Origin of the sequence: Phytobacter sp. MRY16-398, from assembly GCF_003925915.1 — a bacterium.
Lineage (GTDB): Bacteria > Pseudomonadota > Gammaproteobacteria > Enterobacterales > Enterobacteriaceae > Phytobacter > Phytobacter diazotrophicus.
In genome coordinates this window covers 1,434,259-1,549,601 of the sequence record NZ_AP018756.1, presented here as the reverse complement: position 1 = coordinate 1,549,601, position 115,343 = coordinate 1,434,259, and the positions used below count along the sequence as shown (strand labels likewise).

Annotated in this window: 105 protein-coding genes, 5 tRNA genes and 1 other RNA gene (1 of these 111 running past the window's edge); 53 read left to right on the top strand and 58 right to left on the bottom strand. The window is 54.1% G+C overall.

All coding sequences use genetic code 11. The annotated features are described in order from the left end of the window. Position 1: 1 nt before the first annotated feature. Positions 2-77: transfer RNA gene (locus tag MRY16398_RS07560), tRNA-Ala, on the bottom strand. 220 nt (positions 78-297) lie between these two features. Between MRY16398_RS07560 and MRY16398_RS07555 the strand changes: the two genes are divergently transcribed. Both MRY16398_RS07555 and MRY16398_RS07550 read left to right on the top strand, forming a co-directional pair. Then, entirely contained in the window at positions 298-660 is a 363-nt protein-coding gene (locus MRY16398_RS07555; RefSeq protein ID WP_039079749.1) for a YfeC-like transcriptional regulator, read from the top strand. Position 661: 1 nt separating this feature from the next. Continuing rightward, entirely contained in the window at positions 662-1,057 is a 396-nt protein-coding gene (locus tag MRY16398_RS07550; RefSeq protein ID WP_079496194.1) for a YfeC-like transcriptional regulator, read from the top strand. A gap of 45 nt (positions 1,058-1,102) precedes the next feature. On the opposite strand, the gene gltX is transcribed toward MRY16398_RS07550, so the two are convergent. Next, on the bottom strand, positions 1,103-2,518 hold the full coding sequence (gene gltX, locus MRY16398_RS07545) for a glutamate--tRNA ligase (protein WP_107224722.1): 1,416 nt from the start codon (positions 2,516-2,518) through the stop codon (positions 1,103-1,105). 257 nt (positions 2,519-2,775) lie between these two features. On the opposite strand from gltX, the gene MRY16398_RS07540 reads away from it, so the two are divergent. The 6 genes from MRY16398_RS07540 to MRY16398_RS07515 all read left to right on the top strand — a co-directional run bounded on the left by MRY16398_RS07540 (position 2,776) and on the right by MRY16398_RS07515 (position 4,074). Beyond that, positions 2,776-2,851, top strand: a tRNA-Val gene (locus MRY16398_RS07540). A 44-nt stretch (positions 2,852-2,895) separates the two neighbouring features. Continuing rightward, positions 2,896-2,971, top strand: a tRNA-Val gene (locus MRY16398_RS07535). A 46-nt stretch (positions 2,972-3,017) separates the two neighbouring features. Next, positions 3,018-3,093, top strand: a tRNA-Val gene (locus MRY16398_RS07530). 4 nt (positions 3,094-3,097) lie between these two features. Next, positions 3,098-3,173 (top strand) — tRNA-Lys (locus MRY16398_RS07525). 29 nt (positions 3,174-3,202) lie between these two features. Further along, a non-coding RNA gene (locus MRY16398_RS07520) (RtT sRNA) lies at positions 3,203-3,330 on the top strand. A 360-nt stretch (positions 3,331-3,690) separates the two neighbouring features. Next, positions 3,691-4,074, top strand: coding sequence for a FlxA-like family protein (locus MRY16398_RS07515; RefSeq protein WP_125124104.1), 384 nt, complete (start codon positions 3,691-3,693; stop codon positions 4,072-4,074). On the opposite strand, the gene MRY16398_RS07510 is transcribed toward MRY16398_RS07515, so the two are convergent. Then, on the bottom strand, positions 4,065-4,994 hold the full coding sequence (locus MRY16398_RS07510; RefSeq protein ID WP_107223184.1) for a LysR family transcriptional regulator: 930 nt from the start codon (positions 4,992-4,994) through the stop codon (positions 4,065-4,067). The genes MRY16398_RS07515 and MRY16398_RS07510 overlap by 10 nt on opposite strands. A gap of 89 nt (positions 4,995-5,083) precedes the next feature. Here MRY16398_RS07510 and MRY16398_RS07505 point away from each other — a divergent pair, with 89 nt between their 5' ends. Next, positions 5,084-6,073, top strand: coding sequence for a bile acid:sodium symporter family protein (locus tag MRY16398_RS07505; protein ID WP_039079744.1), 990 nt, complete (start codon positions 5,084-5,086; stop codon positions 6,071-6,073). Here the strand turns inward: MRY16398_RS07505 and MRY16398_RS07500 are convergent. The 3 genes from MRY16398_RS07500 to zipA all read right to left on the bottom strand — a co-directional run bounded on the left by MRY16398_RS07500 (position 6,070) and on the right by zipA (position 9,362). Next, positions 6,070-6,285: a DUF3820 family protein gene (locus tag MRY16398_RS07500; RefSeq protein ID WP_039079743.1), complete on the bottom strand. Its 216-nt coding sequence runs from the start codon at positions 6,283-6,285 to the stop codon at positions 6,070-6,072. The two genes, MRY16398_RS07505 and MRY16398_RS07500, sit on opposite strands and share 4 nt — an antisense overlap. Then, on the bottom strand, positions 6,286-8,301 hold the full coding sequence (gene ligA / locus MRY16398_RS07495) for an NAD-dependent DNA ligase LigA (RefSeq protein WP_125124103.1): 2,016 nt from the start codon (positions 8,299-8,301) through the stop codon (positions 6,286-6,288). 71 nt (positions 8,302-8,372) lie between these two features. Continuing rightward, a complete protein-coding gene (zipA, locus tag MRY16398_RS07490; protein WP_197718603.1) occupies positions 8,373-9,362 on the bottom strand; it encodes a cell division protein ZipA in 990 nt (329 codons plus the stop codon). Positions 9,363-9,592: 230 nt separating this feature from the next. Here zipA and cysZ point away from each other — a divergent pair, with 230 nt between their 5' ends. The 5 genes from cysZ (at position 9,593) to crr (ending at position 14,429) form a co-directional block, all read left to right on the top strand. After that, positions 9,593-10,354, top strand: coding sequence for a sulfate transporter CysZ (cysZ, locus tag MRY16398_RS07485; RefSeq protein ID WP_125124101.1), 762 nt, complete (start codon positions 9,593-9,595; stop codon positions 10,352-10,354). A 141-nt stretch (positions 10,355-10,495) separates the two neighbouring features. Further along, positions 10,496-11,467 carry a cysteine synthase A gene (gene cysK, locus MRY16398_RS07480; RefSeq protein WP_039079739.1) on the top strand — a complete coding sequence of 324 codons (972 nt, stop codon included), beginning with the start codon at positions 10,496-10,498 and terminating at the stop codon, positions 11,465-11,467. Positions 11,468-11,849: 382 nt separating this feature from the next. After that, positions 11,850-12,107: a phosphocarrier protein Hpr gene (gene ptsH / locus MRY16398_RS07470; RefSeq protein ID WP_039079738.1), complete on the top strand. Its 258-nt coding sequence runs from the start codon at positions 11,850-11,852 to the stop codon at positions 12,105-12,107. A 44-nt stretch (positions 12,108-12,151) separates the two neighbouring features. Beyond that, positions 12,152-13,879: a phosphoenolpyruvate-protein phosphotransferase PtsI gene (gene ptsI / locus MRY16398_RS07465; protein WP_039079737.1), complete on the top strand. Its 1,728-nt coding sequence runs from the start codon at positions 12,152-12,154 to the stop codon at positions 13,877-13,879. A 40-nt stretch (positions 13,880-13,919) separates the two neighbouring features. After that, positions 13,920-14,429 (top strand): PTS glucose transporter subunit IIA, encoded by a 510-nt coding sequence (gene crr, locus MRY16398_RS07460; protein WP_039079736.1) that lies wholly within the window; start codon positions 13,920-13,922, stop codon positions 14,427-14,429. Positions 14,430-14,477: 48 nt separating this feature from the next. On the opposite strand, the gene pdxK is transcribed toward crr, so the two are convergent. From pdxK to MRY16398_RS07410, 10 genes are all read right to left on the bottom strand, one after another. Next, on the bottom strand, positions 14,478-15,314 hold the full coding sequence (gene pdxK / locus MRY16398_RS07455) for a pyridoxine/pyridoxal/pyridoxamine kinase (protein WP_039079735.1): 837 nt from the start codon (positions 15,312-15,314) through the stop codon (positions 14,478-14,480). A gap of 2 nt (positions 15,315-15,316) precedes the next feature. After that, a complete protein-coding gene (gene cysM / locus MRY16398_RS07450; protein ID WP_125124100.1) occupies positions 15,317-16,231 on the bottom strand; it encodes a cysteine synthase CysM in 915 nt (304 codons plus the stop codon). Positions 16,232-16,432: 201 nt separating this feature from the next. Continuing rightward, positions 16,433-17,527 (bottom strand): sulfate/thiosulfate ABC transporter ATP-binding protein CysA, encoded by a 1,095-nt coding sequence (gene cysA, locus MRY16398_RS07445; RefSeq protein ID WP_071193716.1) that lies wholly within the window; start codon positions 17,525-17,527, stop codon positions 16,433-16,435. After that, entirely contained in the window at positions 17,517-18,392 is an 876-nt protein-coding gene (gene cysW, locus MRY16398_RS07440) for a sulfate/thiosulfate ABC transporter permease CysW (RefSeq protein ID WP_039079732.1), read from the bottom strand. The genes cysA and cysW overlap by 11 nt, the downstream gene beginning before the upstream one ends. After that, positions 18,392-19,225 carry a sulfate/thiosulfate ABC transporter permease CysT gene (gene cysT, locus MRY16398_RS07435; RefSeq protein WP_039079731.1) on the bottom strand — a complete coding sequence of 278 codons (834 nt, stop codon included), beginning with the start codon at positions 19,223-19,225 and terminating at the stop codon, positions 18,392-18,394. Before cysT ends, cysW begins: the two co-directional genes overlap by 1 nt. Continuing rightward, on the bottom strand, positions 19,225-20,241 hold the full coding sequence (locus MRY16398_RS07430; protein ID WP_039079730.1) for a sulfate ABC transporter substrate-binding protein: 1,017 nt from the start codon (positions 20,239-20,241) through the stop codon (positions 19,225-19,227). The genes cysT and MRY16398_RS07430 overlap by 1 nt, the downstream gene beginning before the upstream one ends. A gap of 185 nt (positions 20,242-20,426) precedes the next feature. Next, positions 20,427-21,326: a Dyp-type peroxidase gene (locus MRY16398_RS07425; protein ID WP_108700858.1), complete on the bottom strand. Its 900-nt coding sequence runs from the start codon at positions 21,324-21,326 to the stop codon at positions 20,427-20,429. A gap of 92 nt (positions 21,327-21,418) precedes the next feature. Next, a complete protein-coding gene (locus MRY16398_RS07420) occupies positions 21,419-21,994 on the bottom strand; it encodes an RpoE-regulated lipoprotein (RefSeq protein WP_039079728.1) in 576 nt (191 codons plus the stop codon). Positions 21,995-22,056: 62 nt separating this feature from the next. Then, entirely contained in the window at positions 22,057-22,506 is a 450-nt protein-coding gene (locus MRY16398_RS07415; RefSeq protein WP_125124099.1) for a DUF2919 domain-containing protein, read from the bottom strand. Beyond that, positions 22,493-22,918 (bottom strand): GNAT family acetyltransferase, encoded by a 426-nt coding sequence (locus tag MRY16398_RS07410; RefSeq protein ID WP_039079726.1) that lies wholly within the window; start codon positions 22,916-22,918, stop codon positions 22,493-22,495. Before MRY16398_RS07410 ends, MRY16398_RS07415 begins: the two co-directional genes overlap by 14 nt. A 212-nt stretch (positions 22,919-23,130) precedes the next feature. Between MRY16398_RS07410 and amiA the strand changes: the two genes are divergently transcribed. Together amiA and hemF are read left to right on the top strand one after the other, a co-directional pair. Then, complete coding sequence (amiA, locus tag MRY16398_RS07400) at positions 23,131-24,003, top strand: N-acetylmuramoyl-L-alanine amidase AmiA (RefSeq protein ID WP_071193720.1); 873 nt, start codon at positions 23,131-23,133, stop codon at positions 24,001-24,003. After that, complete coding sequence (hemF, locus tag MRY16398_RS07395; RefSeq protein WP_125124098.1) at positions 24,003-24,911, top strand: oxygen-dependent coproporphyrinogen oxidase; 909 nt, start codon at positions 24,003-24,005, stop codon at positions 24,909-24,911. The genes amiA and hemF overlap by 1 nt, the downstream gene beginning before the upstream one ends. Positions 24,912-25,420: 509 nt before the next feature. Here the strand turns inward: hemF and MRY16398_RS07390 are convergent. Next, positions 25,421-26,596 (bottom strand): IS4 family transposase, encoded by a 1,176-nt coding sequence (locus MRY16398_RS07390; protein ID WP_125124097.1) that lies wholly within the window; start codon positions 26,594-26,596, stop codon positions 25,421-25,423. A 157-nt stretch (positions 26,597-26,753) separates the two neighbouring features. Then, complete coding sequence (gene maeB, locus MRY16398_RS07385) at positions 26,754-29,033, bottom strand: NADP-dependent oxaloacetate-decarboxylating malate dehydrogenase (protein WP_071193722.1); 2,280 nt, start codon at positions 29,031-29,033, stop codon at positions 26,754-26,756. 282 nt (positions 29,034-29,315) lie between these two features. Between maeB and tal the strand changes: the two genes are divergently transcribed. Both tal and tkt read left to right on the top strand, forming a co-directional pair. Next, positions 29,316-30,266, top strand: coding sequence for a transaldolase (tal, locus tag MRY16398_RS07380; RefSeq protein WP_039079722.1), 951 nt, complete (start codon positions 29,316-29,318; stop codon positions 30,264-30,266). 20 nt (positions 30,267-30,286) lie between these two features. Next, positions 30,287-32,275, top strand: a complete 1,989-nt coding sequence (gene tkt / locus MRY16398_RS07375; protein WP_079496185.1) for a transketolase — start codon at positions 30,287-30,289, stop codon at positions 32,273-32,275. Positions 32,276-32,464: 189 nt separating this feature from the next. On the opposite strand, the gene MRY16398_RS07370 is transcribed toward tkt, so the two are convergent. The 3 genes from MRY16398_RS07370 to aegA form a co-directional block, all read right to left on the bottom strand. Beyond that, positions 32,465-33,508, bottom strand: coding sequence for a DUF1176 domain-containing protein (locus MRY16398_RS07370; protein WP_125124096.1), 1,044 nt, complete (start codon positions 33,506-33,508; stop codon positions 32,465-32,467). A gap of 125 nt (positions 33,509-33,633) precedes the next feature. After that, positions 33,634-34,209 (bottom strand): GDP-mannose pyrophosphatase NudK, encoded by a 576-nt coding sequence (nudK, locus tag MRY16398_RS07365; RefSeq protein ID WP_039079719.1) that lies wholly within the window; start codon positions 34,207-34,209, stop codon positions 33,634-33,636. Between the two features lie 69 nt (positions 34,210-34,278). After that, the gene (gene aegA, locus MRY16398_RS07360) at positions 34,279-36,258 is read right to left on the bottom strand and encodes a formate-dependent uric acid utilization protein AegA (RefSeq protein ID WP_125124095.1); all 1,980 of its coding nucleotides are present in this window, start codon (positions 36,256-36,258) and stop codon (positions 34,279-34,281) included. A 225-nt stretch (positions 36,259-36,483) separates the two neighbouring features. Between aegA and narQ the strand changes: the two genes are divergently transcribed. Both narQ and acrD read left to right on the top strand, forming a co-directional pair. Continuing rightward, positions 36,484-38,184 (top strand): nitrate/nitrite two-component system sensor histidine kinase NarQ, encoded by a 1,701-nt coding sequence (narQ, locus tag MRY16398_RS07355; RefSeq protein ID WP_079496181.1) that lies wholly within the window; start codon positions 36,484-36,486, stop codon positions 38,182-38,184. A gap of 211 nt (positions 38,185-38,395) precedes the next feature. After that, entirely contained in the window at positions 38,396-41,509 is a 3,114-nt protein-coding gene (gene acrD, locus MRY16398_RS07350) for a multidrug efflux RND transporter permease AcrD (RefSeq protein ID WP_107223195.1), read from the top strand. 103 nt (positions 41,510-41,612) lie between these two features. On the opposite strand, the gene ypfM is transcribed toward acrD, so the two are convergent. Beyond that, a complete protein-coding gene (gene ypfM, locus MRY16398_RS07345; RefSeq protein ID WP_100181659.1) occupies positions 41,613-41,672 on the bottom strand; it encodes a protein YpfM in 60 nt (19 codons plus the stop codon). Between the two features lie 505 nt (positions 41,673-42,177). Here ypfM and MRY16398_RS07340 point away from each other — a divergent pair. The 3 genes from MRY16398_RS07340 to MRY16398_RS07330 are packed head-to-tail and all read left to right on the top strand — an operon-like array spanning position 42,178 to position 43,876. Beyond that, positions 42,178-42,534 (top strand): ArsC family reductase, encoded by a 357-nt coding sequence (locus MRY16398_RS07340; RefSeq protein WP_110294609.1) that lies wholly within the window; start codon positions 42,178-42,180, stop codon positions 42,532-42,534. Between the two features lie 3 nt (positions 42,535-42,537). Beyond that, on the top strand, positions 42,538-43,665 hold the full coding sequence (gene dapE, locus MRY16398_RS07335; RefSeq protein ID WP_039079714.1) for a succinyl-diaminopimelate desuccinylase: 1,128 nt from the start codon (positions 42,538-42,540) through the stop codon (positions 43,663-43,665). Between the two features lie 13 nt (positions 43,666-43,678). Then, complete coding sequence (locus MRY16398_RS07330; protein ID WP_039079713.1) at positions 43,679-43,876, top strand: YpfN family protein; 198 nt, start codon at positions 43,679-43,681, stop codon at positions 43,874-43,876. Between the two features lie 46 nt (positions 43,877-43,922). Here MRY16398_RS07330 and ypfH read toward each other — a convergent pair whose 3' ends face one another. The 6 genes from ypfH to dapA all read right to left on the bottom strand — a co-directional run bounded on the left by ypfH (position 43,923) and on the right by dapA (position 50,465). Beyond that, positions 43,923-44,618 (bottom strand): esterase, encoded by a 696-nt coding sequence (ypfH, locus tag MRY16398_RS07325; RefSeq protein WP_039079712.1) that lies wholly within the window; start codon positions 44,616-44,618, stop codon positions 43,923-43,925. 77 nt (positions 44,619-44,695) lie between these two features. Beyond that, positions 44,696-46,705, bottom strand: coding sequence for a tRNA(Met) cytidine acetyltransferase TmcA (locus MRY16398_RS07320; RefSeq protein ID WP_125124094.1), 2,010 nt, complete (start codon positions 46,703-46,705; stop codon positions 44,696-44,698). Positions 46,706-46,727: 22 nt separating this feature from the next. Further along, positions 46,728-47,591, bottom strand: a complete 864-nt coding sequence (gene ypfJ / locus MRY16398_RS07315; RefSeq protein WP_103245368.1) for a KPN_02809 family neutral zinc metallopeptidase — start codon at positions 47,589-47,591, stop codon at positions 46,728-46,730. A gap of 123 nt (positions 47,592-47,714) precedes the next feature. Further along, positions 47,715-48,428, bottom strand: coding sequence for a phosphoribosylaminoimidazolesuccinocarboxamide synthase (gene purC / locus MRY16398_RS07310; protein WP_039079709.1), 714 nt, complete (start codon positions 48,426-48,428; stop codon positions 47,715-47,717). Positions 48,429-48,535: 107 nt separating this feature from the next. Further along, positions 48,536-49,570, bottom strand: a complete 1,035-nt coding sequence (gene bamC / locus MRY16398_RS07305) for an outer membrane protein assembly factor BamC (RefSeq protein ID WP_039079708.1) — start codon at positions 49,568-49,570, stop codon at positions 48,536-48,538. A gap of 16 nt (positions 49,571-49,586) precedes the next feature. Next, positions 49,587-50,465 carry a 4-hydroxy-tetrahydrodipicolinate synthase gene (dapA, locus tag MRY16398_RS07300; RefSeq protein WP_039079707.1) on the bottom strand — a complete coding sequence of 293 codons (879 nt, stop codon included), beginning with the start codon at positions 50,463-50,465 and terminating at the stop codon, positions 49,587-49,589. Positions 50,466-50,610: 145 nt separating this feature from the next. On the opposite strand from dapA, the gene MRY16398_RS07295 reads away from it, so the two are divergent. The 14 genes from MRY16398_RS07295 to focA all read left to right on the top strand — a co-directional run bounded on the left by MRY16398_RS07295 (position 50,611) and on the right by focA (position 65,881). Continuing rightward, positions 50,611-51,183: a glycine cleavage system transcriptional repressor gene (locus MRY16398_RS07295; RefSeq protein ID WP_197687997.1), complete on the top strand. Its 573-nt coding sequence runs from the start codon at positions 50,611-50,613 to the stop codon at positions 51,181-51,183. Next, a complete protein-coding gene (gene bcp / locus MRY16398_RS07290) occupies positions 51,183-51,653 on the top strand; it encodes a thioredoxin-dependent thiol peroxidase (protein WP_039079706.1) in 471 nt (156 codons plus the stop codon). Before MRY16398_RS07295 ends, bcp begins: the two co-directional genes overlap by 1 nt. A gap of 285 nt (positions 51,654-51,938) precedes the next feature. Further along, entirely contained in the window at positions 51,939-52,559 is a 621-nt protein-coding gene (locus MRY16398_RS07285) for a 4Fe-4S dicluster domain-containing protein (protein WP_110294611.1), read from the top strand. After that, positions 52,559-54,580 carry a hydrogenase 4 subunit B gene (hyfB, locus tag MRY16398_RS07280; RefSeq protein ID WP_125124093.1) on the top strand — a complete coding sequence of 674 codons (2,022 nt, stop codon included), beginning with the start codon at positions 52,559-52,561 and terminating at the stop codon, positions 54,578-54,580. Before MRY16398_RS07285 ends, hyfB begins: the two co-directional genes overlap by 1 nt. 13 nt (positions 54,581-54,593) lie before the next feature. Beyond that, the gene (locus tag MRY16398_RS07275; protein ID WP_125124092.1) at positions 54,594-55,541 is read left to right on the top strand and encodes a respiratory chain complex I subunit 1 family protein; all 948 of its coding nucleotides are present in this window, start codon (positions 54,594-54,596) and stop codon (positions 55,539-55,541) included. 16 nt (positions 55,542-55,557) lie between these two features. Next, positions 55,558-56,997 (top strand): hydrogenase 4 subunit D, encoded by a 1,440-nt coding sequence (locus MRY16398_RS07270; RefSeq protein WP_125124091.1) that lies wholly within the window; start codon positions 55,558-55,560, stop codon positions 56,995-56,997. Between the two features lie 12 nt (positions 56,998-57,009). Then, positions 57,010-57,660 carry a hydrogenase 4 membrane subunit gene (gene hyfE, locus MRY16398_RS07265; protein WP_039079701.1) on the top strand — a complete coding sequence of 217 codons (651 nt, stop codon included), beginning with the start codon at positions 57,010-57,012 and terminating at the stop codon, positions 57,658-57,660. Between the two features lie 4 nt (positions 57,661-57,664). Beyond that, complete coding sequence (locus tag MRY16398_RS07260) at positions 57,665-59,254, top strand: hydrogenase 4 subunit F (RefSeq protein WP_039079700.1); 1,590 nt, start codon at positions 57,665-57,667, stop codon at positions 59,252-59,254. Then, positions 59,251-60,978, top strand: coding sequence for a hydrogenase large subunit (locus tag MRY16398_RS07255; RefSeq protein WP_125124090.1), 1,728 nt, complete (start codon positions 59,251-59,253; stop codon positions 60,976-60,978). The genes MRY16398_RS07260 and MRY16398_RS07255 overlap by 4 nt, the downstream gene beginning before the upstream one ends. Before the next feature lie 10 nt (positions 60,979-60,988). Next, the gene (gene hyfH, locus MRY16398_RS07250; RefSeq protein WP_039079698.1) at positions 60,989-61,537 is read left to right on the top strand and encodes a hydrogenase 4 subunit H; all 549 of its coding nucleotides are present in this window, start codon (positions 60,989-60,991) and stop codon (positions 61,535-61,537) included. Then, on the top strand, positions 61,534-62,310 hold the full coding sequence (locus MRY16398_RS07245; protein WP_071193407.1) for an NADH-quinone oxidoreductase subunit B family protein: 777 nt from the start codon (positions 61,534-61,536) through the stop codon (positions 62,308-62,310). Before hyfH ends, MRY16398_RS07245 begins: the two co-directional genes overlap by 4 nt. After that, on the top strand, positions 62,303-62,713 hold the full coding sequence (locus MRY16398_RS07240) for a formate hydrogenlyase maturation HycH family protein (RefSeq protein ID WP_039079696.1): 411 nt from the start codon (positions 62,303-62,305) through the stop codon (positions 62,711-62,713). Before MRY16398_RS07245 ends, MRY16398_RS07240 begins: the two co-directional genes overlap by 8 nt. A gap of 225 nt (positions 62,714-62,938) precedes the next feature. Next, positions 62,939-64,888, top strand: coding sequence for a sigma 54-interacting transcriptional regulator (locus MRY16398_RS07235; RefSeq protein WP_108700847.1), 1,950 nt, complete (start codon positions 62,939-62,941; stop codon positions 64,886-64,888). Between the two features lie 135 nt (positions 64,889-65,023). After that, a complete protein-coding gene (focA, locus tag MRY16398_RS07230) occupies positions 65,024-65,881 on the top strand; it encodes a formate transporter FocA (RefSeq protein WP_039079694.1) in 858 nt (285 codons plus the stop codon). A gap of 82 nt (positions 65,882-65,963) precedes the next feature. Here the strand turns inward: focA and MRY16398_RS07225 are convergent, their stop codons facing one another. After that, entirely contained in the window at positions 65,964-67,034 is a 1,071-nt protein-coding gene (locus tag MRY16398_RS07225) for an AI-2E family transporter (RefSeq protein WP_108700846.1), read from the bottom strand. A 222-nt stretch (positions 67,035-67,256) separates the two neighbouring features. Between MRY16398_RS07225 and bepA the strand changes: the two genes are divergently transcribed. After that, complete coding sequence (gene bepA / locus MRY16398_RS07220; protein WP_039079692.1) at positions 67,257-68,720, top strand: beta-barrel assembly-enhancing protease; 1,464 nt, start codon at positions 67,257-67,259, stop codon at positions 68,718-68,720. 12 nt (positions 68,721-68,732) lie between these two features. Further along, positions 68,733-69,092 carry an arsenate reductase (glutaredoxin) gene (gene arsC / locus MRY16398_RS07215; RefSeq protein WP_039079691.1) on the top strand — a complete coding sequence of 120 codons (360 nt, stop codon included), beginning with the start codon at positions 68,733-68,735 and terminating at the stop codon, positions 69,090-69,092. A 34-nt stretch (positions 69,093-69,126) separates the two neighbouring features. Here arsC and MRY16398_RS07210 read toward each other — a convergent pair whose 3' ends face one another. From MRY16398_RS07210 to upp, 3 genes are all read right to left on the bottom strand, one after another. After that, entirely contained in the window at positions 69,127-69,828 is a 702-nt protein-coding gene (locus tag MRY16398_RS07210) for a DnaA inactivator Hda (RefSeq protein WP_064572411.1), read from the bottom strand. A gap of 95 nt (positions 69,829-69,923) precedes the next feature. Then, positions 69,924-71,213 (bottom strand): uracil permease, encoded by a 1,290-nt coding sequence (gene uraA, locus MRY16398_RS07205; protein WP_039079689.1) that lies wholly within the window; start codon positions 71,211-71,213, stop codon positions 69,924-69,926. A gap of 273 nt (positions 71,214-71,486) precedes the next feature. Next, positions 71,487-72,113, bottom strand: a complete 627-nt coding sequence (gene upp / locus MRY16398_RS07200; RefSeq protein ID WP_039079688.1) for a uracil phosphoribosyltransferase — start codon at positions 72,111-72,113, stop codon at positions 71,487-71,489. A gap of 277 nt (positions 72,114-72,390) precedes the next feature. Here upp and purM point away from each other — a divergent pair, with 277 nt between their 5' ends. The 4 genes from purM to ppx all read left to right on the top strand — a co-directional run bounded on the left by purM (position 72,391) and on the right by ppx (position 77,906). Then, a complete protein-coding gene (purM, locus tag MRY16398_RS07195; protein ID WP_125124089.1) occupies positions 72,391-73,428 on the top strand; it encodes a phosphoribosylformylglycinamidine cyclo-ligase in 1,038 nt (345 codons plus the stop codon). After that, the gene (purN, locus tag MRY16398_RS07190; RefSeq protein ID WP_071193410.1) at positions 73,425-74,063 is read left to right on the top strand and encodes a phosphoribosylglycinamide formyltransferase; all 639 of its coding nucleotides are present in this window, start codon (positions 73,425-73,427) and stop codon (positions 74,061-74,063) included. The genes purM and purN overlap by 4 nt, the downstream gene beginning before the upstream one ends. A 231-nt stretch (positions 74,064-74,294) precedes the next feature. Then, the gene (gene ppk1 / locus MRY16398_RS07185) at positions 74,295-76,361 is read left to right on the top strand and encodes a polyphosphate kinase 1 (protein WP_039079685.1); all 2,067 of its coding nucleotides are present in this window, start codon (positions 74,295-74,297) and stop codon (positions 76,359-76,361) included. Positions 76,362-76,364: 3 nt separating this feature from the next. Further along, entirely contained in the window at positions 76,365-77,906 is a 1,542-nt protein-coding gene (ppx, locus tag MRY16398_RS07180; protein WP_039079684.1) for an exopolyphosphatase, read from the top strand. A 2-nt stretch (positions 77,907-77,908) separates the two neighbouring features. Here ppx and MRY16398_RS07175 read toward each other — a convergent pair whose 3' ends face one another. After that, the gene (locus MRY16398_RS07175; RefSeq protein ID WP_110294615.1) at positions 77,909-80,137 is read right to left on the bottom strand and encodes a sensor domain-containing phosphodiesterase; all 2,229 of its coding nucleotides are present in this window, start codon (positions 80,135-80,137) and stop codon (positions 77,909-77,911) included. Positions 80,138-80,478: 341 nt separating this feature from the next. On the opposite strand from MRY16398_RS07175, the gene MRY16398_RS07170 reads away from it, so the two are divergent. Continuing rightward, positions 80,479-80,670, top strand: coding sequence for a YfgG family protein (locus tag MRY16398_RS07170; protein ID WP_064572410.1), 192 nt, complete (start codon positions 80,479-80,481; stop codon positions 80,668-80,670). Positions 80,671-80,710: 40 nt separating this feature from the next. On the opposite strand, the gene MRY16398_RS07165 is transcribed toward MRY16398_RS07170, so the two are convergent. The 10 genes from MRY16398_RS07165 to MRY16398_RS07120 form a co-directional block, all read right to left on the bottom strand. Next, a complete protein-coding gene (locus MRY16398_RS07165; protein WP_125124088.1) occupies positions 80,711-81,361 on the bottom strand; it encodes a LysE family translocator in 651 nt (216 codons plus the stop codon). Between the two features lie 48 nt (positions 81,362-81,409). After that, positions 81,410-82,216: an AraC family transcriptional regulator gene (locus MRY16398_RS07160; protein ID WP_039079681.1), complete on the bottom strand. Its 807-nt coding sequence runs from the start codon at positions 82,214-82,216 to the stop codon at positions 81,410-81,412. A 38-nt stretch (positions 82,217-82,254) separates the two neighbouring features. Beyond that, the gene (locus tag MRY16398_RS07155; RefSeq protein WP_125124087.1) at positions 82,255-84,237 is read right to left on the bottom strand and encodes a tetratricopeptide repeat protein; all 1,983 of its coding nucleotides are present in this window, start codon (positions 84,235-84,237) and stop codon (positions 82,255-82,257) included. Positions 84,238-84,450: 213 nt separating this feature from the next. Continuing rightward, positions 84,451-84,837: a hypothetical protein gene (locus tag MRY16398_RS07150; RefSeq protein WP_125124086.1), complete on the bottom strand. Its 387-nt coding sequence runs from the start codon at positions 84,835-84,837 to the stop codon at positions 84,451-84,453. A gap of 182 nt (positions 84,838-85,019) precedes the next feature. Next, positions 85,020-85,352 carry a type II toxin-antitoxin system RelE/ParE family toxin gene (locus MRY16398_RS07145; RefSeq protein ID WP_125124085.1) on the bottom strand — a complete coding sequence of 111 codons (333 nt, stop codon included), beginning with the start codon at positions 85,350-85,352 and terminating at the stop codon, positions 85,020-85,022. 30 nt (positions 85,353-85,382) lie between these two features. Then, positions 85,383-85,616, bottom strand: coding sequence for a type II toxin-antitoxin system Phd/YefM family antitoxin (locus MRY16398_RS07140; protein ID WP_047369300.1), 234 nt, complete (start codon positions 85,614-85,616; stop codon positions 85,383-85,385). A 352-nt stretch (positions 85,617-85,968) separates the two neighbouring features. After that, the gene (locus MRY16398_RS07135; protein ID WP_125124084.1) at positions 85,969-88,254 is read right to left on the bottom strand and encodes an nSTAND3 domain-containing NTPase; all 2,286 of its coding nucleotides are present in this window, start codon (positions 88,252-88,254) and stop codon (positions 85,969-85,971) included. Further along, the gene (locus MRY16398_RS07130; RefSeq protein ID WP_125124083.1) at positions 88,251-90,503 is read right to left on the bottom strand and encodes an AAA family ATPase; all 2,253 of its coding nucleotides are present in this window, start codon (positions 90,501-90,503) and stop codon (positions 88,251-88,253) included. Before MRY16398_RS07130 ends, MRY16398_RS07135 begins: the two co-directional genes overlap by 4 nt. A gap of 171 nt (positions 90,504-90,674) precedes the next feature. After that, positions 90,675-90,860, bottom strand: coding sequence for a hypothetical protein (locus tag MRY16398_RS07125; RefSeq protein WP_072258719.1), 186 nt, complete (start codon positions 90,858-90,860; stop codon positions 90,675-90,677). A gap of 191 nt (positions 90,861-91,051) precedes the next feature. Continuing rightward, a complete protein-coding gene (locus MRY16398_RS07120; RefSeq protein ID WP_060426170.1) occupies positions 91,052-91,435 on the bottom strand; it encodes a plasmid mobilization protein in 384 nt (127 codons plus the stop codon). Positions 91,436-91,976: 541 nt separating this feature from the next. Here MRY16398_RS07120 and MRY16398_RS07110 point away from each other — a divergent pair. The 6 genes from MRY16398_RS07110 (at position 91,977) to MRY16398_RS07085 (ending at position 95,635) form a co-directional block, all read left to right on the top strand. Then, positions 91,977-92,186, top strand: a complete 210-nt coding sequence (locus MRY16398_RS07110) for a TraC family protein (RefSeq protein ID WP_000101768.1) — start codon at positions 91,977-91,979, stop codon at positions 92,184-92,186. Between the two features lie 2 nt (positions 92,187-92,188). Next, positions 92,189-92,413 (top strand): hypothetical protein, encoded by a 225-nt coding sequence (locus MRY16398_RS07105; RefSeq protein WP_000844753.1) that lies wholly within the window; start codon positions 92,189-92,191, stop codon positions 92,411-92,413. 270 nt (positions 92,414-92,683) lie between these two features. Then, positions 92,684-93,475: a P-type conjugative transfer protein TrbJ gene (gene trbJ, locus MRY16398_RS07100; RefSeq protein WP_125124082.1), complete on the top strand. Its 792-nt coding sequence runs from the start codon at positions 92,684-92,686 to the stop codon at positions 93,473-93,475. A gap of 2 nt (positions 93,476-93,477) precedes the next feature. Beyond that, the gene (locus MRY16398_RS07095) at positions 93,478-93,660 is read left to right on the top strand and encodes a hypothetical protein (protein ID WP_125124081.1); all 183 of its coding nucleotides are present in this window, start codon (positions 93,478-93,480) and stop codon (positions 93,658-93,660) included. Positions 93,661-93,662: 2 nt separating this feature from the next. After that, a complete protein-coding gene (gene trbL / locus MRY16398_RS07090) occupies positions 93,663-95,306 on the top strand; it encodes a P-type conjugative transfer protein TrbL (protein WP_125124080.1) in 1,644 nt (547 codons plus the stop codon). Positions 95,307-95,308: 2 nt separating this feature from the next. Beyond that, positions 95,309-95,635, top strand: a complete 327-nt coding sequence (locus MRY16398_RS07085) for a hypothetical protein (protein ID WP_125124079.1) — start codon at positions 95,309-95,311, stop codon at positions 95,633-95,635. Between the two features lie 529 nt (positions 95,636-96,164). On the opposite strand, the gene repC is transcribed toward MRY16398_RS07085, so the two are convergent. The 6 genes from repC to guaB form a co-directional block, all read right to left on the bottom strand. Continuing rightward, entirely contained in the window at positions 96,165-97,064 is a 900-nt protein-coding gene (repC, locus tag MRY16398_RS07080) for a replication protein C, IncQ-type (protein WP_000033721.1), read from the bottom strand. Then, positions 97,051-97,917, bottom strand: a complete 867-nt coding sequence (locus MRY16398_RS07075) for a helicase RepA family protein (protein ID WP_016241392.1) — start codon at positions 97,915-97,917, stop codon at positions 97,051-97,053. The genes repC and MRY16398_RS07075 overlap by 14 nt, the downstream gene beginning before the upstream one ends. A 3-nt stretch (positions 97,918-97,920) precedes the next feature. After that, a complete protein-coding gene (locus tag MRY16398_RS07070) occupies positions 97,921-98,151 on the bottom strand; it encodes a helix-turn-helix transcriptional regulator (RefSeq protein WP_000410046.1) in 231 nt (76 codons plus the stop codon). Positions 98,152-98,441: 290 nt separating this feature from the next. After that, complete coding sequence (locus MRY16398_RS07065; RefSeq protein WP_125124078.1) at positions 98,442-99,644, bottom strand: tyrosine-type recombinase/integrase; 1,203 nt, start codon at positions 99,642-99,644, stop codon at positions 98,442-98,444. Between the two features lie 308 nt (positions 99,645-99,952). Further along, the gene (guaA, locus tag MRY16398_RS07060; RefSeq protein WP_039079792.1) at positions 99,953-101,530 is read right to left on the bottom strand and encodes a glutamine-hydrolyzing GMP synthase; all 1,578 of its coding nucleotides are present in this window, start codon (positions 101,528-101,530) and stop codon (positions 99,953-99,955) included. A 62-nt stretch (positions 101,531-101,592) separates the two neighbouring features. Further along, positions 101,593-103,059: an IMP dehydrogenase gene (guaB, locus tag MRY16398_RS07055; RefSeq protein WP_039079791.1), complete on the bottom strand. Its 1,467-nt coding sequence runs from the start codon at positions 103,057-103,059 to the stop codon at positions 101,593-101,595. 159 nt (positions 103,060-103,218) lie between these two features. On the opposite strand from guaB, the gene xseA reads away from it, so the two are divergent. Then, positions 103,219-104,601 carry an exodeoxyribonuclease VII large subunit gene (gene xseA / locus MRY16398_RS07050; protein WP_125124077.1) on the top strand — a complete coding sequence of 461 codons (1,383 nt, stop codon included), beginning with the start codon at positions 103,219-103,221 and terminating at the stop codon, positions 104,599-104,601. Between the two features lies 1 nt (position 104,602). On the opposite strand, the gene MRY16398_RS07045 is transcribed toward xseA, so the two are convergent. Next, positions 104,603-105,736 (bottom strand): MFS transporter, encoded by a 1,134-nt coding sequence (locus tag MRY16398_RS07045; protein ID WP_232034386.1) that lies wholly within the window; start codon positions 105,734-105,736, stop codon positions 104,603-104,605. Between the two features lie 127 nt (positions 105,737-105,863). Between MRY16398_RS07045 and MRY16398_RS07040 the strand changes: the two genes are divergently transcribed. Together MRY16398_RS07040 and MRY16398_RS07035 are read left to right on the top strand one after the other, a co-directional pair. After that, positions 105,864-106,889: a M4 family metallopeptidase gene (locus MRY16398_RS07040; protein ID WP_039079674.1), complete on the top strand. Its 1,026-nt coding sequence runs from the start codon at positions 105,864-105,866 to the stop codon at positions 106,887-106,889. After that, positions 106,889-107,239 carry a protealysin inhibitor emfourin gene (locus tag MRY16398_RS07035; RefSeq protein WP_039079673.1) on the top strand — a complete coding sequence of 117 codons (351 nt, stop codon included), beginning with the start codon at positions 106,889-106,891 and terminating at the stop codon, positions 107,237-107,239. The genes MRY16398_RS07040 and MRY16398_RS07035 overlap by 1 nt, the downstream gene beginning before the upstream one ends. Here MRY16398_RS07035 and MRY16398_RS07030 read toward each other — a convergent pair. The 8 genes from MRY16398_RS07030 to MRY16398_RS06995 all read right to left on the bottom strand — a co-directional run. Further along, positions 107,236-107,457 carry a zinc ribbon domain-containing protein gene (locus tag MRY16398_RS07030; protein ID WP_039079672.1) on the bottom strand — a complete coding sequence of 74 codons (222 nt, stop codon included), beginning with the start codon at positions 107,455-107,457 and terminating at the stop codon, positions 107,236-107,238. The genes MRY16398_RS07035 and MRY16398_RS07030 overlap by 4 nt on opposite strands. Before the next feature lie 55 nt (positions 107,458-107,512). Then, on the bottom strand, positions 107,513-108,991 hold the full coding sequence (der, locus tag MRY16398_RS07025; protein WP_125124076.1) for a ribosome biogenesis GTPase Der: 1,479 nt from the start codon (positions 108,989-108,991) through the stop codon (positions 107,513-107,515). Between the two features lie 122 nt (positions 108,992-109,113). Next, positions 109,114-110,292 carry an outer membrane protein assembly factor BamB gene (gene bamB, locus MRY16398_RS07020; RefSeq protein ID WP_039079670.1) on the bottom strand — a complete coding sequence of 393 codons (1,179 nt, stop codon included), beginning with the start codon at positions 110,290-110,292 and terminating at the stop codon, positions 109,114-109,116. 10 nt (positions 110,293-110,302) lie between these two features. Beyond that, positions 110,303-110,923, bottom strand: a complete 621-nt coding sequence (locus MRY16398_RS07015) for a YfgM family protein (protein ID WP_039079669.1) — start codon at positions 110,921-110,923, stop codon at positions 110,303-110,305. 36 nt (positions 110,924-110,959) lie between these two features. Continuing rightward, positions 110,960-112,234 (bottom strand): histidine--tRNA ligase, encoded by a 1,275-nt coding sequence (hisS, locus tag MRY16398_RS07010; RefSeq protein WP_039079790.1) that lies wholly within the window; start codon positions 112,232-112,234, stop codon positions 110,960-110,962. Positions 112,235-112,326: 92 nt separating this feature from the next. Continuing rightward, positions 112,327-113,445 carry a flavodoxin-dependent (E)-4-hydroxy-3-methylbut-2-enyl-diphosphate synthase gene (ispG, locus tag MRY16398_RS07005; RefSeq protein WP_125124075.1) on the bottom strand — a complete coding sequence of 373 codons (1,119 nt, stop codon included), beginning with the start codon at positions 113,443-113,445 and terminating at the stop codon, positions 112,327-112,329. Positions 113,446-113,471: 26 nt separating this feature from the next. Next, a complete protein-coding gene (rodZ, locus tag MRY16398_RS07000; RefSeq protein ID WP_125124074.1) occupies positions 113,472-114,485 on the bottom strand; it encodes a cytoskeleton protein RodZ in 1,014 nt (337 codons plus the stop codon). 292 nt (positions 114,486-114,777) lie between these two features. Next, on the bottom strand, positions 114,778-115,343 hold the final stretch of the coding sequence (locus MRY16398_RS06995) for a bifunctional tRNA (adenosine(37)-C2)-methyltransferase TrmG/ribosomal RNA large subunit methyltransferase RlmN (protein WP_039079666.1). It continues 601 nt past the right edge of the window; only the last 566 of its 1,167 coding nucleotides appear in the window; its start codon lies off the right edge, out of view; its stop codon occupies positions 114,778-114,780.

The window sequence follows — 115,343 nt, the reverse complement described above, 5'->3', positions numbered from 1 at the left end:
TTGGTGGAGCTAAGCGGGATCGAACCGCTGACCTCTTGCATGCCATGCAAGCGCTCTCCCAGCTGAGCTATAGCCCCATCGCGTAAAGCGTGTCGTGTTGACGGGCGGCATAATATGAATTCCCTCGCCAGGTGTCAACGGCAAAATTATCTGGTCGCAATCAATCGCTGAAAAAGCATGCAAATGAAAGACATTGCGAAACATCTCGCAGCCAGTAGTTAAACATGTCACATTTTCGCATAAAATGATGCTATAACATTATTCACTAATTATCCCTACAACCACTCTGGAAATAACATGCTCAAGGAACGAATGACCCCGGAAGAGCTCGCGAAGCTTACCGGTTACAGCCGCCAGACCATCAATAAATGGGTGCGTAAAGAAGGCTGGGTCACTTCCCCTAAACCAGGCGTACAGGGTGGAAAAGCCCGGCTGGTGCATGTTAATGAGCAGGTCCGTGAATTTATCCGCAATGCCCAACGCTCGGCCCATGAAATAACGTTCTCTTCTCTTACTGCTAAAGATCCTACTCTGGAAACACTGCTTCTGACGCTGGCCAAAGAGATGACAATGCCCGAACAGAAACAGCTTTCCTCATTGTTACTTCGCGACGGCATTACCGGTTTGCTGTCTCGTCTGGGTATTCGTGAACAGAAATAAGATGAAACTACCTGATAAAATGACGACTGAGGAATTGGCGGATTTTCTCGGCGTGGCAAAACAGACGGTGAATCGTTGGATCCGCGAGCAAAAATGGTCAACGGAAAATTTGCCCGGCGTAAAAGGCGGTCGTGCGCGTCTTATCCATATCGATAAAAATGTTCGTCATTTCATTATGAAAACACCCACCATGCGCCAACGCCACTCCCCGGCCTCGCTGGCTGAGCCCTTTCCACACTATGAAGCGGATAAACAGACCTCGGCGCTTTTGAAAATTAATGGCGTGCTGCAAAACATGACGCCGCTTGAGCAAGAACGGCTGGTGGTGTTACTCGCGCGCGAAGGAATTCAGGGTTTTCTACAAAGACTTGGCATTACAGCGATAGATGCGGAGTAAAAAAAACGGCAGGTAAAACCTGCCGTTTTCGTTTTATGTGCCGTCTTACTGCTGACTTTCGCGCTCAGCAATAAAATCCAGCGCTTTATTGATACGCTCAATGCTACGGGATTTACCAATCGCATGTACGGTAACGTCCAGCGCAGGAGACTGCCCTGCCCCCGTTACGGCGACGCGCAGAGGCATACCGACTTTCCCCATCCCTACTTCCAGCTCATCAGCCGTTGCCTGGATCGCGTGGTGCACGTTTTCCGCAGTCCAGTCAGCCAGCGCGGCGAGTTTATCGCGCACCACTTCCAGCGGTTGACGTGCGACCGGACGCAGGTGTTTTTTCGCGGCATCAGCATCAAACTCAGCGAAATCTTCATAGAAGTAACGGCAGCTTGCCGCAATTTCTTTTAGCGTTTTGCAACGCTCGCCCAGCAGTTTCACCAGATCCGCCAGTTGCGGGCCGTTGCGGGTGTCGATATTTTCCTGCTCAATGTGCCACTGCAAATGGGTCGCCACATACTCAGGCGCCAGGGTGTTGATATAGTGGTGGTTCAGCCACAGCAGTTTATCGGTATTAAACGCACTCGCAGATTTGCTCACCGCGCCAAGTGAGAACAGCTTGATCATCTCTTCACGGGAGAAAATCTCCTGATCGCCGCTCGACCAGCCCAGACGGACAAGGTAGTTCAGCAACGCTTCCGGCAGGTAGCCATCGTCACGATACTGCATCACGCTGACCGCGCCATGACGTTTGGAGAGCTTTTTACCGTCATCACCGTTAATCATGGATACATGCGCATAAACCGGCACCGGGGCATTCAGTGCTTTCAGGATGTTGATCTGACGCGGTGTGTTGTTGATATGGTCTTCACCACGGATCACATGTGTGATCTGCATATCCCAGTCGTCGACAACTACGCAGAAGTTATAGGTCGGAGATCCATCTGTACGACGAATAATCAGATCGTCCAGTTCCTGGTTGCTGAATTCGATCGGCCCGCGGATCTGGTCGTCAAAAATAACGGAACCGTCCTGCGGGTTAGCAAAACGAACAACGCATGGCTCATCCGCGGCATGATGTTCGTGACTATGGCGACAGCGACCGTCATAACGCGGTTTTTCACCTTTCGCCATCTGCTCTTCACGCAACGCTTCAAGACGCTCTTTGGAGCAATAGCATTTATAAGCAGTGCCCGCTTCCAGCATCTCATCAATAACCGCGTTGTAGCGATCAAAACGTTTGGTCTGGAAATACGGACCTTCGTCCCATTCCAGATTCAGCCAGTTCATACCATCCATGATGGCTTCAATAGCTTCTGGCGTTGAGCGCTCAAGATCGGTGTCTTCAATACGCAGCACGAACTCACCATCGTGGTTACGTGCAAAAAGCCAGGAGTAAAGAGCAGTACGCGCACCGCCGACGTGCAGATAGCCAGTCGGGCTTGGCGCGAAGCGAGTTTTGATTTTCATGAAAAGGCCTTACGTTTGATAAATATGCCGACAACCGGCAAATCCTGGAAATTGAGGTCGCAATATTCTATCACTGTGGGGTGATTCCTCAATGTTGTTGCCACAATCACAAGCGTCTATATGTATTTTGTATATAAATCATGCGCCCACGCTCGATTCAACAGCGGTTTGTTTAATTTTACGACGAACGAACAATTTCTTTTGAAAATGCGTTGACTCATTTTCAACTCTCCCTATAATGCGACTCCACACAGCGGGGGTGATTAGCTCAGCTGGGAGAGCACCTCCCTTACAAGGAGGGGGTCGGCGGTTCGATCCCGTCATCACCCACCACTACTTAGGTAGTCTCCGCCGTGTAATGTAAGAAATTGAGAAGTGGGTGATTAGCTCAGCTGGGAGAGCACCTCCCTTACAAGGAGGGGGTCGGCGGTTCGATCCCGTCATCACCCACCACTTTCTCGCCAGCTGGATTTCTTACAACAATATGAAGTACCGAAGTGGGTGATTAGCTCAGCTGGGAGAGCACCTCCCTTACAAGGAGGGGGTCGGCGGTTCGATCCCGTCATCACCCACCACTTCGGGTCGTTAGCTCAGTTGGTAGAGCAGTTGACTTTTAATCAATTGGTCGCAGGTTCGAATCCTGCACGACCCACCAATGTAAAAAAGCGCCCTAAAGGCGCTTTTTTGCTATCTGCAATATAAAAGATTCGAACCTGCAGCAGGTTCGAGTCGAACGAAGTGAGACAACGGAGCCGCCTGCGGCGACGGCCCGAAGGGCGAGGCAAAGCCGAGTCATCCTGCACGACCCACCAATGTAAAAATGGCGCTGGCGGCGCTTTTTTGCTATCTGCGATATACCATTCTTCTTCCGACACGTATTTTGTTCCTTACTCTCTGCCCAGGAACAGGAAAGAATAAAAACCATTAAACTCGCCCTACCTGGCAAGATAATAAACCCTTTAAAAACACCAAAAAGCCAGTCGAAAAAACCAACTTATCCCATATAGTAAAAACAATAAAACCATTAAGTTATCTGCAGGCAGGTCTGATAACGCTTTGCCATAATTTATGCTTAATATAGAGATATAATACCCTGAGCGCGGCACGGATCCGCATGTGCCAGCGGTATTTTTCCACCGTTAATGGTGTTTTGGGCTAGAGAGGAGAGAAAAATGACAACAATTCAGGCAACCACATCAACTGTGATTTCCAGCAGCATCAGCGGTGGCAAAAGCAGCACCAGTAGCACCGGCGGCTCGTCTTCCTCAAACAGCGATATTGCTTCGCAGATCAGCAACATTATGCAGCAAATCTCTAAATTGAGTCAGCAATTGAAAGATCTCGCGACATCAGGCAGTGCCGATGCTGACAGCCAGAAACAACGGGAGCTGCTACAGGCTGAGATCAAGCAGTTACAAGCGCAACTGGCCCAACTGGAATACAAACAGGCAGAGGAAGCGCAGAAAAAAAATGACGAAAAACAGAGCCAGTTCGCTGTTAAACCAGAAGGTGTTAACACCCCTTCTGACAACAACCAGATCGATATTTACATCTGATGGAATAGCGGGTCGTCTTCCCGGGCCTGGTTCAAACACCGGGCCTGTTCACGCACCACATCCCATATCGCCTGCGCGGCTCCCGAAAGCGAACGATTTTTTCGCTGCACCAGCATGATCTTACGCTTAATCTCTGGCTTTAAGCGTTTCACACACAGTTGGCTCCCCTGCGGCAACGGTAACGCCAGCGCGGGCATGATGCTAATCCCAATCCCCGCTTCTACCATAGGAAATAACGTGGCCGGATGCCCTATCTCCTGAACGATAGCGGCTGTGATGCCAAATTGTGCCAGGGCGGCATCAATTAATGGACGGCTGCCCGAAGCGTAGTCCTGAACCACAAGACGTGAATCTTGCAGTGCTGACCAGGGTATGGTTTGCGATGTCGCCCAGGCGTGATCGTGACGACAGAGCAAAAAGAACGGCTCTTCCAGGATCTCTTCACACTGCAAATCACTCACCGGACCGGGATCGATAACGATGCCAAAGTCCACTTCACCATGGCGAATACTCTCCAGTACCCACTGTTGTGGCCGATCATGCAGCATAAAGTCGATCTCCGGATAGAGACGGTTACTCTGCGCAATACATTGCGGAATCAAATGAGCCGAAATCGTCTGACTTGCCGCCACGCGCACTGTACCGGATAGTTGCTGGCCCACACGTCCGGCGTCACGTAACGTGTCATTCAGTTCTTCAAGCAGTCTTTCCAGTCTGGCTGCGAGCTGCTGCCCGGCTTCTGTCAGCACCACTTCACGCGTAGTACGATCGAGTAATCGGACTCCGGTCTGCAGCTCCAGCTCTTTTACGCTGTGGCTCACTGCCGATTGGCTTAACCCAATAATATCCCCTGCCCGGCTGAAACTTCTGGCATGTGCTACCGTGACAAAGACACGAAGCTGTCGCAACGAATAATTCATCTAATAAATTCATATATTGATTCAATAAATTAATTTTATTTCTCAAAACAAAAAACGCAAACTGTTGGCACCGAATTTCAGGAGTGTTTATGAAACTTTTTCGTGTCCTTGACCCTTTTACATTGACGCTGGTGTGTACCGTTCTGCTGGCCACTTTCTTCCCGGCCCGCGGCGGTTTTGTTCCCTTCTTTGAAGGGCTGACCACCGCAGCCATTGCGTTACTGTTCTTTATGCATGGCGCGAAACTGTCTCGAGAAGCGATTATTGCCGGGGGTAGCCACTGGCGACTGCATCTGTGGGTGATGTGCAGCACATTCATTTTATTTCCCGTTTTAGGGGTACTGTTTGTCTGGTGGTCACCCGTCAATGTGAGCCAGGAGCTCTACACCGGTTTCCTCTATCTGTGTATTCTGCCGGCGACCGTACAATCGGCTATTGCCTTTACCTCACTTGCCGGAGGAAATGTCGCGGCTGCCGTCTGTTCCGCTTCCGCCTCCAGCCTGTTAGGCATCTTCCTCTCCCCGCTGCTGGTTGGCCTGCTAATGAATCTGCATGGCGCTGACGGGAGCCTGGAACAGGTTGGCAAAATTATGCTGCAACTGTTGTTGCCCTTTGTCCTGGGTCATCTGTCACGCCGGTGGACGGGTGCATGGGTGGCACGTAATAAGAAGTGGATTTCGAAAACCGATCAGACATCCATTCTGCTGGTCGTCTATTCCGCGTTTAGCGAAGCCGTTGTTAATGGGATCTGGCACAAGGTAGGCGTAGGTTCACTGCTGTTTATCGTGGTATTCAGCATGGTTCTGTTGGCGATTGTTATCGCGATTAATATCTTCGCGGCCCGTAAACTCGGGTTTAATAAAGCGGATGAAATCACCATCGTATTCTGCGGCTCCAAGAAAAGTCTGGCCAACGGTATTCCGATGGCCAACATTCTGTTCCCGACATCAGTGATAGGTATGATGGTGCTGCCTCTGATGATTTTCCATCAAATCCAGCTAATGGTCTGTGCGGTACTGGCACGTCGCTACAAACGCCAGACAGAAAAACTGCAGGCACAGGAAACGGCGAAAGCCTAACGGCGTTTCAGGGGCTGCACCAGATGGGCCAGCCCCTCCGTTTTAATCAGCAAAGCCAGTTGCATAAGTTCGCCCAGATGCCCTGCAGGAAACGAATCCTTACGGGCAAACCACAGCAGGTACTCCTCAGGTAAATCAATCAGCTTCCGCCCCTGATACTTCCCGAATGGCATCTCAGTGTTCGCAATCTCAATAAGCTGTTCTTTTTCCATTTACGCACCCAGCAGCCGTAGCATTTCCGCTTCATCAATCACCGCAATGCCCAACTCCTGTGCTTTCGCAAGCTTGGAACCCGCGGCCTCGCCGGCGATAACCAGATCCGTCTTTTTCGACACACTGCCTGCCACTTTCGCGCCAAGCTCAACCAGGCGGGCTTTGGCATCATCGCGCGACATCTGGCTCAGGCTACCGGTCAGCACTACGGTTTTACCGGCAAACGGGCTGTCTATCTCTTCGGCGTTAATAACGACCGGCGCAGGCCAGCGCACGCCCTCTGCCAGCAATTGGCCAATCACATCGCGGTTACTCTCTTCGGCAAAAAAGTTAAAGACATGCGCCGCGACCACTTTGCCTACATCAGGTACTTTTTGCAGTTCCTCAATGGAAGCCGCTTCCAGCGCCTCCAGAGTACCGAAGTACGCCGCAAGCCCCGCCGCTGTGGCTTCGCCTACTTCGCGGATACCCAGCGCGTACAGGAAACGGGCAAATGTGGTCTCTTTTGCACTTTCTAATGCATTGACTACGTTTTGTGCCGATTTCGGTCCCATACGATCCAGACCCGTCAGCTTACCTGCCGTCAGACGGAACAGATCGGCAGGCGTATGGACATACTCTTTTTCCACCAGTTGGTCGATAATTTTATCGCCCATCCCGTCAACATCCATTGCCCGGCGGGAGACAAAATGTTTCAGCGCTTCTTTGCGCTGTGCGCCGCAAATCAACCCCCCGGTACAGCGAGTAACCGCTTCGCCTTCCACGCGCTCTACATCCGAACCACATACCGGGCAGTGGGCTGGAAATACGACTTCCCGGGTCCCATCAGGACGCTCAGACTCCACCACATTGACCACCTGGGGAATTACATCGCCCGCACGACGAATCACGACTTTATCGCCAATGCGCAGACCAAGGCGGGCGATTTCATCCGCATTATGCAACGTGGCATTACTCACCAGCACACCTGCGACATGTACCGGCTCCAGCCGCGCAACGGGGGTAATAGCCCCCGTACGCCCCACCTGAAATTCGACGTCACGAACAAACGTCATCTGCTCCTGGGCAGGGAATTTGAAAGCCACCGCCCAACGCGGCGCGCGAGCAACGAAACCAAGCTGTTCCTGGAGCGCCAGGGAATTGACCTTAATGACCACGCCATCGATATCAAAGCCCAGCGTCGGGCGGTCCTCTTCTACCTTGTGATAAAAAGCCAGCACCGCCTCCGGCGAGTCGCACAGCGTCACCCTGTCGCTGACCGGTAAACCCCACTCTTTAAAGCGCAACAAGCGTCCGAGGTGGGTATCGGGCAGTTCACCGCCTTCAAGCACGCCCACGCCATAACAGAAGAAAGTAAGTGGTCGCTTCGCCGTAATACGTGGGTCAAGCTGACGCAGAGAGCCAGCTGCCGCATTACGTGGGTTAGCAAACACTTTGCCTCCGGTGCGACGCGCTTCTTCGTTAATTTTTTCAAACCCGGCCTGGGGCAGGAAAACTTCACCACGCACTTCCAGACGCGCCGGAATATTGTCGCCATGCAGTTTCAACGGAATAGCGCGGATCGTGCGTACGTTGGTGGTAATGTCCTCACCGGTCGTCCCATCGCCACGGGTTGCGGCACGCACCAGCACGCCGTTTTCATAGAGGATGCTGACAGCCAGGCCATCAAGTTTCAGCTCGCAGCAGTAAATGAGCGCATCGGTACTTTTCAATCGATCCTGAACGCGTTTATTGAAGGCAAGAAAGCTCTGCTCATCGAAGACGTTATCAAGCGACAGCATCGGGATTTCATGGCGTACCTGGCTAAATGAGGCCAGCGGCGCGGCACCCACACGCTGTGTGGGTGAATCCGGCGTGATGAGATCAGGATGCTGCGCCTCAAGCTCGCGGAGTTCACGCAGCAGCCTGTCATATTCCGCATCCGGGATCTCAGGCGTATCCATGACATGATAAAGATATTCGTGATGGCGAAGAGTGGTTCGTAGTTCAGTGAGCTTTTGTTCGATTGATTCCATGTCGCACCATCAATGATAAAAAACCCCCGACGGGCGGGGGTTCTGGGGAAATAACGAAGCAACCGTGGCCGTTACGCGTTTGCGTCCCTGACTTCACGGATTCTGTCCTGATACTCACGCAGCTTCTGCGGAGTCATCATACGACGCTGATCATCAAGCACCACGCCGCCAACTTCATCAGCAATGTACTGCGCGGCTTGCAGCATCAGTTTAAAGTTTTGCAGCTCGTCACCGTAAGATGGCACCTGCATAAACATAGTGATACCAGGCGTGGTGAGTTCGCTCATCCGCTCCGGATCAAATGTTCCTGGGTTAACCATATTGGCCAGGCTGAACAGCGTAGGACCGCTACCGTCCGGGCTGAGATGGCGATGGAAAATGCTCATATCGCCAAACTTGAAACCAACCTGCTGAATACTGTTGAGCAATAGCTCACCCTGTAGCGCGCTGCCCTGATGCGCCGCGACGTTCATAATAATGACCGTCTCTTTACGCTGCGGTTTTTCCGCAACCGGGGCTTCTTCAATATGCTCAGGTTCAGGCTCAGGCTGCGCGACAGGTTCATGATGCGACGGCTGTGCCGCCGTAAACGCAGGTTGCTGTGGCTGTGCAGGTGCCACAGGCTGAGCAAATTCGCGCTCACGCGGCTCCTGAACGGGCTGCTGCGGCTCCACCTGCGGCGCACGCTGTGCCGGCTGAGCAGACGGCTGCGCCTGACGCTCTTCATGGCGGGCAGGGGCAGCAGTTGCGCGAGGCTGCGCCGACGCGTACGGAGGTTGATACTGATGCTGTGGCTGTTGACGCGGAGCCTCAGGTTCACTTCCCGCTTTTGGCGGCGCGTTTACCCGATGAACGCGGACTTCGCCCACGCTGTCGTCATCTTCTTCGACATCCTCGTCGTAGGCGTCATCGTCGTCACGTCGCGACTTCATACGTTTTAACGGTCGATCGCGGAACATTGAGGAACGTTCTTTACGACTGGTCCAGAAACCGTGAACCAGTAAAGCGATTATGGCGATCGCGCCAACAATGATTAATATCAGACGCAAATCCTGCATCATTATATTCTCTGTTGTTCTAACACCTTGCCAACACGGCAAACATTTACTCACTAAGAGTATTTGCCGATTACGTCAAGTGCAAGTGTACACATGCCTTTCACAGCATAAAGATGAACGAAATTGTGCTTTTTGCTGTTTTTTCGAACATTTCCGAACGGGTTTTTTCACCTGCGAACAGATAATATAGGTTTTTGCTTTTCTGGCTGTAATAAAAGGAGTATTGCCCGGCTATGGTTTCATCTTCCCCAACCTCATCACGCAGCGGCGTTTTCTATTTTTCTCAAGGCTGGAAGCTCATCACGCTGCCGGGCATTCGCCGTTTCGTCATTTTGCCGCTTCTCGTCAATATCATATTGATGGGGGGCGCTTTTGCATGGCTATTTACCCGCCTCGACAACTGGATCCCCGCGCTTATGAGCCATGTTCCTGGCTGGTTACAGTGGCTCAGCTATTTGCTCTGGCCAATTGCGGTTGTTTCAATCCTGCTGGTGTTCAGCTATTTCTTCTCCACTATCGCCAACTGGATTGCCGCACCGTTCAATGGCCTGCTCGCCGAACAGCTTGAGGCCCGCTTAACCGGTGCGACGCCGCCCGATGCCGGCGTATCCGCCATCATTAAAGATATCCCGCGTATTATGAAGCGCGAATGGCAGAAGCTTGCCTGGTATCTGCCACGCGCGCTCGTTTTATTACTGCTCTATTTCATTCCGGGTATCGGTCAAACCGTCGCGCCTGTGCTGTGGTTTTTGTTCAGCGCCTGGATGCTGGCCATCCAGTACTGTGATTACCCGTTTGATAATCACAAAGTGCCGTTCAAAGAGATGCGCGTCGCCTTGCGGACACGTAAGGTAACGAACATGCAATTTGGCGCGCTTACCAGCCTGTTCACCCTGATTCCGGTATTGAATCTGGTCGTGATGCCAGTTGCAGTCTGCGGTGCAACCGCAATGTGGGTCGACTGTTTTCGTGAAAAGAACGCCGCCTGGCGCTAAAGGAATTATTCCGGTTCTTATTCCATACTGGTTACCATTATTTCGGCTCAGCATATAGATATGCGAATTCCTTACTTCCCCAGGGACAGTAAGTGGGTATGCTGGGGTGGTTCCCAAATTTCATACAGTTAAGGACAGGCCATGAGTAAGATTTTTGAAGATAACTCGCTGACTATCGGTCACACGCCGCTGGTTCGACTGAACCGCATCGGTAATGGACGCATCCTGGCAAAGGTAGAATCCCGTAACCCGAGCTTCAGCGTTAAATGCCGTATCGGTGCCAATATGATTTGGGATGCCGAAAAACGCGGCGTGCTGAAACCGGGCATTGAACTGGTTGAACCGACCAGTGGCAACACCGGTATCGCACTGGCATATGTTGCCGCAGCTCGCGGTTACAAACTGACCCTGACAATGCCTGAAACCATGAGCATCGAACGCCGTAAGCTGCTCAAAGCGCTGGGCGCGAATCTGGTGCTGACCGAAGGCGCGAAAGGCATGAAAGGCGCGATTCAGAAAGCGGAAGAAATTGTCGCCAGCGATCCCTCTAAATATCTCCTGCTGCAGCAGTTCAGCAATCCGGCTAACCCGGAAATTCATGAAAAAACCACGGGCCCGGAAATCTGGGAAGATACCGACGGTCAGGTGGACGTATTTATCTCTGGCGTGGGCACCGGCGGTACGCTGACCGGCGTGTCTCGCTATATTAAAGGCACAAAAGGCAAATCAGACCTGATCACCGTAGCAGTTGAGCCGACCGATTCCCCGGTTATCTCCCAGGCGCTGGCAGGCGAAGAGCTGAAACCAGGCCCGCACAAAATCCAGGGGATTGGCGCTGGTTTCATTCCGGGCAACCTTGATTTAAAACTGATCGACAAAGTGGTAAAAATTACCAATGAAGAAGCGATCAGTACTGCACGCCGTCTGATGGAAGAAGAAGGTATTCTTGCGGGCATCTCTTCCGGTGCTGCCGTCGCCGCTGCACTGAAACTGCAGGAAGATGAAACCTTTACTAACAAGAATATTGTGGTTATCCTGCCGTCCTCTGGTGAGCGTTATTTGAGCACCGCGTTGTTTGCCGATCTGTTTACTGAAAAAGAACTGCAACAGTGATGCCAGATTGTTAAAAGAGCGCAAAAAAGCACCTGAGAAGGTGCTTTTTTGTGGAGCACATCAAAGTTTCACCCCTCCTGGCATTGATTAGACTCCTCGGGTCTGGTATTTAACCATCACATTTATTTTGATGCGCGAAATTAATCGGTTTCTGATTTCACGAAGCTGAATCGATTTTATGATTTGGTTCAATTCTCGCTTTCGCTGCATAATGTTTAATGACGTGCGAAACGTCAAAGGCCAGAAGCGCCAGCACCGGATCGTGTTTTCCACGCTTCTGAGTCGTATACCGTAACGCCGGCGCTAACGATACAGGCTAAAGTCCAGCCGCCAGGCTAGACTTTAGTTCCACAACACTAAACCTATAAGTTGGGGAAATACAATGTTCCAGCAAGAAGTTACCATTACCGCTCCGAACGGTCTGCACACCCGCCCTGCTGCTCAGTTTGTTAAAGAAGCGAAAGGCTTCACTTCTGAGATCACTGTGACTTCCAACGGCAAAAGCGCCAGCGCAAAAAGCCTGTTCAAACTGCAAACTCTGGGCCTGACTCAGGGTACTGTCGTGACGTTGACCGCAGAAGGCGAAGACGAACAAAAAGCAGTTGAACATCTGGTTAAACTGATGGCAGAACTCGAGTAATTTCCCGGGTTCTTTTAAAGATCAGTCACAAGTAAGGTAGGGTTATGATTTCAGGCATTTTAGCATCCCCGGGTATCGCTTTTGGCAAAGCACTTCTGCTGAAAGAAGACGAAATCGTCATTGACCGGAAAAAAATTTCTGCCGATAAGGTTGACCAGGAAGTTGAGCGTTTCCTGAGCGGTCGTGCCAAGGCATCAGCGCAGCTTGAAGCGATCAAAACGAAAGCTGGCGAAACTTTCGGTGAAGAAAAAGAAGCTATCTTCGAAGGCCACATTATGTTGCTCGAAGATGAGGAGCTGGAGCAGGAAATCATAGCCCTGATTAAAGATAAGCACATGACTGCCGACGCGGCGGCTCATGAAGTTATCGAAGGTCAGGCGACTGCCCTTGAAGAGCTGGACGATGAATACCTGAAAGAACGTGCGGCTGACGTACGTGATATCGGTAAGCGTCTGCTGCGCAATATTCTTTGCATGCCTATCATCGACCTGAGCGCTATTCAGGACGAAGTGATTCTGGTTGCCGCTGACCTGACCCCGTCAGAAACCGCACAGTTGAACCTGAACAAGGTCCTCGGTTTCATTACTGACATGGGTGGCCGTACTTCCCACACCTCCATCATGGCGCGTTCTCTGGAACTGCCTGCGATTGTGGGTACCGGCAGCGTCACCTCTCAGGTAAAAAATGACGACTATCTGATTCTCGATGCGGTTAACAACAAAGTATACGTTAACCCGACCGAACAAGAAGTTGAGACGCTGCGTAACACGCAGGCTCAGGTAGCCGAAGAGAAAGCCGAACTGGCTAAACTGAAAGACCTGCCAGCCATCACGCTGGACGGCCACCAGGTCGAAGTCTGTGCCAACATCGGTACCGTGCGCGACGTCGCAGGCGCTGAGCGTAACGGCGCGGAAGGTGTAGGTCTCTACCGTACCGAATTCCTGTTCATGGACCGCGAGTCCCTGCCGACTGAAGAAGAACAGTTTGCAGCATACAAAGCGGTTGCCGAAGCCTGTGGTTCTCAGGCCGTTATCGTACGTACCATGGACATTGGCGGCGACAAAGAGCTGCCATATATGAATTTCCCGAAAGAAGAAAACCCGTTCCTGGGCTGGCGTGCAGTGCGTATCGCCATGGATCGCAAAGAGATCCTGCGCGACCAGGTACGTGCGATTCTACGTGCTTCCGCTTTCGGTAAACTGCGCATCATGTTCCCAATGATCATCTCTGTTGAAGAAGTGCGTGCACTGAAAAAAGAGATCGAAATCTACAAACAGGAACTGCGTGACGAAGGTAAAGCTTTTGACGAGACAATTGAAGTTGGCGTGATGGTCGAAACCCCTGCTGCCGCCACTATTGCTCGTCATTTAGCCAAAGAGGTTGATTTCTTTAGTATCGGTACCAATGATTTAACGCAGTACACTCTGGCAGTTGACCGTGGTAATGATATGATTTCACATCTTTACCAGCCGATGTCGCCGTCTGTACTGACTCTCATCAAGCAAGTTATTGATGCATCTCATGCAGAAGGTAAGTGGACCGGTATGTGTGGTGAGCTTGCAGGCGACGAACGTGCTACACTTCTGTTGCTGGGGATGGGTCTGGATGAATTCAGTATGAGTGCCATTTCTATCCCGCGCATTAAGAAGATTATTCGCAATACTAACTTCGAAGATGCGAAGGTTTTAGCAGAGCAGGCTCTTGCCCAACCGACAACGGACGAGTTAATGACGCTGGTTAACAAGTTCATTGAAGAAAAAACAATCTGCTAATCCACGAGATGCGGCCCAAATTACTGCTTAGGAGAAGATCATGGGTTTGTTCGATAAACTGAAATCTCTGGTTTCTGATGATAAAAAAGACACTGGAACCATTGAGATTGTTGCTCCGCTTTCCGGCGAAATCGTCAACATTGAAGATGTTCCGGATGTTGTATTCGCTGAGAAAATCGTTGGTGATGGCATTGCTATCAAACCAACTGGCAACAAAATGGTAGCGCCTGTTGACGGTACTATCGGCAAAATCTTTGAAACCAACCATGCCTTCTCTATCGAATCCGATAGCGGCATTGAGCTGTTCGTTCACTTCGGTATCGACACCGTTGAACTGAAAGGCGAAGGTTTCAAACGTATCGCAGAAGAAGGTCAGCGCGTGAAAGTCGGCGACCCGGTTATTGAATTCGATCTGCCGCTGCTGGAAGAGAAAGCCAAGTCTACCCTGACTCCGGTTGTTATCTCCAACATGGACGAAATCAAAGAACTGATTAAACTGACCGGTAGCGTTACCGTTGGTGAAACCCCGGTTATTCGTATTAAGAAGTAATTCTTGATGCATATAAAAATGGCACCCTTGCGGTGCCATTTTTGTTTGTTACGCCGGAAGAATCAGCTCGTCGTAGCCTTTCTCCAGCGTATAGCGCATAACGTCAGTCACGCGCGCCCCCGCCCCATTTACCGCCTCGGCCAACGGTTTCCCCTGGACAATATTACTGACCAGCTCAGAGCAGAACAGATCCCCGGTTCCTTTTAAATCCGCCGCAATACGCGGGTGAGAACTTATTTCAACGCTCTCCTTCGTCACCAGAACCACATGAATGCAGTTATCATCAGAAGGGACTGGCGCGCTGGTAATGGCAACCCACTGCAAGGTGTCAGAGAGCAGCCCTTTCGCTGCCTCCACCGCACTTTGCATATCGCGGCAGTGTTTACCGCTCAGAATTTCGAGCTCGAAAACATTGGGTGTAATCCCCTGCGCCAGCGGCAACAAATGTTGGCAATAGGCTTCGGGAATCTCAGGCTTCACGTACATACCACTGTCGATATCGCCGATGACAGGGTCGACGAGCACCGGCAAATGTGGGTGTTTCTCTTTTAGCGTTTTTAACCACTGCGCCAGAAGCGCAATCTGGCTGGCGCTGCCCATATAACCTGTTGTTACCGCTTTCAGTTCGCGCAAGATATCGCGCTCTTCCAACGCCTGCAAATAGCCGCTGAACCACTCGTCAGGAATGATGCCGCCATAAAAGGTATCGTAATGGGGAGTATTACTGAAAAGCACCGTAGGCACTGCCGTCACGCTCAGACGATGCTGACGGATGTTCGGTACCGCGATACTGTTGCCTACGCTGCCATAGACAACTTGCGACTGTACAGCAACGATATCGGTCTGCTGCGCACGGGTTTTGTCCCTGAATAAGATCATTTCCATACTTAGATCCCTGCTCCCTGTGAATAGCTTTCTTCGCCAAATACGCCCGTTGAGAGATAACGATCGCCACGATCACAAATGATAGCAACAACGACCGCTCCCGGATTTGCTTTCGCAATGCGCAGTGCGCCAGCAACCGCGCCGCCCGAACTCACGCCACAAAAAATACCTTCCTGTACCGCCAGCGCGCGCATGGTATTCTCCGCATCACGCTGATGAATATCCAGCACCTCATCCACCAGCGAAGCATTGAAAATGCCCGGCATATACTCCGCAGGCCAGCGACGAATACCCGGAATGCTGCTCCCCTCTTCCGGCTGTAAGCCAACAATGGAGACCGCTTTTTCTTGCTCGCGAAGGAAACGTGATACGCCGGTGATTGTCCCGGTCGTCCCCATGCTGGAGACAAAATGGGTGATTCGCCCCGCCGTTTGTTGCCAGATTTCTGGCCCGGTGGTCGTGTAATGTGCGTAGGGGTTATCGGGATTATTAAATTGATCCAGCAGCTTGCCTTCGCCGCACTGAGCCATGGATAGCGCAAGGTCACGCGCGCCTTCCATACCCTGCTCTTTGGTGACCAGAATCAGTTCTGCGCCATAGGCGCGCATCGCGGCGCGACGCTCCTGACTCATGTTATCCGGCATCAGCAGCTTCATGCGGTAGCCTTTGAGCGCAGCAATCATTGCCAGAGCAATACCGGTGTTGCCACTGGTCGCTTCGATCAGGACATCGCCCGGTTTGATTTCGCCGCGCTTTTCCGCCTGAACAATCATCGATAACGCGGCTCTGTCTTTGACCGAACCCGCCGGATTGTTCCCTTCCAGTTTGACCCAGATCTCACTACCGTTATCGGGTCCAAGACGTTGCAATCTGACCAGCGGCGTGTTGCCGATGGTTTGCTCTAATGTATTGTTCACTCACCCTGTCCAATAAAAAAGCCCGGTCGCGCATTCGCTTACCGGGCCTACGGGCAAGTGCGTTCTGATGCACTCACCTCAACCCTCTTCCTGTGGGAGAGGGTGCAAATACTATAAACAGCCCGAGGGTTGCTTTGCATTTACCGTGTAGGCCGGGTAAGCGCAGCGCCACCCGGCAACAATTTCTGATGCAATAACCTATCAGGCAGATTCTGCGAGAGCAAGCTCCTCGCGGTTTTCAATCCGCTCATTACCTGCGTAGAGGCGTGCCTTCTGTAAACCGACAAACAGGCGATCGCCGCGCTCTGGCGCGTCATTCCCGGTCAGTACCACGCTCAAGGGCTCGTTATGCCAGCCCAGCGGCTGTACCACCAGTTGGGTGTAATGACCTTTAGGGGTAGCTTCGAGAACCTGTACCGGCAGTGGTGAATCAAGGCTGGTGCGACGGCTGATGTCGACTTCCCACGGACGCAGGAACAGATCGACCTCACCCTGCTGCGCTGGTGTATAACCCAGCGGCCAGCGGTGCGCCCCCACATGGAACTGCCCGCCGCTGATGGTGCCTTTCAGACGGTTAACTTCACCCATAAATTCCAGCACGAAGCGGGTAGCAGGCTCGCGCCACACCTGATTAGGCGCATCGGCCTGTTCGATATTCCCCTGGCTCATCACCACCACGCGATCCGCGACTTCCATCGCTTCTTCCTGATCGTGAGTCACAAAGACGCTGGTAAATTTAAGCTCTTCGTGGAGCTGACGCAGCCAGCGACGCAGTTCTTTACGCACCTGCGCATCCAGCGCGCCGAAAGGCTCATCAAGCAGCAGAATCTGTGGCTCTACCGCCAGTGCACGCGCTAACGCGACGCGCTGTTTCTGCCCGCCGGAAAGCTGGGCCGGAAAACGATCCGCCAGATGGGCCAACTGGACCATTTCCAGCAGGCGGGTAACTTTCGCTTTAATGGTTGCGGAATCCGGGCGCTCGCGCTTCGGCAGTACGGTCAGACCGAACGCGATATTGTCGAACACGGTCATATGGCGGAAGAGTGCGTAATGCTGGAACACAAACCCCACTTTGCGCTCGCGCGCGTGAATGCGGCTGACATCGGTACCGTGAAAACGAATACGCCCGCTGGTCTGGTGCTCCAGACCCGCAATAATGCGCAGCAGCGTGGTTTTCCCGGAACCCGATGGCCCCAGCAGCGCGACCATTTGACCCGAAGGGATATCCAGCGAGATATCATTCAGCACCTGGGTGCGACCAAACGACTTCTTAATATTGGCAATCTCAATGCTCATGATTTCCCTCCTGCTGCGCGCGTTTTTCTTGATTGTTTAAACGCCATTGCAGCGCACTCTTTAAAAACAACGTCAAAATAGCCATCAATGTCAGCAGGGCGGCTGCGGTAAATGACCCCACCGCATTGTAATCCTGCTCGAGTAATTCAATTTGCAGCGGCAGCGTGAGCGTCTCGCCACGGATCGAACCTGACACCACCGATACCGCGCCAAACTCACCGATAGCGCGCGCATTGGTCAGCACCACGCCATAGAGCAGCGCCCAGCGGATGTTTGGCAACGTTACACGCTTAAACATCTGCCAGCCTGACGCGCCTAGCAGAACCGCGGCCTCATCTTCCTGGCTGCCCTGACTCAGCATGACAGGCACCAGTTCGCGCACCACAAACGGACAGGTGACGAAGATAGTCACCAGGACCATGCCCGGCCAGGCAAACATGATTTGCAGGTTATGAGCTTCAAGCCACGGCCCCAGCGGACCATTGGAGCCATAAAAGAGCAGATACACAAGACCTGCCACCACCGGTGAAACCGCGAACGGAATATCGAGCAGCGTAAGCAGCAACTGGCGCCCGGGAAAATCAAAGCGCGTCACCAGCCAGGCCAGTAATGTACCGAACACCAGGTTCACCGGAACCGAAATTAACGCAACCAGTACCGTGAGCCAGATGGCGTGCAGCATGTCTGGATCGGCGAGATTCTGTAATACCGGGAGCAGCCCTTTGCTAAAGGCATGCACAAAAATGTAGACCATCGGCACCACGAGAATGAAGGCAGAGACTACCATCCCGGTGCCAATCAGAAACCATTTCCCCCAGTTGATGCGGGGGCTGTCATAGCGTTTCAATTCAGTAACTTCCGCCATTAGTGACCTACCACACGTCGACCAAAACGACTTTGCAGCGTATTGATGGAAAACAGCAACAGCAGCGAGGCCGCCAGAATCACAGACGCAATCGCACTGGCCGCCGGGTAATCAAACTCCTGCAGGCGCACAAAAATCATCAGCGAGGTCACTTCGGTTTTCCACGCAATGTTCCCGGCGATAAAAATCACCGCGCCAAATTCACCAAGGCTACGGGTAAAAGAGAGCGCCACGCCCGCTAACAGCGCAGGGGAAAGCTCCGGCAACACAACCTTGCTAAAACTCTGCCAACGGGTTGCCCCGAGCGTTTCAGCCGCCTCTTCGTACTCCGGACCCAGCTCTTCCAGAACGGGCTGGACGGTACGCACCACAAAAGGGATGCTGGTGAAAGACATCGCCACCGCGATACCGAGCCAGGTATAGGTCACTTTGATATCGAACTTCGCTAGCCACTCGCCGTAAAAGCCATTGACTGAAAACAGCGAAGCCAGCGTCAGGCCCGCAACGGCCGTGGGCAACGCGAACGGTAAGTCCATCAGCGCATCCAGCAGCGTGCGTCCCGGAAAGCGGTAACGGGTCAAGATCCATGCCATCAGCAGGCCAAACACGCCGTTAAAAAGCGATGCCACGAATGCCGACAGGAGCGTCACTTTGTAGGCGGCCACCACCTGCGGATTAGAGACGACCTCCCAGTACTGCGACCAGCTCATTTGCGCCAGTTGCATCACCAGCGCGCTTAAGGGCAACAGCAAAATCAGACAGACGAACAGCAGGCTGGTCCCGAGACTTAAGGTAAAACCGGGCAGCACACGTCTGGAGGAGACTGCAAACATTACTTACGCCCCGCCGCCAACAGTTTGTCTAACTCACCGCCGCTGGCGAAATGTGTTTTCATCACATCAGGCCAACTGCCAAATTTGTCTTCCACGCGGAATAGCTCAGTCTGCGGGAATTTATCTTTCAGTTTGTCCATCACCTGCGGGTTATTCACGCGGTAGTAGAAGTCCGTGATAATAGTCTGTGCCTGCGGGCTGTAAAGATAGTTAAGGTAGGCTTTCGCGGCCTTCTCAGTACCATTCGCTTCGACGTTTTTGTCGACCCACGCCACCGGGAATTCCGCCAGAATGTTGGTCTTCGGAATCACAACCTCAAAGCCCTGATCTTCATATTGCTTACGAATGTTGTTTACTTCCGATTCAAAGCTTATCAGCACATCACCCAGGCCACGTTCGGCAAAGGTGGTGGTCGCGCCACGGCCGCCGGTGTCAAACACTTCGACGTTTTTCAGAAACTGGGTCATGAACTGTTCAGTTTTGGCTTTATCGCCGCCGTCCGCCTTGTCCGCCGCGCCCCAGGCGCCTAAATAGGTATAGCGGGCGTTACCGGACGTTTTCGGGTTCGGGAAAATCAGCTTCACATCCGGACGCACCAGATCGCTCCAGTCGTGGATGTTTTTCGGGTTGCCCTTGCGCACCAGGAAACCCATGGTGGAGTAAAACGGTGAGCTATTGTTCGGCAAACGGCTCTGCCAGTCCGCCGGGATCAGGTTGCCTTTGTCATGCAGGATCTGCACGTCAGTTACCTGATTGTAGGTGACGACGTCGGCTTTCAGGCCCTGTAAAATGGCCAGCGCCTGCTTAGAGGAACCCGCGTGAGACTGTTTAATCGTCAGCGTGTCGCCCGCGTTATCCTTCGCCCATTGCTGCTCAAACGGGGTATTCAGGGCGGCAAACAGCTCGCGAGAGACATCATAGGAACTGTTTAACAACTCCGTTGCCTGTGCCTGGGAGACCAGTAAGGTCATCGCTGCCAGCGTCAGATATCCTTTTTTCAGTAAGTTAACGGCCATTGCGCACCCTTATAAGATGATGACGATACAAGCATCAGTTTATTTATAACGCGTATGAAACCAGTAACGGTTTTATATACCGTTTGGTGCTTTGGAAGTTGAAAAGGGAATAAGCAATGCGGGGTAAATTGCCCTCCCCCCACGCTACCCGCATTCCGGTGAGCAACAGAGGGAGGGTGAAGAAATTACAGCGACAGCAAACGTTCTACAGAAGGGGCGAAGTAGTAGCCGCCGGTTACCGGTTTGGTGAAGCGCAACATCGCATCACGTTTACCGTCAGCGTCGCCAAACATACTCAGTAATTGCTGCTCAATGTTATATAAGCGCGCGCAGTAGGCACAGAAATAGAGGCCATGCGTTCCGCTGGCAGTGCCGTATGGCAGGCTCTGACGTACAATTTTCAAACCCTTGCCGTCTTCTTTTAAATCGACGCGGGTCAGATGCGAAGTAACCGGACGATCATCACCATCAATCTCTTCGTTCGCCTCTTTGGTGCGGCCAATCATCATCTCCTGATCGCCCACGCTCATGCGATTAAGCTGTTTGAGGTTGTGTTCCCAGCGCTGTACCAGCACATAGCTGCCGCCTGCATCCACACCGTCTTTGATGACGGCGACATCGCGACGAATTGCATCGCCGGCCGGGTTTTCAGTCCCATCAACGAAGCCACTCAGATCGCGGTCTTCAACCCAGCGGAAACCGTGAGTCTCTTCTTTCACGTCAAGGGTGTCGCCAAACGCGGCCAGCGCCGCCTGCGCGACGGAGAAATTGACGTCGTGACGCACAGAGAGGATATGGATAAGCACGTCGAACTGTGTGGCAGGCGCCAGACCTTTACCCAGCGGTGTAAAATTCTTCAGCTCTTGCGCGCCTTCGCCGCCGCTCAGCTCACGCCAGATATCATGCCCAAAGGCAACAACTGCGCCGAGAGCCGCATCGGGGAATTTCGCCTGCAGGGTCGCCAGTTTGTCGATAAACACCCGGCAGCCTTCACGCAGGGCGTTTTTGTCACCCACTACATTCGCTTCAATCCAAATCGCCGCACGGCAATGTTCTGGCAATATGCCGCTCTGAACCTGAGACATCATTCCTCCTGAAAAAAAGATGCCACGCAACCGTGGCATTGATGGGCGTATTGTACCCGTTTTTTGTTCAGGACGCGGCGCGTAGGATCAAATTAGCGGCGCCAGATAATTTTGTGCAATGTCCAGGCCTTGAGCGCATCGTCAGACGGCATTAACCCTTCTGGCCCATTCCAGTTGCCGGTGAACACATAGCTAATATGCGCACTGCCCGGTGCCTTACACTCAACGCCTTTGGCATCGTCACCCGTTGCAGCAACACAGTTACCAAAAGCTTTATCGTAAAGCCCACTAAACGCGGTGCCGGTTTTAACCCCATTAGCCGTTTCAATGCTGCTGTCGAGGACATCCACCTGGCTTACGGTCCCGTTCTCGCCGTTCACCACCAGCGCCACTTTGTCATCTTTCAATGCTTCAAAGTAACGGACGATTTTGCCTTTCTCGGTTTTCATCCCGCTGCGCAAGTGATAATTGCCGTTCAGCGCATCGTTGATCGCTTTTTCATCAAGCGCAGTAGTCGCTGCGATCCCCCCGACGCCCTGTTCACTCACCTCGATGGATGAGCCAAACCAGTTCCAGGGCAAGGCTGCAGACCAGTTGACCGAAGAGAGCGTTGAACAACCGGACAGTGCCAGTGCCAGCGCGCAGACGCTTATACGCAGGGATTTCATCTTTACATCCTTTCTTGTTAACTTGACGGCTATTGGAGTGCCGGAACAGTAAAAAGTGCCCGTTAATGATGATCCGGGTGAAAACAGGCCTGACAGCGCGGATTACTCAGCAGCCACACCAGCGCTATGATATCAGCCACGACAAGCCCCAGCCCCACGCCAGTGATAGCCTCTCCGTACAACCATAGCAGCGGCTGCCAGAGTAATAACGTGGCCTGCGCGAGAATCAGCAACAGACGCATCAGACGCCAGAGACGCGGCAAGAGGTGCCTGCGGCCACTCAGTAAAAACGAGAAAACGGCCGGGACACCGGGCAACAGGCCCAGCCAGAAAGTATCATGATCGGGATAAAACAAGGTCAACAGCGCATCGCCCTGCCCCCGCGACGCTGCCGCAATCACAAATAAAACCCAGGTTCGCGCCTGTAATAACAATACACACCAGAATAAAAACGGCAGCCGCAAACGGCCATGGCTGTCAAAATCAGCAGGCGTTAACTCAATATTCTTCATCTTCTATCAGGCGCTTACCTAAACTTAGCGAGTCTGAATGCTCATAGCCCAGGCGTTCATACATTCCCAAAACCACGTCATTGTCTTCACGTACCATGATGTTGATTTTGGGACAGCCGCGAGCAATCAGCTTTTTCTCCAGGCGGCTTAATAACGCGTTGGCAATACCACGACCACGAAATTCCGGATGAACCCCCAGGTAGTAGGCTGAACCACGGTGTCCGTCATAGCCCCCCATCACGGTGCCGACGACTTCACCGTTGACCTCGGCGACCAGGAACAGGCTGACGTCGTGATTAATCTTACGTTCGATGTCCATTTCCGGATCGTTCCACGGGCGCAGCAGTTCGCAGCGCTCCCACAGGGTGATCACTTCTTCGAAGTCTTCCTGGCGAAAAACACGTATTTCCATGGTGTTACCTGCCCTTTTTTACGGTCAAAGAGAGATTATCGCGCGACCAGCCGCCGTAGCCAATATGCGGCGAAATCGCAGCAGGAAAATGGCATAATGTCACTCTGTCACGTATTGAAATGAAAAGTAAAACATTTCTTAGTAAGGACTGTCGTAACGGCAAACCCAATACGATATAACTCCAGGGACTACGGATAAAAAGAACAGGCTGTATGAGCACTTTCAAACCCTTAAAAATATTCACCTCGCGTCGTCAGGTTCTGAAAGCCGGCCTTGCCGCTTTAACGCTCTCAGGCATGTCGCGGGCCATCGCAAAAGACGATTCAACCCTTAAAACCAGCAATGGGCATAGCCAGCCGAAAGCAAAGAAAGCCGGTTCACGGCGTATCGTGATGCTGGATCCAGGCCACGGCGGCATTGATACCGGCGCAATAGGCGGCAACGGTTCGAAAGAGAAACATGTTGTGCTGGCGATTGCCAAAATTGTCCGCACCATTCTGCGTAACCGGGGCATTGACGCGCGCTTAACGCGCACCGGCGATACCTTTATCCCGCTTTATGACCGCGTGGAGATTGCCCATCAGCACGGAGCCGATCTGTTTATGTCCATTCATGCTGACGGTTTTACCAATCCCAGCGCGGCAGGGGCATCGGTCTTTGCGTTGTCCAACCGTGGGGCCAGTAGCGCCATGGCGAAGTACCTCTCCGATCGCGAGAACGCCGCCGATGATCTCGCGGGTAAGAAAGCGAAAGATAAAGATCATTTGCTACAGCAGGTGCTGTTTGATCTCGTTCAGACCGATACCATCAAAAATAGCCTGACGCTCGGCTCACATATTCTGCGCCAGATTAAACCGGTGCACCGCCTGCACAGCCGGAATACGGAACAAGCGGCGTTCGTGGTGCTGAAATCGCCGTCAATCCCTTCGGTACTGGTGGAAACGTCGTTTATCACCAACCCGCAGGAAGAGAAGCTGCTTGGCACCACCGCATTTCGCCAAAAGATAGCCAACGCGATTGCTGACGGTATTATCAGTTACTTTAACTGGTTCGATAATCACAAGGCCCATTCGAAGAAACGCTGATGACCATACCGGATACCCATGATGTAAAATCCTTTCTGCTGTCACTGCAGGACGACATTTGCCAACAGCTTTCCGCGCTGGATGGCACCGCTTTCGTTGAAGATAACTGGCAGCGCGATGCCGGCGGCGGCGGTCGCAGCCGGGTCTTGCGTGATGGCGCGATTTTCGAGCAGGCGGGGGTTAACTTTTCTCATGTCACCGGCAGCGCTATGCCCGCTTCGGCAACAGCGCATCGCCCTGAGCTGGCCGGGCGCAGTTTCGAAGCCATGGGGGTTTCACTGGTGGTGCATCCGCGCAACCCGTATGTGCCAACCAGCCATGCCAATGTGCGCTTTTTTATTGCTGAAAAACCCGGCGCCGACCCGGTCTGGTGGTTTGGCGGCGGCTTTGATATGACGCCATTCTACGGTTTCGAGGAAGATGCCATTCACTGGCACCAGACGGCGCATGACCTGTGCCAGCCGTTCGGGGAAGAGATCTATCCGCGCTATAAAAAGTGGTGCGATGACTATTTCTATCTTAAGCACCGTAACGAGCAGCGCGGGATTGGCGGACTGTTTTTCGACGATTTGAACACACCTGATTTTGACACCTGCTTCGCTTTTATGCAGGCCGTGGGCAAAGGTTATACCGATGCCTTTCTGCCAATTGTCGAGCGGCGTAAGGGGATGCCATGGGGCGAGCGTGAGCGTGAGTTTCAGCTCTATCGTCGCGGACGTTACGTGGAGTTTAATCTGGTGTGGGATCGCGGCACGCTGTTTGGCCTGCAAACTGGCGGGCGTACAGAGTCGATTTTAATGTCGATGCCGCCACTGGTGCGTTGGGAATACAACTACCAGCCAGAAGAAGGCAGCCCGGAAGCTGCCTTAAGTGCGTTTATAAAACCTCGGGACTGGATTACCGCGTAGATACTGTGAACGTCTTCAACCTTTTTAGCCACGGCTGATTCGTTTTCCCGCATGACAACCACAGCGACATCTATGTGCCCCCCCTGGCGCAGAGCGTGCAGCGAGGGGGTTGAGTCCCCGCTGAAATCGGTGAGACGAAGACCCGATGACAAGGGCAGGCCGCCAGGGATGGCGGACTGAGGTTTGTCGAGACAGGACAAAATCGTCCGGAACGATTTTGAACAACGCAACGCGTTGGCCCGAAGGGCGAGCCCCAGGGATGGGGCGAGTAACTCGAGTCAAACCGACCGCAGGCAGCGGGGCGGGAGGCGAACGCAGTGCGAAGCACCGATTTCTTTGCGGGGCCGCGGGGATTGTAAAGGGGAACGCGGTGTTCCCCTTTACCCGTTCACGTGTCCGGAGGTGACATTTCGCCATGAACATAAGGTGAACGGAACCCTCCTCCAGAGCCGCATATTCCCCTCACCCCAACCCTCTCCCCGGGGGCTGAGAGATCCCCAGTAATATGGTCAGTTCACCATGACCATATTACTGTACTCTTTACCTAACATTTTCAGTGCATTAGCGATATTCAGCCGCCTTAGTATTCCGGGCTCATGCCGCAGAACCTCAACCGCCAGCCTCACATAAGACAGGATCCTTTTGTCTTTTATACTGTTTGCCTGATAGCGCAGGTGGCGCTGCTTTTTCTCCGCCAGATACCCTGCCAGCCACATCACCAGACTCGCCATGGCCGCCACGACGCTCAGTACCGCCAGACGTCCATTGCCCTGGCTGCGGCTCAGCCTCAGTCCGAACCCGAAGCGCGGGCTTTTTTCATCCCGGAAGTTCTGCTCTATCTGCATCCGGCGACTGTACAGCGTCATTATCTGTGCTGGCTCCATACCTGCCACATTGCTGAACAGCAGCCACGGCTCCTGTGCGCTGCGACGATGCTCTCTCTGCGTTTTTGGCATTCCCCCTTTGCCGTGACGGCCTGCTCCCGGGCGTTTCTGCAGATAAAAGTGACCGTAACAGGGCGTGCGGGGTTTCCGGGCCAGGACGCCATAACCCACTCTTACCGGGTATTCGCCGGCATGAAGGTCGCTGATTTTCATCCAGCGTGTATCGCCGTCCATCCGGAAGCACACGAGCCCTCTGACCCGACCGACGAAGGACCAGCCCAGCAGACTGATGTGACGGAACCAGTCGGTGCGAAAGCCGGCATCGGTAATAATCGTGACCGCTTTTTCCGGCGGAACAGCCGCATGGAGGCGGTCGAGGAAGGCGCACTGTATCCTGCTGTTCTGGGCGAGTTCAGCCGGAACGACTTCGCTCATCAGCGGAAGTGAGCGGCCGTTACAGACCAGACTTGCGCGCAGCAGATGCCAGTTTTTATCAGGCCATCCGGTCCAGTCGACAGCAATAACGCAGAACGGCATGAGGGAGGTAATGGCACGGGTGAGCTGCATCTGGATACGGGGAAGGTCGCGGTGAAGGGCGGAGTTACCGAGGGCACGGTCGACCCGTTTGATTTTATTTTTGACGTGAGCGGAACCGGGAAGGGAGCGTCCGAGACTGGTCAGGGTGAGTTCAGCACCGTTGCAGAGCGCAACAGCCATGGAAGTGAGGACATTAATGCGGAAAGAATGAATCCCGCGTAAAGACGAGGAAAAGAATTTCTGGCACACTGTCTTTAAAGGCACGATGAGGTCTCTTCTGATTTGTTAGCGCAACCAGTAGATCACACTTCATCGTGCCTTTCACTTTTTCTGGGGATTCCTCAGCCCCGGGGGAGGGGGAGAAAACCGGTCGTAGCCCGGACAAAGACGCCGCAGCATCCGGGAAATCCCGACAACCAGCTTACAGCGGCTGTGTCTGCGCCTCTACCACCGCCAGCGCCACCATGTTAACGATACGCCTTACGGAGGCGATAGGCGTCAGGACATGCACCGGTTTCGATACGCCCATGAGCACCGGCCCCACCGTCACCCCCTCGGAGCTCGATACCCGTAGTAAGTTGTAACTAATACGGGCAGCCTCAACGTTTGGCATAATCAGGATATTCGCCGAGCCTTTCAGCGGACTGTCCGGCATACGTTCATGGCGGATACTCTCCACCAGCGCGGCGTCCCCGTGCATCTCCCCGTCAATCATCAGCTCGGGTGCACGCTCGCGCACCAGCTCCAGCGTTTCACGCATTTTCAGCGCAGCCAGCGATTTCGAGGAACCAAACTGCGAATGGGATAACAGCGCCACTCTCGGCTCGATACCAAAACGGCGCACAGTTTCTGCCGCCAGCAAGGTAATCTCCGCCAGTTGTTCAGCGCTGGGGTTCTCATTCACATAGGTATCGGCGATAAAGGTGTTCCCGCTGGGCAGCAACAACGCGTTCATCGCCCCGGCCGCATGCACGCCTTCGCGATAGCCGAAGATCTCCTGCACAACGCTAAAGTGTTCATGATAATCACCGATGGTGCCGCAGATCATTGCATCCGCTTCACCGCGGTGAACCATGATCGCGCCAATCACCGTGGTATCGCTGATCACCGCACGCTGCGCCTGTTCCTGAGAGATACCGCGCCGTTTCATGATGCTGTAATACTCGGTCCAGTACTCTTTGAAGCGAGGATCCGATTCATTGTTGACGATCTCAAAGTCAACGTTGGGTCGAATTTGCAGCCCCAGTTTTTGGATACGCATTTCGATCACGCCCGGACGGCCCACCAGAATCGGCTTCGCCAGCCCCAGAGTGATCAGCTCCTGCGTCGCATGCAGCACGCGCGGCTCTTCCCCTTCGGTCAACACAACGCGTTTTGGCTCTTTACGTGCCTGCGAGAAGATAGGCTTCATAAACAGGTTTGTTTTGTAGACAAACTCGGTGAGCTTATCGACATAGGCGTCAAAATCAGCGATCGGACGGGTTGCGACGCCGGAATCCATCGCCGCTTTTGCCACCGCGGGGGCGATCTTCACAATCAAACGCGGATCGAACGGTTTCGGGATCAGATAATCCGGGCCAAAGCTCAGATCCTGATCGCCATAGGCGGAGGCCACCACCTCACTCTGCTCGGCATGCGCCAGCTCGGCAATCGCATGTACCGCCGCCAGCTTCATCTCTTCGTTAATCGCCGTCGCACCCACATCCAGCGCACCACGGAAGATAAACGGGAAGCAGAGTACGTTGTTGACCTGGTTAGGGTAATCGGAACGGCCAGTACAGATGATCGCATCCGGGCGAACCTCTTTCGCCAGCGGCGGCAGAATTTCCGGTTCCGGGTTTGCCAGCGCCAGAATCAGCGGCTGACGCGCCATTTTTTTGACCATCTCCGGCGTCAGCACTTTCGGACCGGAACAGCCGAGGAAAATATCCGCGCCGTCAACCACATCTGCCAGCGTGCGTTTGCCGTCATCCTCCACGGCATAAGCCGCTTTGGTTTCCGCCATGTTCGCTTCACGGCCTTTGTAGATAACCCCTTTGGAGTCGCATACCACAATGTTGTGTTTCTGCATGCCCAGCGCCACCAGCAGGTTCATACAGGCGATTGCCGCCGCCCCTGCTCCGGAGACCACCATACGCACGTCAGACAGATTTTTCTCTACCACGCGCAGGCCGTTCAGAATGGCTGCGGTACTGATGATGGCCGTCCCGTGCTGGTCATCGTGAAAAACGGGAATGTTCATGCGTTCGCGCAGTTTTGCCTCAATATAGAAGCACTCTGGCGCTTTGATATCTTCCAGGTTGATGCCACCGAAGGTCGGCTCCAGCGCCGCCACCACATCGATCAGCTTGTCCGGATCATGCTCGTCGACTTCGATATCAAATACATCAATGCCGGCGAATTTCTTAAACAGAACGCCCTTGCCTTCCATCACCGGCTTCCCGGCGAGGGCGCCAATGTTACCCAGTCCAAGCACGGCGGTACCGTTTGAGACGACGGCAACCAGGTTGCCACGCGCCGTATACTTGTAAGCTGCCAGCGGATCTTTCTCGATTTCAAGACACGGAGCCGCAACACCCGGCGAGTAAGCCAGCGCCAGATCGCGCTGTGTGGCCAGGGGCTTCGTTGGAGACACCTGAATTTTCCCAGGATGCGGGAACTCGTGGAAATCGAGGGCACTTTGTTTGAGTTGGTCGTCCATTTGCTGTTCCTTAACGCGTATCTTTCAGATAATTGAAGCGTGATAACCGTCCTGATGCGCCGCATAGTATGCCCCCAGCCACGCCCGCAAACTTTGAACACAACCAAACTCTGACCAACCCATAACAAAAATTGCTATCAATTCATAACACCAATGTTACAACCCGTTGAAAGCAAGACACTCCCCGTCTGCTATGCTTTTTTGTTATGCACAACACGATTCCGATAACAACACTCTCGAAATCATTCTTATAACACCTTGCTTTTTAAGGAGTATTTTTCTATGAATTATTTAGACGGCATCAAACAGTTCACTACCGTGGTAGCCGATAGCGGCGATATTGAGTCCATTCGACATTATCAACCCGAAGACGCAACCACCAACCCCTCGCTACTACTGAAAGCAGCCGCGCTGGACCACTTTAAACACTTGATTGAAGACGCAATTGTCTATGGCAAAAGCCACGGCAAAACCCAGGAGCAGCAGGTAGCAGAAGCCTGCGACAAGCTGGCGGTAAATTTCGGTCAAGAAATTCTGAAAAGTATCCCCGGACGTGTTTCAACCGAAGTGGATGCCCGCCTCTCCTACGATAAAGAAAAAAGCGTCGCCAAAGCCCGCAAGCTGGTGCAGCTCTATGAGGAGTTAGGCATCGATAAATCACGCATCCTGATCAAACTGGCTTCAACCTGGGAAGGGATCCGCGCGGCGGAAATCCTCGAAAAAGAGGGGATCAAGTGCAACCTGACGCTGTTGTTCTCCTTCGCCCAGGCGCGTGCCTGTGCCGAAGCCGGGGTATTTTTAATCTCTCCATTTGTTGGACGTATCTACGACTGGTATCAGCAACGTAAACCCATGGACCCGTACGTGGTGGATGAAGACCCCGGCGTGAAATCCGTGCGGAATATCTACGATTATTTTAAACAGCATCGCTATGAGACCATCGTCATGGGCGCAAGCTTCCGTCGTACGGAACAGGTCCTGGCGCTGGCAGGCTGCGACAGACTGACTATTTCGCCCGACCTGCTCAAAGCCCTGCACGGCGAGGAAGGCGTTGTTGAACGCAAATTGGTTCCGCCGTCGCAAACCTTCCCGCGCCCTGAACCTCTGACCGAAGCGCAGTTCCGCTGGGAGCACAATCAGGACGCAATGGCGGTGGAGAAACTGTCGGACGGTATCCGCCAGTTCGCCGTTGACCAGCGCAAACTCGAAGATCTGATCGCCGCCAAATTTTAACCCTTAGCAAGGAGAGAGTTATGTCTCGTAAAGAGCTCGCCAATGCGATTCGCGCCCTGAGTATGGATGCGGTACAAAAAGCGAATTCCGGCCACCCTGGCGCCCCGATGGGGATGGCGGATATTGCCGAAGTCCTGTGGAACGACTTCTTAAAACATAATCCGACAGACCCGACCTGGTACGACCGTGACCGCTTTATTCTGTCTAACGGACACGCCTCCATGCTGCTCTATAGCTTGCTGCACTTAAGCGGTTATGACCTGTCGCTGGATGAGTTAAAAAACTTCCGCCAGCTACATTCGAAAACCCCGGGTCACCCGGAGATTGGCTATACACCAGGCGTCGAAACCACTACCGGTCCGCTTGGACAGGGGCTGGCGAACGCTGTCGGGCTGGCGATTGCTGAACGGACGCTCGCCGCACAGTTCAACCGCCCTGATCATGAGATTGTCGACCACTACACCTATGTGTTTATGGGCGATGGCTGTCTGATGGAGGGGATCTCGCATGAAGTCAGTTCGCTGGCGGGCACCCTGGGGCTCGGCAAACTGATCGGCTTTTACGATCACAACGGCATCTCAATTGATGGCGAAACTGAAGGCTGGTTTACCGACGATACGGCCAAACGTTTCGAGGCCTACCACTGGCATGTGGTACATGAAATCGACGGCCACGATCCCGAGGCGGTGAAAAAGGCCATTCTGGAAGCGCAAAGCGTTAAAGATAAACCGTCACTGATTATCTGTCGCACGGTCATTGGTTTCGGCTCCCCCAATAAGGCCGGGAAAGAAGAGTCCCATGGCGCTGCACTTGGGGAAGAAGAAGTCGCCTTAACCCGTCAGAAACTGGGCTGGAAATACCCGGCTTTTGAGATCCCAAAAGAGATCTATAAAGCATGGGACGCGCGCGAAAGCGGCGAGAAAGCGCAGCAGGCATGGAAGGAGAAATTTGCGGCCTATGAAAAGGCATACCCGGACCTGGCTGCGGAATTTAAACGTCGCCTGAGCGGTGGTCTGCCCGAAAACTGGGAACAAACCACCCAGGCGTATATTGAGAAACTGCAGGCGGAACCGGCAAAAATTGCCACCCGCAAAGCGTCACAAAATGCCCTGAATACGATTGGTCCGGTCCTGCCGGAACTGCTCGGTGGTTCCGCCGACCTTGCCCCCAGTAACCTGACGATCTGGTCGGGCTCCCACTCATTAAAAGAAGATCCAGCCGGGAATTACATCCACTACGGCGTGCGTGAATTCGGGATGACCGCCATCGCCAATGGCATCGCCCATCACGGCGGCTTTGTGCCGTACACCGCCACCTTCCTGATGTTTGTGGAGTATGCGCGCAACGCGGCACGTATGGCGGCGCTGATGAAAGCCCGACAAATCATGGTCTATACCCATGACTCTATCGGTCTGGGGGAGGATGGTCCAACTCACCAGGCGGTGGAGCAACTGGCCAGCCTGCGCCTGACACCGAATTTCAGTACCTGGCGCCCCTGCGATCAGGTCGAAGCTGCGGTTGGCTGGAAACTGGCGGTGGAACGCCACACCGGCCCGACGGCCTTAATTCTGTCCCGACAAAACCTGGCGCAAATGGACAGGACACCGGAGCAGGTTAAAGCAATCGCCAAAGGCGGTTATATCCTGAAAGATGCCGATGGTAAGCCGGATATCATCCTGATCGCCACCGGCTCTGAGGTTGAAATCACGGTAAAAGCGGCGGAAAAACTGACTCAGGAGGGGCATAAAGTCCGCGTGGTATCGCTGCCTTCAACCGATATTTTTGATGCTCAGGATGAGCAATACCGAGAGTCGGTCCTGCCTTCGGATGTCAGCGCCCGCGTTGCCGTTGAAGCCGGTATTGCCGACTACTGGTACAAATATGTCGGGCTGAAAGGCGCGATTGTCGGGATGACTGGCTACGGCGAATCCGCGCCTGCGGATAAGCTCTTCCCGTACTTCGGCTTCACCGTCGAGAATATTGTCGAAAAGGCAAAGCGCCTGCTGTAAACGCCTGATGCCTCACCCGCGGAGGTGAGGGATCCCCACCAAAAATGCGAGCACGAACGGTCCCCTCTCCCTTGAGGGAGAGGGCCTGGGTGAGGGGGAAAATGCGGCTCTGAGCGTCATTCATTACTCAGCCCACGGGGAGAGGGTGCAAACACTAAAAACGCCAACGTTTGTTGGCGTTTTGCTTTTTTAACGCGTGATCCACAGGGTGGGCCAGGCATCTGGTCCATGCCAGTTATCACATTCAGGCTCTTCGGCGTAACGCGTCAGGCGAAAGCGCTGACCATCAAAACGCCAACGTGTCATTACGCCGCAATCCGCTAACCCACGACCTTTGGCAAGCGTCGTCAACTCGCGGGTTTTCTCATCAAACCTGGCGTTCATCAATTCCAGTTCGTTGGTGCCGCGCGAAGGGGTAAATGGCAGGTGTAAGCGTAGCGGGCGTGAAGAGAACGGTTTTTCCCGCGAGACCATCCAGGCTAAATCCACCGTGTTGTACGCGCCTGCTTCGCAGTCAATAATCAACAGGGCTTTATCATCCGTTAACGCCGTGACCCGGACCTCCCGGCGCATGGGGTCAAGCGAGCACTGGCTGTTATTCATCCGCCAGTTGCCATAATCCAGTAAGTCATTGAGTTCTTGCTGCGTTAACGGTGAGGGGCTGGCGTCAGTCAGCGCGACTTCTTTAAGGGCCGGGGCCGGCGGTACACTCAGCGGTGGATCGTCCCCTTTTTTGATCCACGCCGTTTCGCTACCGACGCGTTTTTGCTGGGCATCAATAAACAGCAATGCCGCTTTTAGGCCAACCAGGGAAATCGTCCCCTTCCCGTCTTGCAAAGTGATCGCCTGGGCTTCCTGAATAGTTTGCAAAAAATCCGTAATGGTCTGTGCGTTATCGGTCATTAAATGCCAGGGAGTGATTTGCCAGCGTTGACCGACCAGCCCGAGCGGTTTGTCGTCCAGGCGCAGGCGTGGCGCAATGGGCGCCTCTTTTAAGGGGGGAAGTTCTTTGCCGCCCAGATCGATGCGCAAAGCAGCACTGGTCTGCGCCCCGGCACTGCGTCCCAGAGTCATGACGAGGCCATGGTGCTCACCCGTATTTCGTGCCACGCAGAAATTTTGATTATTACAGGTTACTTGCCAGTCGGAAAAAGCCTGCTGCGCGGGTGCAGCCCACAGGAAGGTCATCGGGCACACACCCAGAATGAAAGCAAGCAAAACGCGGTAACGCATGAATAAAACAGCCCCGGAAGAGAATCGCAACACACAACCCGCGTATCTTCGTGTTCCCGCGCCTGCCGCTCAATCGGATTTGTCGGATAGCTTTATCTAAAATTTATTTTTTAACCCTAGTAAAATCAATCCATTAGACCTGATGATTGCAAATATTGCAGTAAAATCACCGCCTTGCCGTCTCGTATCTCGCCGCTTTTCATCATCTCAAGGGCCTGCGCAAAGGGAAGTTCCAGCACTTCAATGTCTTCATCTTCGACACCGCCGCCATTATTTGCCCGGATGCTGTCGTCATAGCGGGCGATAAAGAAATGGACGATTTCGGTGACGCCGCCGGGGGACATATAAAGCTCGAATACCTTACGAACCTCACTCACTGCATATCCCGTCTCTTCAACGGCCTCTTTGCGAATGCACACTTCCGGTTCATCGTCGTCCAGCAGACCGGCGCAGGTTTCAATCAGGCGACCGTCTTCGTTACCGTTAACCCAGGTCGCGACGCGGAACTGGCGAATCAGGACCACGCTCTTTTTATCCGGGTTATACAGCAGAATAGTGGCGCCATTTCCCCTGTCATAAACCTCGCGTTTATGGCGAATCACGTCACCATTTTTGCGGGTCAAATCGTAGGTAATATTGCGAAGAATGAAATAGTTATCTGAAAGGACTTTATCTTTAATGACTTCTATGTTGAACGACATACCGACTCCACAACGTAATACGGTCACTCTCATATTACGCTGCGAAGTCTGTTTTGTCGCGACGGGTAATCAGTGGCCTTTCGGCGCTGTAACGCCCAGCCAGTCCATCATCCCCTGTGCAGCATGACGACCTTCCGCCATGGCTGTCACCACCAAATCTGCACCGCGAACCGCATCGCCACCGGCGAAGATTTTCGGGTTGCTGGTCTGATAACGGTATGCGCTGTTGACGTTCGCCGCGATACGGCCCCAGTCATCAACCTCCACGCCGTGCGTTTCCAGCCACGGCATGGAGTGCGGATTGAAACCAAAAGCCATGATGACGGCATCTGCTGGCATCACAAACTCGCTGCCCTCTATTGGTACCGGACGGCGACGCCCTTTCGCATCCGCTTCACCCAACTGCGTGCGTAGCAGGCGAACCCCCGTGACACTCCCCGATTCATCCAGCTCCAGGTTGATTGGCTGGACGTTAAACTCGAATTCAGCCCCCTCTTCCTTCGCGTTTTTTACCTCTTTTTTCGAGCCCGGCATATTGGCCTCATCGCGACGATAGGCGCAGGTCACTTTGCTGGCCCCGTGACGCAGCGATGTCCGTACACAGTCCATCGCCGTATCACCGCCACCCAGCACCACTACATTCAACCCGGCGGTGTTGATAAAGGGTTCTTCCGGCGAATCCGGTAGCCCCATCAGTTGTTTGGTGTTGGCGATGAGGAACGGCAGCGCGTCATAGACGCCAGGCGCATCTTCATTCGGTAAATTCGCTTTCATCGACCGGTACGTACCGACGCCGACAAACACGGCATCGTACTCTTCAAGCAAGGTGTCCAGGGTAATATCCCGGCCAATTTCGCAATTCAGTTCGAAGCGAATACCCATCGCGCTGAAAATTTCCCGGCGGCGCGCAAGCAGTGATTTATCCAGTTTGAAGGCCGGAATACCGAAAGTCAGCAGGCCGCCTATTTCCGGGTGACGATCAAACACAGTGGTACTCACGCCGTTGCGCGCCAGCACGTCGGCGCATGCCAGACCGGCAGGCCCCGCGCCAATGATCGCAATGCGTTTATCTACCGCAGCCACATGCTTAAGGTCAGGCCGCCACCCTTTTGCCAGCGCCTGGTCGGAAATGTAACGCTCAATATTGCCGATAGTGACCGAGCCGTAGTCGTCGCGAACGGTACACGCCCCCTCGCACAGACGATCCTGCGGACAGACGCGCCCGGTGATTTCCGGTAAGCAGTTCGTCTGATGCGATAACTCAACGGCTGCGGTGATATCCCCGGCTTTTACACGTTCAATCCACTGGGGAATATGGTTGTGCAGCGGGCAGGTCCATTCACAGACGCTGTGCTCACCGCATTTCAGGCAACGCTCCGCTTCCCGCTGAGCCTGATCGGCGCGGAACGGCAGATAGATTTCAGCAAATCCGGTTTTGCGCGCCGCCAGCGCCAGCTTATCGGGCTCTCCACGCGGCGACGTTTTGAGCATCTGTTTGACCTTGCGATCGTTAAATGCCGGGACCAGCGCCGCCATACTGTGCCACGGTTGAGCTTCCTGGCTGGCCGCACGTAAACGGCGCGCCTTCGCCAGGTCTGCCAGATCATCTCGGCTCACGACCTGAATAGCGTCTGCCGGGCAGTTTTGCGCACAGGCGGGGCCTTCAGCGCGATCGACACAGAGATCACATTTGTGTGCCGTGGCTTTTACCATGCCATTGCCGACCGGCGTGACAAGGATCTGCATGGTGCCGAAGGGGCACGCCACCGCACAGGATTTACAACCGATGCATTTATCCTGGTTAACTTGCACCGAATCATTTACACGACTAATTGCGCCGTTCGGACAACTGCGGGCACAAGGAGCGGCTTCACAATGGTGACATGTTACCGCGCTGCGCTGGCGTTTATTCTTTACGACCGTAATTCGGGGATGAAAATGTTCGTGGCTTAAAACGTGTTGTTCCTGGTTATGTGCCATTACACAGGCCACTTCACAGGCGCGACACCCTATACATTGTTGGCTGTTAGCCATAATAAAACGATTCATGGCAGTCTTCTTTTCTGGTTTAATAAACCTTATTTTTTATATGAACAATGTATTTACCTGGGCTGTTCAGCGCAGGCAATGTACATTTGCCCAGAAGCGTTACTTAATTGTCACGCGCATGTTGCAGATCAATTTATCGTGGCATAAATAAAAATTAGTCTCATTTGATGAGCCGTCCGGCGATGCCATTTCGTCCGCCACCCTTGGATAGCGGGAATTGCTGTTGTGACTGTAAAACAACCTGTTTCATCCAGCCTTGCCAGAGCCTTTTTTTATATCGTCTTGCTTTCGCTGCTCTCCACGGGCGCGGCGCTAATGACGCTTGCCAGCAGCTTGCGCGATGCGGAAGCCGTTAATATCGCCGGTTCTCTGCGTATGCAAAGCTATCGTCTGGGGTATGACCTGGAACGCGGCTCCGCGGAATTAAATGCACATCGCCAAATCTATCAGCAATCGCTTAACTCACCGGTTTTACGCACGTTAAACCGCTGGTATGTACCTGAAATTGTTGGGCAGCGCTATGCGCAATTACAGGAAAGCTGGCAGGAGATGAATGCCCGATTAGGCACAGCCGACACGGTCTGGTATCAGCATAATATTCAGCAATATGTCGATAACATCGACCAGTTTGTTCTGGCGCTACAACACTATTCGGAACGGAAAATGTGGCTGGTGTTGGGTATCTCGCTCATCGGCGCGATGGGGATTTTCCTGCTGGTCTTTTTTACGCTACGGCGCATTCGCCAGCAGGTCGTTAACCCCCTTGCGCAACTGATGGTGGCCAGCCAGGAGATTCAGCAAGGACATTTTACCTATCCGTCACTCAATACCCATCTGGATAACGAATTGGGGCTGCTGGCGTCCACGTTTGACCGAATGTCTGGTGAATTGCACAAACTCTACCGCACACTCGAAGCCCAGGTCGCAGAGAAGACGTATGACCTGCAGGAAGCCCACCGTCGCCTCGAAGTGTTGTATCAATGTTCGCAGGCGCTCAACACCAGCCAGATCGACGTTATGTGTTTTCGCCACATTCTGCAGATAGTCTATGAGCACGAAGCGGCAAGCTATCTGGAGTTAACAATGGGCGATCACTGGTCCATTCATCACGGTGAGGCGCAGGAAGACCTTCCGGTTAACGTGTTACCCGTCAGCATGCAAGAGAGCGTTTTTGGCGAATTACGCTGGCAAAGCGTCAATGCCCAGGCTTCCACGCCATTACTGCAAAGCGTGGCCACGATTATGGGGCGCGGGTTCTATTTTAATCAGGCGCAAAAACAGCACCAGCAACTGATTCTGATGGAAGAGCGCGCCACCATCGCCATGGAACTTCATGATTCGCTGGCCCAGGTGCTTTCTTATCTGCGTATTCAACTGGCATTGCTCAAACGAGCAGTGCCCGAGGACAACGCACCCGCCCAGACCATCATCACCGATTTTTCCCGTGCCCTGAACGATGCCTGGCGTCAGTTGCGGGAATTACTGGCGACCTTCCGCCTGACGGTTTCCCAAAGCGATCTGCCCGCCGTTCTGAATGAAGCAATGGCGCTTCTCCAGAGCCAGACGACCGCGAAGCTCGAGCTGGATTGCCGCCTGCCAACGCTTATGCTGGATGCACAGCAGCAGGTAAACATCTTGCAGATAGTGCGCGAAGCGGTGATCAACGCGATTAAACATGCCGACGCCAGTACCATCACCGTCAGTTGCGTTACGGACCCGGACGATCAGTATTCAGTTTATATTCGCGATAATGGAAAAGGCATCGGCACGACCGATGAACCTCAGGGACATTACGGATTGAATATTATGCGCGAACGAGCAAGCCGTCTTGGCGGCACGCTCAACTTTGCGCGCCCGCCTGGCGGTGGGACATTAGTCGAACTGCGTTTCCCGGCGCCGCGTACGCTTAAAAGCCAGCAAACGTAAGGAAAAGAAAAGAATTTCTGAAACGGATGCAGCAAAACGGGGATAAAGGAGACACAGCATAATTGTGCCTTGAAAAAGCATGATAATTTACATTATCTCCTTTTTTTCTCCACGTTTGCTTTATCTGTTCCCGCTACATTGAGCACACATTCATTGATTTCAGCAATGTCAAAATAACAATGCGCAGCAAAACAACGAGGTCTTGTTTCTGATGGCGAATTTTTTTATTGATCGCCCCATTTTTGCGTGGGTACTGGCGATCCTGATCTGTTTAACCGGAACCCTTGCCATTATTTCTCTGCCAGTGGAGCAATACCCTAATCTGGCTCCACCCAATGTCCGTATTACCGCCAACTACCCAGGCGCATCTGCCCAGACGCTGGAAAATACCGTGACGCAGGTTATTGAGCAGAACATGACCGGCCTCGATAATCTGATGTACATGTCATCACAAAGCAGCAGTGCCGGGCAGGCCACGATTACACTCAGTTTCACCGCCGGTACGGACCCCGACGAGGCCGTGCAGCAGGTACAAAACCAGTTACAGTCTGCTCTGCGTAAACTCCCCCAGGCCGTTCAGAACCAGGGGGTAACGGTAAGAAAAACCGGTGACACCAACATCCTGACGCTGGCGTTTGTCTCTACCGACGGCTCGATGGATAAACAAGATATCGCCGACTATGTCGCCAGTAATATTCAGGATCCCATAAGCCGCGTGAATGGTGTTGGCGATATCGATGCCTACGGTTCACAGTATGCTATGCGTATCTGGCTCGACCCGGCGAAGCTTAACAGCTACCAGATGACCACTGACGATGTGACCAGCGCGATTAAATCCCAGAACGCCCAGGTCGCCGTTGGTCAGCTCGGCGGCTCACCTTCGGTAGACCGTCAGGCGCTGAACGCCTCGATTAACTCACAATCGCTACTCCAGACACCGCAGCAGTTTCGAAATATCACGTTGCGCGTTAATCAGGATGGTTCCGAAGTGCGCCTTGGCGATGTCGCCGAGGTTGAACTGGGTGCTGAGAAATATGACTTCCTGAGCCGCTTTAACGGGCTTGCCGCCTCCGGGCTTGGGATTAAGCTGGCCTCCGGTGCGAATGAGATGGCGACCTCGGAATTAGTGCTAAAACGTCTGGATGAGCTGTCGCAATATTTTCCGCATGGCCTGGAATATCGGGTCGCCTACGAGACAACCTCTTTCGTTAAAGAATCCATTATCGATGTGGTGAAAACGCTGCTGGAAGCTATCGCGCTGGTCTTCCTCGTGATGTATCTCTTTTTGCAGAATTTCCGCGCAACGCTCATCCCGACGATTGCCGTGCCGGTGGTGTTAATGGGGACCTTCGCCGTTCTCTACGCCTTTGGCTATAGCATCAACACCCTCACCATGTTTGCGATGGTCCTCGCCATCGGCCTTCTGGTGGACGACGCGATTGTCGTGGTGGAAAACGTCGAACGTATCATGAGCGAGGAAGGCCTGTCGCCCAGAGAAGCGACGCGGAAATCGATGGCGCAAATCCAGGGTGCGCTGGTGGGTATCGCGATGGTGCTTTCGGCGGTATTTGTCCCGATGGCGTTTTTTGGCGGTACCACCGGGGCGATTTATCGTCAGTTCTCCATCACTATCGTTTCCGCTATGGTGTTATCCGTGCTGGTGGCGATGATCCTCACACCTGCCCTGTGCGCCACGCTGCTTAAACCTCTGCATAAAGGCGAGCACCACGGGGAAAGAGGTTTCTTCGGCGCGTTTAACCGCATGTTTAACCGCAACGCCGACCGTTACGAAAATGGCGTGGCGAAAATTCTGCACCGCAGCCTGCGCTGGATCCTGCTCTACGTTTTGTTGCTGGGCGGCATGGTGTTTTTATTCCTGCGCCTGCCAACGTCTTTTTTACCGCTTGAAGATCGCGGGATGTTTCTGGCATCGGTACAACTGCCGAGCGGCGCGACGCAGCAGCAGACGCTGAAAGTGGTGCAAAAGGTTGAAGATTACTTCTTCAAAAACGAGAAAAACAATGTCGCGTCCGTCTTCGCCACCGTTGGTTCCGGCCCCGGCGGGAACGGCCAGAACGTCGCACGTATGTTTGTGCGTCTGAAAGACTGGGGCGAACGCGATCCGAAAACCGGCAGTTCCTTTGCCATCATTGAGCGTGCCACCAAAGCGTTTCGCCAAATCAATGAAGCCCGCGTTATTGCCAGCAGTCCGCCGGCAATCAGTGGCCTGGGCAGCTCCGCCGGTTTCGATATGGAATTACAGGATCACGCGGGGGCCGGGCACGATGCGCTGATGGCGGCGCGCGACAAACTGATTCAAATGACCGACAACAATAAAATGCTGACGCGCGTGCGTCACAACGGCCTCGATGACAGCCCGCAATTACAGGTCGATATCGATCAGCGTAAAGCTCAGGCGCTGGGGGTCTCAATTGATGATATCAACGACACGCTGCAAACTGCGTGGGGTTCGAGTTATGTGAATGACTTTATGGATCGCGGCCGCGTGAAGAAAGTCTACGTTCAGTCAGCGGCAAAATACCGCATGCTGCCGAGCGACATTAATCTTTGGTATGTGCGTAACAGCAGCGGCGGTATGGTGCCCTTCTCCGCCTTTGCCACCTCGCACTGGGAAACCGGCTCCCCGCGTCTGGAACGTTATAACGGCTATGCGGCAGTAGAGATTGTCGGTGAAGCGGCACCGGGTATCAGTACCGGCACCGCCATGGATACCATGGAAAAACTGGTTAGCCAGATTCCCGGCGGTTTCGGTCTGGAGTGGACGGCCATGTCCTATCAGGAGCGCTTATCAGGCTCACAGGCACCGGCGCTCTATGCGATTTCTCTGCTGGTGGTGTTCCTCTGCCTGGCCGCGCTATATGAAAGCTGGTCAGTGCCGTTCTCGGTGATGCTGGTCGTACCGCTCGGGGTGATTGGCGCGCTGCTCGCCACCTGGATGCGCGGGCTGGAAAATGACGTCTACTTCCAGGTAGGTCTGCTGACGGTTATCGGGCTATCGGCGAAGAACGCCATCCTGATTGTCGAGTTCGCCAACGAAATGAACCAGAAAGGCCAGGATCTGCTGTCGGCCACACTGCACGCCTGCCGTCAGCGTCTGCGCCCGATTCTGATGACCTCTCTTGCCTTTGTCTTTGGCGTTTTGCCGATGGCAACCAGTACCGGCGCAGGCTCCGGTAGCCAACATGCGGTGGGTACCGGGGTAATGGGCGGGATGATTTCAGCAACCGTGCTGGCAATCTTTTTTGTTCCTCTGTTCTTTGTGCTGGTCAGACGGCGCTTCCCGCTGAAAGAACGTCAGGAATAATGAGCAAACAAAAAGGCGGCCTGTTAAGGTCGCCTTTTATTGCGTGATTAATTTCACACTTTTATCGTTTTAAGCAATCACTGCTTTTATGATTCTTCTGGAATTATTTACGAAGCATGCCTTCGATAAAGTCTTTCCAGTTCCCCAGTTCATGTTCAATCATAACTACCTCTCTTATTATTGTGCTTATTCTACGAGAATCCGACATCGCTGTGAAGATATTTCAACCAATTGCTTTGATTGGTCTCTCATAGTATTTGCATTGACGAAATAACTATGCTCCAGAATTTGGCTATTTAATGTGAGCGATAGCAATATTCGGAAACATTTAGTTCAAACCCTGATGTACCCCGGCCTGTAGCGTCATCAAGGTGTAGTCAGAACGTATCTTTGAAGTAGCTAATAAGATGATTTTTTGCCATCAGGTGAAATTTTTGTTTATTTAACAAGCTGGGCAGGCTCGTAAATGACATCATTTTCACATTATTAATTATCACCCTTAGTATTTCTTTAAACTCGTACATATTGCTGATGGCAAACCCTGGCAGGTAAATTTAATAACAGGAAGTATGATTACCCTGCGAATGAAATGATATTATATGTTTATTCGCCCATTATTATTCTAATTTTTTGGGCAATTAACCAAAGATAAGACAAAAGGATTCACCATGCTTACTCTGTTTGGCATCAAAAACTGCGACACCATCAAAAAAGCCCGCCGCTGGCTGGAAGCCCATCAGGTTGATTATCGTTTTCACGATTACCGCGTAGACGGTCTTGATGCCGATCTGTTGCAGCAATTTATTGCGGAACTGGGGTGGGAAGCGCTGCTCAATACCCGGGGTACCACCTGGCGCAAACTGGATGAATCGCTGCGTGCAACCATTACAAACGCGGATTCCGCAGCCACGCTGATGTTAGAAATGCCGGCAATTATCAAACGCCCATTGCTCTGTGCGCCCGGTAAGCCTATGCTGCTGGGTTTCAATGAATCCAGTTATGAGACGTTTATCAACGAGGTGTAGTTTATGTCGTGCCCGGTTATTGAGCTGACGCAACAGCTTATTCGTCGCCCTTCTCTGAGCCCCGATGACGCAGGGTGTCAGGCGTTAATGATCGAACGTCTTCGCGCCATCGGTTTTACCATTGAGCCGATGAATTTTGGCGACACACAGAATTTCTGGGCATGGCGTGGACAGGGTGAAACATTGGCCTTCGCCGGACACACTGACGTTGTGCCTTCCGGGGATGCTGACCGCTGGATCAACCCGCCGTTTGAACCCACTATCCGCGATGGCATGCTGTTTGGTCGCGGCGCGGCCGACATGAAAGGCTCGCTGGCGGCCATGGTTGTCGCCGCTGAACGTTTTGTTGCGACTCACCCCAGGCACAAAGGCCGTCTGGCGTTTCTGATCACCTCTGACGAAGAGGCCAGCGCCGCCAACGGTACAGTGAAAGTCGTTGAAGCCTTAATGGCGCGCAACGAACGCCTGGACTACTGCCTGGTGGGTGAACCCTCCAGTACCGAAGTGGTGGGCGATGTGGTCAAAAATGGTCGTCGCGGTTCGCTGACCTGCAATTTAACCATTCACGGCGTGCAGGGGCATGTTGCTTATCCGCATCTCGCCGATAACCCGGTACACCGCGCGGCGCCCATGCTCAATGAGCTGGTGGCGATCGAATGGGATCAGGGTAATGAATATTTCCCGCCGACCAGCATGCAGGTGGCGAACATTCAGGCAGGCACCGGCAGTAACAACGTGATCCCAGGCGATCTCTATCTACAGTTCAATTTCCGCTTTAGCACCGAACTTACCGATGGGATGATCAAAGAACGCGTTGCCGCACTGCTGGAGAAACATCAGTTGCGCTACACCATTGACTGGTGGCTCTCTGGTCAGCCGTTCCTGACCGGTCGGGGTAAGCTGGTTGATGCGGTGGTTAATGCCGTTGAGCACTATAATGAGATTAAACCGCAGTTGTTAACCACTGGCGGCACATCAGATGGTCGCTTTATTGCGCGTATGGGCGCGCAGGTCGTGGAACTGGGGCCGGTTAACGCCACCATTCATAAAATCAATGAATGTGTGAATGCGGCGGATTTGCAGCTACTCGCCCGCATGTATCAACGCATTATGGAACAACTCATCGCCTGACGGGGAGGAACGCATGGAATGGTTCGCGAAATACTGGTGGATTCTGGTGCTGGTTTTTTTACTCGGCGTACTGCTGAATGTGATCAAAGACCTTAAACGCGTCGATCACAAAAAATTTCTGGCTAACAAACCGGACCTGCCACCGCATCGTGATTTTAACGATAAGTGGGATGATGAGGACGACTGGCCGAAGAAAGACCAGAAGAAGTAATCCCGCCCGATCTGCCCGGCTGCGTCATGAGCCGGGCACGTTTTTATTAGATCAATTCAATAATGTCATCGTCGTCCGGTTTACCGCCACTCAGCGCTTCATCGAAATAGTGCTTCGGTACGGTATAACGCAGGTGATCGAGGGCGAATTGTAAACTGCGATCATCGATCGCATGCCCTAAATCCTCCACAATATCGAGCGTCACATCGCCACCTGCACGCAGCAACGCGTCCTGCGCCGCAACCGCATGGGCCAAATCAATGACGCGATCTTCACCACCGTGAATCAGGTGAATGGTTGATGCCGTCGAGGCCGTCTGCGGCAGACTGGCGTAACGTCCATTAAAGGCGATCACGCGGGATGCCAAATCGGGCTGCGCTTTCACCCCCTCCAGTGCCATGATGGAGCCTTGAGAAAAACCAATCAGGGCGGTGGCCTGTGCGTTTACGCCGCTTTGCTGCTGCCAGTAGCGAACCGTTTCAATAAATACCGGCATAATGGCATCAATGCGTGCCTGGCGGTTTTCTTCGGTAACACCCTGCACGGAGAACCACTGACGCCCCGTTGGACCGCAGGGTTCCACGCCCCCAATGCTGACAATCATCGCCTCAGGAAACAGCGGTGCGAAGTAGCTGCCGATCTGCCCCATATTCGCCGGGTTATCGCCAACGCCATGAAAGAAAAGCAGTAACTGTTTCGCGGCGCCTGCCGGTTGTTGAACAACAAAATGGTCATGTTTCATGGCGGTCTCCTTAATTCGTTGCCTGCAGTTTACGCCGGGGAGGAATAATCACCATGCCATTTAACTGAATGAGTTAGTTAAAAAAATTGCAGTTGCCGCACCTGCGCTTTCAGCAAAATCGTGCGTTCAGAATCGAGTAAGGACAGTGCCGATGCGGCCTCCTGGCGCTGTGCGACCAGCAGTGCTTTACGGCCCGAAAGCGCCCGTGCGTGGCAAATATCCGCCTCATTGCGCTTCTCTGTGAGCTGCATCCGTAATGCATTCAGGGGTAAATCGACCTGCATCAACAACCTTTGCAACGCACCCGTTGCCGAAGAGAGCGGGCGATGGGCAAAGGCAAACCCGGCCAGTTCCTGCCAGTCATCATTATTAAGGGTAGTCTCTGGACTGACGGTAAGGGGTAACTTTTCCCCTTTCCAGGCATCAAGCCAGGGTAAATCTCGCGCCAGCCTGCGCTGCTCATTGGCGGCAAGCGCCTGTCCTGCCGCCGTCAGCGGCAATACTGCCATGGCGGTATAGCAACCACTGCTCGCCTCCCGGTGGCTGCCAAGCCTGACCAACTGGAACCCGCATCGCTGCCAGAAATGCCACAGCGAAGCCGTATAGCCGAAACTCACCGAGAGGTAATCGCAGCCCGTGACATGCTGGCGGGCATGCGTAATTAACGCCTGTCCAAGCCCTTCCCGCTGACGTGACGGATGGACGGCAATGCGGCTCACGCGTAAACCGCGCAACGTCGCAGCAAGCGGGCTGCCACCGTGAGCCGCCAGCGACTGCGCCACCAGATTCCCACGAGGACGACGAAATCCCGCCCAGACAGCCTGGCTGAGTCCGGCTGACAATCCCCCCTCCTCCACCAGCCAGAGCGCTGCCAGTAATGCATCCGGCGTTTTCGTGAGCCAGAAATGTTGCCCCGGCGCATCCATCATACGCCGCAAATCCAGAGGAGAGGTGCGGTAATGGGCGCTGGCAAGCAGCCGATAGAGTGCAGACGGAAGTGAGGGGTCCGTGGACCATGCGGATTGGTCAAGCGAAAGGATTGTCGCCTCGCCCGTCGGTTTCGTCAGTGCCGACGCATCGTCAAACAACAATACCCTGTTGATAAACGCTTCCAGCGGGCAGCCTTCCGCCCAGCGCAGGGGAGTGTGCAACTGGCGGTGTATGAGATGGGGAAAACCGGCACAGAATTTTAATAAGAAGCCCTGCCCGGTCCCTTCGTAACCTTGTACCGTGGTGGTCAATAATACATAACGGAACGCCGAGACGAGCGTCGTCAACAGCGGCCCCGGAATGGCTGCCGCTTCATCGACGACTAACCACTCTGACAGCGGCTCCCTCCGGGCAATGCGTGCGAGTAACGCATCCGGGGCAATAAAAGTCATCTCTCCGGCATAGTGTGCCAGTACATCCGTTGCAGAACGTCCCGGTGCGGTAACAATGGCCGACGTCGCCAGACGCGCAATGTGCATACCCGCCAGGGCTGACTTCCCTCGCCCGCGCGGTGCCGTTACCACCATGACACCCGGCGGCATCGCGGCAAGTTCAGCCAGAATCGCTCGCTGTTCCTCTTCGGGCGCGCCTGTCGCGGCATGCCAGGCGGGGCGCGCAGAAAAATCAGGGGGACGGAATGGATGTGCGTGCGACCAGAGCATCACGTTTTCGTCTTGCCGCAGCGCCCGGCAAAAGTGTTCAACAAAGCGCGGCGTGGCAATCGGCTCGGCGGTGTCACTCCAGCGACAACTGTCGTTATCAGGCCGTTGCGCCCATGCATCAAGCGGCGGCGTAAGGAGGACCAAAAAACTGCCCGGTTTCAGCGTGCCGCTGAGCGCCGCGAGCGCGGCGACATCAAAACCGTAACGGGCATCCAGCACGGCATGGGTGAATTCGCGGCCAAGCAAGGTGGTGAGCGCACGCGGCGCGCAGTGTAGCGGCCAGTCTGTTGATTCACCTACCCACAGCCAGTCGCCGGGTAATGAGACGCGAAGGTGATTGGCCTGTTGCAGGCACACCTCACCTTCACCCGCGATAACCAACAAACGGCGGATCCCCTGATCCGCCATTTGGGCACTTAATGCAGTTAATGACATTCAGATGTCCCGGCACCGAACACTAAAGCGTACCGCTAAATGTATTGCACTGGGCTGGGTCGCCGCTGTCCATTCCGCGTTTGAACCAGTTATAACGCTGTTCGGAGGTGCCATGGGTAAACGTGTCGGGGATAACCAGCCCCTGGCTACGTTTCTGCAATCGATCGTCGCCCATTGCGGTCGCGGCGTTCAGCGCCTCTTCCAGATCGCCTGCATCCAACACGCCTTGTTGTTGCATGCTGTGTCCCCAGACCCCGGCATAGCAGTCGGCCTGCAATTCCAGACGTACCGACAGCGCATTGGCTTCGGTTTGTGACGCGTTTTGCTGGAGCTGGCGTACTTTAGCCTCGGTACCGAGTAATTTTTGCACGTGATGGCCGACTTCATGAGCAATGACATACCCCTGAGCGAAATCACCGTTCGCCCCAAGCTTGTGCTTCATGTCGTCATAAAAGGAGAGATCGATATAGACTTTACTGTCCGCCGGGCAATAAAACGGCCCCATAACGGATTGACCGGTACCGCAGCCCGTTGTCACCCGGTTACGGTACATCACCAGTTTGGGTTGCTGGTAATGGCGCCCCATTTTCTCGAAAAGTTGCCCCCAGGTGTCTTCTGTCGTGGCGAAGATAACACTGGTGAATTTCGCCGCTTCATCTTCCTGCGGGCTGATGGAGCGCTGCTGAGAACTGTTGTCGACCGGTTCCCCGGTGATAAGGCCCGTTAAATCCACACCGTAGTAACTGGCGAAAATCACCACCACCAGCAGTATGATGCCGCCCTTACCGCCCGGCAAACGAAATCCTGGCCCCCGAATAACGGGTCCGCCCGATTCATCGCGCCGGTCTTCAATATTGTTGCTTTCACGACGCCCTTGCCAGCGCATAACCACCTCATTATCTAACGTATTAATAATGATCGTAGGCGGTTGCGGGGAGGATTACCATAAGAAAAAAGAGGCAAGGAACCAGAGGATGCGCGCATCCCCCGGTTTGCTGCGGATTATCGCTTAGTCCAGCTTAACACCCAGGCGATGGGCAACGGCTTCGTACGCTTCAATCACGCCACCCAGGCTCTGGCGGAAACGGTCTTTGTCCATTTTTGCCAGCGTTTCTTTATCCCACAGACGGCTACCGTCCGGTGAGAATTCATCGCCCAGAACCACTTCACCTTTGAACAGACCGAACTCCAGTTTGAAGTCGACCAGGATCAGGCCTGCGTCATCAAACAGTTTTTTCAGTACATCGTTCGCTTTGTAAGTCAGCTCTTTCATGCGCGCCAGGTTCTCTTTGCTCACCCAGCCAAACGTTTCACAGTAGGAGTCGTTCACCATCGGGTCATGCATGGCATCGTTTTTCAGGAACAGATCGAACAGCGGCGGATTCAGCTCGATACCTTCTTCAATTCCTAAACGTTTTACCAGTGAACCCGCAGCACGGTTACGCACCACACACTCTACCGGTACCATGTCCAGCTTTTTCACCAGGCATTCGGTATCGGACAACAACGCTTCCATCTGAGTTGGGATACCCGCTTCTGCCAGTTTGCTCATAATGAAATGGTTGAATTTGTTGTTAACCATGCCTTTACGCTCGAACTGCTCAATACGCGCGCCGTCCCCTGCTGACGTATCATTGCGGAATTCGAGCACCAACAGGTCCGGGTTTTCCGTGCTGTATACGGTCTTCGCTTTGCCACGATACAACTCAGCTTGCTTTTGCATCTTTGTCACTCCAGGTGTGATGATTTAACTAAAAAAGCTATTTTACACCGACGCACACGTTTGCGTCAGCCAAATAAAAAAAGGCCGGAGGTATCCGGCCCTTATTCTTACTTGTTAAACGCGGCCTCAAACGCTGCCACCAGGGCGTCGTTTTGCGACTGCGTTAACGTATGACCTTTCGGGTCAATAAACTGGAGGCTACTGCGGTTATCTAAATCACCGACCTGCAGTTTATAGTCGCCAGACGCCAGGCCCGGGTCACGCGCGCCCAGATCGCGCCATGCGCTATCGGACAACGGTTTGTAGGTGACGGCCATGCTACCGGTAGAACGGGTGCTGTCGGTCACTTTCATGCCCACTTTTTCCAGTACTGTCGGCAGACGCTGCCACACTACGTTGAACGGACCACGCACCACCAGCATCGGCAGACCGGTATCATCCGCGCCGGACTGAACATCAAGCGACTTCACGCTGCGGTTTTCGGCGGCAGCCTGAGCGTCAGTGGATGTTTTATCCAGGCTCTGGGAGATAACGTTCAGCATTTCCGTGCTGTAGCGCTGTAACGATGCGCTATCTGCAACCGGCTTACCCGCCTGCTCCAGATTTACGAGTTTAACGGTCACCGCCTGCTGATAACCCTGCGGTTTCACCGAGATTTGATAACGGCCACGATACTGCTGATCTTCATCGAGGCGGTTCCAGTCAACCCAGTCGGTCGTCAACGTCTGACTGGCGTCGTCACGCTTCGCGATGGCGTAGTTTTTCGCCTGGATAATGCTGACAACCTGCGGCCACAGGTTTGTGTTGCGGCCATTTTCAACCAATAGGGTTGCCGTATCGCCAGTAAACTGAGTGCGCGCACCCGTTACCAGTGCCAGCGGCTGCGCCGGCGGACGGATATCCAGCTCTTTACCCACAGCACCACTGCCGTTAGTGGCAGGAATGTTATATTCGCCATTCTGCACCGGCAGGATCATGCCGGCTGGCGCATGAAGTTCCGCAAGCGGCGCGGCATCCAGATAGGACTCGTCACCACTGACCTGACGTTTGTAGCGTGAATCCGAACTGCAGGCAGCGAGTAACATTACAAATGAAACTCCCGCCACCTTCGCCAGGCGCGACTTCTGTACTGAGTAAGCCATCAAATCTCCCTAAACTTTACAGCAATCCGGCATGCTTAAGCGCGGAGCGAACCACTTCACGACCGTGATCGGTGATCGGTGTCATCGGCAGGCGCAGCGTATCGGTTGCCACAAGCCCCAACTCCTTACATGCCCATTTCACCGGGATAGGATTGGGTTCGACAAATAGTTTGTTGTGTAACGGCATCAGGCGCTTGTTGATCACACGCGCTTCGGCGAACTGCCCTTCCGCTGCCAGTTTGCACATGTCGGCCATATCACGTGCCGCCACGTTCGAGGTAACGGAAATAACGCCGTGACCACCGAGTTGCATAAAGTCCATCGCGGTTGCATCGTCGCCGCTGAGCAGCAGAAAGTCATCTGAAACCAGCTCTTTGATCTGATGAACGCGACTTAAGTTCCCGGTCGCTTCTTTAATACCGATAATATTTTTAATTTCCGCCAGACGACCCACGGTTTCCGGCAGCAAATCGCAGCCGGTGCGCGATGGCACATTATACAGAATCTGGGGCAGATCGGTGTGTCCAGCGATGGCTTTGAAATGCTGGAACAGGCCTTCCTGTGTCGGACGGTTGTAATAAGGGGTTACTGTCAGACAGCCCACGACGCCGCTGTCATTGAAACGTTGCGTCAGGCTGATGGCCTCCGCGGTGGCGTTTGCGCCAGTCCCTGCGATAACAGGGATACGCCCGTCTGCCAGTTCCAGCGTCATCATCACCACATCCCCATGTTCTTCATGGCTGAGCGTGGCGGATTCGCCGGTCGTTCCTACAGAAACAATCGCCGATGTTCCACTGGCGACATGGTAATCAATCAGTTTTTTCAGGCTTGGCCGACAGACTTTACCGTTATCATCCATTGGCGTAACAAGCGCGACTATACTTCCCGTGAACATGGGCCATCCTCTGTGCAAACAAGAATCTCAATGGTACGTGTGGTGCTGTAATAAAAGCAAGTGACGTGAGGCGTTCCGGCGGTTGTATGCCGGTTTTTTTTATGCTTTCCTTATGATTATCTCAGGTTTGACAGGAAGCACAGGTTTGACTGCCTCATCACAACATTTTCTGGTTATTACTGCGCTGGGTGCCGACAGGCCGGGTATCGTTAATACCATCACGCGCCACGTCAGCAGTTGCGGTTGCAACATTGAAGACAGTCGTCTGGCTATGCTGGGAGAAGAGTTCACGTTTATTATGCTGCTCTCCGGCTCATGGAACGCTATTACGCTGATTGAATCAACGTTGCCGCTTAAGGGCGCAGAGCTGGATTTATTGATCGTGATGAAGCGTACCGCCGCACGCCCTCGCCCTGCCATGCCTGCCACCGTCTGGGTTCAGGTTGAAGTCCCTGACTCGCCGCATCTGATTGAGCGTTTTACTGCCTTGTTCGACACCTTTCAGATGAATATCGCTGAGCTGGTCTCCCGCACACAACCGGGCGACGCCACCAGGGCCGCGCAGCTTTTTATTCAGATAACCGCTCACAGTCCTGCCTCGCAGGACGCATCAAATATTGACCAGGCATTCAAAGCCCTATGTACAGAATTGAATGCACAAGGCAGTATAAACGTGGTCAACTATTCACAGCATGATGAACAGGATGGAGTTAAGTAATGAATCCACTGAAAGCCGGTGATATCGCACCGAAATTTAGCTTGCCGGATCAAGACGGAGAACAAGTAAATTTGGCCGACTTCCAGGGACAGCGTGTTCTGGTGTATTTCTACCCGAAAGCGATGACGCCAGGCTGTACCGTCCAGGCATGCGGCCTGCGCGATAACATGGATGATTTGAAGAAAGCGGGCGTAGAAGTGTTGGGTATCAGCACTGACAAACCGGAAAAACTTTCCCGTTTTGCCGAAAAAGAGCTGCTGAACTTCACGCTGCTGTCCGATGAAGATCACCAAATTTGCGAGCAGTTTGGCGTCTGGGGTGAAAAGACCTTTATGGGCAAAACCTACGACGGCATTCACCGCATTAGTTTCCTTGTCGACGCCGATGGCAAAGTCGAGCATGTTTTTGATGATTTCAAAACCAGCAATCATCACGACATCGTGCTCAACTGGCTGAAAGAGAACGCCTAAGCGGGCTCAAATTGCATCACCCCTCTTCCGGGCGTCCCGTCTAAGGCCGCCCTTGTTTTCTGTCTTTGCCTCTCCCGCCAATTATTTGAAGTTGATCACACTTTATCACTCATTTCGACACTAGTGCCGACAATGGCGACTTATCGCTCGCCCCTGACCATCACTTTTGTTTGCTCACCACCACAAAACCACGCAAATCACTGATAAATATTGATTTTAACATTTGGCATGACTTGTGCTTAAGAAGGCTCAACGATTTTCTCGCTTTCTTCTCAAGGAGCCGACATGAACCGCTTTGTGATTGCAGATCCCGAGTGGTGTATAGGATGCAATACCTGCCTTGCCGCGTGTTCGGATGTTCATAAGACTGAAGGGTTGCAGTACCACCCACGATTAACGCTGGTTAAAACGGACACCAAAACCGCGCCGGTCATGTGCCGACACTGTGACGATGCGCCCTGTAAACAGGTTTGCCCGGTGAACGCGATTTCCTTCAAGGATGACGCGGTCTATCTCAACGAAACGCTCTGTATCGGCTGCAAACTCTGCGGCCTGGTCTGTCCGTTCGGTGCGATTACCCCGTCAGGCAGCCGTCCACTCAACATTCCTGCACGCTACGAAAACTTCGTTCCGGAAGAACAACTCCGGGATGTTCCCGCCAGCCCGCCGACCATGCAGCCGTTTTTACGCTGGAATGCGGGTGTACAGACTATCGCCGTCAAATGCGACCTCTGTCACTTCCTGCCGGAAGGTCCCGCCTGCATCAGATCCTGTCCGACACATGCGCTGCATCTGGTACAGGAAGACGCGCTCAATAAACAGTTGAAAGCGCGCCGGCTGCTGGCCGCGCTCAACACGACGGACATGACCTTCGACTCTTCTTCACCCACGCCGGAGCAACGCTAATGGATGCCCTGCAATTATTGATGTGGTCAATCTTGTTATATGTCGCTGGCGGCGTCGCGTCACTGTTACTGGCCCGCCAGGAGGATCTGGCGATTAAGGTCGCCGGTCTGTCGGCGATGGCGGGCGGCTTACTCGGTCTGGCGAGCGCCGTCACCGGGTTAACGGGTGCGCAGACGCTGCACTGGCAGGCCGTCGGCCCCTTCGCGTTTGCCCATTTTATCGTGCGGATGGACAGTCTGGCGGCCTTTATGGTGCTGGTGATTTCCCTGCTGGTGACCGTCTGCGGCCTCTATTCGCTCTCCTACGTGCGCGAATATGTCGGCAAAGGTGTCGGCGCGATGGGCTTCTTTATGAACCTGTTCATCGCATCGATGGTCGGTCTGGTAGTGATGGACAACGCGTTCTGGTTCATCGTGCTGTTTGAAATGATGTCGCTGGCCTCCTGGTTTTTGGTCATCACCGATCAGGACGACGAATCCATTCACGCCGGTCTGCTCTACTTCTTTATCGCCCACGCCGGGTCGGTACTGATCATGGTTGCCTTCTTCCTGATGTGGCGCCAGAGCGGCAGCCTGGATTTCGCCAGCTTCCGTGAGTTGTCGCTATCACCGGGCGTCGCCTCCGCCGTCTTCCTGCTGGCGTTCTTCGGTTTTGGCGCCAAAGCGGGGATGCTGCCACTGCACAGTTGGCTACCGCGCGCGCACCCGGCCGCGCCGTCACACGCGTCGGCATTAATGTCGGGGGTGATGGTCAAAATTGGTATCTTCGGGATCATCAAAGTCGGTATCGACCTGCTCGGACATAGCGGTATTCCGCTGTGGTGGGGTGTGGTGGTGCTGGCCTTCGGCGCGGTGTCGTCGGTGCTTGGCGTGCTCTACGCGCTGGCAGAGCATGACATCAAACGCCTGCTTGCCTGGCACACGGTTGAAAACATCGGCATCATTTTGATGGGCGTCGGCGTCGGCATGGCTGGCATTGCGCTCCACCATCCGGTGATCGCCGCCGTCGGTCTGCTCGGCGCACTCTTCCATCTGCTCAACCATGCGCTGTTTAAAGGGCTGCTGTTCCTCGGCGCCGGGGCGATTATCTTTCGTCTGCACACACGGGATATGGAAAAAATGGGCGCGCTGGCCAAACGGATGCCGTGGACCGCAGGCGCGTTCCTGATTGGCTGTCTGGCCATTTCCGCCATGCCGCCGCTCAATGGCTTTATCAGTGAATGGTATACCTACCAGTCGCTGTTCTCCCTCACCCGCGTGGACGCCATTATTCCCCGGCTGGCAGGCCCCATCGCCATCGTCATGCTGGCTATCACCGGCGCACTGGCCGCGATGTGCTTCGTCAAAGTTTACGGTGTGAGTTTCTGCGGTAACGCCCGCAGCGAAAAAGCCGACCATGCCCGGGAAGTCCCCTGGCCGATGGTGATTGCCATGTGTCTGCTGGCGCTGTTCTGCGTACTGGCAGGCGTCGGGGCGAATCTGGTTGCGCCACACCTGCTGCACATTGCCCAGTCGCTTTCCTCCCAGCAAACGCTGGCCGTGGCGCAAGGCGCAACACTGATGCCAGGTGACGCACAGCAGGCAGTGCTGACGCCCTCGGTGGTCTTCCTGCTGCTTATCGCGATGCCCATACTGCCGGGCCTGTTCTGGTACATCAACCGTCACACCCGTGGCAACTTCCGGCGCACCGGTGATGCATGGGCATGCGGCTATGCCTGGGAAAAAGGGATGGCCCCGTCTGCCGGCAGCTTTACGCAGCCCCTGCGCGTGGTATTTGGCCCACTTTATCGCATGCGTAAACAGCTCGATCCTGCCCAGCCGTTACAGCGCAGCCTGGGGGGCGTAACTATTGCTGCCACCCGCACAGAGCCGTTCTGGGACGACAAAATCATCCTGCCACTGGTCGGGATAACCAAACGCATTGCCCGTGCGGTGCAGTATCTGCAAAGCGGCGATTTCCGACTCTATTGCCTGTATGTGATCGCCGCGCTGGTGATCCTGCTGCTGACTATCGCCGTCTAAGGAGGGAGAGAAGATGATACAACCAACCCCTGACTGGTCACTGGGTCTGTTTGCCCTCTGCCAGGCGGCGTTTCTGCTGGCATTAACGCCATTATTTACCGGCATCTCCCGGCAGATTCGCGCACGGATGCACTCTCGCCAGGGTCCTGGCGTCTTACAGGACTATCGTGATCTGCAAAAACTGCTTAAGCGCCAGGAGGTGGCTCCGGCCTCGTCCGGCATGATGTTCCGCGTCATGCCCTGGGTGCTGCTGAGCAGCATGCTGGTGGTGGCGATGACATTGCCGCTGTTTGTGCGCACCTCGCCTTTCGCCGGTGCGGGCGACTTAATCACCCTGATTTACCTGTTCGCCCTGTTCCGCTTCTTCTTTGCGCTCTCCGGCCTCGATACCGGTAGTCCGTTTTCCGGGATTGGCGCCAGCCGCGAACTGACGCTCGGCATCCTGGTGGAACCGATGCTGATTCTCTCGCTGCTGGTGCTGGCGCTGCTGGCCGGGTCGACCAATATCGGCGCGATCAGCACCACGCTGGCGGCCGGTTGGGTCTCCCCTGTTGCCACGCTGCTGGCGATGCTCGCCTACGGATTCGCCTGTTTTATTGAGATGGGCAAAATCCCCTTCGACGTTGCAGAGGCGGAACAAGAGTTACAGGAAGGGCCGCTGACCGAATACTCCGGGGCAGGACTGGCGCTGGTGAAATGGGGAATCGGCCTGAAACAGGTGGTGATGGCCTCGCTGTTCCTGGCGCTCTTCTTCCCGTTCGGCAATGCCGGCTCGCTGACTGTCGGGGCCATGCTGCTTTCGCTGGTCATCACGCTGGTCAAATTACTGGTGGTGTTTGTCATTGCGTCAGTGGTGGAAAACTCGCTCGCTCGCGGGCGGTTTTTACTGACGCACCACCTTACCTGGCTCGGTTTTAGTCTCGCCGCGCTGTCATATGTTCTTTGGTTAACCGGTCTGTAAGGAGCGCTGAATTACTATGGAAACAATTGCCCTGACGACCCTGCTCCTGCCGTTTATCGGCGCGCTGGTCGTCTCTTTGGCCCCCAGACAGACCGCCCCCATGCTGTCCACCGTGTTCGCATTGCTGGCAACTATTGCCACGGTCGCACTGGCGGCGGGCTTTCATGCCTCAGGCAGCGAGGTTGTAGATATCCCGCTGCTTAGCGCCGGACAGATAGCGTTGTTCGGGATGACGGTAGACAAAATCAGCACCCTGATTCTGTTTGTGGTGGTCTTCCTCGGTCTGCTGGTGGCGCTTTACTCCACGGGATATCTGACCCGTGGCAATAAGGAACACCCGCACGATGGCAGCAATCGCTACTACGCATTCTTGCTGATTTTTATCGGCGCGATGTCCGGTCTGGTGCTCTCCTCCACGCTGCTGGGCCAGCTGCTGTTTTTTGAAATCACCGGCGGCTGCTCCTGGGCGCTCATCAGCTATTACCAGTCCGAGAAATCCCAACACTCGGCGATGAAAGCGCTGCTGATCACCCACGTCGGTTCGCTGGGCTTGTATCTGGCGGCGGCCACGCTGTTTCTGCAAACCGGCACCTTCGCGCTGAGCGCCTTAAGCCAGTTAAACGGCAGCGGCGCCTTAATCGTCTACGGTGGGATTTTGTTTGCCGCCTGGGGGAAATCGGCGCAACTGCCGTTGCAGGCCTGGCTACCGGATGCGATGGAAGCGCCGACGCCAGTCAGTGCATACCTGCACGCCGCATCGATGGTGAAAGTGGGCGTTTACATTTTTGCCCGCGCTATTTCCGAAGGCGGGCAGATCCCGGAAGTCATTGGCTGGGTCGGCGTCACCATGGCGACCATCACCCTGGTGTACGGTTTCCTGATGTACCTGCCGCAAAAAGACATGAAGCGCCTGCTTGCCTGGTCGACCATTTCTCAACTGGCGTGGATTTTTCTCGCTCTGTCGATGTCGATTTTCGGTTCGAAAATGGCCTTCAACGCGGGGATTGTTTACATCTTTAACCACGCCTTCGCCAAGAGCCTGTTCTTCCTGGTTGCCGGGGCACTCAGCTATAGCTGCGGTACGCGTATGCTGCCGCGTCTTCGTGGCGTGATGCGCACGCTCCCTATCGCCGGGATCGGCTTTTGCGTTGCGGCGCTCGCCATTACCGGTGTGCCGCCGTTCAACGGTTTTTTCAGCAAGTTCCCCCTGTTTGCCGCCGGGTTCGACCTCTCTGCTCAGCACCCCATTCTGCTCGCGGTGATGATCCTGGCGCTGGTGGAATCGGTCGCCAGCTTCGGCTGGTTTATCTACTGGTTCGGGCGCGTGGTGCCGGGTGAACCCAGCGAAGAGGTGGCACAGGCGGCACCGCTACCGTATGCCATGAAACTGGTGCTGGGGATTCTGGTGGTGATGTCGCTGTGCTCAAGTCTCATTGCCGCAGCGTGGATTGGATAAAGGGAGTCGAAGATGACGGGAACATTGGTAGTTAACAATCTGGCGGGGCTGATGATGTTCACCTCGTTATTGGTCACTTGCGCCAGACGCTACACCGTCTCCTGCTGGTTGTACGCCCTGCAATCACTGGTGCTGGTGTCGATATTTTTTACCCTCTCACAACTGCTGGATGCAGAACAACTGAGGATGTGGTCCATCAGCGCCTTCTTCACCAAGGTTCTGATGGTGCCGCTCATCATGGGTTATGCGTTTCGCAAAATGGCGCCAGAGGGTCAGGGAGAACGCCTGTTTGGCCCTGCCGCACTGGTGCTGATGGCCGCAGGCATCGTGCTGCTGTGCTGGTTTGTGGTGCGTCCGGTGCAGTTGCCGCTGGTCGCGCAACTTAAACCCGCGCTGGCGGTGGCGCTCGGCCACTTCCTGCTGGGGCTACTGTGCATCGTCAGCCAACGCAATATCCTGCGCCAGGTGTTTGGTTACTGCCTGATGGAAAACGGTTCGCATCTGGTGCTGGCGCTGCTGGCATGGCGTGCGCCGGAGTTGGTTGAAATCGGCATCGCTACCGACGCCATTTTCGCGGTGATCGTCATGACAATACTGGCGCGAAAAATCTGGCGTACCCACGGCACGCTGGACGTTAATAACCTTACGGCGCTGAAAGGATAACAACATGAGTCACGCATTGATGTTTACCTTGCTGTTGCTCACGCCGCTGGTCATCTCCGCACTCTGCTTCCTGTGCCGTCTGCGAGGGAATGCCGCGCGCGCTCTGGTCACCACCGTGCATTTCGTCGGTATCGTCGTGCTGATGGTCGTGGCACTGTGGACGGTTGCGGAAGCTGTAACTGAGGGCGAGATATTCGCCGCCCATCGCTGGCTACATATCGACAGCTTAAGCGGGTTGTTCTTGTCGCTTCTTGGGATCATCGGTTTTATCACCGGGTTGTACTCCATTGGCTATATGCGCCATGAAGTCGATCATGGGGAAATTACCGTCGGCACCCTGTGCAACTATTACGGTTTCTTCCATCTGTTTCTCTTCACCATGCTGTTGGTGGTCACCAGTAACAACCTGATTGTCATGTGGGCAGCCATTGAGGCCACCACACTGAGTTCAGCGTTTCTGGTGGGGATTTACGGTCAGCGTTCTTCGCTGGAAGCCGCGTGGAAATACATCATTATCTGTACTGTCGGCGTCGCGTTTGGCCTGTTCGGTACGGTCCTGGTGTATGCCAATGCCGCCAGCTTTATGGTGGAGCCTGACCACGCGATTTTCTGGACCGAAGTCCTTAAAGAGAGCAGCAACCTCGACCCCACGCTGATGGTGCTGGCATTTGTCTTCGTGCTGATCGGTTTTGGGACCAAAACCGGCTTGTTCCCGATGCACGCCTGGCTGCCGGATGCCCACAGTGAAGCGCCAAGCCCGGTCAGCGCCCTGCTCTCAGCGGTGCTGCTGAACTGCGCGCTGCTGGTGCTGATTCGCTACTACATCATTATCTGCCATGCCATCGGCAGCACGTTCCCAAATACCTTACTGATGATTTTCGGCCTGCTCTCGGTGGCGGTGGCGGCGTTCTTTATCCTCGTTCAACAGGATATGAAACGCCTGCTCGCCTACTCGAGCGTGGAAAACATGGGGCTGGTGGCGGTGGCGCTCGGTATCGGCGGCCCGCTGGGTATTCTCGCCGCGCTGCTGCACACGCTGAACCATAGCCTGGCCAAAACGCTGTTGTTCTGCGGTTCCGGCAACGTGCTGCTGAAATACGGCACCCGCAATCTGGACGTGGTATGCGGCATGCTGAAAGTCATGCCGTTTACCGCAGTTCTGCTCGGTGGCGGCGCGCTGGCACTGGGCGGCATGCCCCCGTTCAATATTTTCCTCAGCGAGTTTATGACCGTCACCGCCGGGCTGGCGGCCGATCACCTGCTGGTGACTATCGTACTGCTGCTGTTGCTGACGATTGTGCTTGGCGGGCTGGTGCGCATGGTCGCCAAAGCGCTGTTTGCCGCACCGCCTCAGGAAGTCGCCAGCGGTGAGCTCGGCTGGCTCACCACAGTGCCGATGGTCATTTTGCTGGTGATGATGCTGGTGATGGGGACCCATATTCCGCAACCGGTAAGCAAAATGCTGGCAAACGCTTCTGCCATCGTGATGTCCGGTAATGATGAACAATCAACACAATTTAGTTGGCTGTGGGCGTCGTTTGATACCACCGCCGCAACCGCAACACCCGCGCGGGTTCAGGGAGAGTTAAAGTGAGTTATTTAGAGAGTGTCAGTCTCGATGCCCCTCGTGGCGGTGCCTGTCTTGCGGCGTTGAACGCGCAATTTCCCGGTGCCATTCTTGAAGAAGAGCGGCAAACTTTTGAGCAGACCACCATTACGGTAAAACTCAATCTGCTGCCGGATATTGTGCATTATCTCTATTACCAGCATGACGGCTGGTTACCGGTGTTATTCGGTAACGATGAACGTACTCTGAATGGTCATTACGCGGTCTACTACGCCCTTTCTATGGAAGGGGCGGAAAAATGCTGGATTGTGGTAAAAGCGCTGGTGGATGCCAACACGCGTGAATTCCCCTCCGTCACTCCTAAGGTGCCCGCCGCCGTCTGGGGCGAGCGTGAAATCCGCGACATGTACGGTCTGATCCCGGTAGGTCTGCCGGATCAGCGCCGTCTGGTGCTGCCGGACGACTGGCCGGACGATTTGCATCCGCTGCGTAAAGACACCATGGATTACCGTCTGCGCCCGGAGCCGACCACCGATACGGAAAACTATCCGTTTATCAACGATGGCGATAGCTCAGCGCGTATCGTGCCCATCGGCCCGCTGCATATCACGTCAGACGAACCGGGCCACTTCCGTCTGTTTGTTGATGGCGAGCGCATTGTCGATGCCGATTACCGCCTGTTCTACGTTCACCGCGGTATGGAAAAACTGGCGGAAACCCGCATGGGTTATAACGAAGTGACGTTTCTGTCAGACCGCGTCTGCGGGATATGCGGCTTCGCCCACAGCGTGGCCTACACCACCTCGGTAGAAAACGCCCTGGGTATTGTTGTGCCGCAACGCGCTCACACTATCCGCTCGGTGCTGCTGGAAGTGGAACGTCTGCACAGCCATCTGTTAAACATTGGGCTTTCCAGTCACTTCGTCGGCTTCGATACCGGTTTTATGCAATTTTTCCGCATCCGCGAAAAATCGATGACCATGGCAGAACTGCTGACCGGCTCGCGTAAAACGTATGGCCTGAATCTGATTGGCGGCGTGCGGCGCGACATCCTGAAAGAGCAGCGCATTAAAACTATCCAACTGGTGAAGGAGATGCGCGCGGAAGTCGTCCAACTGGTGGATATGCTGCTCTCAACGCCGAATATGGCACAGCGTACTCAGGGGGTTGGGGTGCTGGACCGTCAGATTGCGCGCGACTATAGCCCGGTCGGCCCGCTGATTCGCGGCAGTGGCTTTAACCGTGATCTGCGCTTTGACCATCCGTATGCCGACTACGGCAATCTGCCAAAAACCTTGTTTAGCTGGCCCGCCGGGGATGTTTTCTCGCGCGTGATGGTGCGTATCAAAGAGACGCTTGATTCCCTCTCGATGATTGAGTTTGCCCTCGACAATATGCCAGACACCGCGCTGTTAACCGAAGGGTTCAGCTACAAGCCGCATAAATTCGCACTGGGTTATGTGGAAGCACCGCGCGGCGAGGATGTGCACTGGAGCATGCTCGGCGACAACCAGAAGCTATTCCGCTGGCGCTGCCGCGCGGCGACCTATGCCAACTGGCCGGTGCTGCGCTATATGCTGCGCGGCAATACCGTTTCCGATGCGCCGTTGATTATCGGGAGTCTCGACCCCTGCTATTCCTGTACGGACCGCGTCACGCTGGTGGATGTACGTAAGCGCAAGTCCACCACCGTGCCGTACAAAGAGATCGAGCGTTACAGTATTGAACGTCGCAATTCGCCGCTGAGATAAGGAAGATACGATGCTTAAATTGTGGAAAACCATTATCAGAGCGGGCGAAGTCACGGTGAAATACCCGTTTGCGCCGCTGGAGGTCTGCCCTGGATTTCGCGGCAAACCCGAACTTAATCCTGAGCAGTGTATCGCCTGCGGCGCCTGCACCACCGCCTGCCCTGCCAACGCGCTGACGATGGAAACCCATCCGGATGACAACGCCCGCATCTGGCAACTGTTTATCGGCCGCTGCATCTACTGTGGCCGCTGCGAAGAGGTGTGCCCAACGCACGCCATTCGCCTGTCAGAGGAGTTTGAGCTGGCAGTGACCCGCAAAGAAGATCTCTACGTGCGCGCGACCTTTCGGCTGCAGCATTGCAGCGAGTGCCACGCCCCCTTTGCGCCGGAAAAATCCGTCGCCCTGGCGGCTGAATTACTGGCACTTCATCAATCGAACCCGGCGCTGGTGGAAACCCTGCGCGCCCAGGCGAATGTCTGCCCGGCATGTAAACGTCGGGCGGCACTGGAGCATCGCGGCAGCACCAACGTTCATTATTATATTGAGGAGCAAGCATGAGCGCCGATTCCCTGACGTTAAAGCAGCATGTCAGTCAGCCCATAACGCTGGATGAACAAGCGCAAAAACTCAAGCAAGTGCTGCTTCGCGATATTCAACGTTCTGCCTATGTTTACCGCGTGGACTGCGGGGGATGTAACGGCTGTGAAATTGAGATCTTCGCCGCGATCACCCCGCTGTTCGATGCCGAACGCTTCGGCATTAAAGTCGTTGCGTCACCGCGTCACGCCGACATTTTACTGTTTACCGGCGCGGTCACCCGCGCCATGCGTATGCCCGCGCTGCGTGCCTGGCATTCCGCGCCTGACCACAAAATCGCGATCTCCTATGGCGCATGCGGCGTCGGCGGCGGTATTTTTCACGATCTCTACAGCGTCTGGGGCGGCAGCGATACCATCGTCCCCATTGATGTATGGATCCCCGGCTGCCCGCCGACCCCGGCGGCAACGGTGCATGGTTTCGCCGTCGCGCTCGGCCTGCTGGAACAGAAACTGCACGCCGAAGATCATCACCAGGCTGAAAATGAAACGGCGACCGTTCGTTGGCCTGCCGTACCACTGGCCATGCGCGTTAATATCGAGCGTCTGGCGCGTCGCCTGGCAGGCTATCGCCAGGGACGTGAAATTGCCGATCACTTCTTCGCGCTGTTGACCGAAGGCGATCCACGCGAAAGTTCCGCGCGTATTAATGCCTGGTTGCAGCAGGCGGCCGATCCGCGTCTGGACACCATCGTGCAGCAACTGCGCGCCGAGATGGAGGGAAAGCATGTCTGAGAAGGGCAGCAAAGTGATGTTCTGGACGCTGCGGCAGAAATTTGTCGATGACAGCGTCAATGTCGAGGAAAAAAGCCGCCAGGTGATGTACTACTCGCTGGCCATTGGTCACCACGTGGGGGTAATTGACTGCCTCAACGTGGTGCTGGAATGTCCACTTGCCGACTACGAGCGCTGGCTTGCGCTACTGGATGAGGACGCACGTAAGAAAATGCAGGGGCTGCTCACGTTTGGCGAAATCATCATTGATGCCAGTCACGTCAATAAACTGGCCCCCGCCTTTGCTAAACTGGCAGAAGAAGCGGATGATCCCTGGCGTAGCTGGAGCCAGCTCATCTTGCAGCAATTGAAAGACATTGCCGGTGAGCCGGCGATTTATCTGATGGTGCGGCGGCTGGATTAACCATTAGTGATATCAATAAAACGTCAATTCGTATGACAATTAGCTATACGTGAAGCGGGTAACACTACAAAATAAGGGGGTATAGTAGTATACCGGGTGGCCCGCTCTCTTACCGAAGAACAATCACTTGATATGAAAAAACGGATAAGGAAGTCACATTATGTTGATTTATGACTGTTTTTTTCTGCTTTTCTGTACAATTGATTCTGGAAGGATGCAGTATCCATGATTTTACAGCATTTGCTGGAACAGAAAGATAAGGCGTCCGTCCTGCGGGCGTTCATTCCCCTACCACCTCCGTTCAGCCCCATTCAGTTTGTCGAACTTCGCCTCAGTAATTCGCGATTCTACCGCTGTTTTGACGACGGAAGCGTTGAGTTCTGCACCAGTGAATATGCCGGTTCAATCAGCGACAGCTCAAAACAGGTGATTTTACTTGCCGGAGAAACCATGGCTGAGCTGCGCTTTGTGCGCACCGATGGCGGTAAATTTTGCGAAAAAGACAGCACCATGTTTGCATGGCTGGCACGCCTCGCGGCGCAAGGTTTAGAGGGTGATATTGAGCGCGACAAGCTGGAGCAATCCGTTTCGCTGTTGCGCCAGGAGCTTGACCATGACCGGGTTCTGGTCGATATCACCAACTCGGTACTGTCTCACCTTGATATTGATGAACTGGTGGCGGATGTCTCGCGTGAAATCCACCGCTTCTTTGGCGTGGATACGGTCGCAATGGTGCTCCGCGATGCCCTGCGCTCGCGCCAGCTTATGTGGAACTCGACGGATTTCACGGTTCAGCCGCCAACAAGCCAGCAATACCCGCTACGCAGCGATAGCCAGTTGCTGCATACGGCGCTCAATGAAAATCATGCGACCCTGTTGCAAAAAAAGGACGAGCCGCAAATGTGGCTAAATGATCCCTTGCTGCAACAGTTGGAGGCGCAAGGTCTGGAGACGGTCTTTATTCTGCCGCTGGCTTTTAGCCATCAGTCCACCGGCGTACTGGTACTGGCACACCGGGATTTGTCGATTTTTAACGCACAAAACTGTCGATTACTTCGACAGATTGCCGACAGAATTGGCATTGCTGTCGATAATGCCGATGCCTATCGTAAAGTGACGCATCTGAAAGAAAACCTCAAAAACGAGAACAACAAACTTAACGAGCAAATTCTTTCCAGCCAGAGCTTTGGCGACATTATTTATCAGAGCGACGCCATGCGCGATGTGCTCCAGCAGGTCAATATTGTTGCCCTGAGTGACAGTACAGTGCTGATTCTTGGCGAAACCGGTACAGGGAAAGAGATTATTGCCCGTGCCATTCACCAGATGAGTCTGCGCAAAGATAAACCGCTGGTGAAAATCAACTGTGCCGCCATTCCGTCGACCCTGCTGGAAAGCGAACTGTTTGGTCACGATAAAGGGGCATTTACCGGCGCTATCAACACCCACCGTGGACGCTTTGAAATGGCGGATGGGGGGACGCTGTTCCTCGATGAAATCGGCGATATGCCGATTGAACTGCAACCTAAATTATTGCGTGTGCTACAGGAAAGGGAGATTGAGCGCATTGGCGGCACCCGCACCATTCCCGTTAACGTTCGGGTCATCGCCGCGACTAACCGCGACCTGAAACAGATGGTCATCGACCGGGAGTTTCGCAACGACCTGTTCTATCGCCTGAATGTGTTCCCGCTGGTGTTGCCGCCGCTGCGCGATCGCCCGGACGATATCCCGTTGCTGGTCAGGTACTTCACACAAAAACTGGCGCGCCGTTTAAACCGCCAAATCGACACCATTCCTGCCGATGCAATGCGCCAGTTGATGCGCTACGAATGGCCAGGCAACGTGCGCGAACTGGAAAATATTCTCGAACGTGCGGTCCTGCTCTCACGCGATAATACGCTGAGCCTGCATTTGAATGCGCAACCCAGTAGCATGGTGCAGCCTGTGGCCCATGATCCTTTTCCTTTTCCCCTGCCCCGCGTGGCGGAAATGATGCACACCGAGCCGCCGGAAAATGATGAAGAGGAACGTCAGCGTATTATTCAGGTGCTGCGGGAAACAAACGGTATTGTCGCCGGGCCGCGCGGTGCGGCGTCAAAATTAGGGATGAAACGTACCACGCTGTTATCACGTATGCAGCGGTTGGGTATTACCGTTCGGGAAGTATTGTAATTGAGCTTCTGAGTTTAAGTGTGAGCGAATTAACGCTTTAGAGGCGATACCGGCTAAATGGCTGGTACGCCCTATGCATATAAATGCGGGTGTCGATATTGCTCCCTCATTAATGCATAGACTCAGGAGATTCTCATGGATACCAGCAATGCTTTTGATCTGCGACTTCCCGCAGAAATGGCAAAGGTCGCCGAACAGGCAGGGTTATATAAAGTCAGCAAGAAGAAAGAACTGTCATTCTTTCTCGCGGTCACGGCTGGTGTATTTATTTCCATTGCATTCGTTTTCTATATTACCGTCACGACCGGGCCTGCCCCTGCAACCGCCCTGGCAAAACTGGCCGGCGGCGTGTGCTTCTCGCTGGGCCTAATCCTGGTGGTGGTCTGTGGCGCAGATTTGTTCACCTCGACAGTATTGACGGTGATGGCAAAAGCCAGCGGGCTAATAAGCTGGCGACAGTTAATTATCAACTGGATAATTGTCTATTTCGGTAACCTTGTCGGTGCCCTGTTTTTTGTCGCGCTGATTTGGTTTGCCGGGCAATATATGAGTGGCAATGGTCTTTGGGGATTAAATGTATTACAGACCGCCGACCATAAAATGCATCACACCTTCATTGAAGCCGTTTGCCTGGGGACGCTATGTAATTTAATGGTATGCCTGGCTGTGTGGATGAGTTATTCCGGGCATACGCTAACCGATAAAATTATGGCGATGCTGTTGCCTATCGGTATGTTTGTCGCCAGCGGCTTCGAACACAGCATCGCGAATATGTTTTTGATCCCGCTTTCTATTGTTATTCGTTATTTTGCACCCGAAGGATTCTGGACCAGCATTCACGCCAGCCCGGAAAATTTTCCGGCATTGACAGTCAGCAATTTTATCACGGCCAATCTGATCCCGGTGACGATAGGTAATATTATCGGCGGCGGGCTGCTGGTGGGGATTACTTACTGGATTATCTATTTGCGTAACCAAAATAACGGCCACTAACCGCGTCCCTGATGGCGCTGCGCTTATCAGGGCTACGATTGGTAGCCTCGCTAAGCACCGCGCCAGCGGGGAAGACATCACGTCAGACGTGATGGTCGTCAACCACCACGGTATCTGGCCATGCGTGAATCACTGCCTGCACCAGCGTCGCCAGCGGGATGGCGAAGAACACCCCCCAGAACCCCCACAGACCGCCAAAGATAATTACCGACAGGATAATGACCAACGGGTGCAGGTTAACCGCTTCGGAAAACAGTAACGGCACAAGCAGGTTGCCATCCAGCCCCTGGATTATCAGGTAGACAGCAAAACAGCTCCAGAACTCGGTGCCCGCACCAAACTGAAACAGCGCCACGCCAATCACCGGAATGGTGACCACAAACGCGCCGATGTAAGGAATCAGCACCGAGAACCCCACCAGCACCGCCAGCAGCAATGAATAGTTAAGGCCAAAGAGCTGAAAACCTAACCAGGTGGCAACACCGACGACAACCATCTCCAGCACTTTGCCGCGAATGTAGTTGGTTATCTGCTGGTTCATCTCTTTCCAGACCTGCCCTGCCAGCCCACGGTTACGCGGTAAGACGCGGCGCACCGCATTGAGCATCTGTTCTTTATCCTTCACCAGGAAGAAGACCATCAGAGGCACCAGGACCAGATAGACCGCCAGCGTCAGCAGCCCGACCAGCGATGCAAGGGAGTATTTCACCACCGAATCGCCCATGCCCAGCATCCGGGCACGCATGTTTTCTGCCATTGCATCGATGATGCCCGCATCCATTAACATCGGATAACGTCGTGGCAGCGTGGCGGCATAATCGGAAAGTTTATTGAGCATACCCGGCATGTCGCGAATCAGATTCATCCCCTGCTGCCAGGCAACCGGCATCACAACAAATGCCATAATCATCAGGATGCCGACAAACAGTAGCAGCACCATCGTGGCGGCCCAGCGGCGGGAGAAACCGACTCTTTCCAGACGGACGGTTGGCCATTCGAGAAGATAGGCCAGCACGATGGCAACCAGCAGCGGCGCAAGAAGACCGCTAAAAAAGAAGAGAATGACAAAACCTGCCAGCAAAATGACCAGCAGCGCGATCGCTTCCGGGTCGCTAAAGCGACGGCGATACCACTGCATCAACAATTCAAGCATATGTTCCTTCCAGGAGCCGGATTGACCGGTGTGAGTTCAGGAATTGTATCGAAATGTCACAAAAAAGACTTCGCTTTTCGTCGCCTTTACAGGAAACATGATGAGCGGGCAAAAAGGTGTTATTCCCCCATCAGGGGGGATAAACTCTCTGTTTTATTTCGCCGGAACGAACCCCGGCTCGTCAGGTCAAATGATTACCCGAATAATTACAGGATTGAGGTTATGTTCAGGCAGTTGAAAAAAACGCTGGTCGCAACCCTTATCGCCACGCTGACGCTCGGCCAGATGATGCCCGCGTTTGCGGATTCTGCAGACAGTCTGCCCGATATGGGAACCTCCGCAGGAAGCACCCTGTCCATTGGTCAGGAAATGCAAATGGGCGACTATTATGTTCGCCAGCTGCGCGGCAGTGCGCCGCTGATCAACGACCCTTTACTGGTTCAGTACATCAACGGACTGGGCATGCGCCTGGTCTCGCATGCGAACTCGGTAAAGACCCCGTTTCATTTCTACTTAGTCAATAATGACGAAATCAACGCCTTTGCTTTCTTTGGCGGCAACGTGGTGCTGCATTCAGCGCTGTTTCGCTATGCGGATAACGAAAGCCAACTGGCGTCGGTGATGGCGCACGAAATTTCCCACGTGACCCAGCGCCATCTGGCGCGTGCCATGGAAGATCAGAAGCGTAGCGCCCCCCTGACCTGGGCTGGCGCGCTCGGCTCCATTCTGTTAGCCATGGCAAGCCCGCAGGCCGGGATGGCGGCGCTCACCGGTACACTGGCCGGTACGCAGCAGGGCATGATCACCTTTACGCAGCAGAACGAACAGGAAGCGGACCGCATCGGGATTCAGGTTTTGCAACGCTCCGGTTTCGATCCACAGGCAATGCCAACTTTCCTGGAAAAGCTGCTTGATCAATCACGCTACGCCTCTCGTCCACCGGAAATTTTGCTGACCCACCCCTTACCGGAAAGCCGTCTTGCCGATGCGCGTAACCGCGCCAACCAGATGCGCCCGGTGGTCGTGCAATCCTCCGAAGAATTTTACCTGGCCAAAGCCAGAGCCCTGGGGATGTATAACTCCGGGCGTAATCAGCTCACCAGCGATATGTTAGATGCCTGGGCAAAAGGCAATGTACGCGAGCAGCATGCCGCGCAATATGGTCGCGCCCTGCAGGCAATGGAGGCGAAGAACTTCGCCGACGCCGCTAAAACACTGCAACCCCTGCTGAGCGCCAATCCGACAAATGCCTGGTATATCGACCTGGCGACCGACATTGATTTAGGGCAGAACAAAAACAACGAAGCGATTAACCGTCTGAAAAATGCGGCGGAAATTAAAACCAACCCGGTATTGCAGCTTAACCTGGCAAACGCCTATCTGAGCAGCGGTCAGGCTGCCGCGGCAGAGGCGATACTCAATCGTTATACCTTTAACTGGAAGGACGATGTAAACGGCTGGGAGCTGCTGGCGCAAGCGGAAGCCACATTAGGCCATCGCGATGAAGAGCTGGCGGCGCGTGCCGAAGGGCTGGCGCTGACGGGTAAGCTCGATCAGGCCATTACGCTGCTGGGGAGCGCCAGTTCGCAGGTCAAATTGGGCAGTCTGCAGCAGGCCCGTTACGATGCGCGTATCGATCAGCTTCGTCAGTTGCAGAAAACGTTCCGCCCGTATCAGAAGATGTAACAAGGAGAACCGATGACAGACGCGGTGAAGATTTACCACAACCCTCGCTGCTCCAAGAGCCGCGATACCCTCAGCCTGCTGAAAGCCAACGGCATTGATCCGCAGGTTGTTCTGTATCTGGAAACGCCGCCGGATGCCGACACGCTTAAAGCGCTGTTGAAAATGCTGGGGATGACCAGCGCGCGGGAGCTGATGCGCCAGAAAGAAGATCTCTATAAATCACTGGGACTGGGGGATAGCCATCTCTCAGAAGAGGCGCTGTTGCAGGCGCTGCTTGATAACCCCAAACTGATGGAGCGTCCGATCGTGGTGGCGAACGGTAAGGCGCGCATTGGTCGCCCGCCAGAGCAGGTCCTTGAGATCGTCTATTAATACCACGGGCCCGCAGGTGCGATACTTGCCGGGCCTACAGTTTCAGAATGTCTTTTACGAAGGGAATGGTCAGCTTACGCTGGGCAGTAATAGACGCGCGATCGAGCTGATCGAGCGTGTCAAAGAGCGTGCGCATTTCGCGATCCAGTCGCTTGAGCAGAAAACGTCCCACATCTTCCGGCAACTCAAACCCGCGCAGCCGCGCACGCAGTTGGAGCGCCTGCAGTTTGTCTTCATCAGAGAGCGGTTGCAGCTTGTAGATTTGCCCCCAGTCCAGGCGCGACGCCAGGTCGGGCAACCCCAGATTCAACTGCCGTGGCGGACGATCGCCGGTGATCAGTAACCGCGTTTTGCCTGATTCCAGAATACGGTTATAGAGATTGAAGATGGCCATCTCCCAGGGTTCATCGCCTGCGACACACTCGATATTATCGATACAGACCAGCGAGAGATGTTCCATTCCTTCAAGCACTTCCGGTACAAACCAGGTGCGCTTATCAAGCGGCACATAGCCGACCGCATCACCACGCTGAGAGAGTTCAGCGCAGGCAGCATGAAGCAGGTGACTACGTCCTGCCCCTTCACGCGACCAGAAATAGATGTATCCGCTATGATCCTGGCGTAGGACATTTTGCAACGCCGCCAGCAAAGAAGGGTTATCGCCCGGCCAGAAACTCGCAAAAGTTTCATCGTCAGGAAGATAGAGTGGCAGGGAAAGCTGCGCCGGTGTGTTCAGACGTACCTCAACAGGGCTTTAAAAAACGCGGTAAGTTTATCATAAAACTTTACCGCGTTTGAACCGGGCATGACACCCGGTTTGCAGAGCGACAATTAATGCTGATTTGCTTCGCTGTCTTCGGCGTCCAGTACCACTTCTTCCGGACGCAGGACACTGATCAATTTGAAGATCAGGCTCAGCGCAACACCCACGATAGTCGCCAGCGCCATCCCTTTCAGTTCAGCCGCGCCAATGTGCACTTTCGCGCCGCTGACGCCGATGATCAGAATGACGGAGGTCAGGATCAAGTTTTGCGCTTTGCTGTAATCCACTTTGGATTCGATCAGCACGCGAATACCGGATGCGCCGATCACCCCGTACAGCAGCAGAGAGACACCGCCCATCACCGGTACCGGGATAATCTGAATTGCCGCCGCCAGTTTCCCTACGCAGGAGAGCAGAATCGCGATGATAGCCGCGCCACCGATAACCCAGGTACTGTAGACGCGGGTGATCGCCATAACGCCAATGTTCTCACCATAGGTGGTGTTCGGCGTTGAGCCGAAGAAACCGGAAATAATGGTTGAGAAGCCATTGGCAAACATGGAACGGTGCAGGCCCGGGTCACGGATCAGATCGCGTTTCACGATATTGGCGGTAACGACCAGATGGCCCACATGCTCAGCAATAACCACCAGCGCCGCAGGCAGAATGGTGAAGATAGCAAACCATTCGAAACGCGGCGTGTAGAAGGTTGGCAGCGCGAACCAGTGCGCATTGGCAATCGGCGTGGTATCAACAACACCCATTGCAAACGACAGCGCATAACCGGCCAGCACGCCGATCAGAATCGGGATTATCGCCATAAAACCACGGAACAATACGGAACCAAACACGGTCACACCCAGCGTGACCAGCGAGATGAGCACGGTTCTGGAATCCGCAGACTGACCATCCGCAGGCAGCAGACCGGCCATATTGGCCGCAACACCGGCCAGCTCCAGACCGATGACGGCAACGATTGCGCCCATTGCCGCAGGCGGGAACATCACGTCCAGCCAGCCGGTGCCTGCTTTCTTCACGATGAAGGAAACAATGCAGAACAGCACGCCGCACATAATAAAACCACCCAGCGCCACTTCGTAGCCCAGCGGCAGAAGCAGCAGTACCGGCGAAATAAACGCAAAGCTCGATCCCAGATAAGCCGGGATTTTGCCCTTACAGATAAAGAGATAAAGCAGCGTTCCGATACCGTTAAATAACAGTACGGTGGCCGGGTTAATATGAAACAGGATTGGCACCAGCACGGTTGCGCCAAACATAGCGAACAAGTGCTGCAAACTAAGCGGGATTGTCTGTAAAAGCGGCGGTCTTTCACTCACCCCGATAGCACGGCGCGTCATAGTGTTTTCCTCTGAGTGTTGTTGTTTATCCCCTTCACACGTCAAGACGCTGGTGCGTTGGCCGTACTCGTCCACCCGAATCACTTATTTACGTAAGATCATCAGGATTCGCTCGCTTGTCCTTGCCGGCAACTCGACGTGATTAGGGTATATGTTCCGCTCATCACCCATCCCGCAGTGTTGTGGACTGCGGGATGAAATCAGGCGGATTCTGTTCTGGTTTACGCCAAAAAAAAGCCGACTTTCAAAGTCGGCTTTTGATTTTTAAAGCATTTATTTCGTACCAAAGATTTTGTCGCCGGCATCGCCGAGGCCCGGAATAATGTATCCGTGCTCATTGAGGCCCTTGTCGATGGACGCGGTATACAGCTCAACGTCCGGGTGCGCTTTCTCCAGCGCGGCGAGGCCTTCCGGGGCAGCAACCAGCACCAGCACTTTGATGCTGTGGCAGCCTGCGTTTTTCAGCAGGTCGATGGTGGCAATCATAGAACCGCCCGTTGCCAGCATCGGGTCAACGACCAGCGCCATACGCTCGTCGATGTTAGAAACCAGTTTCTGGAAATACGGCACCGGCTCCAGGGTCTCTTCATTACGATAGATACCCACCACGCTGATGCGCGCGCTCGGAACGTGTTCCAGCACCCCTTCCATCATGCCCAGACCGGCACGCAGAATAGGTACTACGGTGATTTTTTTGCCTTTGATTTGTTCGACTTCTACCGGGCCGTTCCAGCCTTCGATAGTCACACGTTCCGTTTCCAGATCGGCAGTCGCTTCATAGGTCAGCAGACTACCGACTTCCGAGGCGAGTTCACGAAAGCGTTTGGTGCTGATGTCATTTTCACGCATCAGGCCCAGCTTGTGTTTGACGAGTGGGTGTTTTACTTCCACGACCTTCATACTCTTCTCCTTCCCCAAAACGGTGGCAGCCACAAAAAAAATCGCCGGATTATACCGCTTTTTCTCCGCCACGCTACAGGTGCGGCGTTGATCCGGATCAAACAGACTGGAAAAGAGTATACCGTAAGAATCCCCGGCGGCCTGAAATAATGGACTCGCAAACGTTTGCCTTCACTGTTAGAATTGCGCCGAATTTTATTTCCAAAACCTGATTAGTTCGGGTAACAGCCTGAAATATGACGGGTGAACCGCAAGCAAACGCGTGGGGACTCAAGCAGTGACCGATAAAACCTCTCTTAGCTACAAAGATGCCGGTGTTGATATTGACGCAGGTAATGCTCTGGTTGACCGAATCAAAGGTGTGGTGAAGAAAACTCGTCGTCCGGAAGTGATGGGCGGTCTGGGTGGCTTCGGCGCGCTGTGCGCATTGCCGCAAAAATATCGTGAACCAGTACTGGTTTCCGGCACTGACGGCGTAGGTACCAAACTGCGTCTGGCGATGGATCTGAAACGCCACGACAGCATCGGCATCGACCTGGTCGCCATGTGTGTGAATGACCTGGTCGTTCAGGGCGCAGAGCCGCTGTTTTTCCTCGATTATTACGCAACAGGCAAACTGGATGTCGACACCGCAGCCAGCGTGATTAACGGTATCGCGGAAGGCTGCCTGCAGTCTGGCTGTGCGCTGGTTGGCGGCGAAACCGCCGAAATGCCGGGCATGTACCACGGCGAAGACTACGATGTTGCCGGTTTCTGCGTTGGCGTTGTTGAAAAATCCGAGATTATTGACGGTTCCAAAGTGGCCGACGGCGATGTGCTGATTGCACTGGCGTCCAGCGGTCCGCACTCTAACGGCTACTCCCTGGTGCGTAAAGTCATCGAAGTGAGCGGTTGCGATCCTGAAACGACACAGCTTGAAGGAAAATCCCTCGCGGATCACCTGCTGACTCCGACCCGCATCTACGTGAAATCGATCCTTGAGCTGATTGAAAACGTAGATGTGCACGCCATCGCCCACCTGACCGGCGGCGGCTTCTGGGAAAACATCCCGCGCGTGCTGCCAGACAATACCCAGGCGGTGATCGACGAGTCCTCCTGGCAATGGCCGGCCGTCTTTAACTGGCTGCAAACGGCGGGCAATGTCAGCCGTCACGAGATGTATCGCACCTTTAACTGTGGTGTCGGTATGGTTATCGCCCTGCCAGCTGATGAAGCAGATAAGGCCATCGCATTCCTGAATGCCAAAGGTGAAAACGCGTGGAAAATCGGTAATATCAAAGCATCCGATTCCAGTGAACGCGTGGTCATCGAATGAAAAACATTGTGGTGCTCATTTCCGGCAACGGAAGCAACTTGCAGGCAATAATTGATGCCTGCAAGCAGAAGAAAATCAATGGCACCATCCGGGCAGTATTCAGTAACAAGGCCGATGCGTTCGGCCTTGAGCGTGCGCGGGAAGCCAACATTCCCGCCCATGCGCTTCTTGCCTCTCAGTTTGCCAGTCGCGAAGCGTTTGACCGCGAACTGATGCAGGAGATTGACGCTTACGCCCCGGATATCGTTGTGCTGGCTGGCTACATGCGTATCCTCAGCCCGGACTTCGTGGCACATTACGCCGGTCGCCTTATCAATATTCACCCTTCCCTGCTGCCTAAATATCCCGGTTTACACACCCACCGCCAGGTACTGGAGAACGGTGATGACGTTCACGGCACCACCGTGCATTTTGTTACCGACGAACTGGACGGCGGCCCGGTGATTTTACAGGCACAGGTGCCGGTGTTTGAGGGCGATACCGAAGAAGACGTGACCGCCCGCGTCCAGACTCAGGAGCATGCGATTTATCCGCTGGTCGTGAGTTGGTTTGTCGATGGCCGTCTGGCTATGCAAGAAAACAAAGCCTGGCTTGATGGCGTTTGCCTGCCAGAACAGGGCTACGCGGCCGAGTAAGCGAATCTTTTCTTTGCCTGCGCGTAACATATCGTTGCGCGCAACACCTTTCTGCGGGTAAAACCGGATTACTGTCATACTTATCTGTCACAGTTGGACATCTAATGGCAAAGCTCGCCATAATATGGGTGTCACTCAAACGAACGCCAACACGTTTACCTGCACACGAGGACACAGCCATAGCGAGAAGGAATTGCCGTGTCCCGAGAGTTAACCGGAGTGTAAGTTGTAATGGGTCAGGAAAAGCTATATCTGGAAAAAGAACTAAGTTGGTTGTGCTTTAACGAGCGCGTTCTGCAGGAAGCGGCGGATAAGAGTAACCCGCTCATTGAACGCATGCGCTTTTTAGGGATTTATTCCAACAACCTTGATGAATTCTATAAAGTTCGCTTCGCAGAACTTAAACGCCGCATCATTATTAGCGAAGAACAAGGACAAGGCACCAACACCCATTCACGCCACCTGCTGGGTAAAATACAGGCCCGCGTACTGAAAGCCGATCAGGAATTTGACGGTCTGTATAACGAACTCCTGCTGGAAATGGCACGTAATCAGATCTTTTTGATTAACGAACGCCAGCTTTCCGCCAATCAGCAAAACTGGCTGCGCCACTACTTCCGACAGTATCTGCGCCAGCACATCACGCCGACACTGATTAATCGCGAAACCAATCTGATTCGCTTCTTAAAAGACGACTACACCTACCTGGCGGTGGAAATCATCCGTGGCGATGATATCCGCTACGCCCTGCTGGAAATTCCGTCTGATAAAGTGCCGCGTTTTGTAAACCTGCCGCCGGAAGCGCCGCGCCGTCGCAAGCCGATGATCCTGCTGGATAATATCCTGCGTTATTGCCTGGATGATATCTTCAAAGGCTTCTTTGATTACGACGCGCTGAACGCCTACTCGATGAAAATGACCCGTGACGCCGAATACGATCTGGTGCACGAGATGGAATCGAGTCTGATGGAGCTGATGTCTTCAAGCCTGAAACAGCGTCTGACGGCAGAGCCGGTACGCTTTGTTTATCAGCGTGATATGCCGGATGCCATGGTTGAGATGCTGCGCGAGAAGCTGACCATTTCCCGCTACGACTCCATTATTCCGGGCGGTCGCTACCACAACTTTAAAGACTTCATCAGCTTCCCGAACGTCGGGAAAGCAAACCTGGTGAACAAGCCATTACCGCGCCTGCGCCATGTCTGGTTTGATAAGTTCCGCAACGGCTTTGATGCCATTCGCGAGCGCGATGTGCTGCTCTATTATCCGTATCACACCTTCGAGCACGTGCTGGAACTGCTGCGCCAGGCGTCGTTTGACCCAAGCGTGCTGGCAATTAAAATCAATATTTATCGCGTGGCGAAAGACTCGCGCATCATCGACTCCATGATCCACGCCGCCCATAACGGCAAGAAAGTGACCGTGGTGGTTGAGCTGCAGGCGCGTTTCGATGAAGAGGCTAACATCCACTGGGCGAAGCGTCTGACCGAAGCCGGTGTGCAGGTTATCTTCTCGGCGCCGGGGCTGAAAATCCACGCCAAGCTGTTCCTGGTGTCGCGTATGGAAAACGACGAAGTGGTGCGTTACGCTCATATCGGTACCGGCAACTTTAACGAAAAGACCGCGCGTATCTATACCGACTACTCATTGCTGACCGCAGATGCGCGTATCACCAATGAAGTGCGCCGGGTCTTTAACTTTATTGAGAACCCGTACCGTCCGGTGAATTTCGATTATTTGATGGTTTCGCCGCAAAACTCGCGCGATCTGCTCTACAAAATGATCGATACCGAAATTGCCAATGCGCAGAAAGGCATTCCTTCGGGCATTACGCTAAAAATCAACAACCTGGTGGATAAAGGCCTGGTTGATCGGCTGTATACGGCCTCCAGTTCTGGCGTGCCGGTGAATTTGCTGGTGCGCGGTATGTGCTCGCTTATCCCTGAACTGGAAGGCATCAGCGATAATATTCGCGTAATTAGCATTGTTGACCGTTTCCTTGAACACGATCGCATCTATATTTTTGAGAATGGCGGCGATAAAAAAGTGTATCTGTCGTCTGCTGACTGGATGACGCGAAACATCGATTACCGTATTGAAGTAGCGGCGCCGTTGCTCGATCCGCGCCTTAAACAGCAGGTACTGGATATCATTGATCTTCTGTTCAGTGATACCGTCAAAGCACGCTACGTCGATAAAGAGCTCAGTAATCGATATGTGCCGCGCGGCAACCGCCGCAAAGTACGCGCACAGCTCGCGATTCATGAATATCTGACATCACTTGAACAGTCTGACTAATCTATGCCGATAAATGAAAAGACAGCACGACCGCAGGAATTTGCTGCGGTCGACCTGGGTTCGAACAGTTTTCATATGGTGATTGCCCGCGTTGTTGATGGCGCCATGCAGATCATTGGCCGTCTGAAACAACGCGTACATCTGGCGGATGGCCTCGACAGCAATAATATGCTGAGTGAAGAGGCTATGGAGCGCGGTCTCGCGTGTCTGTCGCTGTTCGCAGAACGCCTGCAAGGTTTTGATCCTTCAAGCGTGTGTATTGTAGGGACCCACACGTTGCGCCAGGCGCTCAACGCACCGGAGTTTCTTAAACGGGCAGAAAAGGTTATTCCCTACCCTATCGAAATCATCGCGGGTAATGAAGAAGCGCGCCTGATTTTTATGGGCGTTGAACATACGCAGCCGGAAAAAGGCCGCAAGCTGGTTATTGATATCGGCGGCGGTTCTACCGAACTGGTCATTGGCGAAGATTTTGAACCCAAACTGGTGGAAAGCCGTCGTATGGGCTGCGTCAGCTTCGCGCAGCTTTATTTTGCGGGCGGAACAATCAATGCGGAAAACTTCCAGCGTGCCCGCGTTGCCGCAACGCAGAAACTGGAAACGCTGGCCTGGCAGTTCCGTATTCAGGGCTGGGACGTCGCGCTTGGCGCGTCCGGCAGTATCAAAGCGGCCCATGAAGTGCTACTGGCGTTAGGGGAAAAGGACGGCATTATCACGCCTGAGCGCCTCAAAAAACTGGTCGCCGAAGTTGTGAAGTTCAAAAACTTCGACGAACTGAGCTTGCCGGGTCTGTCCGACGAACGTAAAGCGGTCTTCGTTCCAGGTCTGGCAATTCTCTGCGGGGTATTTGACGCGCTGGCAATTAATGAACTTCGCCTCTCAGACGGTGCGCTGCGCGAAGGCGTGCTGTATGAAATGGAAGGCCGTTTCCGTCATCAGGATATTCGCAGCCGTACGGCGCAGAGCCTTGCGAATCAGTACAATATCGACCGCGAACAGGCGCGTCGCGTGCTGGAAACCACCATGCATATGTACGATCAGTGGCAGGCGCAAAATCCGAAGCTCATTAACCCGCAACTGGCGGCGCTACTGAAATGGGCAGCCATGCTGCATGAAGTCGGTTTAAATATTAACCACAGCGGTATGCATCGTCATTCGGCTTATATCCTGCAAAACAGCGATCTGCCGGGCTATAACCAGGAGCAGCAACTGATGATGGCCACGCTGGTGCGCTATCACCGCAAAGCGATCAAGCTGGATGACTTACCGCGCTTCACGTTGTTTAAGAAAAAGCACTATCTGCCGTTAATTCAGCTTTTACGCCTTGGGGTGTTGCTGAATAACCAGCGGCAGGCGACAACGACGCCACCAACCCTGCGTCTTACGACCGATGATAACCACTGGACGCTGAGCTTCCCGCACGACTGGTTCAGCCAGAATGCACTGGTTCTCTTCGACCTGGAACGGGAACAGGAGTACTGGGAAGCCGTCACCGGCTGGCGACTCAAAGTTGAAGAAGAGCAGTCGCCCGGCGTAGCGGCATAAAATCAGGCCGCCTGAATCTGCCCTGGCAGATTTTCCAGCGGCTCTGGTTTACCAATCAAATATCCCTGCAAATAATCGATACCCAGCGCAACCACTGCGCTGCGTATCTCTTCATTTTCGACATACTCCGCCACAACCTGCATCTTTTTCATTCTTGCCAGATGGCAAATAGAGGCGACAATCTGGTAATCCAGACTATTTGAAACGATATTGCGGATAAAGCTGCCGTCGATTTTCAGGATATCGGCATTCACATTTTTCAGTCGGGAATAACTGGCGTAGCCGGTACCAAAGTCGTCAATCGCTACGCTACAGCCCATTTGTTGCAGTTGGCCGAGCGTTTGATTTGCCTGCTCCAGATTGGTTAACGAGTTACTCTCGGTTATCTCGAAGATCAACTGCCACGCCTCGATGCCGTATTTTTTCAACAGCCGCCCCACCTCCAGAGAAAACTGTGCCCGACACACAGAGGCGGGCGACAGATTAATGGCAAAACGCTGCGCGGGTAGCGTTGCGCGATGAGCAGACATAAAACTCAGCACATGCTCCACAACCCAAAGATCGATACGTGATGACAGGCCGAACTCATGGGCGACCGGCAGAAAATCATCCGGATTAATATACTGGCCGTTCTCTTCATTCATGCGTAGCAGAATTTCATGGTAGCTGTCGCCGCGCATCCCGGCGATAGGTTGCACCAGTAAACTAAAACGGTTCTCCTCCAGCGCGAGTTGCAGGCGGTTCATCATATCCACCTTGTCCTTGAGACTACGCTGGAGGTTCGCCGCCCCGCGATGCTGCAGGCTTTCCGGATGATTTGTCGCCAGCGACAAATCCGCAATAGTACTCAGTTCGCCAAGCAGCAAGTAGAGGTGCTGCACCGGAGAGCGCACATAGCAATAGCTCATGCCTACCTGCGGCTGCAGCGGCATGTCATCCCAGAAGAAACGAAACGCCTTAATTTGGGCATCCAGCGCGTCAATCCGGCTCTGGTGCGACTGAGTGTTAAGGCGAATAGCCAGATCATGGCCTGAGAGATGGTAGACACGTTCGTCCTCATCGAGGCTGTTTTTAAGCCAGTCCGACAGTTTTTGCTTGTACTGAATGCGCAGCATCACGCCATAGTTACGCCCCAGCACTTCCAGTTCCGGCACACTTAAAAAGCAGAGAACAGACCAGGGTGACCCCGCCAGCGCACGATTGAGGGCGCGCAGATTGGGTATCTGAACGACTGGATCAAGATAGGCAAGACGACGAGCGCGGGCATGAACATGCCGTTGTCGTGTTGCCAGTACCGATACACAAAGGATGATAAAAGAGTAAACCAGGTAACTCGACGAGGCGATAGCCAGTTGGATTTCATAAGCCGGATAGACGGGAAGATAACGATAAAAATAGTGTACCGAGACAATCAACAGCAGCGTCCAGAGCACCGATATAAACCGGTATCCATAGCGTAATGCTCCCCATAACATGACAGGCAATACCAGAGAGAGCGTGTAGTTGGTGCTGAAAATGGAGCTATTTTCATTCAGCGGCATGAGCAACAGTATGACCAATCCGGCCAGGATACTCAGCCAGATAGCCATCTCACAGCGGGTCACTTTCGGGTCGAATTCATGGCGCAGTTGCGATAACCAGCTTCGCAGATAACGCGGATGGCGAATGATACGAATAACCAAATAGCAGAGCGGAATACCGGTCATGGTCCCGACCAGTAATGCCTGATAATCAATCAGTAAATGAATATTTAACGATAATATATCGGTCTTACTAAAATCCGTGTCATACAGCGCCAGCCAGATAACGAACTCAAGAATAATCAAATAAATCGTTGCCGGGCAAAAGACCTGCCAGAAAATTCGCTGGGCAATAAAGGCGGCGTTTCCGTAGGCAATATTTTGCCGACGCGTAACAAAAACGCGATAGCCGCCCCAACTGATGACCACGGGAATAAGCAAATGAAAAATTTGCGCCACAAGCTCAGAGATATCGTGCATGCCGATATTCAGGACCAGTGCGAGAACCATGCCGGGTAGCGCTGCCCAGCCAAAGACCACCATCAGACTGAACATCAGCGCCATCGGCAGGGAGAAAAGGACAACCGTTTCACCCGCGACATGCGTATAGGTATTCGCCAGATTAAACAGTGGCAGTAAAAGACATGGCAACACGAGCGGTAGTGCCCACCATTTGTCTTTGTGCTGATGATATTTTTTTAACGGAGTCATAGATGCTCGACAAAAAACCCAGCTTCCCAATGGGTATTTCAGGCAGGCATCCAACCTGACTGTAAGCGCGTAAATAGCAAATGAGCGTGAATTTTAGTTCTGTAGGGCAACTAATGATTGATGCACATCAAATAAAACTCGCCGAATTAATTAATTTTTACGCTTTTTAAAAAGAGACGCAGATTAGCATTCATGACTTAAATACTTAATTTATTTTATATAAAATCGATTAATATTTTCCTCCGGTGAAATTTTGCATGGTTAAGAATTGACCTCGCCCGCACTCTGTGCCTTAATGTCAAGGTCGCCCTTTTTATGGGGTAAACCTTAAGGAACCTTTTGTGAGTCAGGCAACCCCTATGCGAAAACGCCATCGATTTGACAGTCGCATGACCCGTATCGTATTGCTAATCAGCTTTATCTTTTTCTTTGGTCGTTTTATCTATTCCTCAATTGGTGCCTGGTATCATCATCAGGATAAGCTCCAGTCTCAGCAAGTAAGCCAACCTATCGATTCTTCCGCACAACGCTAACGCACTGTTTTTATTTGTACACGTCTTTACGTGGGCTTTGTCACATCAACGCATGACGCACCATCGTCACGATCATCGCCACGCCAAATCCGGCGAGGACAGCTCCGGCTATGCGCTCAATAATATGCACCCAGGCTGTGAGACGTATCTGTATGGCGGATAATCCGATCAATGTCGCGATGGCAAGATTCCACGCCAGCACCGCCAGGCTCATCCATGCGCCGGAAAAGATCTGCTGTGCAAATGTGACGTTCGCGCCAAGGATCGAGGTCATCAGCGCCAGATAAAAAAGCGCATTTTTGGGATTAAGTAACGCGGACCCCAGCCCTAGTAGAAACTGTTTTCGCCACGACGGGCAATCCATCCGGGTGGCGTTGAGCGCCAGCACCTGCTTACGGCTGCGCAACAGATGCCCGCCAATCCAGATTAAATAGAGCGCGCCAGCAATTTCAATCAGACGAAACAGCAGTCCGTAATCCTGTAATAGCCGCCAGCCACACATCGCCAGCACAATATAAAAGGCGTTTCCCAGCGCGATCCCCTGTCCAATTCCGGCGCTGCCGCGCAGGCGATAACGGATGGCGTAACCGGCCAACAGGAAGAAATCAGGGCCAGGACTGACCAGCGCCACAAAGTGAGAAAGCGCAAGCAATGGAAACGCGGCGGGAATAAATTCGGGTAACAAAGACATAGCAACCTCATCAGTAAAAGACGAGGTCACTTTATGGCGTTGTCAGACTTAATTATTGTCTGATATTGATCGCCCCTGCGCATACTGGCGGGGCGTGGAAGAGGTAAAACTGACGAACGTGCGGTGAAAATGGCTTTGATCGGCAAAACCGCTTTGATAACCCGCATCGGCGATATCACTGCCCGCCCGCAACTGTGCTTTAGCAAATTCCACACGGGCATTATTGATCCAGGCTCCTGGCGTCAGCCCTGTCGCCAGCTTGAACTGGCGAATCAGCGTCTCTTTACGCAACGTATACCGCTGTGCCAGACAATCCAGCGACGGGGGCTGCTGAATATCGGCCAGTAGCGTCGTTTGCATATGGTTGCAGAATTCAGCCGGTTTCGCCGCAGTTTGCAGGCCGGGCAGGCTGACAAGCAGCGCACGTACCGCCTCCTGTAATTCCCCAGTCTGGTTATCTTCCATCAGGGAGATAATGTGCATAAAGGCGGTGAAGAATGAAGGATTGCGTAACACCGTTTGTGCGCAGTGAAGATGCTCCCCTGGCGCGAACCCCAACTGTTGCAGGCACCACGCCTCATCAAGGTACAACATGTGATAGCTACGTGGACGTTCGGCTGCCGGGTTGCAACTGTGCGCTTCACGGGGCGCTATCAGCACCATATCGCCCTGAGAGAGGTGATATTCATGACCACTGCAACGCGTAACGGTCTCGCCGTCGATAATCGCGCCAATGGACAACTGAGGGTGCTGGTGCAGTTTATAGGCCTGCGTACTTTGTACGGTAGAACGCCATTCGACCCACGGCACAAGCGGAGAGCGCCAGAAGCGTTGTTCAATGTTCCGCGTTGTCATCTCTCCCTCCTCCTCACATGATTCCAGACTTCGAACAGCTACTTTTCGGCAACGCGCGTGAGCCACTCAGCATAAGCCGGGCTGGCGTGCGCTGGCATATTTTGCTGCCCGGCGCTGAATTCATCCTGCATGCCAAATATTTTCCAGACCAGGGGGGCAAGCTGTGCCGCCGGGCTGTTTTCCTGCGTGGCGGTGCGCAACAGTTCCAGCGTACGCTTTTTATATTCGCCCAGCACCTCCGATTGATAATCAAAAGCTTTCCCCAGCCCGGAGATGTACATCAGTTTCGGCACTTCCGCCTGTGGCCATTGCAACGCCATGTTGAGCGGCCACTCTAGCATTGTCCGCTCACCCCATACGGCTGAACGCGGCACCTGCTGGTTAGCCACCAGCGTTAACATAAAGGCCTGGCCCAGTTCACCAAGATAGATATCCATCGCATCAACGGACGGACGCGCATAGAACGCATCCAGCGGCTGAGGGTTCACCGCTCCCACTTTTGCCAGCAGGCGCTGCTCCAGCTCAAGCACCAGCGCTCCCAGCTCAGACTGCGCTACCGTGCTGCTCTCAGTGCCGCATTGGGTTCGTTGGGTACAATCCCAAAGGCTGAGCCTGAGCTGCCACTGGCGCTGTTCCCCTTCTCCTGAGCAACCCATCTCCCCGGTCACGAAGTATTTCATTTCTGGCGGGACAAGGTCGAACAGCTCGTTGCCATCAAACGCATGGGTTGAAACAACCGGCCCGATGCCCGCGGCGACCTGCACGTAACAACGGGCGGCATAATCACTCCAGTAGTGGGTTGCCTCGGCAAGATACAGTGGGATTGCACGGGTAAGGCGCCCCAGGTCATCCTCACGCTGCGATTCGGAAGGTGTCGGGTCATCGTCGATTTTACTCAGCACAAAGAAACCGACCGTGTTTGCCTCTTGCGGTTTCTGCCCGAAAAGCCAGTCGGCATTACACAGCCCGTACTGCCAGACAGGCTGCGTAAGGGCAAGCGTATTAATTTCCACATCGCCAGGGTCGGTGGGTGTGCCCTGGGCATGCTGCTCGCGCATTTTCTGAAAGGCGCGGGCGGACTCATCCAGATACTGTTTAAGCGGTGGGTAGTCCAGCGCATACATTCGGCTCAACAGCTTTTCCCCTTCGTCGGGGTTACCCAGCTCCTGATAAGCTCGCAGCAGGTTAATACCGGCCATCGGATCGTGGCGGTGCTCGTCATACACGGGAGCTATGAGTTCAACAAGCAGCGCAATCTCGCCGTTTCTGCCCAGATCGCCGGAGATCATCATCAGCGAACTGCCGTCATATCTCCCACCGGCGAGAACTTCGTCATACAGTGCCCGGGCGGCAGCTACATTGTTATGTTCCAGGTGATAGCGCGCCAGCCAGAGTTGCGCGCGCCAGGAGCCGGGCAGCGCCGCGACGGTACGTAGTCCCGCGACATATCCCGCTTCCCCTTCACGCTCCTGCTTAATACTCGCCCACCAGAGCAAGCCGTTATCCAGATTTGGATCGGCTTCGATAGCCTGCCAGAGCAGCTCCTCGGCACGGGCATCGTCACCCTTGTGAGAGAAAACTTTTGCCAGATTGGTCAGCAAAATTCCCGTGGCCCCGACTTTCGCTATACCGGCCTGCAGTGTGTTTTCGGCCTCAACCAACCTTTTATTTTCCATCAGCACAATGCTCTGAATGGTATGGCTGCGTTCGGGATCGTCATCAATCTCTACCTGGCGCGCGGCGGCAGGAATGAGATCGGCGGCAAAACCATCGTTCAGGCCTCCCAGGATCGCATCATAAAGTTCCGCCGCGTTATTCCACTTTTGTTCAAGGCCGGGCAGGAAAACATTATTTCGCCAGTCGCTGCGGGCGATATGCATTTCTCGCCCGTTGGCGTCATACGCCACGATCATCTCTTCATTTGGAACCGGGGCGTGTCCTGCCTGCGTATGTTCAGATTCCACAGGGCCTGGGGTCTGTTCTTTTTTGCCACTAAGGGCGCTGAGAAGTTTTTTAAACATAGTGAGCATCGTGGCAAGTGAGAGGGGCCGAAGTCCGTGTTCCGATGATGATTCGCCCTTCGCTCGCATTCCTCGTATCCAATGAGGTCGCAAGCGCAATGAAGATAAAGCGTCGATGAGCAAATCCAGGGCATACAAAGAACACTCAGCCAGAAGGTTGGCATAAAATGCCCGCCCCGTCTAATGCCTGGAATGGTGGGGCGAGAAGTCCATTTACTTTGTGTTTAAGCGCCTGTTCAAAATATCGTGCACATATTTTTCAATCACAATGTGGTTCTCCTGGCTTATTTTTGCGATAAAAGCCTCGAGAAAATCGCGCGTTGAATGGAGCGTATCTGCGACAAGACTATCGAATTCGCTTTGGGTAAAATGGGTATTACCGGGAAGAGTCGAGCGCTGGAGCAGCGTGTGTGCAATGACTTCAAGCACCGCACGACGGTAGTCATCAGAAAGCAGGACATCAAGGTCGGCCTGGCAGATAGTAAATGTGAAGCTAAAACTGACGAATCCGGAGTCGACGGGCAATGAATAGCTCAGTTGCTCTCCCAATTGCGCCACATGAGGTTCATATCCGTCACCCATTAAACATACAGGCTGCATACTATGCGCTCCTTTAAATTTTATGTTAGATATCAAAAAACCTGCGCCAGGTAGCCACTTAGCGACTGCATAGTAAATATCATCAATCTGCTAACCACACATAAAAAAAACACCAGCAGCTTGAGGCTTACTGGTGTCTTCGTAGGTTCGTATTATTGCCGGAAAACGCGCTTTTAGGTTTATCAGGCCATTATCAAACGCTTAAACAGTAACTGCTTAATGTCCTGCCGATGTGCCAGGATCGCATGCGCTGTTACTAATGTTCCCTCTACTGCATACAAAACCCTGTAACCGTCAGCGTGGTTAAACGCCCGGTATTTGGCGCAGCCAATTTTCAGCAGTTCAGGGCAAATCTGGCAGCCCAACGGGAACTGACCAACGGTACTCTCAAACTGTGCGAGAATATCTGCGATAACCGGACGCGGCTCGACATCAACACGGCGCAGATAACCCACTATTGTGTCGATACAGAGTCTTACCGTAAGCGTGTACTCGAAGGTAACCTGCTGTTCCATAGAAGTCCCTTAGCGTTGCGTGTTCTGCGTTTAATCCGCAAGGCCATCCAGCAACTGGTCTTTTGAGAACACGCGTCCCTCAGCTTTATCTTTCTCTGACAGGGTTAGCAGCTTCAGCAAAGCAATGGCGTTTTCCCGTTCCTGCTGCTGGTCATAGGACTCTATAACATAAGCAGGCACGCCATTTTGCGTCACCAGAATGGGTTCAGAGACATCCAGTGTCGCGGCGTTTTTTTTAACGTAGCTAATTGTCTCAATTTTCATTGCATATCCCGCTCATGCTCTTCATCATGCAGATGGTTTTAATATAGACCATATTCAGACCACCAGCAATAAACCTGCTGTTTTGTCTTTTTTGATAAATGGTCAGAGAAATCAATCACCACCTTCCCAGGAGGTGGTTTAGGGGTGACAATAAAAAACCCTCTGCAAAAACAGAGGGTTGGTTTAAGACAGAAGGACGTTATCGCTTATTCCCACTCAATTATATTGTTATAATTAATTCACATTAAAATCATATAGTTATAAAAAAACCTATCGGCAATACCATAATAAATACCATGTCAGGAAGATGATCCCATTCCTGAATGAAACGGCCTAAACGGCAATAACTTTACTACCGATCCAAGAGAGGAGTGAAAAGGTCTTGAAGAGCTCTATCGTCAAACTTCTCCCGCTCTCTCTTGTTCGACGGTGGGAAACTCGGGGAGGGAGCGGGACTGCTCCGGTCTTCAATCTCGCCGATTCGGTCCTCGATGTCGGAGACGGCGCGACTCAAAACATCTTCCGGCACGCCGAAACGGGGCGCGAACTTTTTGAGGGCATCGATACGATCCGATAAGGAGGACTCGCTATCATCCTCGCTGATGCGACTGGTATTCTCCTCGAACTCTTCTAGCACAGCGGCTTGCAAGGCATGGTTGATGCTGGACGGCAGCCCTTGCGCTGCATCCACTGCATCCACGAGCGTGGAGAGCATGTCACTCGAACACCAGCGTATAGTGTCCGTGATCGCCTTCTCAAGGAGCTCCAATAATTCGGTTTCGTATATGAATGGCCGCCCATATCCCTTGTCACCTAGCCGACAAAATATGTCGATCAAGGCCTCTCCATCCGACCATGCACCAAAGCCCTGCTGTGGATTGCGGGCAATCGCCATAATGCTGTCAGCAAATGCCCGCTCGTTCGTGAGCCGCCACCAGTCCATCAACATCCCCAGCCGTTTGGAGTTTGCAGCATCGTTGTATTCAAGCGACCGCGCATCGCCAGCTCGCGGGCGCCAGTGCGGGCGCGTTTCGATCATATCCAGCATGCCAGTGCAGGCTAGGGCGATCTTTGTTTGATCGTCTTCGCTAAGACCGCGCGGATACACAAAATCCCACAAACTCGACAACCAGTCTATGGAGACTGCTGTAGGGACAAGACGAATTAATAGCTCTGTGTCCAACAGATAGGATGAGAGATAATCCTTGAGCGAAGGATTGAGAAAAGAAACCCTTGGTCCGCTGATGTTGACAATGTTGACGAAGCTACCTTCTAGGATGCGAAGGGCTTCTTCGAAGTCCTTAGGCCCGTGCGGTAGGCCATAGGCTGTGCTCATCGCTGTATGTAAGGGCTCGAAAGACGAGCGAAGCGTGCCAAGGGGCACCCCATACTCCGTGAGAAAAAACATCGCCATCAAGAGGTGCCTGCACCGATGATCGATGTGTGTCCGGAATGCGGTATCCCAAATTTGGCTAGGGTTATTCAGAGCACCGATAAAGGCCACAGCATAGTCTGCGGGTTCGATATCACCAATGCGAAATGCATCGGTCATAGCCTCGATGACACGCGGGTTATAGTTCTTGTGATCAACAATTTCCGCAAGCTTCTTGCTTTCCAATAGCGCACGGATATGCGACTGTGGTGTCTCTGACACGAGTAGATGATTGTAAAGAATCCTCGCCTTAATCCGGCGCGTATAAACACCAACATCGAGAACGTACTTCGTTACATCGAGGCGCTGGTCGCCAAGATGTTCGGAAACCCTCCGGGCTTCTTCAAAGATGTACCCCCGCGTCGTCAGGATAAAACGAGCATTTGGGGAGCGACGTACTCGGCTCATGAACCGCGCTAAATCAGAATCCTTGTGCGCCAGAGCTTGCCGGTCGAGGGCAACCCTTCCTAGGAAGTCGTCGAAAAGGAACACCTGCTTTTTGCTGTCGCTAATGGCCGCGAAGCCGTCCTCTAGACTACGGATGGGAACGAGCTCCCACTCCTCACTCAGGAATGTGTAACATAGCATCTCGGCCAGTGTCGTTTTACCAACACCCGGGGGCCCTGAGATGATAAGAAGCCGATGCTTCTCCAGCGTAGCCAGTGATTGATCGAAGCTCGGGTTTGATGCGTAGACACGGACCTTCTGTTCAATATCTTCTCGCGTGAACGCTGCAAAGGTATGGGCCGCCGCGCGTACGACTCGGTCTAGAACACCCGCACCTGAAAGCCACAGTTTGATGTGCGACTTGAGAATATCTGGGTACTTCCGGAGAAGACCGTTGAGGTCCTCCGGACCAAAAATATCCGCTTCCGACCTCAGGCTGGGCCCTATAAGCGGAGTGAGCTTACCCTTTCCAAGTGGGGTGAACTTACAGGAAGTCGCTAAAATGTAGCGAATCGGAGTGAGCTTATCGATTGAAAATCGCTCACGCTTCATAGTGGCTATCAACTTACCGAACGGCGAACCTTCATAATGCTTCGCCTGTAGAATGACGTTACCATTAGCCTGCGCGTGCCGGCCATCAATGCCGCCATCCGGCCCTGCGCAGAATGCTTCGAAGCGAAGTCCTTCTTCTCGTCCTATGAGGTCTCGAACAAGATCCTCAAAGTCGGCCGATGATAGATTTTTGAAATCGTAACTCATGCTGCCGTTTCGTCCACTGCGTCGGTGGCTGTGTTCTCATTCGCAAGTGCTAGAGTAGCTAGCGCTTGTGGCCCCATCATCATCTCATAATGCGCGAGGTGATTTGTGACTTCGAAGATTCTGCGAAAAATATCGAGATAACGGGTGACCATCGCTTCATCGACAGAAATGTACAGGTCATCGTTGAAACTGTGCGATCCATCATTCACCCAAGTAAATAGCGAACCACATATTTGCTGGTCGCGACCCTCGAATCTCGCGCAGATGTCATCCTTATCGAGGTTTCCGAGAATCTTGAAGTAGTTCTCGAGGATGCGTCTTAGCGTGTTTTGGAGCGCGATATTTGATCGGTTCGGCGATCTGACCTCAGCCCAAAGGAGCTCATAAGAAGTACTGATAGGGTTGTGATTGTAGCTGGTGATTACGGATACATCGTTCACTTTCCGCACGATCCAAAACGTCTCATGTGCTCGGCATTCTGTGCCGCGCTTGGGATCGAAAGATACTTCTTTATGGAAGTAGATGTTGTGCGTCAATAGAAAGACCTGCTTAATAAGCCCAGTCCCTCGGCAAGCCTCATCGAGCACACGTTTGATCAGAGCACTGACGATAAAGAGCACATCGCTGTCAAGGCTAGAGACAGGATCGTCGAACACGACGACTCGCTCCGCATTTATCCCGCTTGCATTGATACTGCCTCTAATGAGGTGGTAAAAGTAGAGGAAAGTGATGAAGGTGCGCTCTCCCTCGCTAAGGGTGGTAGCAGCTTCGCTCCCATCTCCTCTTACAATTTCATAGAGGTTTTGATGTTGGCCAGCGGTCGCGAGGCGGAAACCCGTAAAGCCGAACGATCTTAGAATGGCGTTAATTTCCGTAACGGTTGGCTGAACACTCGTTACTTCGCGTTCCAACGCTGCAAGTTCGTTACTGGCCTCTGCAAGCGCCGCTCGCTTTGAAGCAAGCCCGGCCGTCAGGCCAGTAACGGCACGATCAAGCCCCCTTTTCGCGTTATCGTGGTCAGTAAATGCGAGCCTCGACTCCTCAAGTAAACATCTCCAGATTTGCGATATAAGAGTGGCCCGCTCGGTCGCCAGATTGTCAACTGTCGCATTGTGCTTACCTATCTCAGTATTTGCGTTGGAGATAGCATCTTGAAGGGAGGCGACGATTTCACCAACGGGCTCAAGCGTGACTTGCGAACTTGCCTCTTTCCGTTTGCGGTCGATTTGCCGAAGATTCAACTCTAACCGTGCCGAGAGTCGATCGATATCGGCGCGAAACGCTACCACATCAAGATACTTGCTTCCCGCACTGTGGATCAACTCGAGCCGAGACAAAAGGGTTTTGGAGTGAGCATCATATGCGTCCCTTATGCGTTCGATTGCTGCGATATCAGCAAGATAGGTTTCGTCAAAGTAGTCATTCAGTTTTGTTTTTAGAGAGTCGTTCATCTCCTGCTGGCAGAATGGGCACTGCGGCCCCGCTTCGTCTACATAACCAAGGCCTTGCCGCACCCAGTCGCTGTTGCCGAGGCGACGTATAAGTGCAGCGATGTCAACGTCTTCTTTCCCTACGATTTTTTTCGAGAGAACTGCCGAGCCTTCAAGGACCACAAGGTCGTTGGCGTCAAACACTTCGATGGGTGTAAGACGTTCGAGCCCTTTCTCAAAAATTGTCAGCGCACGTTGTTTGAGCTCGTCAAGCGGGACAATCTCAGCAGAGTTCTGCGCCCACTCCATCAGGATCTTGTCGCAAAAGTTAGCCTTTGAACTTCGGAAGCCAGTGAATGCCTCTTGAAAATAAGGATCGTGGACTGTCTTGATCTCCCAGCATTTCTGTTCTATGCCAGTCCTTAAAGTCTGGAGTTCCCCGAGCTTGCCGGAGCTTACGTCACCCAAGGTATTTTGGAGTTGAGCAATGTCTCGGGTTAGGGATTGCACTTGGGCGTTCGCCGCTTCGATCTTGGCAAGCGTTTCAGCCTCCGCCTGCCCTAGCGTGAAAATGCCCGGCATCTGTTGAGCGAAATTCCGAGAGCAGAAGTCACTGTTGTAGACAAGACGCTCCAGTGGCTGACCGGTCCACGTAACAGCGCAGGCGGGTTTTGAAGCGGGGTCTGCAATGACACGCGAGATAGTCGTTTTACCCGATCCATTGGTACCGAAAATAAAATTGATTGAGCGAAGTCCTGCCAGACGTTGCGTATTTGCCCCGTAACTTGCTTCGTTTGTTATAGAAATATCAGATAGCATTTTATCCCCTTTCGCGCCGATTGCGAGTCCCCCCGAACGCGAGAATTAGCGAAACGGACTTAAGCATACGCACTACGAAGCCACCTTGCGCCCAGCGTCGCAAAGGATATTCACTCGTTTTTGAGGAAACCGCATCCAGCTTGGGCCGTCACGACCGACGCAGCTTGGTCATCATTGCTTCGCTGCGGATCCCGAACATGTACAGTCGCACTCAAATGCCTCTTTCATCTGTCGTAAAAGAATCGACAACTCATCCAAACTTCCATCGCGACGTACTTCGGCAAGCAACTGTTCTGAATAGGCCGGATTGGCGCGGAGATATTCGACCATTACCTCAATATGTGATCTGTCTTTCATTTCGCGATACCCCCATCCCTACGGAACAATCAAGCATGCAGAATTTTGATATATTTCATGTTGCCCACCGAATTTTATTGGATTGCACAATCCAAAGTACATCAAAATGGATATGTATTGCAGGTTAAATCAGCAACCAATCCCGAAGAAGCATCAAACAGAAAACCCGAAAAACTGAGCATAACCCTTCGTCATTTTCTGGAAAAGACTATAGCGCTCATTTTCTCTCGAATTCCCGCCTGTAATTCGCGAAATTCGATCATCATCTGCTCAACGTCAACGGGCCTTGCACCTTGACCGCGCTTCTCCGCGAGCCACAATTTCAGCAACCCGGCCACCCGGCCAAGGTCGCCGTTCACGCGCACAAGATCGGCCACGGCTGACAGGTCAGCCCTTGCCCGAATAGGCGCGTTCAGTCCGGCCGCTTTCATGTAGGCGGACAACGACAAACCGGACTGAGCAGCCCGGTCGGCCAGCTCGGCCTTTTCGTCGTTGTTCACCCATACCTCTATTCGTTGGCCTCGGGGTCGGGTTCCTCGGCCCTTCCCTTTCGGTTTCTGTTCTTCGTCACTCATCAGTGCCCCTTTTCCATCGCGCCCGATGGCGCGGATTGGTGTCGTTGTCTTGCCCGGCTTGCGCCTCCTTTTTGGTGCCCGTGGCTCCTTTGTCGCGGCAGCGACCGTCAGCCTCGCAGAGCAGGATGCCGTCGAACCGCAGGTGAGTAAGGGGCGGTGTTGGACTGGTGCGGGCTTGCCCGTACCGGTACAACACACATCCTGCCTGCTACCTCACTGCGATTCTATGCGACTGGAGCAGAATCGCCATTAAAATATGGCGTAATCGCGTACATTCGCGCTAATTCGCATACATTCGCGTAGTATCGCATTGATCAATTCTTCTAATCGCATAGAATCGCGTACATTCGCATAAAAACGCGTTTCCGAATGATTTTATGAGCATCAAGGACGGACTGACACCAAAAGGAGGGGGCTTTAAGAGGCCATCAGCTAGGTCAGCCAAATCTAAGTCTTGTAAATTGCTCGACTCGGGTGAGAACATAGCCTCCGTTTACGCGCTTTTTTCGAAACTCGATCATCAAGAAACAACGGAGTAATCATGGCACGAAAAACCCTCGCAGAGCGCCGTTCTGATGCCCTTTCGGAGCTTGAAATGGCGAAAGCCAGATTGGCAAAACTCGACAATGAGGCAGCAGAAAGAATCGGAAGAATTGCAATAAAGTCAGGATTGGTTAATCTTGAGCTGACGGACGATCAAGTCCGGGAAGAATTCGATAGAATCGTGGAAAGGATCAGCAAGGGGAATTGATCATGAAGACAGCTCACCGCATCAGCGCATTGGCCAATCAACTCAACGAACTGCAAGCCTGCCTCGGTCGAGCCAGTGGGCGGCCTAGCAAGAGCGTTATGGAAGCCCAGCGCATTGCGGCCGAGCTGGCTTCTTTACTCGAAGAGTGGCACCTTGAAACCTTGCACATCCCTGAAACAGAGCGTGACCTCTATCGCGTACAGAATCCCTATTACGCGGCCCACTGACGCCACGCACCGGCTTATCAAAAGCTCACTTCGGTGGTCTTTTTTTTGCCCGCAAAACGTATCAAAACGGACAGCCAAGCCCGTTCCGCCTGTCATGAAAAAACGCGATCAAAATCATAGTGTTGAGAAACAATCTCGTGAAGATTGACGGACAGTTTACGGACATAATTCATTGAATTCTATGCGGATAGAAGATTATCCGCATATTTAAAACCGCCCCATATCGGTCAATAATCAAACCTCGGACGATGACAGAATGAGGTATTCGGTATGGAAATGGAATCGCAAAAAACGTCGGCTTATGCCGCCCGAAAATTCGGTCGAGGCGCGGCGCTCGCTCTAGCAATGGCAAGCGCAGGCCTTGGTGTAAGTCTCTACATGGCACCGGCTCCGGCCTATGCCATCTACTGCTCGAACTGCTCGACGTTCTATCAGCAGATGTACGAGTACGCCGAAGCGGTGAATACGCAACTGAACACCGCGCAGCAGTTGCAGACGCAGATCCAGCAGTACGACAACATGATTAAGCAGGGCATGTCACTGCCCAGCCGCATGTTCAACACCATCACTGGCGACCTCCAGCGCGTGGCCAGCGTCTACAACTCGGCGCAGTCGCTCGGCCGCAACATCAGCAATCTGGACGAACAGTTTCGCCAGCAGTTCAAGGGCTATGACAGCTATCTGAACTCGATTGGCCAAGGGCAAAACAACATGCCGCAGCGCTATCGGGGCTGGGCACAATCCGGCTTCGATAACGCCCGCACGGCCATGCAGGCCGCTGGCGTAAATACCAGCACATTCGAGGATGAGAACGCGATGCTGGATCAGTTGGTGAGTCGTTCGCAGTCGGCCGTTGGCCGTCAGCAGGCCATTCAAGCCGGGAACGAGATTGCGGCGCAGAACGTGCAGCAGCTCCAGAAGCTGCGCGATCTGGTAGCCACACAAATCACCCTGCAAGGCAACTACATGGCGCAGCAAAACGAACGACAGTCCGTTAGCGATGCCTCCGAACAGCAATTCCGCAGCCGTGAAAATACACGCGGCCCGTCTGAGGGGTTCTAACCATGATGATTTCTAAGGTGCTGATTGCCGCCCTCTGTCTCGTCTCGGCCCTTGGTGGGTCGGCACTGACGGCCGTGGTCGTCACGAACGCCGCCGCGCCGGAATGCGCAGCGGTCGGCAATGGCCATCAGGATGACCAATTCCGCAGCCGCCCAAACACTCGCGGCCCGTCTGAGGGGTTCTGACTATGCGACGTTCAACCGTTTTCGCACTTGTCGGCGCGGTGCTCTTGCTATCTGCAACTAGTGCGATGGCTGCCGGGGTCGATTTAGCGCAGAGCAACACGTCTATGAACAGCCTTCTGCGGCTGATTCAGAACGCTTCAAACCAATGGGCACCGCGCCTGCATGACTACGCCTTGTGGCTCTTGGGATGCCTTGCCGTCATCCAATTAGTTTGGACTTTTGCTCCTTTGGTCATGCGCGGAGCGGAACTGGGCGACATCCTCCATGAGCTGGTGAAATTCATCCTCGTGATAGGGTTCTTCTATGCGATGCTCGATCACGCGACCGAGTGGGGCGGGGCCATCGTCAACAGCTTCCGGCAGGCCGGGGCGCACGCGGCAGGGTTGGGTAGTGCGGAGCTGATGCCGGGGGATATGTTCTCAACTGCTGTGGACTTTTCACGGCAGGTGCTGACGGCCGGTGTGTCGATGTTCAGCCCAATCACATCGGTTGTAGTGGCCGTGTCTGCATTGATCGTCCTGATGTGCTTTACGTTCATAGCGGCTCTGGTGTTCGTGACGCTCGTAGAGGCCTACGTCATTATCAATGCAGCCGTCCTGTTTATGGGTTTCGGCGGCTCTCAATGGACACGCGAATTTGCACTGGCTCCCATTCGCTATGCCGTTTCCGTTGGTGCCAAGCTGTTCGTCCTGACTCTGATTGTGGGTCTGATCATGCAGGTTTCCGCAGAATGGTCGGCGGCCTACACCAATGACGAAGCGTCGTTAATGACCTTGGTCGGCCTGTCTTTGGTGTGCGCCTACCTGACCAAAACCATCCCTGAACTGATCGGCGGCATGATTAACGGCACGTCGATGGGCGGCGGCTCTGCAATTGGCGGCATGGCCGCAGCCGGTGCAGCCGGTGCGGCGGCCGCAATCGCTACTGTTGCAACAGCAGGGGCAGCAGCCCCGGCCGCAGGGGCGTTAGGAGCCGCGGGAACTGGCGGAGGCGCTGCCAGTGCCGCGGGTGGTGGGCTGGCCTCCGCGTTGAACTCCAGCATGGCAGGCGGTAGTGCCACAGGGGGCATCGGTGGTGCGACGGGCGTCGGCAGCGCTGGAATTGGCGCAAGCACAGGAGGGAGCAGCGGCGCGGCCGCAAAGGCCGCAGGTTCTCGCGTCGGCGGGGGTGCCGCGTCAGGATCGGCAAATCCAGTATCGGCGGCCGCTTCGCCAGCTAGTCAAGAATCAGGCAGCGGCTTGAAGCAAGCCGCCAAACAGGCCGGAAAAGCTACGAAGGGCGGTGACGACGATAAGGATCAGCAAGCCGTCGCGCAGCAACGGCAGATGACACCAAAAGAAGGGACTGGCGGCAACGGCAAGGCTGTTGCGCAGGGCGCCGAGGTGGCCACACGGGCGCTTGGCGTGCTGGGCGCTATCAGCGTACCCGGCATGGAAAGCTCCCACGGGCTTTCGCTCGGGGGCACCGGATCTCCCCCTCCAGTCCCCGGCAGTGACAGTCCAGCGCCTGATGACGGCGCTGAGCCGACTGCACAAGCGGAATCCAACATTATTCGTCCGGCATCGGACACCACTAGCACCGGAGACGTCGGCGCGCTCAATGTGCCCGGCATGGCTTCTAGTGTTAACTCTCAATCGGAGACGTAATCATGATGAACGATGTATTTTTTGGCCTGATGATGCTCGGCGGCTTTTTTGTTCTCGGTATTGGTATGTGGGCGCTTGGCCAATGGCTCCGACGCAAAGGCTTTGGCCCGCAGCTCGATGCACTGGATAAGCAGTACACGGCACTACAGAATCGGGTGAACCGATTGGCTCTGCCTGCCGCTGCGCAATTCTACGGCGGCATGGGTATGCTTAATCGCATGCCACTTTTCGGCAGCAAGAATCAGGTGGTACTGGTAGAGCGTGTGAGAATGGCCATCCTTCAGATGGAAGAGGAAGAACGGCAGCGAGGCAGGGTCATCAATCGCTGACGAGCACAGCCAGTTCCATCACCCACAACCCCGCCTGAGTGCGGGGTTTTGTTTTCCTGCCGCAGCATCTCCGTCTATTACACACCGCAAAAACGGCCTGTATCGCTCTGTGAGAAGTTTTCATACATGACAGACAAACACCCATACCGACACTGAAAAAACGCCACCACGGCCCATACGGGAGGGATTTTGGACGCTTTCGCAGGCCGTTAGAGGCCTTGTGCCGGTTTTGGCCCTGCCCTTCCCTTTTTGGTGCCTGATGTCTTTTTGCCGGTTTCAACGGCTCGACCAGGTGCTGCGACCGGTGGGTAATCCACGGAACTAACCGCGTCGACGACGGCAGGCCCGCCCTACCTTTTTTGGTGCCCAACGGCCGTAGGCCGACCAAGAGCAGCAAGCGATGAGCTGCGCCATCAAGGCGCGGCGCTTAGCGCGCATGCTGGAGATTCTTAGAGAATCTTGGGTGGAATTTGCGAACGGCCCGCAAAGGCCCACCGTTGCTGGGTTTTCAGAAACTGGCCGGGTGCCGTTAAACAGGGGGTTGGGTACTGTTAAACAGGGGGTGGGGTGCCGTTAAACAGGGGGGAGCAGCGTTACAGTCGGATGCCTTGGGTCGCCCGATTTCCCATTTGCCCTTAGCATACTCGTCCAGCCTCCAACCCACGGCAGCAAGCTCGGCCAGCGCCTTGCGTGCCGTCTGGCGGCGCTTTTTGATGGTATTCGGGTTCGTCGGTTCATCCGGCCAAACATAGCCGCATAGCGTGTCCAGCTCTACCCGCCCCGACTTACCGAGGTCGATCCAGCCGCATAGTCGTTGATGAATCAGGCGGGCGGGGTCGGTCTGTAGCTTCCTAACTTCGGCCATGTCTATGCGGATGTGCTGCCCGCCCATGATTGCGCGAGCAATAAGAGGGTTCAATGCCACATACAGCTTGCCGTCCTGCTCATCACTTGCGTACTCGGACAGCAATCGGAAGCCCTGCCGCTTCCTTCCATTTTGCGCAATGATAGAGACTTTCCAGAGCCTCTCAATGCAATCGCGTACTGGCCTAGTATTGTCGATATCCGCATAGCCAACCTCACGGGCCAGCGACCGATAGCTACCCTTGACCACCATCGCATCCTGCTGGACGGCTTCCCACTTGGGTTCGAGAAATAGCCGCAGCTGCCGACCGGCTTCTGTCTGAGGATCGGGAGAAAGCACAAGGCCAGAAGGTCCAGCCATTGCTACCAGTCCTTGCAGAATGCGGAGATCGTCGGCCCCCAGCGGTTCCGGCCCACTGAACTCGATACGCTTGCCGTTGCCGTAGTCATATACAACGTCCAGCTTGCTACGCTTGCGTTCGCCACGTTTGAGGCTACGGAACAGGCCGGGTGCCAGACAATGCACCGGGTCGTGCCGGGCGTGAGTCAAGTCATGCTTGCTCACGTTGACGCCCCTTTCCGCTGTCCTGCTTGGCGTCCAACAACTCCACCGGCAGCAACACGCCGCCGTCATGGCGCTGATACCAACGATCAGCGTCAATCTCGGCGTAGTTCTGTTTGCTAACGCCGAAACGAACAAAGAACTTCCGGCGGTTTTCCCCGATAGGCTGTCGGTCATATATGCGATCACTGAGGCGTTCGGCCTCAGCCTCGGTCATTCTGGCGACATAGCCACACCAGCGGGCATTGTCGATTAGAGCGGATGCGCCTCGTGCCGCCTGCTGTTGATCCGTCTGCCCCTCGCGGGCACTGCCCTTGCTGACATGATGCAGATACAGAACTGACGCCCCGGTGCTGGCCGCAATATGCTCCAGCGTGGCGACAAGCCTTGCCATGTCGCCATTGCTGTTCTCGTCCCTGTCATGAATGCGGCTCAGGGTATCCAGTACGATCAACCGGGCATCGGCGCAAAATTCAATGACGCGGGCAAGGTGCCGCTCATCCATCACGTTCAAGCGCTTACCCATGATCGGCTCAAGGGTGAGGTTCTGCGCGATGGCGTCGCGTGACTGCTGGTTCAGGTGCTGGCCAATGGAATGAATACGGCGCACCAGTGCGACTGCCGGGTCTTCTCCGGCGCAATAGACCACGCGGCCAGTACTGGCCGGGGAAAGCCCTAAAAGATCACCACCCGCGACGCTGCACGCGATGGTCATTGCGGCTTCCAGCGCCCAGAAGCTCTTACCTGTGGCTCCGGGAGCCACCAACGCGCCTACTGTCCCTGCGAGGAAGCCCGGCCAAATAAAGTCTAGTGTGGGCGGTTCGTTCTCGAACGCTGCCCGTAAGTCAATCGCCACAATTCAGGCCCCCATTCCGGGGCGAGGGGCCGGGCTTGAATGTTTGCATGCATCAATCCATGCCTCAACCTCAGCCAAATCCCACACGACCTTGCGGCTACTGAGTGCAATGCGCTGAGGGAATTTCCCCTGCTTTTCAAAGTTGTAGATCGTGCGCTCGCACAGCGGAATCATCTCCAGCAGTTGCTTTTTGCTGATGAGAACTTTACTGGCTCTCCTTAATTCTTTTTCCACACCGAATACCTCGTTTTGTCATCGTCCGAGGTTTAATTATTGCCCCACAATGCCGGTGATTTCCAGCATCATAGATGCAATTTTTCTCAATAAAATCAACTAGTTATCGTCCGAAAACTGTCCACCTTTCAAAATAAAAACCTTCGCAGTTCTTTGTTTTTCTTGGCACTTTATTTGACGCAGATAGCGAAAATTGCCTGTCCATCTGGAATACGTTTTACGGACAAAAAAAAGCCCACCGAAGTGGGCATTTCGCTACAAAATGGAGGTCTCAAGGCTCCGAATCAGTCCTAGAGGCGGGGCTTCCTGATTGTCCACTCGTCAATCATGTCCGCCCAATCCTGTAGCATCGCCCGGCGCTGGTCGCGATATTCGGCCTTGTTGTAGACGGCGCGAACGCCCTTCTGTTCGTGCGCGAGGCACTTCTCAATCCAATCGGTGTTATAGCCCGCCTCATGCAGCAGCGTGCTGGCCGTACGCCGCAAGTCGTGCGGTCCGAACTTGCCAAGCGACTGCCCTTCTTTCTGCGCCAGACGATAGGTCAGCGTGAGCACCTGATTGAGCGTGGCGCTGCTCATCGGCAAATCCGAGTCATAGCGCGATGGCAGAACGTACTCCGAGCCGCCCGCGAACGTTTTCAGGGCTATGAAAATGTCCAGCGTCTGCCTCGACAGGAACACCAGATGGGGATTGCGGCGCTTCATCCGCTCCTTGGGGATTGTCCAGAGCGCGTCGGTGAAATTGATTTCGCTCCACGTTGCGTTGGTAAGTTCGCTCTTGCGTACCATCGTCAGCAACAGCAGCTTGGCGGCCGCGCGGATCGAAGGTGTGGTGCCGATGCGCTCCATATACTGGTACATCAAGGCGATTTCATCAGGCGTCAGCGCTCGATCTCGCGGCTCGAACTTGGCGATGGTCGAGGGGCGCACCAAATCGGCCGGGTTTTCGACCTTCTGGCCGCGTTCGATGGCCCACCGAAAGACCTGCATCACGATTTCGCGGCAAAGCACGGCCGTTGCCGGTGCCCCGCACTCCACGATGGCATCAGCCAGCGCCCGTAAATCTTCATGGGTGATTTCTGTCAGCTTCTGGTTGCCGAACTTCGGCTTAAGCTCGCGCTCGAACGTGGCTCGACGCATATCGCGAGTCTTTTCTGCCATCTGATAGCCGCGCAGCCACTTCTCGGCCCACGCGCCGAATGTCTCGGCATCCTTGACGCGTGCTTTGTCCCGCGCCTTCTCCTTGGCTGGAGATTTCCCTGCGGCGATCATCTTCTTGGCTTCACCCAGCCGTTCGCGTGCTTCCGCTAGCGTGATCCCTCCGACACCGTAGCGGCCGAAGGTGATTGTCTCCTGCCTGCCGTGGATCGAGTAGTTGTAGCGGAATGAAATCGAACCCGCTGGCGTGATGGCCACGTAGAGGCCGTCACGGTCATTCACTTTGTAGAGCTTGTCCTTTGGCTTGAGGTTGCGCAGCTTGGTATCAGTCAGCATGGTCGGGTTGGGTTTCCTCTCAAAAATACCATGCTCAAAAAGCCCCACAAATCCTCAAAAAAATTATTTAAGAACAATGTGTTACCTAAATTCAATACCATGAACACCCCATCAGAGGCGGCATGGTATCGAGTGCCGAACATGGCATCAGGTTCAAATCGTACCATCTACCATGCCATAGAAACGGGGTGCTTGGCGATGCGAAAATTTGCCAGACAGTGCTACGCCAAGAACGAAAAAAGCCCGCAGTTACGCGGGCTTATAGGTGTTTTAGTGCTCTTTGATGCCGGTCTATGCCGGACGCGGGATCACTCCCACTCAATCGTAGCTGGTGGTTTACCGCTGATGTCATATACCACGCGGGAGATGCCATTCACTTCGTTGATGATGCGGTTGGAAACGCGGCCCAGGAAGTCGTACGGCAGGTGTGCCCAGTGCGCGGTCATAAAGTCGATGGTTTCAACGGCACGCAGAGAGACAACCCAGTCGTACTTACGGCCATCGCCCATCACGCCAACAGAGCGGACCGGCAGGAAGACGGTAAAAGCCTGGCTAACTTTGTTGTAAAGGTCAGCTTTACGCAGCTCTTCAATAAAGATGGCATCGGCACGACGCAGCAGGTCGCAGTACTCTTTCTTCACTTCGCCCAGAACGCGAACGCCAAGGCCTGGCCCCGGGAACGGATGGCGGTAAAGCATATCGTACGGCAGACCCAGCTCAAGGCCGATTTTACGTACTTCGTCTTTGAACAGCTCACGCAGCGGTTCAACCAGACCCATCTTCATCTCTTTCGGCAGGCCGCCCACGTTGTGGTGAGACTTAATCACGTGCGCTTTACCGGTCGCCGATGCGGCAGACTCGATCACGTCAGGGTAAATTGTGCCCTGCGCCAGCCATTTCACGTCTTCAAGTTTCAGGGCTTCTTCGTCGAAGATTTCAACGAACACGCGACCAATGATTTTGCGTTTGGCTTCCGGATCGTTCTCGCCCGCCAGTTCACTCAGGAAGCGTGATTCGCCTTCCACGTGAACAATGTTCAGGCCGAAGTGATCGCCGAACATATCCATTACCTGCTCAGCTTCATTCAGACGCAGCAGACCATTATCGACGAACACGCAGGTCAGGTTTTTACCGATTGCACGGTGCAGCAGCATCGCCGTCACGGAGGAGTCAACGCCGCCGGACAGGCCAAGGATCACTTTGTCGTCGCCAACCTGCGCACGGATGCGTTCGATAGCGTCGTCGATGATTTTCGCCGGGGTCCACAGGGCTTCACACTGGCAGATATCGATAACGAAACGCTCCAGCATACGCAGGCCCTGACGGGTATGGGTCACTTCCGGGTGGAACTGTACGCCGTAGAAGCGTTTTTCTTCGTTAGCCATAATGGCGAACGGACAGGTTTCGGTGCTGGCAACGGTAACAAAGTCAGACGGGATAGCCGTCACTTTATCGCCATGGCTCATCCACACGTCCAGCAGCGGTTTGCCGTCTGCGGTCAGGGAATCTTCAATACCACGAATCAGGGCGCTGTCGGTCAGAACTTCTACCTGTGCATAGCCGAATTCGCGCTCGCTGGACGCTTCGACATGGCCGCCCAACTGCATCGCCATGGTCTGCATGCCGTAGCACACGCCAAATACCGGCACGCCAGCTTCGAACACGTACTGCGGTGCGCGCGGGCTGTTATCTTCAGTGGTACTTTCCGGGCCGCCGGAAAGAATGATACCGCTTGGGTTAAATTCACGAATCTGCGCTTCGGTGACATCCCATGCCCACAGTTCACAGTAAACACCAAGCTCACGCACGCGGCGGGCAACAAGTTGCGTGTACTGAGAACCGAAATCGAGGATAAGGATGCGATGTTTATGAATGTTTTCCGTCATTGACGCTAATTCCGAGGCAAGTGAAACAAAATCGCCCGGCATTTAGCCGGGCGTGGAAAATATCAGGAGCCCATACGGTAGTTCGGGGATTCCTTGGTGATGGTCACATCATGGACGTGGCTTTCCTGGATGCCCGCACCGCTGATACGCACGAATTCCGCTTTAGTGCGCAGCAGGTCGATGGTACCACAGCCGGTCAGCCCCATACAGGAACGCAGGCCGCCCATTTGCTGGTGAATGATCTCTTTCAGGCGACCTTTATACGCCACGCGACCTTCGATACCTTCCGGCACCAGTTTGTCAGCGGCATTATCCGTCTGGAAGTAACGGTCAGAGGAGCCTTTGGACATCGCGCCCAGAGAACCCATCCCGCGGTAAGATTTGTAAGAACGGCCCTGGTAGAGTTCGATTTCGCCCGGGGACTCTTCGGTACCTGCCAGCATAGAGCCGACCATCACCGCTGCCGCGCCAGCGGCAATCGCTTTGGCGATGTCGCCAGAGAAGCGGATACCACCGTCAGCAATAACCGGAATACCGGTGCCTTCCAGCGCTTCAACCGCGTCGGATACAGCCGTGATCTGCGGAACACCCACGCCGGTCACGATACGGGTGGTACAGATAGAGCCAGGGCCGATACCGACTTTCACTGCGCTGCAACCGGCTTCCGCCAGCGCACGTGCGCCTGCGCCCGTCGCTACGTTACCGCCAATGATTTGCAGATCCGGGTATTTGGCACGGGTTTCACGAATACGCTGCAGAACGCCTTCGGAATGGCCATGAGAGGAGTCAATCAGCAGAACGTCAACGCCCGCCGCAACCAGCGCATCAACACGCTCTTCGTTGCCCGCACCTGCGCCAACCGCCGCACCGACACGCAGACGGCCTTGCTCGTCCTTACAGGCGTTCGGTTTACGTTCCGCTTTCTGGAAGTCTTTCACGGTGATCATACCGAGCAGACGGAATTTATCGTCGACAACCAGCGCTTTCTCAACGCGTTTTTCGTGCATTTTCGCGAATACAACTTCACGCGCTTCGCCTTCGCGAACGGTGACCAGACGCTCTTTCGGCGTCATGTATACGCTAACAGGCTGGTTCAGGTCGGTGACAAAGCGAACGTCACGACCGGTAATGATGCCCACCAGTGAATTGTCTTCGGCAACCACCGGGTAACCGGCAAAACCGTTACGCTCGGTCAGTTCTTTCACTTCGCGCAGGGTAGTGGTTGGCAGAACGGTCTGAGGGTCTTTAACCACGCCGGACTCGTGTTTTTTAACACGGCGAACTTCTTCAGCCTGGCGTTCGATGGACATGTTTTTATGAATAAAGCCAATGCCGCCTTCCTGTGCCAGGGCAATTGCCAGGCGCGCTTCCGTAACGGTGTCCATTGCTGCGGAGAGCATCGGAATATTCAGACGAATGGTCTTAGTGAGCTGAGTGCTCAAATCGGCAGTATTCGGCAGAACGGTGGAGTGAGCGGGAACGAGGAGGACGTCGTCAAACGTCAGGGCTTCTTTAGCGATACGTAGCATGGGCAATATCTCTGACCTGGGTGGTTAAATATTGCCGTGGCATTATACAGAGCGTAACCGATTGCTTCCACATTTTTTTGCGAAAAATACTTGCACTCATCTCTGGGCGGGTTACTATCGACTGAATAACCTGCTGATTTAGAATTTGATCTAGCTCACATGTCATCTCTTCAAAGCCCCGCAATTTTTACCGTTACTCGCCTGAATCAAACAGTACGTAGCCTGCTGGAACGCGAAATGGGCCAGGTCTGGATAACGGGTGAAATCTCCAATTTCACACAGCCTGCCTCTGGTCACTGGTATTTCACGCTTAAAGACGACACGGCGCAGGTTCGCGGTGCGATGTTCCGTAACAGCAACCGTCGCGTAACGTTCCGCCCGCAGCATGGCCAACAGGTACTGGTGCGCGCCTCCGTCACGCTCTATGACCCGCGCGGCGATTACCAGATAATCGTTGAAAGCATGCAGCCCGCTGGTGAAGGGTTGCTGCAGCAGAAATATGAGCAACTGAAAGCGGCGCTGTCAGCGGAAGGGCTTTTCGATCAGCAGTTCAAACAACCGCTCCCCACACCGGCCCACTGTATTGGCGTTATCACCTCGAAAACCGGCGCTGCGCTGCATGACATTCTTCACGTCCTGAGGCGACGCGATCCTTCTCTGCCGGTGGTCATTTACCCCACGGCGGTACAAGGTGACGATGCGCCGGGGCAGATTGTGCGCGCCATTGAACTGGCGAACACGCGTCAGGAATGTGATGTGCTGATTGTTGGCCGTGGCGGTGGCTCGCTGGAAGATTTATGGAGCTTTAACGACGAACGCGTGGCGCGCGCCATTTTTGCCAGCCGCATTCCGGTGGTCAGCGCCGTCGGCCACGAAACCGATGTGACCATTGCGGATTTTGTGGCGGATTTACGCGCCCCTACCCCCTCTGCCGCCGCGGAAATCGTCAGTCGCAACCAGACGGAACTGCTGCGCCAGATCCAGTCTGCTCAACAACGTCTTGAGATGGCGATGGACTTTTTCATTGCTAACCGCACCCGGCGTTTTACCCAACTTAATCACAGGCTGCAACAGCAGCATCCGCAGTTGCGCCTCGCCCGTCAGCAAACCGTGCTGGAAAAACTCCGCCAGCGGATGCGTGTCGCGCTGGATAGCCAGCTTAAACAGGCTACCCAGCGACAACGCCGCGTCGCCCAGCGTCTGAATCAGCAAAACCCGCAGCCGCGGATCTGGCGTGCGCAGACGCGTATTCAGCAACTGGAATACCGGCTGGCGGAAAGCCTGCGCGCACAGTTAAGCGTAACGCGAGAGCGTTTCGGCAAGGCGGTGACGCACCTGGAGGCGGTCAGCCCGTTATCGACGCTGGCACGCGGGTATAGCGTCACCACGGCCGCCGATGGCAAGGTGCTGAAACAGGCGAAACAGGTCAAAACGGGCGATACGCTTACAACCCGTCTCGCCGATGGCTGGGTAGAAAGTGAAGTGAAAAGCGTCCAGCCCGTGAAAAAAACGCGGGCGTCTAAACCCCGCAACGCAGGCTAATTCACGGCTTCGTCGGGGTCAGCAACATAACAAAAAACGCCAGTCCGGCAAAAATCAAAAGCGACCAGGCCGCCCCCAGTACTGCATAGAGTTGCCCAAAAATTATCGCCCCCGCCACCTGCCCCACCGCCAGCATAAAAAAGACAATGCCCACTCCGGCGGCGGGAGCATTTGCCGTTGCGGACGCACCGCACACCAGCAGCACGCCGGAAAGCGTGATATAACCCACGCCACAGAGGGCCGCCGCCGGAATAAGCCACCCGCTATAACCATGACTTACAGCCAGTAGCGCCAGCGGCGCGGCCATAAAAAGCAGCGATAGCCAGTAAACCGGGTTCCAGCCTGTCCGGGCGGCCAGCGCGCCAGTAAAGACGCCAGCAATTCCCGCCCCGCCGCTCACCAGCCACAGCATGCTGGTGGTCTCTTTTTCAAGGTGCAGGTGTTTTTGCAGAATATCGGGCCCAAAGTTCCACCACGCCGCGCTCGCTATCCCACAGATAAACGCAATCAGCGCCAGCCGTCGCAGTGCCTGGCACTGTAAGACCTGCCGCCAGGATTGCTCCTTTTTAGCCCCCGGCGCCCGGGCGGCGGGTAAGTAGCGCATCACCGGTAGCAGGCAAAGCAGAGCAAGCACCGCGAAAGCTACGCAGGCTCCACGCCACCCAAAGGGGATAAAAAGCAGTACCGGTACGGAAAGGATAATGCCGCCGCCAGTACCGGCATTGATAAAGGTGTTAGTGGTGGACTGCCGACGCTCTGCCACCGCCTGGCTGACCGCCGCAGCCAGTGACGGCGATGCCAGCCCCGAACTCAGACCGGCGATAAACAGCCCCAGCGCAAGGTGTAGTACACCTGAAGACAACGCCAGGATCAGCAGCCCAAGCGCAGCGCAGAGTGCCGAGACGATCGCGGTGGTACGGGAGCCGTAACGCCCGGTTACCGGAGCGGCCCAGAGCGAAGAAAAACAGTAGGCGATATAGCTACAGGCGGCGATAACACCCGCCGACCGTGGGCTCAGCGCAATATCCTGCCCTACCGATGGCAGCATCAGCCCCCAGGCAAAACGGGCCATACCATACGTCACTGCGATGAGCAAAAACCCGGTTAACGCAAGCGGTGAAATTGTTTTAGCCACACCCGACCCTCTTTTCTGATTGAGCAGTTAATGATGGTCGAAACCGACAGTTTTGCCGCGTAAGGGGTAAAAAAGGCGAATGTCACATAAACTTGTAGTCAGCCTTGCCAACAATCAGGAGAGCAGCATGACAGCGACACGACTTCACAGTGTTATCCCGCCCTACATCCTGCGCCGCATTATTGATAACGGCTCCGACGTACAGCAAAAGTGCGCCCGCCAGACCCTAACCCACGTCCAGACGCTCATGGCACATATGCCGGGCAAACCTGCCGCGCCGCATGTCGCGAAAGCGGGCCAGTTGCAGCGGGACATTTACGATGCGAAACAGACTCAGGAGTTGCCAGGCACGCAGGTGCGCTTTGAGGGGCAGTCATCAAATGGCGATATCGCCGTAGATGAAGCATGGGAATATCTGGGTGTGACGCACGATTTTTTCTGGAAAATTTATCATCGCGATTCACTGGATAATAAGGGCCTGACGCTTATCGGTACCGTTCACTATGGACGTGAATACCAGAATGCGTTCTGGAACGGTCAGCAGATGGTATTTGGCGATGGTGACGGCGAGATCTTTAACCGTTTCACTATCGCGCCGGATATTGTCGCCCACGAACTTAGCCACGGCGTAACGGAAACCGAAGCCGGGCTGATTTATTTCGAACAATCCGGGGCGCTTAATGAATCGTTATCCGATGTCTTCGGCTCGCTGGTGAAACAATATCTGCATAAACAGACCGCACAAGAAGCGGACTGGCTTATTGGCGAAGGGCTGTTGGCCGCAGGCATCAACGGTAAGGGGTTGCGCTCTATGGCAGAACCTGGCACCGCCTATGACGACCCGCTGCTCGGCAAAGACCCCCAGCCCGCGCATATGAAGGACTTTATAAAAACCCGCGAGGATAACGGCGGCGTACATCTTAACTCCGGCATCCCTAACCGTGCGTTCTATCTCGCCGCCACCGCGCTCGGCGGCCACGCCTGGGAGAAAGCAGGCTACGCGTGGTATGACACCGTCTGCGATCGGGCGCTGGCGCAGAACGCGGATTTTGCGGCGTTCGCCCGTCTGACCGTCGCCCACGGCGAAAAACGGTCGGGAAAAGAGACCGCAGAAGCCATTAAACAGGCCTGGATTGAGACAGGGGTGCTGTGATGAATATTCCCGAGCTCACTGAGGACGCGGTCATTGAGCTTGCCCGCGAAGGGGGGGTGGCGTTTATCCCACAGTTGAGCGGCCTGCGCAGAATCGCCCTTTCCGCTCTCACACCAGAGCAGCGAGCGCGGGTGATTGATGTGTTACAGCAAGCGCTGCCTCGTGGCTTTCCGCCGGGGCAGACGGACTCGCCGGGGCGCGGCGACCAGCGTTATTTCCGCATTCAGATAATCTGGACCCACCACAACCAGGCGCACTATACCGATATCATCTTGCTGGTGCCGGAACAGGAGGCACCGCCCTCGCTGGTGGATTTGTGGAAAAAGGGCGAAAGCGGCGTCTGTGATTAAGCGTCCTGCAGGGCGAAGACCACCCGCTTTTTGGAGATCAGGCCGTGGCCCTGCTGGCAGAAATAGTCCACCGCTCCGCAGGCTTTGAGCACGTCCAGCGGCTTCTGGCACTCCGGGCATAACGCGTTGAGTGCGTAATCTTTATCACAGCCATGACAGTGACCATGCGTGCCAATCAATTCCAGCGGGTTGTGGCAGGTTGGGCATTTAAGATCCATAAATATCCTCCCAGAATGTCAACCGGTGGCGATAATGCCACCGGTATTTCCGACCTTACTTACTTTTCTTGATATGCTTAATCAAGCGCTTACGTTTACGCATCTGGTTTGGCGTCAGCGTATTGCGTTTATCTGCATACGGGTTTTCCCCTTCCTTAAACTGAATACGGATAGGTGTGCCCATCACATCCAGCGATTTACGGAAGTAGTTCATCAGATAACGCTTGTAGGAGTCCGGCAGATCTTTTACCTGGTTGCCGTGAATCACCACAATCGGCGGGTTATAACCACCGGCATGCGCGTATTTCAGCTTCACGCGACGACCGCGAACTAACGGAGGCTGGTGATCTTCAGACGCCATATTCATGATACGGGTCAGCATCGCGGTGCTCTGGCGACGGGTCGAGCTGTCATAGGCTTCACGCACGGATTCAAACAGGTTACCTACGCCGCTGCCATGCAGTGCGGAGATGAAGTGCACGCGAGCAAAGTCGATAAAGCCCAGACGGAAGTCCAGCGTCTCTTTGACCTGCTCTTTCACTTCCTGGCTGAGGCCATCCCATTTGTTGACCACGATAACCAGTGAGCGCCCACTATTGAGGATGAAGCCAAGCAGTGAGAGGTCCTGGTCAGAGATACCTTCACGGGCATCAATAACCAGCATCACGACGTTAGCGTCTTCAATCGCCTGCAGCGTTTTGATTACCGAGAATTTTTCCACCGCATCGGTGATTTTGCCGCGTTTACGCACGCCCGCGGTGTCGATCAGAACGTACTCGCGTCCATCACGCTCCATCGGGATATAAATACTGTCACGCGTGGTGCCCGGCATGTCATAAACCACAACACGCTCTTCCCCGAGGATACGGTTAGTCAGTGTGGACTTACCGACATTAGGACGCCCGACGATCGCCAGCTTGATAGGCAGGTCCTGCGGGTTGAAGTCGTCTTCCGGCTCTTCTTCGCCGTCTTCACCTTTGCCTTCGTCGAACTGCGCCCAGTAGGCAGCGTCTTCATCCAGCTCTTCCGGCGGATCGATTTCATCCATCCACGGCAGCAGAACGTGTTCCAGCAGGCTGACAACACCACGGCCATGCGAGGCGGCAATCGGGTGAATCTCACCCAGGCCAAGCGAGTAGAAGTCGACAACCGCCTGATCCGGATCCAGACCGTCCGTTTTGTTCGCGACGAGGAATGTCGGTTTTTCACGCGAGCGCAGGTGTTTGGCAATGGCTTCGTCAGCCGGCATCAGCCCGGCGCGCGCATCCACCATAAACAGCACCACATCGGCTTCTTCAATCGCCAGCAGCGACTGTTCCGCCATACGGGTTTCTACGCCGTCTTCCGTACCATCAATACCGCCCGTATCGATACAGATAAATTCACGACCTTCGACTTCAGCACGACCGTACTTACGGTCACGGGTCAGCCCCGGAAAATCCGCTACCAGCGCATCACGGGTGCGTGTTAAACGGTTAAAAAGCGTGGATTTTCCAACGTTAGGGCGCCCGACCAGCGCGACCACAGGTATCATGTTTAAAGCCTCATTACTTAGAATTCAAAATCAAAACGTCGCAACGCTGGCGACGTTTTAAAAACAGTAAAACGGCCCCTGCAACAGGAGCCGTCTTCTCACGAACGACCACCTTCGCGCGATTAACGCGTGATGGCGTACAGCGTACCGTCTTTAGCCTGGATAAGCAGTTTGCCTTCCGCAGCAACAGGATCGGTCAGGAAACCGGAGCCGTCCACTTTCTGCTGCGCGACAAAACGCCCGTCTTCGACGTTAATCCAGTGCATGTAGCCTTCGCTGTCACCGGTCACGATGTAACCATTATACAACGCCGGAGCGGTAAGGTTACGGTGCAGGAGATCGCTTTGTGTCCACAGCGTCACCCCACCGTCGGTGGTCAGCGCCAGAACGCGGTCATTCTGGTCAATCATGTAGATGCGGTTACCATCGACAATGAAATTGCTCACTGAACCCAGTTCACGTTTCCACATGATCTGGCCGCTACGCAAATCCAGCGCCGTCAGGTTACCGTTGTAAGCCAGCGCATAAACCACGCCGTTTACAATCACCGGCGTTGTATCGACATCGCTCAGACGGTCGATTTCAGTCGGACCCGTTGCCTGAGAAATACGCTGCTGCCAAATCATCTGGCCCTGCTGCATCAACACGGCGCTTACGCGACCGTTGTCGCCACCCACAATGGCTGCGCCGTAGGCGGTAGCCGGTGCGGATTCGCCACGCAGGGACAGTGACGGCATATCAAGGTTAACCGTCCATTTCACCGCACCGTCGCTCTCATTAAGCGCCTGTAGCTGGCCGTTACTGGTATGAATCAGCACCAGGCCGTCGCTGACAACAGGGCGGGATAACGCTTCACCGGCAACGTTGGTTTTCCATGCCTGGGAACCGTCGTTCGTATTCAGCGCATAAACCTTCGCTTTTTCGCTGCCCACGTAGACATGGCCGCCTGCGACGGTCACACCACCGGACAACAGCGCCGGGCTGCTGGAGAACCAGCCAGATTTTTCTGCCAGGTTAACGGACCAGACTTCTTTGCCGTCGCTCGCACTAACCGCTTTTACCGTACCGCGACGGTCAGCAGCGTAGACCACGCCACTGTCCAGCGCCGGATGCAAATTAGAATGAAAATCGCCAATACCGCTACCCACGGAGGTACTCCACGCGGTAGACGGGTTAAACTGGTTAGTCACCGTCGGCAGAGGGGACATTTTGACAACGTCTTCTTCGCCGCTAAACAGGGAACAACCGCTCAGTAAGGTGACGGACAGCAGCCCAGGCAGAAGTAATTTACGCAATTGCATCGGGTCCCTCTTAGATGGACAAATTGTTGATTTTCATCTGCATCATTTCACTCAGCGCCGGGGATGCGTTGTTTTTAACGCCATTCTCCCATGCGGTGCGTGCACCTTGTTTGTCGCCTTTGCTGAGCAGCGCTTCGCCACGCAGGTCGGCAACAATGGCCGCCCAGCCGTCGCCTTTCACGCTATCAAGCGTTTTCAGCGCGGCATCTTGCTGCTTAAGCTGTACCTGGATACGGGCGAGACGAATGTTAATCATGCCCTTAAGGTTGTCATCGCTGGTGGCGGCAAGCCCTTGTTGCAGTTGCGCGGAAGCCTTTTCCAGCTCATCGCGTTGAACATACTGCTGTGCCAGTTCCAGTGATGCCAGCGCGCCATAGGTATTCTTATTCTCAGCCGCGAATTTCTCCGCCGCCGTCAGCGTTTCAGGTTTATCAGCACGAATCGCGGTAATGGCGTTTTCATAGCCTTGCGAAGCCGATCTCGCTGTTTCGATTTGGTGACTTGTCCAGTAGCGCCAGCCAACTAATGCACCAATACCTAAAATGACACCAACAGCCAGCGCTTTGCCGTTTTCAGCAAAAAAGCGTTTGAGCGCGTCTACCTGTTCGTTGTCGTTCTCGTAAATTTCCACGCAGTCCTTCTCCTTAACGATAATTCACCGGGGAGATTAGCCCAGTAGTGTGCGCAAATGCGCCGCAACGCTGTCCTGCGTTACCGTATTTTGCTCACCAGAGCGTAAATCCTTCACTACAACGTTACCGTCAGCGATTTCAGACTCACCCAGCACCAGTGCGAGCTTAGCGCCCCACTTATCGGCACGGGCAAATTGCTTTTTGAAATTACCGCCGCCGTGGTTCGTCATGAGCTTAACGTCAGGTAACGCATCGCGTACCTGTTCAGCCAGTTGCATTGCAGCGGACTGTACGTTTTCGCCTGACGCTACCAGGTATATATCGACAACGGATTCTGCTTTAAATTCCGGATTAACTGCCTGAACCAACAAAACAAGTCGCTCAAGGCCCATCGCGAAGCCAACCGCCGGCGTTGCGCGCCCGCCAAGCTGCTCGACCAGACCGTCGTAACGGCCACCTGCGCAGACCGTTCCCTGAGAACCCAGGCTGGTGGTCACCCATTCGAAAACGGTACGGTTGTAATAATCAAGACCGCGCACCAGACGCTGGTTGACCGTGTAGGCAATACCCGCAGCTTCCAGCAGTTTGCACAGGCCCGCGAAGTGTTCACGAGACTCTTCATCCAGATAATCGCCCAGGGCTGGCGCCGCGTTCAGAAGCGCCTGAATATCTGGGTTTTTGGAATCCAGTACGCGCAGCGGATTGCTGTACATACGGCGTTTGCAGTCTTCGTCCAGTTGCTCTTTATGCTGCTCAAGAAACGCCACCAGCGCATCGCGATAGTTTGCACGTGCTTCCAGCGAGCCAATAGAGTTCAGTTCGAGGCTAACGTGATCGAAGATTCCCAGCGCACGCCACCAGCGCGCAGTAAGCATAATCAGTTCGGCATCAATGTCCGGGCCCTGCAGGCCAAACACTTCGACACCCAACTGATGGAACTGGCGGTAGCGACCTTTTTGCGGGCGCTCATAGCGGAACATCGGACCGACATACCACAGGCGCTGTTCCTGATTGTACAGAAGACCATGCTCGATGCCGGCGCGTACACAGCCCGCTGTACCTTCTGGACGCAGCGTCAGGCTATCGCCGTTGCGATCGTCAAAGGTGTACATCTCTTTTTCAACCACGTCGGTAACTTCGCCGATCGCGCGTTTGAATAACGGGGTCTGCTCTACAATCGGCAAACGGATTTCATTGTAACCGTAGCTGCCGAGCACGTTTTTGAGTGTGCCTTCAATGCGCTGCCAGATGGCGGTTTCGCCAGGCAGATAATCGTTCATGCCGCGAATGGCTTGAATATTCTTTGCCACGTTTATTCTCTTTTTGAATACAAAAAATGAACCCTCAGGGCTTGCGCCTTGCGGGTTCATCATACACGGGAAGCCAGCCGCTTCCCATCACGTTATTTTTCTACCTGTTGCACAGCAATACGATTAGCTTCATCCAGGATTGATGCTTTCGCACGGATGCGGGCTTCAAGCTGGGTAATCATATCGTCGTTATCCAGTCTGTCCTTGCGTACGCCATCTTCGTAAAGGCCGCTTTTCTTGTTGCCACCGGTCACGCCAAGCGTAGAAACCAGCGCTTCGCCAGGGCCGTTCACCACGCAACCGATGATCGAAACATCCATCGGCGTGATGATATCTTCCAGGCGCTGTTCAAGGGCATTTACGGTGCCGATCACGTCAAACTCCTGACGTGAGCAGGTAGGACAGGCGATAAAGTTGATGCCACGCGAACGGATGCGCAGTGATTTCAGGATATCGAAGCCAACTTTGATCTCTTCAACCGGATCCGCCGCCAGCGAGACACGCAGCGTATCGCCGATCCCTTCCGACAGCAGTAAGCCCAGGCCGATCGCTGACTTAACCGCGCCACTGCGCGCCCCGCCCGCTTCGGTGATGCCAAGGTGTAATGGTTGATCGATCTGTTTTGCCAGCAGACGATATGACTCCACCGCCAGGAATACATCGGAGGCTTTTACGCTGACTTTGAATTGATTGAAATTGAGTCTGTCGAGGTGATCGACATGGCGCATGGCAGATTCCAGCAACGCTTGCGGCGTGGGCTCACCATACTTTTCCTGCAGATCCTTTTCCAGCGATCCGGCGTTAACGCCAATACGGATAGGGATATTTTTGTCGCGCGCACAGTCAACAACCATGCGAATACGTTCTTCATTACCGATATTGCCTGGGTTGATACGCAGGCAATCGACGCCGTATTCCGCGACTTTCAGCGCAATGCGGTAGTCAAAGTGAATATCCGCGACCAGCGGTACACTCACCTGTTGCTTAATCAGTTTGAAGGCTTCTGCCGCGTCCATGGTAGGAACGGAAACACGAACTATGTCAGCGCCAACGCGCTCAAGCGCTTTAATCTGCGCAACCGTCGCGTCCACGTCTGTGGTGCGGGTGTTTGTCATTGACTGCACGGCGATGGGGGCGCCATCGCCAATCGGCACATTACCAACGTAAATCCGTTTCGATTTCCGACGTTGAATCGGAGCCTGGTTATGCATGAAAAATCTCCCGCGTTGCCCGTCTGTTACTGTACTGCTGATTGTTCGGCATTGAGGGTCAGGCGTGCAACCTGGTTAGTTCTGATAAAGCGGCTCAGATCGACAGGTTTACCCTGATATTGAATCTGTACCGCAGCAGGTGCACCGATTTTGAGCTTGTAAGGCGCCTGGCCGGTCAAATTCAGCGTCGCGTCTTTACGCTGGATGCCGCTGAATAATTTTTTACCGCTTGCATCGCTCACTTCTAACCAGCAGTCGGCGTTGAAGTTCATGACCAGCGCATGTGCGGCGTCCGGGGAGGCGACACCCGCCTGGTCAGTCGGCAGTGGCGCGTTATTCGCGTTAGCCGATGGCTGAGCGGCAGGGGATTGAGTAACAGGTGCCTGAGAAGGCGAAACAACGGCGTTGGAATGCGCGGTTGCCGCAGGCGTTTGCGCGGCTGTTGCAGGCGCGGCTGTTGTCGGCGCCGTTGGCTCAACTGGCGTAGTCGCAGCCGTAGTATTTGGTGTTTCTGGCGCAGTGCTGACCGCATCGTTATTCAGCGGAACGTTCTGCCCTTCGCTGCTACCACTGGCGTTCAGCTCTGCAGATGACTGATCGGCCATTGTGGTGATCTCTTGCTGCTGCGCTTTATGGTTTTGCCACCACCATGCGCCCGTCAGGCCAACAACCACAAACAGCACCAGCCAGGTAAAGCTCATTAACCAGCCGTCACGTTTTTTACGACGTTTACCCAGAGAAAAGGTCTGCATCGGCGCGACTTTCGCCGCCCGAATCGGGGCCTGTTTCTCAATCATCGGCAGCAATTCTTCTTCCGGGATATGCACCAAACGCGCATACGAGCGGATGTAACCACGCAGGAATGTTGAAGCCAATTCGGCAGGAGCCTTATCGTCTTCAATATCGCGTACCGTGGAAACTTTGAGACAGAGGCGCTCAGCTACCGCCTGCTGGCTAAGTCCGAGTTGTTCACGGGCATTGCGCAGACGAACGCCCGTGGTTTGTGCTTCGTTTTGGTCGTGAGTGGCTTCAGTATTCATTCGCTACAACTGCTGGTACGTGAAAATTTAAGATTCAGGCGCGTAGTAAGCATTGCCTGGGCGCGCCGCGAAATGTCAGGGTCAGTTAAATTTAGACCGACAGTATAAGACTGTCAGGCCGGTCATAACAGAACAGCTTTTCGTACTTTTGCTAAGCTGTTGTTCCATCGCTACATACTGCCTTAAAGTCGAGAGAAACGCACAGTAATTATTGATTGCACAACTATAATCAGGCGATTAAATCAGCATATTTATGCGTCGCGACACAGAAGCCTGCCGCGACGCCAGAACACTAAACCGCTTTAATCGAAATCGGCTCACCCTGCATACGTTTACGCATCGTCCGTTTCGTACGGTCAATAACATCACCAGCCAACTGACCACATGCCGCGTCAATGTCATCACCACGTGTTTTACGCACGATAGTGGTGAAGCCATAGCTCATCAGCACTTTACAGAAACGGTCGATACGGCTGTTCGAGCTGCGACCATACGGCGCGCCCGGGAACGGGTTCCACGGAATCAGGTTGATCTTGCACGGCGTGTCTTTCAGCAAGGCCGCCAGCTCATGCGCATGCTCAGTGCCATCGTTCACATGGTCGAGCATGACGTATTCAATGGTCACGCGCCCCTGGTTGGCATTGGACTTCGAAATGTAGCCGCGAACCGATTCGAGGAAAGTCGCAATATTGTACTTTTTGTTGATCGGCACAATTTCGTCACGAATGGTATCGTTCGGCGCATGCAGTGAAATAGCCAGCGCAACATCAATCATGTCACCCAGCTTATCCAGCGCAGGAACCACGCCAGAAGTCGACAGCGTAACGCGACGTTTGGACAAGCCAAAACCAAAGTCAT

Excerpts from the sequence above, each read along its gene's own strand:
- MRY16398_RS07555 (WP_039079749.1), top strand. The coding sequence starts at position 298 with ATGCTCAAGGAACGAATGACCCCGGAAGAGCTCGCGAAGCTTACCGGT.
- MRY16398_RS07550 (WP_079496194.1), top strand. The coding sequence starts at position 662 with ATGAAACTACCTGATAAAATGACGACTGAGGAATTGGCGGATTTTCTC.
- gltX (WP_107224722.1), bottom strand. The coding sequence starts at position 2,518 with ATGAAAATCAAAACTCGCTTCGCGCCAAGCCCGACTGGCTATCTGCAC.
- MRY16398_RS07515 (WP_125124104.1), top strand. The coding sequence starts at position 3,691 with ATGACAACAATTCAGGCAACCACATCAACTGTGATTTCCAGCAGCATC.
- MRY16398_RS07510 (WP_107223184.1), bottom strand. The coding sequence starts at position 4,994 with ATGAATTATTCGTTGCGACAGCTTCGTGTCTTTGTCACGGTAGCACAT.
- MRY16398_RS07505 (WP_039079744.1), top strand. The coding sequence starts at position 5,084 with ATGAAACTTTTTCGTGTCCTTGACCCTTTTACATTGACGCTGGTGTGT.
- MRY16398_RS07500 (WP_039079743.1), bottom strand. The coding sequence starts at position 6,285 with ATGGAAAAAGAACAGCTTATTGAGATTGCGAACACTGAGATGCCATTC.
- ligA (WP_125124103.1), bottom strand. The coding sequence starts at position 8,301 with ATGGAATCAATCGAACAAAAGCTCACTGAACTACGAACCACTCTTCGC.
- zipA (WP_197718603.1), bottom strand. The coding sequence starts at position 9,362 with ATGATGCAGGATTTGCGTCTGATATTAATCATTGTTGGCGCGATCGCC.
- cysZ (WP_125124101.1), top strand. The coding sequence starts at position 9,593 with ATGGTTTCATCTTCCCCAACCTCATCACGCAGCGGCGTTTTCTATTTT.
- cysK (WP_039079739.1), top strand. The coding sequence starts at position 10,496 with ATGAGTAAGATTTTTGAAGATAACTCGCTGACTATCGGTCACACGCCG.
- ptsH (WP_039079738.1), top strand. The coding sequence starts at position 11,850 with ATGTTCCAGCAAGAAGTTACCATTACCGCTCCGAACGGTCTGCACACC.
- ptsI (WP_039079737.1), top strand. The coding sequence starts at position 12,152 with ATGATTTCAGGCATTTTAGCATCCCCGGGTATCGCTTTTGGCAAAGCA.
- crr (WP_039079736.1), top strand. The coding sequence starts at position 13,920 with ATGGGTTTGTTCGATAAACTGAAATCTCTGGTTTCTGATGATAAAAAA.
- pdxK (WP_039079735.1), bottom strand. The coding sequence starts at position 15,314 with ATGGAAATGATCTTATTCAGGGACAAAACCCGTGCGCAGCAGACCGAT.
- cysA (WP_071193716.1), bottom strand. The coding sequence starts at position 17,527 with ATGAGCATTGAGATTGCCAATATTAAGAAGTCGTTTGGTCGCACCCAG.
- cysW (WP_039079732.1), bottom strand. The coding sequence starts at position 18,392 with ATGGCGGAAGTTACTGAATTGAAACGCTATGACAGCCCCCGCATCAAC.
- cysT (WP_039079731.1), bottom strand. The coding sequence starts at position 19,225 with ATGTTTGCAGTCTCCTCCAGACGTGTGCTGCCCGGTTTTACCTTAAGT.
- MRY16398_RS07430 (WP_039079730.1), bottom strand. The coding sequence starts at position 20,241 with ATGGCCGTTAACTTACTGAAAAAAGGATATCTGACGCTGGCAGCGATG.
- MRY16398_RS07425 (WP_108700858.1), bottom strand. The coding sequence starts at position 21,326 with ATGTCTCAGGTTCAGAGCGGCATATTGCCAGAACATTGCCGTGCGGCG.
- MRY16398_RS07420 (WP_039079728.1), bottom strand. The coding sequence starts at position 21,994 with ATGAAATCCCTGCGTATAAGCGTCTGCGCGCTGGCACTGGCACTGTCC.
- MRY16398_RS07415 (WP_125124099.1), bottom strand. The coding sequence starts at position 22,506 with ATGAAGAATATTGAGTTAACGCCTGCTGATTTTGACAGCCATGGCCGT.
- MRY16398_RS07410 (WP_039079726.1), bottom strand. The coding sequence starts at position 22,918 with ATGGAAATACGTGTTTTTCGCCAGGAAGACTTCGAAGAAGTGATCACC.
- amiA (WP_071193720.1), top strand. The coding sequence starts at position 23,131 with ATGAGCACTTTCAAACCCTTAAAAATATTCACCTCGCGTCGTCAGGTT.
- hemF (WP_125124098.1), top strand. The coding sequence starts at position 24,003 with ATGACCATACCGGATACCCATGATGTAAAATCCTTTCTGCTGTCACTG.
- maeB (WP_071193722.1), bottom strand. The coding sequence starts at position 29,033 with ATGGACGACCAACTCAAACAAAGTGCCCTCGATTTCCACGAGTTCCCG.
- tal (WP_039079722.1), top strand. The coding sequence starts at position 29,316 with ATGAATTATTTAGACGGCATCAAACAGTTCACTACCGTGGTAGCCGAT.
- tkt (WP_079496185.1), top strand. The coding sequence starts at position 30,287 with ATGTCTCGTAAAGAGCTCGCCAATGCGATTCGCGCCCTGAGTATGGAT.
- MRY16398_RS07370 (WP_125124096.1), bottom strand. The coding sequence starts at position 33,508 with ATGCGTTACCGCGTTTTGCTTGCTTTCATTCTGGGTGTGTGCCCGATG.
- nudK (WP_039079719.1), bottom strand. The coding sequence starts at position 34,209 with ATGTCGTTCAACATAGAAGTCATTAAAGATAAAGTCCTTTCAGATAAC.
- aegA (WP_125124095.1), bottom strand. The coding sequence starts at position 36,258 with ATGAATCGTTTTATTATGGCTAACAGCCAACAATGTATAGGGTGTCGC.
- acrD (WP_107223195.1), top strand. The coding sequence starts at position 38,396 with ATGGCGAATTTTTTTATTGATCGCCCCATTTTTGCGTGGGTACTGGCG.
- MRY16398_RS07340 (WP_110294609.1), top strand. The coding sequence starts at position 42,178 with ATGCTTACTCTGTTTGGCATCAAAAACTGCGACACCATCAAAAAAGCC.
- dapE (WP_039079714.1), top strand. The coding sequence starts at position 42,538 with ATGTCGTGCCCGGTTATTGAGCTGACGCAACAGCTTATTCGTCGCCCT.
- MRY16398_RS07330 (WP_039079713.1), top strand. The coding sequence starts at position 43,679 with ATGGAATGGTTCGCGAAATACTGGTGGATTCTGGTGCTGGTTTTTTTA.
- ypfH (WP_039079712.1), bottom strand. The coding sequence starts at position 44,618 with ATGAAACATGACCATTTTGTTGTTCAACAACCGGCAGGCGCCGCGAAA.
- MRY16398_RS07320 (WP_125124094.1), bottom strand. The coding sequence starts at position 46,705 with ATGTCATTAACTGCATTAAGTGCCCAAATGGCGGATCAGGGGATCCGC.
- ypfJ (WP_103245368.1), bottom strand. The coding sequence starts at position 47,591 with ATGCGCTGGCAAGGGCGTCGTGAAAGCAACAATATTGAAGACCGGCGC.
- purC (WP_039079709.1), bottom strand. The coding sequence starts at position 48,428 with ATGCAAAAGCAAGCTGAGTTGTATCGTGGCAAAGCGAAGACCGTATAC.
- bamC (WP_039079708.1), bottom strand. The coding sequence starts at position 49,570 with ATGGCTTACTCAGTACAGAAGTCGCGCCTGGCGAAGGTGGCGGGAGTT.
- dapA (WP_039079707.1), bottom strand. The coding sequence starts at position 50,465 with ATGTTCACGGGAAGTATAGTCGCGCTTGTTACGCCAATGGATGATAAC.
- bcp (WP_039079706.1), top strand. The coding sequence starts at position 51,183 with ATGAATCCACTGAAAGCCGGTGATATCGCACCGAAATTTAGCTTGCCG.
- MRY16398_RS07285 (WP_110294611.1), top strand. The coding sequence starts at position 51,939 with ATGAACCGCTTTGTGATTGCAGATCCCGAGTGGTGTATAGGATGCAAT.
- hyfB (WP_125124093.1), top strand. The coding sequence starts at position 52,559 with ATGGATGCCCTGCAATTATTGATGTGGTCAATCTTGTTATATGTCGCT.
- MRY16398_RS07275 (WP_125124092.1), top strand. The coding sequence starts at position 54,594 with ATGATACAACCAACCCCTGACTGGTCACTGGGTCTGTTTGCCCTCTGC.
- MRY16398_RS07270 (WP_125124091.1), top strand. The coding sequence starts at position 55,558 with ATGGAAACAATTGCCCTGACGACCCTGCTCCTGCCGTTTATCGGCGCG.
- hyfE (WP_039079701.1), top strand. The coding sequence starts at position 57,010 with ATGACGGGAACATTGGTAGTTAACAATCTGGCGGGGCTGATGATGTTC.
- MRY16398_RS07260 (WP_039079700.1), top strand. The coding sequence starts at position 57,665 with ATGAGTCACGCATTGATGTTTACCTTGCTGTTGCTCACGCCGCTGGTC.
- hyfH (WP_039079698.1), top strand. The coding sequence starts at position 60,989 with ATGCTTAAATTGTGGAAAACCATTATCAGAGCGGGCGAAGTCACGGTG.
- MRY16398_RS07245 (WP_071193407.1), top strand. The coding sequence starts at position 61,534 with ATGAGCGCCGATTCCCTGACGTTAAAGCAGCATGTCAGTCAGCCCATA.
- MRY16398_RS07240 (WP_039079696.1), top strand. The coding sequence starts at position 62,303 with ATGTCTGAGAAGGGCAGCAAAGTGATGTTCTGGACGCTGCGGCAGAAA.
- MRY16398_RS07235 (WP_108700847.1), top strand. The coding sequence starts at position 62,939 with ATGATTTTACAGCATTTGCTGGAACAGAAAGATAAGGCGTCCGTCCTG.
- focA (WP_039079694.1), top strand. The coding sequence starts at position 65,024 with ATGGATACCAGCAATGCTTTTGATCTGCGACTTCCCGCAGAAATGGCA.
- MRY16398_RS07225 (WP_108700846.1), bottom strand. The coding sequence starts at position 67,034 with ATGCTTGAATTGTTGATGCAGTGGTATCGCCGTCGCTTTAGCGACCCG.
- bepA (WP_039079692.1), top strand. The coding sequence starts at position 67,257 with ATGTTCAGGCAGTTGAAAAAAACGCTGGTCGCAACCCTTATCGCCACG.
- arsC (WP_039079691.1), top strand. The coding sequence starts at position 68,733 with ATGACAGACGCGGTGAAGATTTACCACAACCCTCGCTGCTCCAAGAGC.
- uraA (WP_039079689.1), bottom strand. The coding sequence starts at position 71,213 with ATGACGCGCCGTGCTATCGGGGTGAGTGAAAGACCGCCGCTTTTACAG.
- upp (WP_039079688.1), bottom strand. The coding sequence starts at position 72,113 with ATGAAGGTCGTGGAAGTAAAACACCCACTCGTCAAACACAAGCTGGGC.
- purN (WP_071193410.1), top strand. The coding sequence starts at position 73,425 with ATGAAAAACATTGTGGTGCTCATTTCCGGCAACGGAAGCAACTTGCAG.
- ppk1 (WP_039079685.1), top strand. The coding sequence starts at position 74,295 with ATGGGTCAGGAAAAGCTATATCTGGAAAAAGAACTAAGTTGGTTGTGC.
- ppx (WP_039079684.1), top strand. The coding sequence starts at position 76,365 with ATGCCGATAAATGAAAAGACAGCACGACCGCAGGAATTTGCTGCGGTC.
- MRY16398_RS07175 (WP_110294615.1), bottom strand. The coding sequence starts at position 80,137 with ATGACTCCGTTAAAAAAATATCATCAGCACAAAGACAAATGGTGGGCA.
- MRY16398_RS07165 (WP_125124088.1), bottom strand. The coding sequence starts at position 81,361 with ATGTCTTTGTTACCCGAATTTATTCCCGCCGCGTTTCCATTGCTTGCG.
- MRY16398_RS07160 (WP_039079681.1), bottom strand. The coding sequence starts at position 82,216 with ATGACAACGCGGAACATTGAACAACGCTTCTGGCGCTCTCCGCTTGTG.
- MRY16398_RS07155 (WP_125124087.1), bottom strand. The coding sequence starts at position 84,237 with ATGTTTAAAAAACTTCTCAGCGCCCTTAGTGGCAAAAAAGAACAGACC.
- MRY16398_RS07150 (WP_125124086.1), bottom strand. The coding sequence starts at position 84,837 with ATGCAGCCTGTATGTTTAATGGGTGACGGATATGAACCTCATGTGGCG.
- MRY16398_RS07145 (WP_125124085.1), bottom strand. The coding sequence starts at position 85,352 with ATGGAACAGCAGGTTACCTTCGAGTACACGCTTACGGTAAGACTCTGT.
- MRY16398_RS07140 (WP_047369300.1), bottom strand. The coding sequence starts at position 85,616 with ATGAAAATTGAGACAATTAGCTACGTTAAAAAAAACGCCGCGACACTG.
- MRY16398_RS07135 (WP_125124084.1), bottom strand. The coding sequence starts at position 88,254 with ATGAGTTACGATTTCAAAAATCTATCATCGGCCGACTTTGAGGATCTT.
- MRY16398_RS07130 (WP_125124083.1), bottom strand. The coding sequence starts at position 90,503 with ATGCTATCTGATATTTCTATAACAAACGAAGCAAGTTACGGGGCAAAT.
- MRY16398_RS07125 (WP_072258719.1), bottom strand. The coding sequence starts at position 90,860 with ATGAAAGACAGATCACATATTGAGGTAATGGTCGAATATCTCCGCGCC.
- MRY16398_RS07120 (WP_060426170.1), bottom strand. The coding sequence starts at position 91,435 with ATGAGTGACGAAGAACAGAAACCGAAAGGGAAGGGCCGAGGAACCCGA.
- MRY16398_RS07110 (WP_000101768.1), top strand. The coding sequence starts at position 91,977 with ATGGCACGAAAAACCCTCGCAGAGCGCCGTTCTGATGCCCTTTCGGAG.
- MRY16398_RS07105 (WP_000844753.1), top strand. The coding sequence starts at position 92,189 with ATGAAGACAGCTCACCGCATCAGCGCATTGGCCAATCAACTCAACGAA.
- trbJ (WP_125124082.1), top strand. The coding sequence starts at position 92,684 with ATGGAAATGGAATCGCAAAAAACGTCGGCTTATGCCGCCCGAAAATTC.
- MRY16398_RS07095 (WP_125124081.1), top strand. The coding sequence starts at position 93,478 with ATGATGATTTCTAAGGTGCTGATTGCCGCCCTCTGTCTCGTCTCGGCC.
- trbL (WP_125124080.1), top strand. The coding sequence starts at position 93,663 with ATGCGACGTTCAACCGTTTTCGCACTTGTCGGCGCGGTGCTCTTGCTA.
- MRY16398_RS07085 (WP_125124079.1), top strand. The coding sequence starts at position 95,309 with ATGATGAACGATGTATTTTTTGGCCTGATGATGCTCGGCGGCTTTTTT.
- MRY16398_RS07065 (WP_125124078.1), bottom strand. The coding sequence starts at position 99,644 with ATGCTGACTGATACCAAGCTGCGCAACCTCAAGCCAAAGGACAAGCTC.
- guaA (WP_039079792.1), bottom strand. The coding sequence starts at position 101,530 with ATGACGGAAAACATTCATAAACATCGCATCCTTATCCTCGATTTCGGT.
- guaB (WP_039079791.1), bottom strand. The coding sequence starts at position 103,059 with ATGCTACGTATCGCTAAAGAAGCCCTGACGTTTGACGACGTCCTCCTC.
- xseA (WP_125124077.1), top strand. The coding sequence starts at position 103,219 with ATGTCATCTCTTCAAAGCCCCGCAATTTTTACCGTTACTCGCCTGAAT.
- MRY16398_RS07040 (WP_039079674.1), top strand. The coding sequence starts at position 105,864 with ATGACAGCGACACGACTTCACAGTGTTATCCCGCCCTACATCCTGCGC.
- MRY16398_RS07035 (WP_039079673.1), top strand. The coding sequence starts at position 106,889 with ATGAATATTCCCGAGCTCACTGAGGACGCGGTCATTGAGCTTGCCCGC.
- MRY16398_RS07030 (WP_039079672.1), bottom strand. The coding sequence starts at position 107,457 with ATGGATCTTAAATGCCCAACCTGCCACAACCCGCTGGAATTGATTGGC.
- der (WP_125124076.1), bottom strand. The coding sequence starts at position 108,991 with ATGATACCTGTGGTCGCGCTGGTCGGGCGCCCTAACGTTGGAAAATCC.
- bamB (WP_039079670.1), bottom strand. The coding sequence starts at position 110,292 with ATGCAATTGCGTAAATTACTTCTGCCTGGGCTGCTGTCCGTCACCTTA.
- ispG (WP_125124075.1), bottom strand. The coding sequence starts at position 113,445 with ATGCATAACCAGGCTCCGATTCAACGTCGGAAATCGAAACGGATTTAC.
- rodZ (WP_125124074.1), bottom strand. The coding sequence starts at position 114,485 with ATGAATACTGAAGCCACTCACGACCAAAACGAAGCACAAACCACGGGC.